This window comes from Arthrobacter sp. efr-133-TYG-104 (genome assembly GCF_030208915.1).
GTDB lineage: Bacteria > Actinomycetota > Actinomycetes > Actinomycetales > Micrococcaceae > Arthrobacter.
Map to the genome: position 1 here is coordinate 1 of NZ_JARVTA010000026.1, position 86,432 is coordinate 86,432.

Here is an 86,432-nt window from a genome sequence, read left to right on the forward strand (position 1 = left end):
GCTCGCTGGGCTCATAACCCAGAGGTCACAGGTTCAAATCCTGTCCCCGCAACTGAAAAGAAGGTCCGGATCACACCAGTGATCCGGACCTTCTTGTTTATCCAATCCCGGCTCCTTCTCTGCATCAATAGTGACCGCCAACCCAAAGCGCAGTGCTAGCATCGAACGCGGATTGGCGCCGCGCAGAATTGATGGGAACCAACATGGTCAGCGAAGACTACGAACTCGGCAACGGCCGGCAAGTCCTCCAGAGAGACGGCCCCGTAGCTGTCTATCAGCAGGTGGCGGATGTCCTCATGGAACAGGTGAACCGCTTGGATCCAGGCGCACGGCTTCCTACTGAAGAATCGCTGATGGATCTGTACGGTGTCAGCCGCACCACCGTCCGCAAGGCAATCGAGGGCCTGGTGGTAAAGGGCCTTGTAGTACGTAGGCAGGGCAAGGGCACCTTTGTCATGGCCCAGCGCCCTGTGCGCATGCTCAACCGACTGGCGCCTTTCATGGAAACCTTCACCGCGGCCGGAATGAAGACCGTGAAGGGTCTCATTGAGTACAAGTGGATGGAGAAGGACCGGACGGTTCCTGCCAAGCTGGTGTCCGATGACAATCTGGTCTTGGTGATCCGCCGATCCTATTCGAGCGCGGGGTGGCCGTATGCCATTGCCGAGATCTTCATACCCTCGCACATCGGCCGGCACATCAGCCTGGCCGATGCAGAGCGGAACTCCATCTACCAAGTCATTCAAGATCGGACCCGCAAGCCCCTGCAGCGGGCCGAAATCACGGTGACAATGCAAGCACCTCCGGACCACTTGGCAGACGCCCTTAACGTTCGTGCATTCCCGGTGGTGCCTCGTCTGGAGCGAACCACTCTGGGTGCCCATGGCGAAGTCTTGGAGTGCACGGTGACGTACTTCCATCCAAAAGGGTTCGAGATCAGGGCCGAAGTGGCCACCGATATAAGCGCCGGTCCGTCCGCTACGAGCGCTCCCGCTTAGACCACGAGCGCTCCCGCTTAGACAGGAGATGGTCGGACCCGAACAGGATCCGACCATCTCCTTCCTGCAGTGCGGGAATGCCTACGCCATTCCCCAAGCTGCCCTAGAGCTTATCGAAGTCGGCTTCGTCGATGGTCGCCTCGGGGGCGGCGGGGGCGCCGGCAGAAATCGCGGGCTTGGAGCCACCAGACTTCAGTGCGGCCAGGCGGGCCTCGATCTCGGTCTGCTCTCCAAGATCCTCCAGCTGGTTGAATTGCGCGTCGAGGCTGGAGCTGGCCAGCTCCTGCTGGCCGAGTACCTTTGCCTCTTCGCGACGGATCTTTTCCTCGAAACGACCCACTTCGCTGGTGGGGTCCATGATATCGATGCTCTTGAGGGCATCGTGGACCTGATTCTGTGCCGCGACAGTCTTGGAACGGGCCACCAGCTCGTTGCGCTTGGCAGTGAGCTGGTTCAACTTGTTCTTCATCTGGTCAAGGCCGGTTTTGAGCTTGTCCACAACCTCGGACTGGGACGCGATGCTGGGCTCTGCGGTGCGTGCTTCAGACTCAGCAGCCATCTGGCGTTGAATGGCCACCTTGGCGAGGTTATCGAACTTCTCGGCGTCTACTGGATTTCCAGCGGAGCGGTACTCGTCCGCTTTCCTGGACGCCGCCAATGCCTTGTTGCCCCAGTCTTGGGCGTTCTTGATGTCCTCGTTGTAGTCCGCTTGGAGCATACGGAGGTTACCGATAGTCTGCGCGACCGCCGACTCGGCTTCGGCAATGTTGTTCGTATAGTCGCGAACCATCTGATCCAGCATCTTCTGGGGGTCCTCAGCCTGGTCGAGCAACGCGTTGATGTTCGCCTTTGCGAGCTGAGAGATCCGGCCGAAAATGGACTGCTTAACCATGGTGTTGCCTTTCGTCCTGCTCAGTTTTTTTACTGAAGTCAGTGATCAGTTGTTGTACCGCGTCAGGTGGGCGAAGGACCCACGTGGTCTGTTGGTTAGAAGCTGCCGGAGTCACCGCCGCCGAAGTCTCCGCCGCCGCCGCCGAAGTCGCCACCCCCACCGAAATCTCCGCCGCCGCCGAAGTCTCCGCCACCACCACCGAAGAAGCCTCCGCCGTCGTTGTGACCGCCGCCCCAGCCGCCACTTCCACCGTTGAGGATGGAGTTGATGAGGATGCCGCCCAGGATCGCTCCGCCGAGACCACCACCACCGCCCCCGCCGCCAAACATCCCTCCGCGGCCATAACCTTGGCCGGCGTAGCCGAAGTGGTCTACGTCTGCCTGGGCCAGTTGTGCCGCTTGCGCCGCTAATGAGTGCGCTTGTTGGGCATAGGTCAATGCGGTAACGGGGTCGTTGCGCGAGATGGACAGCGCGTAGTCGACGTTGCGTTGTGCCTCAGCAAGACGCGTGCGAGCTTCGGTGCCGACGCCTCCACGCCGGGCCGCGATGTAATCGGACGTTGCGCTGATCTGCGATTGCGCAGCCATGATGGTTTGTTGCATGGCGGCCTGGGCGCGCCGTGCCTGCTCTTGCTGGTCCCGGATGCCGGACAGCGCCTGGTCCAAAGCCTGATGTGCCGAGGACACGCGCGCGAGGGTCGCAATGGGATCGATCTTGCCACCTTGAATCTCGGCCTGGACCTGGGCCAACGCAGCCTCGACGCCAGCAACAGGGCCAGCCAGTTCAGGGTGTTGCCCCGACTGGATCATTGCCCGGGCTTGGGCCAAGTCCTGGCTTGCCTCTGCCACGGCACCTTCGAGGGAGTTCCTTGCCTCATCGAGGCTCGCCGCAGTCTTGGAGATCGCATCGATCAGGACTGTGGTTTGATGCAGGCCCTGCTCTGCTGCGCGGACGGCGACGGCGGCCAGGCTGTTCTCACCCGCCGCCAGCTTCTCTTGGGCGGTCGCGGCAGCGTGCTGCACAAAGGCCAGCCGCTCTTTGGCCTGCAGGATGTTGTCGGAAACCTGGGTCAAAGCCGACTCTGCGTATTTGGTACGCAGGTTCTCAAGGGATTGCTCCGAACCGGCGATCCTGGCCTCGGCGTCCCTGGCGCCGCTCGTCACGGCGGCGAGGGCTTGAGGAGCGTTCTTCTCCAACTCCCGGAGGGAGTCAAAGTCTGCCTTCTGGTCACGCAGCGAGCTGAGCGCGGCTTCCGAACGACGGATGATTTCACCGAGCCAGCTACGTTGCTGCTCTTCTGTGTCCGGGATGTGGTCATCAAGCTGTTGCTGCAACTTGAAAGACTCCGTCATGTGGTCTTTTGCCTCTTGGAGGGCTTTGGTGAAATTGACGACGGACGCATCACCGTATTGGGCCTGGGCGAAGCCCAGTTCCTGCTCGCTGGACTTGATGGCATCATCGGCTTCGATCAGGAGGGAGCCGCTCTTTTGGCGCAGCTCAGGAATGCTGAGACCGGCAAGCGGATCGAGTTGTTGCCCTTGGGGGCCGTAGCCGGCACCCGTTGCTGCGCCGTTCTTCTTGCGTCGGTTGCGCAAGTACAGATACGTTCCCGCACCGCCCGCGGCAACGACGCCGACCAGCACTCCGACGCTTCCGTTTCCGCTGGGCACGCTTCCGCTTCCACCGCCGGCCGCATCACCAATGGCTGCCGCTGTATCAATGGCCGCTTGGGCATAGTCCCTCTTGCCACCGCCAAGGTTTGCAGCAATAGCGTTCTGGGTGATGTTGGACCGCTTGGGATAAATGGCACTGGCGGAGTTCGGTGCAAAGTAATATTGGCCGGAGGTGGAAATGGCCAGAATGACGTCGGCCGGTCCCATGCCCTTCTTTGTGGCAACAGCCTGGCCCCACGCTTGCGGGGATGACGGGTTGTCGAAGGAGTTAACAGTTACAACATACAAGTTGTACTTGTGGTCCTTTAGGGTCTTTTGGATAGCATCCTGGACCTCGGCCTTGCGGCTGCCCAGAACGTTGGCATTGTCAACGATGTTCTGGCCGGTTGGAATTGTCACCGGATCCTCTGCCCAGGCCGCAGCTGTTGGCAGTGCCAACATTCCAGCCAGGCCAATGACGGCGAGTACGCGTGTAATTATTGACCGCATGTGCAACCCTTCAGCACGTCTGCGACTGGGACAAGGCGTACCAATCGTCACAGAATGCTCAGCGCCCCCACGCATGGTGTGCAAAGCCGCAGGTCGCTGTGGCAATTCCTCTTGATTCTATGGTGCACCTCCGGGAGCGTCCACAGCGGTGAATATGCCACCAGCGAAACACTGGAGAGAAGTTGATGATTGGCTCGTTACTGCGGTTTGTTGCCGTGGATCTCGTAGCGCTGAGACCTCGTACATGACTTCCAGCAAGCTCCCAGCGAACGTCCGCTTATGATCCAGTAATTGGGTACATAGTTATGGAAGACGAGGATGAAAGGAAGTCCCATGACGGAGAACCCAGCGCAGGGCAATGCACCAGAGAACCGCGAGGCGTCTGAGCCGCGGGACGTAGAAGGAACCGCGAATAGCGGTGCCGCTACGTCCCAGTCCGCCTGGAACTCCGGGCAGCAACAGGGTGAGCACGACGGAACCCATGCCACCACCCCATTGCCGGCATTCCAGCCCCCGACCACCCAGATGCATCAAGCCGGCGGCGCAACACCGTATCCGGGTCCGGAGCAGCAAAGCGGCCAGCCCCAGAACCCAGGGCAGCCCCAGAACCCGAGCCAGCACCAAGCTCCCGGCCAGTTCCAAGGCCCCACCCAGCCCCAGGGCCCCTACGGCGCCCATCAGGGTCCCGACCAGCGCCCGGCCTACCAGCAGCAGCAACCGTTCTACGGTGCTGCCAATCCGACCACCGGCCACACCGCCCCTCAGTTCCAGAACACCGGGCAGTACGGTGCGCCGCATGGCGGCATGCAGCAAGGCCACGGGCATTCCTCCCAGACGGCTCCCAAGCGCAAGCCGGCCTTCGGCGTCGGGACCTTGGTGGCGAGCATGCTCGCCGCAGGGCTCATTGGCGGCGGCGTGGTGGCAGGGGGCAATGCCCTGTGGGAGCACCCGGCGCCCGCTGCGGCCACCGGTGCACAGTCCAGCACGGTGATCGTCAATAACAAGGACGACGTGAATGCCATCACGGCGGCTGCAGCCAAGGCGTCGCCGAGCGTGGTAACCATCAAGGCCACCAGTGGTAGCCAAGGAGGTACGGGTTCCGGCATCGTTCTTGACGACAAAGGACACATCCTGACCAACACCCACGTAGTGACGTTGGATGGTGCTGCCTCCAACGCAGCCATTGAAGTTCGGACGAGCGACGGGAAGGTACTCAAGGGCACTGTCGTGGGCACTGATCCGTTGTCGGACCTGGCTGTCATCAAAGTCGACGGCTCCGGTTTGGTACCCGCGGCACTGGGTGACTCATCGAAGGTGAACGTGGGGGACACCGCCGTCGCAATCGGTGCACCGTTGGGCCTCACCGGAACGGTAACTGACGGCATTGTTTCCACCTTGAACCGGACCATCAGCGTGGCCTCTTCGGCGGCGCCGCAGAACGGAACCGATAACTCCCAGGGCGGCGGCCAAGGTTTCCAGTTCGCGCCCCCGAATGGTAGCCAAAGCCAGACGACTGCGGGCGCAGCTTCGATCTCCATCAACGTGATCCAGACAGATGCGGCCATCAACCCGGGCAACTCCGGTGGTGCGTTGGTGAACAGCAAGGGCGAGATCATCGGCGTCAACGTGGCCATCGCTTCGGCTGGAAGCGATACGACAGGATCTTCTTCGAGCGGCAACATTGGTGTGGGATTCAGCATTCCGATCAACAATGCTAAGCGGGTGGCCCAGGAGATCATCGACACCGGCAAGGCCAGCCACGCCCAGTTCGGTGTGTCGGTGCGGGCGAAGACCTCCACCGGGAGTGATTCGGGCTTCTCCGTCGGGGCCGAAGTGGCGGCAGTCACCTCGGGTTCTGCTGCGGCGAAGGCCGGGATTAAAGTGGGCGACGTCGTGACCAAGTTCGGCGATTACGCCATCAGCGACCCCGATCAACTGACGGCGGCAGTTCGCGAACAGCCCGCCGGTGCCAAGGTCAAGGTGACCGTTCAGCGCGGCGGGCAGTCCCAGGACCTGGACGTTACTTTGGATGCCGCACAGCAGTAAGGGCTCCTGAACAGGGGCACATGTAACGCATGACGGCGGGCCGCACCTCTTCGGGGGCGCGGCCCGCGGTGGTATGACGGTGCCCTGTACCGGGCCATGCCGGGTGCGCCGTCATGGCCCCGGTCAATCACTTGGCTAAACGGTCCTTAATGCGGACAGTGGATTTCCCGTGGCAATATGCTTAGCTAGGACGAGCCCACGCGCTGGGCAGTACATGGCCACGCTGCTGCGGTTGGCCGTCCACAAGCATGGAAGGCTGCTTCGAAGACAGTGGAAGAGACATTGAAGATTGTCGTTCTGGTCAAGCACGTCCCTGACGCGCAGTTTGACCGGCACATTAATGGGCCCGGAAACACGACTGACCGCGCCGAGAGCATTTTGTCCGAACTCGATGAATACGCTCTCGAGGCTGCCCTGCAGTTAGCGGAAGAGCGTGGCGGGCCGAAAGCAGGCAATGAGGTCATTGCCCTGACCATGGGTCCTGCGAGCGCCATTAACGCGGTCAAGAAGTCGCTCCAGATAGGGGCTTCCTCCGGGGTGCACCTCAGTGATGATGCGTTGGCCGGATCGGATGCAGCCGCTACGTCCTTGGCGTTGGCGGCAGCGGTACGCCACTTGTCTGCTGATGGGCGCCCGGTGGACCTGGTGTTGACCGGGATGGCTTCCACGGATGGTGAAACTTCGCTGGTGCCGGCTCAGCTGGCCGAGCGGCTGTCTTATCCGCAACTGACTTTCGCCTCCAGTTTGGAAGTCTCCGGCAGCACCGTTGTGGGCCGCCGTGACGCCGGATCCTTCTCCGAGACCGTCGAGGCCCAGCTGCCGGCAGTTGTTTCGGTGACCGATCAGATCAACGAGCCGCGGTACCCGAACTTCAAGGGCATCCTTGCTGCCAAGAAGAAGAAGATCGCGACGCTGAGCCTGGCCGACGTCGGAGTGGACCCTTCGCAGGTGGGCCATTCGGGCTCCTGGACTGTCGTCGCGTCCGCCGACCCCCGTCCGCCGCGCACGGCAGGGACCATCATCACCGACGAAGGCGACGCCGGCATCAAGCTGGTCGACTTCCTGGCCGCACAGAAGCTGCTCTAAGGGGACTCTCATCATGGCAAATGCACTTGTATTCATTGACACCCCGGGAGCCGTTCTTAAGAAGAGCAGCCTTGAGCTCCTGACGATCGCCCGCTCGCTGGGGGAGACCGCCGTCGCCGTTGCCGGCGAGCTGTCCGACGACGTCGCCAAGCAGTTGGGTGCCTACGGCGCCTCAACCGTTTACCTTCCCTCGGGCGGTGACCTCGGAGAGTACTTGGTTGGTCCGAAGGCCGCCTATTTAGCGGCAGCTGCGACAGCCTCCGGTGCAACCACGGTTCTTCTGGACAATTCGCCGGAGGGTAAGGAGATCGCCGGGCGCCTCAGTATCAAGCTGAACGCAGGCGTGATCACGGACGTGGTGGGTGTCGAGGCCGACGGAACGGCGCACAAGTCCGTCCTTGCCGGCTCGTACACCACCACCGCCAAGGCAACCACCCCGGTGGCTATCCTTTCCATCAAGGCCAATAACGTGGAACCCGAGACTGCTGCTGTCGCCGCTTCCCCCGGGACCGCGACCATCGAGGTTCCGGCCGACTCCCTGACCAGTGCCGCACGCATCACGGCCAGAACCGAGAAGCCTGTCAGCGGGCGCCCGGACCTGAGCGAAGCAAGGATCGTCGTGGCCGGCGGCCGCGGCGTGGACGGCGACTTTGGCCCGGTTGAGGAATTGGCGGATGCCCTGGGCGCGGCAGTGGGTGCTTCCCGCGCAGCAACCGACGCCGGCTGGATCGGGCATGATGCCCAGGTGGGCCAGACTGGCGTGACCGTGTCGCCGCAGCTCTACATCTCCGCAGGCATCTCCGGTGCCATCCAGCAGAAGGCCGGCATGCAGACCGCGAAAGTCATCGTCGCCATCAATAAGGACCCGGAGTCGCCCGTCTTCGAGATCGCCGATTACGGCATCATCGGCGACCTCTTTGACGTCCTGCCCCAAGCAACAGCCGAGATCAAGAAGCGGAAAGGCTGATTCATTTGCCTCTTGACGTTCAGTCAGCAACGAGCCCGTTCGATGCCTCCAAGGAGCGCGTCGAGCGGGTCCTTTGCTTTACGGCCCACCCTGACGACATTGACTTTGGAGCCGCCGGAACCATCGCTGCTTGGACAGCGGCGGGCGTGGAGGTGAGCTACTGCATCATGACCGACGGCGATGCCGGTGGTTTCGATCCCGTGGACCGTGAGCGCATTATCGAGCTCCGCGAAGAGGAACAGAAAAGGGCAGCAGCGCTGGTAGGCGTCCACGACATCCACTATCTTCACGAGCGTGACGGATACCTCGAGCCCTCCCACGGTGTCATCAAGCAAGTGGTGGCCCTTATCCGCAAGATCCGTCCTGACATTGTCCTCACCATGCATCCCGAGCGGAATTGGGACCGAATCCAAAAGAGCCACCCCGACCATCTGGCCGCTGGTGAGGCGGTGACCCGAGCCGTGTATCCCGCCGTCGAAAATCCCTTTGCCTATCCTGAGTTGGCTGACGCTGGACTGGAGGCCTACAAGCTCCCCTGGCTATGGTTCATCTCCAGCCCGGAGGCCCTGGAGAACCATGCCGTGGATGTCACCGGGCACGTCGACGCCAAGGTGGAGGCCATTCGTGTCCACGCCAGCCAGCACCCCGACGTCGAGCGCATGGAACGCGTGGTGCGGGACATGCTGGGGGCAAACGGCCAGCGCGCAGGATTGCCGGCAGGGTCCAGTGCTGAGTACTTCCACGTGGTTGCTGTTAACGGCAGCGCCACGATTGCCGGCTTCTGAAATTGCCGAAATGTAACCTGTGTCATATGCTGAATCTCGGTTAAATCATATTTATTCAGGAGAGGCAGTGTTTGATGGCGAAGACTGCGCAACAACCCGTTCTGGTGATCATGGGAGTTTCCGGTTCGGGCAAGTCGACCGTGGCCGGTGTACTGGCCGGCAAGCTGGGGTGGGACCTTGCAGAAGGAGACGACCTTCACCCCGAAGCCAACGTGGCAAAGATGCAATCCGGGCAGGCACTCAGCGATGAGGACCGTTGGCCATGGCTTGAGATCATTTCCCGCTGGATCAAGGAACACACTGAGGCCGGAAAGCCCGCGATCATCACGTGCTCGGCACTAAAAAAGAAATATCGCGACGTGCTTCGAGGCGAGAACGTTGTGTTCGTTTTCCTGGAGGGCAGCCGGGACAAGATTTCCGATCGCTTGGCGTCCAGGCACGGCCATTTCATGCCGCCCTCCCTCCTTGAGTCGCAGTTTGATGCGCTCGAGGAACCCACGGAAGAAGAAATTTACATGTCATTGTGTGTTTCAGCGTCACCTTCGGAAGAAGCGGACCAGGTCATTAAGCACCTCGGGCTCAGTCCCGTCGGTCACAGCTCAGAGGAATCGGCATCATGAGTTTTATGCAAGCAGCAACCAAGGCTGAAGCCTGGACGGGCCACGATACGCAACTCCTTGTTGTGGCGGCGATCGGTATCGCGCTCATTGTGGTGCTCATTGCCAAACTGAAGTTCCATCCCTTCCTGGCGCTGGTCCTCGGGTCGGCCTTCGTCGGGCTGGCCTCCAATGTGGAACTTGCCAAGGTCGTCAGTAACTTCGAGGACGGAGTAGGCGGTGTCCTCAAAGAAGTCGGCCTCCTCATCGCCCTAGGGGCGATGCTCGGAAAGCTGCTGGCAGATTCCGGGGGCGCCAACCGTGTTGTGGACAGTTTGCTGGCCAAAGCCACTGGCAACAAAGTGGTGTGGATGATCACGCTCGTGGCGGTCATCATCGGCTTGCCCATGTTCTTTGAAATCGGGTTGGTCCTTCTGCTTCCGGTGATCGTCCTTGTGACGCAGAGGTCCCAGATGAAGCTGATGCGTATTGCCATCCCGGCTTTGGCCGGGCTGTCCGTGCTGCACGGCCTTGTTCCGCCCCACCCCGGTCCATTGATCGCCATCAGCGCCGTCAAGGCCGACTTGGGAACAACCTTGGGGCTGGGCATCCTGGTGGCCGTTCCAACCGTCATCATTTGTGGACCGCTGTTCTCCCGCCTTGCCGCACGTTGGGTCCCCGTTGACGCTCCTGCAGTAGCCGGCGGCATCGATACCAAGCACACGGCGGACCTTAGCGACGTCAAGCGCCAGCCCTCGTTCCCGGTCACGCTCCTGACGATCATTTTCCCTGTTGTGCTGATGCTCTTGAAGGCACTCGGCGACATCATTTGGCCCGACGCCGGCTCGGCCCCCGCCATTCGGACCTTCTTCGACTTCATCGGCCAGCCCCTGGTTGCCATGACGCTGGCAGTGCTCTTGGCCATGGTGACGTTTGGATACGCGGTCGGTTTCAAGGGCAGCTCGATTACCACGAGGCTCGGTCAGAGCCTTGGCCCCATTGCGGGGATCCTGTTGATCGTTGGTGCAGGTGGCGGCTTCAAACAAACACTGATTGGCGCAGGCGTCGGCGACGCAGTCAAGAAGTGGGCTGAAGGTGCCAACATGTCCGTGCTGGTGCTCGGCTTCATCGTGGCCGTTGCTCTTCGCCTGGCCACAGGCTCGGCCACGGTCGCCACCGTGACAGCGGCTGGTATCGTTGCGCCGCTCGCGAGCAGCCTCAGCCCAACACACGCTGCCCTGCTGGCCTTGGCCGTCGGTGCTGGCTCGTTGTTCCTCTCGCATGTCAATGACGCCGGATTCTGGCTGGTCAAGGAACTCTTTGGGTTGACCGTGGGGCAGACGTTCAAAACCTGGTCAGTCATGGAAACACTGATCTCCCTGGTCGGGTTCGCGTTCGTGATGCTGCTCTCGCTCGTCATTTAGCTGCAACACACTTAGGCAAGCCCGAAAGGGAAGCCAAACAAAAGTACGACGGCGGCCGCGCACCGAAAGGTGGCGGCCGCCGTCGGCCGTTAAGCCTGCCGCTAGTGGCGGGGTGGCAATCGGGTGAAACCGGCTAAGCGGCCAGCGTGACCACCAGGACCGGCGGCTGGGTTGGTTGTTTCGAGCCCCCGGCGGGCTCCACCGTGATGGCCATCGAAGAAGCGGAGGATAGTCCCTTGACTACGGCCGGTTTGGTGAGGGCCTCGGCGTCCATGGTGCCTTGCGAAACCGGTGCAGAACCGTCCTTGGGTAGCGTCCAGAGCTGGTAGACCTTGCCGACCGGTGCAGGGGCCACCCCCTTCATTTGGACTACAAAGGAATCCTTGGCTGAGGATTCAGAGACCGTGGCCGTGCCCCCGCCGGGTACCGGCGCGGACTTCGCTTGGACATCCTGTGCCTGCAAGACTTGGTTGACGGGGTCGTTCTGGGTGGAGACATAGGTACCCACGCCGATTCCACCGAGTGCAATAACCGCCGCTGCAGCTGCGCCAACAATCCAGCGACGAGCAGTGGCCGGGCTCCGTTTTTCGGCACGCTTGGCACGGGCAGCCGCGAGGTCGGCAACCACCGGTTCCCGCCCCTGGATGGAGGGGGCAGGAGGTTCGACGGCGGCATCGGCAGCAATGCGCTCCACGATGTTATTGAAGAGGCTGGCCGGCGGTTCTTCTTCCGGAGCGAAGCTGACGGCCAGGGCTTCACGCGCCTGACGGACCCGCTCATGGAACTCGGGGGCATCCGGCGCGTCCTTGATGTAGGCGTCGATCATGTCCCGCTCTTGGTTAGTCACAGCGTGGAGGGCATATATTTCTGCCAATTCGAGGACCCTGCCCTCGGAGAGGTCGGTAGCGATGTCATTGGCAAACATTCGTCGCATAAAGCTTCCGCCCGCGTTGTCGGTCATTTCAGCTCACCCCCAAGCAGGTCTTCAGCCGCAGGAGTCCATCGCGGATGCGGGACTTGATGGTGGGAACGGCGGCGCCCAGGCGCTCAGCGACTTCCCGATAGGTCAGGCCGCCGTAGTACGCGAGGCGGACCGATTCCCGCTGCGTGTCGGTCAGGGTGCCAAGGCATCTGCTGACGGCCTCGGCTTCCAATGCCGTATCGGCCTCTTCGACCACTAAGTCACGGTCCCTGTCCTGGCTTGCCGCTCCGTATTTCGCTTCCCGGTCCGTCGCGGCCTGGACTGCCCGCACGCGGTCTATGGCGCGCCGATGGGCGATTGTCATGAGCCAGGCCAATGGACTGCCGGCGGCGCGATCGAAGCGCGCAGCACCTTGCCAGACTTGGAGGTAGACCTCTTGGGTGGCGTCCTCGCTGAGGTCGGGATCCACAAGAACCCGCTTCGCCATGCCAAATACTCGCCTGGAGGTGAGGCGGTAGAACTCGGCGAAAGCCCGTTGATCGCCTGCAGCCACCAGCCCGAGCAACTCCGTCAACTGGTTGTTGAGGTCCGCGGCTGGGTTGGGGGCCTCAAAGACTGCGGGGCCGGGGTTGTTGGGGGTGTCCATCACTGTCCAGCATATGTCGTCGACATGGAAAGCGGCAGCATGCCTGCTTTGTGTTGCGGGCGGCTGGGGCATTGTGGTCGCTGCGGCACGCAGGCTGGCTGTTGCGGCCCTGACCTTCAATGCGCTCACATCGGCTCCCTCATTGACCAACGATGGACGGTGTATCCATGCATAAGGTATTCGGTGCGGCGGCGCTGTTGGATGGGCCTAGATCTGCGCTCCGGAAAACCCGTTTTGCCGCCACGCCTCGAAAACTGCGATGGAGGCCGCATTAGCCAGGTTCAAGGATCGCAGGGTGGGCCGCATGGGCAACCGCACCCGGGCCGTAACGTGGGGGTCTTGTTTCAACCACGAGGGGAGCCCGACGGACTCCGGTCCAAACATCAGAACGTCGCCAGGCCGATAGCTGATGTCTGTGTAAGAAGTGTCTCCATCGGAGGTAAATGCGAAGACCCGCTCGGGCTCCAGAGCTGTCCACGCGGCGTCGATGTCAGGATGCACCGTGACGACGGCGAGATCGTGGTAATCAAGCCCGGCCCGCCGGAGCTTGGCATCGGAAAAGTCGAACCCGAGCGGTTCCACCAGATGGAGCTCCGCTCCGGTGATGGCGGCCAATCGAATGGCGTTCCCCGTGTTGCCGGGAATTTCTGGAGTGTGGAAGAGGATGCGGAACACCGTCCTATCCTAGCGAGGTACGGGGGTGCGCGCCGACTCAGCGTGCGGCTGCTCCTACTCGTGCGTGACTAGTGCATTCCGCGCAGCAACCTGGCAAGGACCGGGACCACCACGGTGTTGGGTGCAGGACCCGAACTGAGAAACTGCTTCAGCCCTCTCGCCAATCCGGCTCCATTGACCACTTCCACCGCCGCGGGACTGGACGAACCTTTGCCGTGCCAATCGACAACGGGTTGGTGGAGATTGCCGTCCGGGCTGTGCAACACTACCCAGCCTGTCACGTTCAGTTCCGGAAAGATGTTCTGCATATGCCGAACGGTGCTGGCCAATTGCGGGGGTGCGACGGACCTGCTGCCATTCCGTAGCGAGATACCGTCCCAGGCGTAGGCGCCCTTGGGTAGCAACATGGAGTCGACCAAGGCCAGCCGGTAACCCGAGAGGACTGCATGGTCGATGTGGCTGTTGTCCGCTGGTGCTCGCAGGCCATTGATGAGCCGGGCGGCCGGGATGGCGGAGAGAACCTGCCGACTGATCAGCTGTACCGTCCGCATCTCGCGCTGGATCCGCGCCTCCGCGCCGAACAGGCCGCGCTTGCGCGGCAGCCCGTGAACCTGTGTCGCCGCCTCTGACTCCGGTATGAGCGGTACTTCCCCCGGGTCCTCGAACGATGGAACGTAGACCGGGGGATCACCAGCCGTGCTGGCCGTCTTGCCGGGAGTTTGATCGCGCCGGACGTGGGCCGTGGTACTCGGCCCCGGAGCCCGAGCGCCTCGGTAATCCCCGGGGCTTGACTGATGATGTTGAAAGTCTCCGGCGCCATACCTGCGGTCATAGTCAGCGCGCCGCTCCGGATCGATCAGTGTTTCGTACGCAAGGGTTACCCGTCTGAACATCTCGGCTTCACCGCCGTGATCGGGGTGTGAAACCCGGGCAGCCTTGCGATAGGCCGCTTTGATTTCCTTCTCCGTCGCCGTCACCGGGACCCGGAGGACCTGGTAATGCGAACTGCTGACGTCGGCCAAGCACAGGCCCTTCTTCTCGTTGATGATCGTTCCCCCGGCAGGGGTTGTACTGGCAAGTTTATCCAGCCACCTACTGAACGAAGCATGCATAAGTTGTGGTTCCCGATCGCCGCAAGTAAAGCAGTAGATGTTGTTTTTAGAGATATCCTTGACCCATGATCTCCACCCGATCCGCCTGGCGCGAACGGATCTCGGCCATCGCATCACTCGATGATGAGATGCGGAGGCGCCTCTTCGCTTACCTCCGCCAAGCTCAGGACGCGGTGGGCCGCGATGAGGCCGCCCGCGCTATGGGCATTCCCCGCAGCACAGCGTCTTTTCACCTGGATCGCTTGGTGCGGGCAGGGCTGGCCGTTGTCGAGTTCAGGAAGCAGGCTGACAAGGGTGGCCCGGGCTCGGGGCGGCCTGCCAAGTTCTACCGCCCGGCGTTGAACGAGGTAGTGGCGTCAGTGCCCGAGCGCCAGTATGACGTGGCGGGAGACCTGTTGGCCGCCGTCGTGGCACGTTCGTTGCCCGGAAGGGTTCCCGTGGGTGAGGCGTTGCTGGAAGTTGCGGAGGCGAGGGGCCGGGAGTTCGGCCGTCCAGGGGATGTGGCGGGCGCCTTAGCGGACGTGGGTTATGAACCTGCCCCGCAGGAAGACGGCGGATATCGCCTCCTCAATTGCCCCTTCCATCAGCTCTCCCAGGACCACCCGGATGTGGTTTGTGCCATGAACGCCGCCTTCCTGAAGGGGACGGCGACAGCATCAGGGTTGGCTGCGGACAGTGTCCGCCCCGATCCCGGCCCAGGCCATTGCTGTGCACGGATCGATGCGCCCGGTCATCGTCCCGAGGAAGCACACGATTCCGCGGTTCCGGATCACCGGGATCGGTAGAATTACAGGGTGCCTGTATACCTTGACCACGCTGCCACCACCCCGATGTCGCCTGAAGCTCTCGCCGTCATGACACGCGAATTGGCGCGGACCGGTAATCCGTCGTCATTGCACGGGGCCGGCCGTCGCGCCCGTCGGGCGGTGGAAGACGCCCGGGAAACCTTGGCCGCGGCAGCAGGCGCCCACCCCTCGGAAGTTATTTTCACCTCGGGCGGGACAGAGGCCGACAATTTGGCGGTCAAGGGCCTGTTCTGGGCCCGCCACGACGAAGACCCCCGCCGGACCCGCATCCTTTGCTCCGCCGTCGAACATCACGCCGTCATGGACACCGTTGAATGGTTGGAGCGGCATGAAGGCGCCGAAGCCGTATGGCTTCCAGTGGACCACACCGGCACTGTGGCGCTGGAGACCGTACAACGTGAAATCGACAAAGACCCGGACTCGATCGCGCTGATAACCGTCATGTGGGCCAATAACGAAGTCGGCACCATCCAGCCCATCCCGGACATCGTCGAAATGGCCAAACCGCACGGGATTCCGGTGCATTCGGACGCGGTACAGGCGTTTGGATCCGTTGCCGTCGACTTCCGGGCTTCAGGACTGGCCGCCATGTCCGTCTCCGGGCACAAGCTGGGTGGGCCGGTGGGTGTCGGCGCGCTCTTCTTGGGGAGGGCCGTGAAGTTGACGCCCGTACAACACGGCGGCGGCCAGGAGCGCGACGTCCGGTCCGGAACGCTGGACACAGCGGCCATCGCTGCTTTCGCGGCTGCTGCGGCGGCGGCAACAGCGCATCAGGGGGAGGAACGCGAACGCATCAGGGCGCTCCGGGACCGACTGATCCGAGGCGTCGAAGAAGCCGTACCGGATGCTGTTCTCAGGGGCGCCCCAGGAAATGGTCGCCTGCCAGGAAATGCGCACTTCACGTTCCCGGGGTGTGAAGGTGATTCCCTGCTGTTCCTGCTGGACTTGGCAGGTGTGGAGTCCTCAACGGGCTCAGCGTGCACCGCCGGTGTGCCGCGGCCCTCACATGTACTTCTCGCCATGGGCTTGGATGAAGATACTGCCCGGGGAGCCCAGCGTTTCACCTTGGGTCACAGTTCCACCGAGGCAGACGTGGACACGCTCCTCACGGCACTTCCCGGCGCGTGCGCCAAGGCCCGGCAGGCGGGCATGGCCGGTCACGAATCAACCATTCAAACGGCCGCAACCCTCGCACGGCAGGGCGTTGCGCCCTCGTAGGACGCGGGACGAGCCGTTTCGGCGAGACTGGCCCCTACCGCGGCAGTAAGTCCTCCAAGGCTGTCCCCGCATCGGTAAGGCGGGCAGGGTCCACCTGCACGCGTCCCGCGATCAACGCCTTGATGGGCTTTTGCACTCGGCTTTGGTTGACGCTCATCCCTGCGACCACCTGCCCCTCCCTGACCCAGAAAGCGATAAAGCTTCCATCCTCCAGCGATCCCCTGATGAGGGGAACCAGGCCGGAGGACAGCGCCGCGTATCCCGAGTATTCCATGCTGGTACTGAACTGGTCGGTGTAGAAGTAGGGCACGACATCCAGGACGGCATCTTGTCCGAGCATCGACCGAGCCGCCACTTTGCCACCATTGAGGGCATTGGCCCAGTGCTCGCTGCGTTGGTGCTCACCCGTGAAGGGATGGAGTGCGTTGGCGACGTCTCCTGCTGCGAAGACGTCAGGGGCGCTGGTTCTTAGGCTCGCGTCCACCAAGATTCCATTGCGGAGCGTCAAACCGCCGGTCTCGGCGAGCGCTGTGTCGGGGACGACTCCGACTGCGATCACAACGATGTCCGCTGGCAGTGCTTCACCGGTGTTCGTGCGCACCGCTGTTACCCGGCCGTCCGTGCCTTCAATCGCGGATGCGCTCGCCGGGAGGCGGAAGCTGACCCCTTGGGCCGTGTGGAGTTGCTGGAAATACTTGCCCAACTCCGGGCCGATCGCTGCGCTCAGGGGAATGTCTTCGAGGCCTAGGAGCGTCACGTTGTTTTCGTAGGTACGTGCCGCCGCGGCCAGCTCCATGCCGATCCAGCCGGACCCGATCATGACCACGTTCCGGCCTCCGCCCTTGATGAGCGATTGCAGTTTCAGGCTGTCGTCAAAGGTGCGGAAGGTCATGGCACCGTCGAGTTCGGACCCGGGTAGCGGGAGGTGGCGGGGCTGGGAGCCGGTGGCCAGGAGTAGTTTCGAATACGGGAGGATGCGTCCGTCCGTCGTCGTCACTCGGTGCGCCGCGGGATCGATGCCCGCGGCTCGGCTGCCGAGGAGAAGTTCGACGTCGTGCTCCGGGTACCAGCCTTCTGGAACCACGGGCACGGCGTCCTCGTTCGCCTTCCCCAGCAGGAACTCCTTAGATAGGGGAGGTCGAAGGTAGGGGATACGCTGTTCAGCCCCCAAGAGGAGGATTCCGCCGTCGTAGCCGTCCGCGCGCAGGGTCTTGGCCGCGGTGGCGCCGGCAAGCCCTCCGCCAACGATGACCATTGGTTCCTGTGTCATGTCAGCTCGATTCTAAAACCAGTAGTTTTGACTTTAGAAGCCGCGCCCGCCTGCGTCAAGGGATTTAGCGCGGGTGTGGTAGAGCGAGCTAGAATGGATGGTCGCTTGGGTCTCGATTTAGACCGATGCAACCGGATATCTACCCCATCTTGAAATAACACGAAAGTCAGCATGCGAGTACTTGCAGCAATGAGCGGCGGAGTGGACTCCGCCGTAGCCGCCGCCCGGGCCGTTGAGGCAGGGCACGACGTCGTCGGGGTCCACCTTGCGTTGTCGCGGATGCCCGGAACCCTGCGCACAGGGAGCCGGGGTTGCTGCACCATCGAAGACTCCCGCGATGCGTGGCGTGCCTGTGACGTGCTCGGCATACCGTACTACGTCTGGGATTTCTCTGAGCGCTTCAAAGAAGACGTCGTCCAGGACTTCATCGACGAATACGCTGCTGGCCGGACGCCCAACCCCTGCATGCGTTGCAACGAACGGATTAAGTTTGCCGCGTTGTTGGAGAAGGCCATCGCGCTGGGCTTCGATGCCGTGTGCACAGGGCACTACGCCAAGGTGATCGAAGACTCCGATGGAAACCGTGAATTGCACCGCGCGGCCGACTGGGCCAAGGACCAGAGCTACGTTCTCGGTGTACTGACCCACGAGCAGCTCAAGCACTCCATGTTCCCGTTGGCCGAGACGCCCTCCAAGGCGGAAGTTCGGGCGGAAGCTGAGCGGCGGGGACTTTCTGTGGCCAATAAGCCTGACAGCCACGACATCTGCTTCATCTCCGATGGTGACACCCGTGGCTGGCTGGCCGAGAAGATCGACATGACCACCGGAGACATCGTCGACGAAACCGGCGCCAAGGTGGGCGAACACCCCGGGGCCAACGCTTTCACGGTGGGCCAGCGGCGCGGCCTGAAGTTGGGGACGCCGGCAGCGGACGGTAAGCCGCGATTCGTCCTGGAGATCCGCCCCAAGGAAAACAAGGTGGTGGTGGGGCCCGAAGCGCTCCTGGCCATCGATGAACTCCGCGGGATCAAGGTCTCCTGGGCAGGGCTCCCTATCCCCGAGGTTGAAACAGGCGCCGATTTCGAGTGCTATGCCCAGGTCCGGGCACATGGGGACCCGGTCCCCGCTGTTGCTCGAGTGGAACGTGTCCCCGCTGCATCAGGTGTGGACAGGCCGGAGCTTGTGGTCACCCTGACCAATCCCTTGCGCGGGGTGGCTCCCGGCCAGACTGTTGTCCTGTACCAGGGCACCCGCGTTCTTGGACAGGCAACCATCGATGCTGCACGCTCCCTCCAGAGGCAGGTCCTCTAGCGTCACCAGCCTCCCACAGCCGCGCAAAGCTACCCGTAGGTAAATTTTGTGTCTCGAATCACCAAAATTGGTCTTGGGCGCCCGTGAAGTCTGATTGAATCGTGGAATCAAGAGTGCGCCCCGTCACAAACATCTCTGTGCGGTGCGCCGATTCCATTGAACAGAAAGTTCACCAAATGGCACTGAAAAAGAAGGCTCTGCACAGCGTTATCGCGCTCGCGGGCATCTCCGCGCTTGGCCTAACGGCGTGCACCGGACCGGCCGGCGGCGGTTCTTCCTCCGGCCCCGCCGCTTCGGGCCCCGTTGCCTACGGGACCACGGACAAGGTCACGTCCCTGGATCCGGCCGGATCGTACGACAACGGTTCATTCATGGTCATGAACCAGGTCTACTCATTCCTCTTGAACTCCAAGCCCGGGGGAGCCGATCCCGTACCGGACCTTGCCGAGTCGGCGTCGTTCACTTCCCCCACCGAGTACACGGTGAAGCTGAAGTCCGGCCTCAAGTGGGCAAACGGACATACCTTGGACTCCAAGGACGTCAAATTCTCTTTTGATCGCCAGAAGACCATCAATGATCCAGCCGGTCCCTCGTCGCTGCTGACAAATCTCGACAGTGTCTCTACGCCCGATGCCACGACGGTGGTCTTCAAGCTGAAGAAGGCCAATGACCAAACCTTTGCCCAGATCCTTAGCAGCCCGGCAGCCCCCATCGTTGATGATGAGGTTTTCCCGGCAAATAAAGTCCTCTCGGACGATGAGATCATCAAGGCGAATGCTTTCTACGGGCAGTACACCATCGATAGCTACAAGAAGAACGAGCTCATCAGCTTCAAGGCATTCCCGGACTACAAGGGCGTACTGGGCAAGCCTGCAAATGATGCCGCCACGATCAAGTACTACGCCAGCCCCACCAACCTCAAACTGGACATTCAGCAAGGCAACATCGATGTCGCCTTCCGCAGCCTCAGTGCAACAGACGTGGATGACCTGAGGAAAGACAACAAGGTTAAGGTCGTCACGGGTCCGGGCGGTGAAATCCGCTACATGACCTTCAACTTTGACACCATGCCGTTCGGAGCCAAGGCTGCAGGAGCCGATCCTGCCAAGGCACTCGCTGTCAGGCAGGCCGTGGCCAACCTGGTGGACCGGCAAGCAATCGCTGACCAGGTGTACAAGGGAACCTACCTCCCGCTGTACTCCAACGTTCCTAATGGGTTCCTTGGCGCCAACCAGTCGTTCAAGGACGCTTATGGTGACGCCGGGAAGCCCAGCGTAGACAAGGCCAAGAAGGTCCTCACCGACGCCGGTATCACAGAGCCGGTATCGCTGAACCTGCAGTACAACCCGGACCACTACGGTGGGTCCTCGGGCGACGAATACGCGATGATCAAAGAACAACTGGAAAAGTCCGGACTGTTCAAGGTCAACCTGCAGTCCACCGAATGGGTCACCTACAGCAAGGCGAGCCGGGCGGACGAGTACCCGGTCTTCCAGTTCGGGTGGTTCCCCGACTTCAGCGACGCAGACAACTACCTGACGCCGTTCTTCCCGGAGGGCGGCTTCCTCAAGAACCATTACAACAACCCAGCGGTGAACGATCTCATCGCCAAGCAGCTGACAGAACCTGACAAGACCAAGCGCGAGTCGGACATCAAGGACGTCCAAAACGCGTTGGCGAAGGACATCTCCACCCTGCCGTTGCTCCAAGGCGCACAGGTGGCGGTCACAGGAAGCGGCGTCAGCGGCGTCGACAAGACGCTGGATGCTTCGTTCAAGTTCCGGCTCGGAACCGTTTCCAAGTAACCACCCCTCCCGGAAGGGAAAGAAGGCGGGACACTGATCCGGTGTCCCGCCTCCTTTGCTGACCACGTTAGTGGCACGCAAGACACAGTCCCGCGCAATCCACGGGGCAGGAAATGCAGGTAACCAATGACAACTCTCATCGAAGTACCCGAGGCCGAACCCGGGCTCGTTGCTCCCAAGAGCAAGTCCAAGTCAGGCGGGGGCCTTGGCAAATACATCGTGATCAGGTTCTTCCTGATCATTCCCACCGTTTTTATCCTCGTCACGCTGGTCTTCTTCCTGATGCGGGTCATCGGAGACCCCATCACAGCGGCCCAAGGCGGCCGGCTTCCGCCGGACGTGCTCGCCCAAAGAATTCACGACGCCGGTTACGACCGGCCAGTCCTGGTCCAGTACTTCGAGTACCTTGGCCAGCTCATCACGGGCAACTTTGGCACCACGATCACCGACCGTCGGCCTGTCGTCGAAGTATTGACCACCTTCGGTGCTGCAACGTTGGAGCTATCGATCAACGCACTGATCGTGGCGCTCGCCGTGGGTATCCCTTGCGGGCTGATTGCGGCCCAGCACCGGGACAAGGTCTCCGATGCACTACTGCGATTTTTCGCGATTCTTTGCTACGCGACACCGGTGTTCTTCTCAGGCCTCCTCCTTAAACTGACCTTTTCCGTGTGGCTTGGATGGTTCCCTGTTGCCGGCCGCTCATCGACGCGGACAGAACTGACCATGGGAAGCCTCTCGGCGCCGTCGGGAATCTATTGGCTTGATGCGCTGCGCAGCGGAAACATGACCGCGTTGGGGGATGTAGCCTCGCACGCAGTCCTGCCCGCAGTTGCCCTGGGACTGCTGACTGCGGGGGTCTTCCTCCGGCTGGTCCGAACCAACGTCATCGGCACACTGGGCAAGGACTATGTCGAGGCCGGTCGTTCCAGGGGCGTGAGCGAATTCCGACTGGTGACCAAGCATGCCTACAAGCCGGCGCTTATCCCCATCATCACCGTCATGGGGCTACAGATCGCCCTGATGCTCGGTGGCGCCATCCTGACGGAGACCACGTTCGAATGGAAGGGACTGGGCTACCAGTTGGTTCAATACCTCAACGCCCGCGACTTCGTGGCTGTGCAAGGCATCGTGGTCCTTCTCGCCATCATTGTGGCCGTCACCAACTTCATCGTGGACATCATCGCCGCGCTGATCGACCCGCGAGTGAGGTACTAAATGAGCTCCGCAGCAGTGATCCGCACCAAACAGCCCCTATCCTCCCGACTGCCCGTGGTGTCCCATCTCAAGAAGAGCGTCGGGCTCCAGCGCGGAATGCTGGTGGTGGGCGTCGTGCTGAGCGGGTTGTTCCTCCTCACCAGCATTTTCGCGCCACTCCTGGCGCCTTACGGATACTCCCAACTCAGTGACGCATCCGGTTCATTCCCCACCCAGCAAGCGCCTGGTGCGCAGCATCTGTTGGGCACCACCGTGGGCGGCTACGACGTCCTGTCCCGTGTCTTGTGGGGTTCCCAAACGGCGGTTACGGTCATCGTCGTTTCAGTGACGATGTCCCTCTTCCTCGGCGTGGCGCTCGGACTCCTCAGCGGCTATTTCGGCGGCTGGCTTGACCGGATTCTCGTGGTGGTCGCAGATGCCATCTACGCTTTCCCCACGTTGTTGTTGGCGATCGTGATCTCCATCGTGATCAGCAAGGGACAATCCAGTTTTTGGGGTGGCATCTTCTCGTGCGCCTTCTCGATCACCGTGGTGTTCGTTCCCCAATACTTCCGTGTCATCCGTGCAGAGACCATCAGGCTCAAGGCGGAGCCGTTCGTCGAATCGGCCAAGGTACTGGGCGCATCCAGCATGCGCATCATCGGTCGCCACATTTTCAAGAACGCCACCCGCACTCTGCCACTCATGTTCACCCTCAACGCCTCCGAGGCGATTTTGACCCTCGCGGGGCTGGGCTTCCTCGGCTTCGGCATCGAACCGACCTCGGCTGCGGAGTGGGGCTTCGACCTCAACAAGGCCCTGGCTGACACATCGTCGGGGATCTGGTGGACGGGCCTGTTTCCCGGCATCGCCATTGTCCTGACGGTCCTCGGCCTGACCTTGGTAGGCGAGAGCATCAACGATCTCAATGACCCGCGGATCCGTGGACGCAAGCGTGCCGGTGGCACCACAAAGTCACCGCGAAGAGCGTCCGGGACACCCACCACTACCGCTGAGGCAGGCAAGTGATGACAACCACCCCAACGAACACTCCGGACCGGGCCCGCACCGTTCCGTCGGTGCTGGCCATCGACCGGCTGCAAGTCACTTTCGCCACCGACGGCGGTGACGTCCACGCAGTCAAGGACGTCAGCCTGGACGTCAAGGCCGGCGAGGTAGTCGCCATTGTGGGGGAGTCCGGCTCGGGCAAGACAGTAACGGCCAAGACCATACTGGGTTTGCTCCCTGAAACAGCGGTCAGCTCGGGCGCCGTCGTCATCAACGGCAACAACGTGATCAGCGTCAGCAAATCGACACTGCGAAAGATCCGTGGGCGTGATGTGGCCATGGTCTTCCAGGAACCTTCCACCGCGCTGAACCCCGTCTTCACGGTCGGGTGGCAGATCGCCGAGGGGATCCGGGCGCACGCGAAGGACGGACATCGCGTCACAGCGAAGGCTGCGAAAGAGAGGGCCGTTGAGGCGCTCCGCAAGGTCGGGATCCCAGACCCCGAAACACGGGTCAACTACTACCCTCACCAGTTCTCCGGTGGCCAGAAGCAGCGGGTGGTCATTGCCGCTGCCCTCGCCCTGAATCCGGGGCTGATCGTTGCCGACGAACCGACCACAGCCCTGGATGTCACGGTCCAGGCAGAGATCCTCCAGCTGTTGCGGGACCTCCGGGATAATTACGGCACCTCGATCGTGCTTATCACCCACAACATGGGCGTAGTGGCCGATCTCGCCGACCGCGTTGTGGTGATGTACCAGGGGGACGTGGTGGAGGAGGCATCCTCGAGGATCCTGTTCGCCGAACCAAAGCAGGAGTACACACGGAACCTCCTGGCCGCCGTACCGCATCTGGGCAGGAACTCAGCCTCCGAGGGGGCTCGAAGCCGCTTGCACCAGGACGGCAAGATCCTGGTCGAAGCTAAGAACCTCACCATTGAGTACCCGGGGCGATTCGGCAGGAACGGGTTCAAAGCCGTCGACAATGTCAGTTTCACCATTTCGGAAAACGAGGTCTTTGGGCTCGTCGGTGAATCCGGATCGGGGAAGTCAACCATCGGACGCGCGATTGCCGGGCTTAACCGGACAACCGGCGGCAGCTTGAAGGTCCTTGGCTACGAGATGCTGGACTTTAAGGAGCGCACCTTCCGCCCCCTGCGGAAGGAGATCGGCTTTGTCTTCCAAGACCCGGCAGCCTCGTTCAATCCCCACCTCACCATCGGTGAGTGCGTGGCAGAACCACTGATCATCCACGGCAAGCCCACCGCGGCTGAGGCGAGGAAAAAAGTGGGGGAGTTGCTGGAGTCAGTCCAGTTGCCGGCGTCGTATTCGGAGCGCTATCCGCACGAACTATCCGGAGGGCAGCGCCAACGGGCGTCGCTGGCAAGGTCACTGGCACTGAACCCGCGCTTGTTGATCGCTGATGAACCGACGTCCGCGCTCGACGTCTCGGTGCAAGCCAAAGTCCTGGACCTGTTCAAGGACATCCAGGAACAATTTGGTTTTGCCGCCCTCTTCATCAGCCACGATCTCGCCGTTGTTGACATGCTGGCCCACTGGGTGGGCGTGTTGTACAAGGGTGAACTCGTGGAGCAGGGAATCGGCAACCATGTCATGGGTTCACCCCAGCATGACTACACCAAACGGCTGATCGCCTCCCTCCCGGTGCCGGATCCGGACGAACAGGCACGACGCCGGGAAGCGCACCGAGCGCTCCTGGGACGCTAAGCACGAATACGTTTGTTCCTTCAAGACCCACGAAGGCCTGTTCCCCTAGGGAGCGGGCCTTCGTGGCGCGGGGAGTGATGCCTGGAGATCCTTACTCGGACACAATGCCGATGTTGAACATCTTCCCTTCCGGTTGCTTCATGAAAATCCGCAGCCACAGAGGAAGCCACATCTCCATTGCACGGGCTGCGTCCAGCCCGCCCAGGTCACGGATGTTCCCGGTGGGCCAGCCGAATTCCTGCAGCAGGCCAACCACCGTGGACTTGGCGTCGGCGTCGTCACCGGCCACAAAAATGTCATGGGCCCCGGGAAGGCGGCCAGGGTCCACCATCACCGGGGCGCTCACTGTGTTCAGGGATTTCACCACCCGGGCTCCAGGATATTTACGTTGGATGGTTTCCGCGATGCTGTCGGTGTTGCTGACCGTCAGGGACGGCGGGAATCCTCGGGAAAAATCCAGTGGGTTGGAGACATCCAGCAGGACCTTTCCCTGCAGGTTCGCCGGACCGGCCTCCGCCAAGGCGGCCAAACTCACTGTGCCCGGTGTGGCGTTCACCAACAGTTCCGAGTTGCTCGCGGCCTCGCTGAAGGATCCTGCACGGGCAAGGGCGCCGGATCGCGCGGCCCACTCGACGCCCGTGGGATTGCCGGACTCCCGGGAACCCATAAAGACCTCATGTCCAAGGGAGACCAACGCGCTACCCAACGTACGTCCCACCATTCCCGTGCCCAGAACAGCGATTTTCATGGTTTCTCCTTTGTCCGATCTGCCGTGGTCCTGCCATTGTGCTCCGATTCCCGGCTCGCGGCATGGGGCCAACGTATGGCCGCCAAGTCATACCCGCAGAGAGTCCGCCCAGCGCCCTAGACTGGGTTGCATGACCGAGCAAAACAAAGCCCTCCCTGATGACGACGATTCCTTTAACCCCGCCGCTAGTTCCTTGGCCGGGCATGTGGACCGCGCCGTCATGGACGAGCTGTTGTCCATCCGGTCCAGCATCGACAACATCGATGCCACCCTCGTTTTCCTTCTTGCCGAGCGCTTCAAGGCCACCCAGAAAGTCGGCGTGCTCAAAGCAACACACAAGCTGCCGGCCGGCGACCCTGGACGCGAAGCAGCCCAGATTTCCAGGCTGCGACGCCTCGCCGAGGACGCTCATCTTGACCCCGCGTTCGCAGAGAAGTTCCTCAATTTCATCATCAGTGAAGTGATCCGACATCACGAAGCAATCGCAGAGGATCACCAAGTATCCAGCCAACAGGCGTAAGCGATGCAGCCAGTGAGTGAAATGCAGGCCAGCGCCACTGCCCTCGGTTCATGGCCGGGTATTGATCCGGTTGAGGCCGCAGAAGTCATCCGCGGCGAGTTGGGGGACCCCCATGCCCCGTTCCTAGCCGAACTTCCCGGGCGGGGAGTAGGCTCTGACCCTATTGGCAGGACGGGGTCAATGTTGGTTGACATGGCCATCGATGTCCAGCCGCACGGTTGGCGGCTGGTGGACAACCCCGGACGGGACGCACAGAGGGCGCGATCGGCGCTGGCAACAGACCTGAATATCCTCGCCGATACTGCCGGCGCGGAGGATTCTCGAGCCAGCGAACTGAAGATACAGCTGGTAGGACCCCTGACACTCGCAGCAAACCTCTACCTGCATAACGGGGAGCGCGCGTTGCTGGACTACGGGGCAAGGAGGGACATAGCGGAGTCCCTGGCCGTTGGAGTGCCGGACCACATACGCCGCGTTTCCGACGCCGTACCGGGAGCGGATGTGGTGGTTCAGATTGATGAACCCGATGTTGCCGCAGTCATGGCCGGAACCATCCCCACCGCCAGTGGTTACAGGACGTTGCGATCTGTCCCGGGCGATGAGGTCTCGGGTGCGTGGCGCTTGGTCATCGACGCGCTTAAGGCGGCCGGCGTCGTCGAGGTTGTCATTTCGGTGCCCGAGATCGAGGCGCCTATCGAGCGCATCATCGGCGCAGGGGCCGACGGCGTCGCTGTACCACTGCGGGCCCTGACCAGCCGGCAGTGGGAACAGCTGGCTGCGGCAGTGGAAAACAGTAAGCGGCTCTGGGCTGGGGCATTGCCCACCTCCGACGCCCAAGCGGAGCTGCCCAGGACCGCCGAGATCGTTGCCAGCATTGAGAGGCCGTGGCGTCAACTGGGCCTCCCCCTGTCAGGCTTGGCCGCACTCCGGGTCACGCCGTCATCCGGGCTGGCACACCTGACACCGGCCCGCGCCAAGGCTGTGCTTGCGAAGCTGACACAGGTGGCAGATGGGTTGGACCAGCTCGCGCGAGGTTAAACCCGTCTTTCCCATCGATCAGGTTCCGCATACCGGGGCAACGTGGTTCCGGGAGCGGCGCCCGGTAAGTACGGCACCAGCCGGTAGCTAAAGCGCCCCGCATAGACCAGGACAAGGCCCACCTGCGGTTGAATGACTTTCACTTGGATGCGGTGCATGCCTTCAGCCCCGTCCCACCACTGCTCAGCGTATGCGCGCGCATCCACCGGTGCGGGCAGGGGGATCCGGAGCGGGCCCAGGAACAGCCGGCTCGCTTGCGAGACGCCGCGCAGCTTTCCATCGGCGGTGGCACTGACATTGAGGTCGGTGACCATCCGCCGGTACCTGCCCACATGGTCAACCAAACGGGCCCTGGCGTGTGGATCGCCTCCGGAGGGCGACGGAACGATCGCGCTGGTGGTGTCATGGAACAAGCGGGTGCCTGAGGGGAAGTAGATTTCACGCCGAGCCGTGAGCGCCTGACGGCCGAACGGGTCCACGTGGGCATGGTTCTCGATTCGGAAGGGGATTTCCTCGCCGTATTCGGGAAAGAACGCCTCTTCATTTCCCGTGAGGGCAAGTAAGGGCCTGAGCCATTTCTGCCGGCAGCCAACAACGTCAAAGATGCCTTCTCCGACGCCGTAGCGGCCCGAGCCCGCAGCCAACGAGAAGTAGTCCTGCAGCTCGGGGGCCAGTTTCGCGAAGTCGCTACCAAGGGCAAGTTGGTAGATCGGAGTGTTCATGGCGTGTCCTCCCTTTGAACTGCGACAACTGAACTGCACTCAGAGAAGCCTCAGCCTACCGTCACGGGGACTTCCTACATAGCAATGCGAGCTGGTCTTACCCACTCCACCGCGGGCGAGAATACCCGACGGCGGTAACCTCGCCTGTGGTGCAGTACGGTGGAAGTGTCCTTGGGGCGCCATGCCGTGCCCCGCGCCCAAGAGGACATAGACTTGGTGATAAGGGAATATATAACTATGAAGGCACGCATCCTGGTAGTAGATGACGACGAAGCACTCGCGGAGATGATCGGCATCGTCTTGCGCAATGATGGCTTCGAGCCCGTATTCTGCGCAGACGGCGGCCAAGCTCTTGAGGTGTTCCGTTCCTCCAAGCCGGACCTGGTGCTCCTGGACCTGATGCTGCCCGGTTCCGACGGCATTGAAGTATGCCGGCAAATCCGTGGTGAATCGGACGTCCCCATCGTGATGCTGACCGCAAAGTCGGACACCTCCGACGTCGTGCGTGGCTTGGAATCGGGAGCCGACGATTACGTGCCCAAGCCGTTCAAGCCCGCCGAATTGGTGGCACGCGTCCGCGCGCGCCTGCGACCGGGGGAGCAAAAGGCTCCGGAAACCTTACGGATCGCTGATGTGACCATCGACGTCGCAGGCCATCTGGTCACGAGGGCAGGGGAACGAATCTCGCTGACCCCGCTTGAGTTCGACCTCCTCGTGGCATTGGCCCGGAAGCCGTGGCAGGTCTTCACCCGCGAATTACTTCTTGAACAGGTTTGGGGTTACCGGCATGCCGCGGACACCCGCCTGGTCAACGTCCATGTCCAGCGCCTGCGGTCAAAGATTGAACGCGATCCGGAAGCGCCCGAGGTTGTTTTGACGGTGCGTGGTGTCGGATATAAAGCAGGTTCCTGACCTACCGGCTGGCAAGTCCAGCCCGGCGGACCCGGAGCTCAGCTCCAGCACCCCCGATCCCGAGGGCGATCACCAAGGCGCGCCTGGGGAACCGGAGATGGTGCCCGCCCCGGAGGCCCCCGCCGCTCCACCCCGAAACCTCCGGTGGCTCCTGACCCGCGCCCGGATCTGGACCCGGCGCAGCCTGATCCTGGTCCTCCGGGTGTCCCGCTTGGTGGCCTTAGGCGTCCGGCAGCTCAGGCCGGCCCTGCGCTTCTTGTGGCGCTCGTTGGTCCGGCGCTGGCGGCGTTCCTTGGAGTTCCGCACGGTCCTCACCACCCTGTTACTGGCTGTCACCTCCTTTGCCATTGTCGGCGCATACCTTTCCAACCAGATAGCGAACAACCTGTTCCAAGAACGGCTGTCTCAGGCTGAATCCGAGACCCGCTACAACGTCAAACAAGTCCAAGACACGTTCGACGGCGCCCAGGTCACCGATCAGTCGAGCGTCATCACCCTTGTCTATGACACTTTGAATGCTGTGGAGGGGCGTGGGTCCGTTGTTCAGCGGCGCTACGTGTTCGAGGCCATGCCGGAGCAAACCAAGCCCCGCAACCGTTGGGTTGAATCGCGGGCCTCGGACCAGCTGACGGTGCGCGTGATCCCTCCGGAGCTTCGAAAGGCTGTACAGGAGGGTGGCAAGCAGCAATTTTGGGCATCAACGCAGTTTCCAGTCGGTAATGAGGACCATCCAGGCATCGCCGTCGGGAACAAGGTCACGTTCAACGGCACCGTCTACGAGCTGTACCTGATCTACGACCTCGACACGGCCCAAAAAACCCTGGACGAAATCCAAAGCGTGTTGTGGGCAGGCGGGGCCGCGCTCGTGTTGATGATCGCCGCCATTGCCTGGTACGTGACGCGGAACGTGGTCAGCCCGGTTAGCCACGCCGCAGTGGTCTCCGAAAAGCTCGCCGCGGGCCAGCTGCAAGAGCGCATGGTGGTTAAGGGTGAGGATGAAGTGGCGCGGTTGGGCGCCTCATTCAATCACATGGCCGCCAGCCTCCAAGAGCAGATCACGCAGCTGGCCACCTTGTCCCAGATGCAGCAACGATTCGTCTCCGACGTATCCCACGAATTGCGCACCCCGCTGACTACGGTGCGAATGGCCGCTGAGGTCCTCTTCGATGCGCGCGAGGACTTCGATCCCATCAATAAGAGGTCCGCGGAACTGCTCTACCACCAGGTAGAACGCTTCCAGTCCCTGCTTTCGGACCTACTGGAAATTTCACGCTTCGACGCCGGTGCCGCTGTCCTCGACGCAGAACCGCAGGATATTTTCCAAGTGATCTCGCACGTCATGGAGGGTGCTGCTCCGGTGGCCGCAGAATATGGCTCGGAGGTCCGGTTGAGTTCTCGGCAGAAGCACATCATCGTGGAAATGGATTCCCGCCGCATAGACCGTATCCTGCGAAACCTGCTGCTCAATGCCCTGGAGCATGGTGAGGGAAAGCCGGTCCAGATATCTGTAGCGGCAAACGCAGATGCTGTGGCCGTTTCCGTCAGGGACCATGGCATCGGTATGACTGCGGCTGAAGCTGCGCGGGTCTTTGATCGCTTCTGGCGCGCCGATCCGGCCCGAGCCCGAACCACGGGCGGCAGCGGCTTAGGGCTTTCCATCGCGGCTGAGGACACCAAACTTCACAACGGTTGGTTACAGGCATGGGGCCGGAAAGGCGCGGGCTCCAACTTCAGGTTGACGTTGCCGCTAAAACGGGGCGGCGTCATCGCAAAGTCGCCCTTGCTGCTCGAGCCTGCGGACATCGAACTCCCTGGAACGACGCCGGAACGCCAGATGCTCGTGTGGGGCAGTGGGTCGGGCAGCCTTGGACAAGTGGCCGGCACTGCAGGCCGGATGGCAACGGACCTTCACCCAAAGGACGTCAACACAGAGATAGGGGAGGAGAAGTGAGAACCGTTCGCCCAAGGGTTTTCATGGCCATCCTGGCGGTCCTGATGCTTTTCCTTGCTTCCTGCGCCCAGATCCCGCGGTCCGGGCCTGTGGGCAAGAGCAAAGACGAAAGTGCCGGAAATGCCAACGCGCCGGTGTTCTTCCCTGCCGCGCCACGTCCAGGGTCCACCCCCGAGGCCATTATCGAAGATTTCTACATGGCTGGCAGCGGCTATGAAGACGACTATCCCGTGGCACGGCAGTATCTGACCCAGGCCCAATCGGTAACGTGGAAGCCAGACGCACGGGCCATCGTTTTCCGGCAAGCGAAGGTGGTCAAAACCGCCGTCGAGAACGACTTCGTGTATGAGCTTGATCTGGCCTACTCGGTGGACGCCGACGGAATTGCCACGCAATTCCCTCCAGGGACCAAGGAGTCAATCCCCGTCTCCGTTGAACAGGTGGACGGACAGTGGCGTATCTCCAAAGTGCCGGACGGGACTGCGATTCCGGAGGAAACCTTCAAAGTTATCTACGGCGCATTCCCGATCTACTTCTACGACCCCACCTTTACCTACGCGGTGCCGGACTTCAGATGGTTCATCAAGAAAAAAACCGTCAAATCGATGACGAGTGCCCTGCTGGCAGGCCCGGCACCTTACCTGCGCGGCGCCGTCGTAAGCGCCTTCCCCGCCGGAATTAAGCTGGCGCGGGAGTCGGTCCCGGTCGTGTCCGGGGCGGCGCAAGTGGACTTGTCCGCAAAAGAACTCATCGATGCTTCGGCTGAAGACCGGCAGCGCATGCAGAACCAGCTCGCTTTGACGTTCAGGAGCCAACCTGACGTGATCAACGTTGAGCTGCGCGCGGATCAAGACCTCGTTCGCGTTGACGACAACGGTTCCGTGCTGCCGCCCGTGCTGGACAAGAACGTCCCTGCACATGAGATCGCCGTCAGCAATGGAGATTTGGCGCGTTACGAGAACAACAGGGTCTCGCCCCTTCCCGACATGCAGTCCGTGGCTGCATTGGGGCCTCGGTTGCCGGCGGAGTCACCCGTCTCGCAAACGGTAGCGTTCCTCAATGGCGACAGGACTACCCTGTATTCCATGGAGCCGGGGCAGCCGGCGCGTCTGCTTACCACCCGGAGTACCCTCACCCGCCCGTCCTTCAGTCCCCGCGATTGGGTTTGGACGGCTGGCCCGGGTGCCAGCGGTGCCACGGAAGTGGTGGCGTTTCAGCCCACCAAGGTCGCCCCAGGGGCGGCAGTTCCGAGCGTCACGCTGACGCCACCTTGGCTTTCCGGTAGGACCGTGACGGAGTTCAGGATTTCCAGGGAGGGCACAAGGGCCCTCGTTATCTCCAAAGTAAATGGCAAATCGGCCGTTCAGATCACGGGCATTGTCCGCAATCCCGATGGCGCCCCCAAGGACCTCACCACACCGATCACCCTGCTAAGCAGCACATCGCCTGACCAAGGAACCTGGGTGGACGGTTCCACCGTGGCAGTCATGGCCCCTTCTGCTACCACCGCTGTTGTTCCGGAGCTGTTATCGCTGGCATCCGGTGATCCACAGGAGTTGCCACCGTGGGATGGCTTGACCAGCCTCAGTGCCGGTAACGGGCCGGACCAGATATTCGGACAGTCACAGGCTGGGATCTTCCAGAGGGTCGGCAACGGTTGGGAACTTCAGCTGAAAGGGCCAACAGAGCCAGCCTTCCCGGGTTGATCCGTCTACCCCCGGCGTTGTTGTCCACATACGGCGATCAGCGGATTTCCGATCTGGCACTCGAGGCGCAGGCTGTTGCCATGAACCCGGCAATCTCAACTACGCCTCCCGGAGTCTCCGCTGCCCCAACTGGTCCACGTGCAAGACCGGCGGCACGCCGCTTGGACCCCGACCTTTATGGTGACGATCCCGGCAGAGCACGACGCCGAGGCAGTCCCCGCCGGCGCTGGGCGCGCCTTGTAAACGCAGTCCTCGGCGCAGTCCTGGATCTCCTCCACGTATTGGTTCCTGTCGACTGCGTCTGCTGCGGCGCGGAGGATGCCGTGCTTTGCAGCGCGTGCGCAAGGCATGTGCGGAACCTATGCCGACGACCATTCAGGGCGGAGCAGGAATCGCCGGTCTTAGTCAACGTCGATGGCACGTCCAGGCTCGGGGTGGTTGCGGCAGGGCCGTACCGCGACGAGCTCGCGCAAGGCTTGCTGTCTTTCAAGCGGCTCGGACAGTGGCGATTGGCCGGCGTACTGGCCGGTTGCCTTAGCAAGGCAGTGCGTTCGGCAGTGGCCGGGCAGCCCGGTTATTACCTTGTACCCGTTCCCACCAGCGGCAAGGCGTATCGCAAACGGGGATTCAGCCCGGTTCACCTCATTCTCCTCGGCATTCGCATGCGGCACTTACTACCCGATTACCCCACGTTGCCCGCACTGAAAAAGGTGACAAACAGGCATGCCGCCAGCGCCCCCGCATGGTGGAGACGGAGCATCGCAGATATGGCCCTTGCCGGAGCAACCGGCCAATCCGAGCGCAAGCGCGCAACCGGACAGAAGGGGTTGGGTCGGGGCGAACGTGCCCGGCGTGTCAGGGGAACGATTAAAGTTCGCTGGTTGTGGACCGGGCGGCTGGCGGGCAAGAGATGCCTCCTGATCGACGACGTTCTCACCACTGGAGCTACTCTGGCCGAGGCGGCGCGTGCGGTCACGGCGGCTGGTGGTGTTGTCTGCGGTGCAGTTGTCCTCGCAGCCACGAGGCCACCAGCTTACGACTCCACGCTTGCTCCGGCCACTCATCCGGTTCCGAGGGACTCAATCAAAAAATAAGGGTCTAAAGGATGAATAACTGGTGGCAATGAACTAACGTCGGGTGTGGGTACCGTGAACAGATGTACCTGTCGATAGCGGCTCGGAAAGGGGCTCGACTGTCCGCCAGACCAGCCCCCAACAGAGTCGTTGTCGTGTCACCTGAGTTATTTGGAGGGCACTATGGATTTCATGATCAGCGGACGAAATCTGACAGTTTCTGACCGCTTTCGGGAATATGCCGGCGAGAAGATCTCGAAGATTGAATCGCTCGGGGACAAGGTCCAGCGAGTTGACGCGAAGGTTTCCAAGGAAACCAATCCCCGGCAGGCGCCGGGCCAGCTCACCGTGGAAGTGACCGTCCTGGGCCGGGGCCCCGTTATCCGTGCTGAGGCTACCGCCGACGACAAGTTCGCTGCTTTCGATCTCGCGTACAACAAGCTTCTGGAAAGACTTCGTCGCGCCAAGGATCGGAAGAAAGTACATCATGGACGCCACACACCCAAGGCAGTGCGTGAGGCCACCGCGACGCTCGAGCCCGCCAGCACCACCGAGCCGATTTACGTCGAGGCCAGCAACCACCAGGAGGGGTCCTCTGCCGAACCCGATGAGCGTTCCCCCTATGAGATCGAGAACGACATTCCAGCGGGCGACTCGCCGGTCCTGATCCGTCGCAAGGTGTTTCCCGCGGCGTCCCTGACGCTTGACGACGCCGTAGACAACATGGAACTCGTCGGCCACAATTTCTATCTGTTCATGGATAAGGAAACAAACGCACCCTCTGTGGTCTACAGGCGCAGTGGTTGGACCTACGGTGTGATTACGCTTGACTCCACCTGCGAGCCCGGTGAGGAAGCGGTCGAGGAGAAGATTCACGCTTACCGATCCGACGACCAAGCCGCAACCGCAAAATAAGGCAACCACCCACACGAAAGGGCTTCAATGGGCACACCGGTGAGCCTGTCCCAGGCTCGGCGGATAGCCTTGGCCGCCCAGGGTCTAGCAAGAGTTCGGCCTACTGGCCCTGCAACCGCACGGGCAGTGGGCCGAACCTTTGCCCAACTCCACCTCGTCCAGATCGATTCCGTGAACGTACTGGCAAGGAGCCATTACCTGCCCTTTTTCTCCCGGCTGGGGGAGTACGATTCCGGGATTCTCCAGACCATGGCCAGCCGGAGGCCCCGGAGGATGATGGAGTACTGGGCGCACGAGGCGAGCTTCATCCGGCCGGAACACTTTCCCGACCTGCTCGTTTGGCAGAAGCGATCGTGGGTTGGGGCCCATCACTTGGAACCCGCAATCCGACGGGACCTTGAGGAGCGTATCTTGGCGGTACTCGCCGTCGAAAGCCCTATGACTGCCTCCGAGCTCACTCAAAAACTGGGGCACGTGCCGGAAGCGGAACGCGTCAATTGGGGTTGGAACTGGAACATCGTCAAGCGCGTCTTGGAGCACCTCTTCGAAGAGGGGCGCGTCTCTGCGGCCTCGCGGACACCGCAATTCGAACGAAGATATACGCTGACGTCAAGGGTTGTTCCGGAGGCTCTTTCGGATTCCGCCGGCGGGAACACCGTCTTGGACCGGGACGCTTCACTCGATCGGCTGATGGAGGCAGCGGCGAGAGCCCACGGCATCGGAACTGTTCGATGCTTCTCCGACTACTTCCGGACTCCGCTCAAGGCCGGATTTGAATCCGTGCAGCGTTTAGTGCGGGCGGGTCGACTGACACCAACGCCGGTCAATGGCTGGAACCGCGAAACATACATGCATGTGGAAGCTGCAAGGCCGCGGAAGGCGACAGGAAGGGCATTATTGAGCCCCTTCGATTCCCTGGTTTTTGAACGGCGGCGGCTTGAGGAGTTGTTCGGCTTCCATTATCGGCTCGAAATCTATACTCCGTCAGCCAAACGCCGGTTCGGTTACTACGTATTGCCCTTCCTTCTCGGGGAAAACATCGTCGCCCGGGTGGACCTGAAAGCCGAGAGGTCCGAAGGTCGACTCTTGGTTCGCTCCGCGTTCGCTGAGCAGGGCGCGCCGGGGGACACCGCCGTCGAACTTGCAGCCGAACTGACGTTGATGGCGCGGTGGTTGGGGTTATCCGACGTCGTGGTTTGGCCGGTGGGCGACCTCGCGCCGTCGCTGTCAGAAGCGGTAGCCCGCCAAGACGCATACGTTGTGTAAGGTTTCCTGCTCCAGCGTTAGGGGCAGGTGCCGTTCCTCAGTCCGCTCAGAGGGAAACCCGGCAACGTGGTGGTGGTCTCTCCCGTAGACTGAAACAGCCAGAATTCGGCAGCATGAGACTGGGAGCAATTTCACGTGGCATCAATAATCGAAAAACTTCTTCGCACGGGTGACAAAAAAACACTCAAGCAACTGCGGAACTATGCCGATTCCATCAATGCCCTGGAAGAGTCTTTTAAGTCGTTCACGGACGCCGAACTGCGCGAGGAAACGGACCGCCTCCGCGCCCGTCACCAAGACGGCGAAACCTTGGAAGCGCTTCTACCCGAAGCTTTCGCAACGGTGCGCGAGGCCTCTGCCCGCACGTTGGGTCTGCGGCATTTTGACGTCCAGCTCATGGGTGGCGCAGCGCTTCACCTGGGCAACATCGCCGAGATGAAAACCGGTGAAGGCAAGACCCTCGTAGCAACTGCCCCGGCTTACCTTAATGCGCTCACCGGCAAGGGCGTCCACGTTGTCACGGTGAACGACTACCTGGCCGAGTACCAGTCCGAGCTCATGGGCCGTGTTTACCGCTTCTTGGGCCTGACCAGCGGTTGCATCTTGTCCAACCAAGACCCGGCGCTGCGCCGTGAGCAGTACGCAGCAGACATCACTTACGGTACGAACAACGAATTCGGGTTCGACTATCTCCGCGACAACATGGCATGGGATGCCAGTGAGCTTGTACAGCGGGGCCACAACTTTGCCATCGTTGATGAGGTGGACTCCATCCTCATCGATGAAGCCCGCACCCCTTTGATCATTTCCGGGCCCGCGCAAGGTGACACCAACCGTTGGTTCAGCGAATTTGCCAAAGTGGTTCTTCGTCTTAAGCCCGAGGTTGACTACGAGGTTGACGAGAAGAAGCGCACGGTCGGTGTATTGGAGGCGGGCATCGAGAAGGTCGAGGACTACCTCGGCATCCAAAACCTCTATGAATCCGCAAATACTCCTCTCATTGGTTTCCTGAACAACGCCATCAAGGCCAAGGAACTGTTCAAGCGCGACAAGGACTACGTCATCCTTGATGGTGAGGTGCTGATTGTCGACGAACACACAGGCCGAATTCTCGCCGGCCGGCGCTACAACGAAGGCATGCACCAGGCCATCGAGGCTAAAGAAAACGTTGAGATCAAGGCCGAAAACCAGACGCTTGCCACGGTGACCCTGCAGAACTACTTCCGCATGTACTCCAAGCTTGCTGGAATGACCGGTACAGCGGAGACAGAAGCCGCTGAGTTCATGAGCACTTACAAGCTCGGTGTTGTTGCCATCCCCACCAACCGCGATATGCAGCGGATCGACCAATCGGACCTCGTTTTCAAGAACGAAGTGGTTAAATTCGACGCCGTGGTGAAGGACATCGCCGAGCGACACGAAAAAGGCCAGCCCGTTCTTGTGGGCACTACCAGCGTGGAGAAGAGCGAGTATCTTTCCAAGCTGCTGTCCAAGGAAGGCATCCGCCACGAGGTTTTGAACGCCAAGAACCACGCGCGTGAAGCGTCCATCGTCGCCCAGGCCGGGCGTAAAGGTGCAGTCACAGTGGCAACCAACATGGCTGGCCGCGGCACGGACATCATGTTGGGCGGCAACGCTGAGTTCACGGCCATCGCCGAGTTGGCCAAGCGTGGTTTGGATCCGGAGGAAAACTCCGAGGAGTACGAGGCTGCATGGCCTGAGGCCCTGTCCGCCGCCAAACAGGCTGTCAAGGACGAGCACGAGGAAGTGCTGGACCTTGGCGGACTCTATGTCCTCGGTACGGAGCGCCACGAGTCGCGGCGGATCGATAACCAGTTGCGGGGACGTTCCGGGCGTCAGGGTGACCCGGGAGAATCCCGGTTCTACCTCTCTCTGACCGATGACCTCATGCGGTTGTTCAACTCCGGTGCTGCCGAACGCCTCATGAACAGCTCCGTGCCGGACGACGTCGCTTTGGAGTCCAAGCTGGTTTCCCGGGCGATTGCCTCGGCCCAGGGCCAGGTCGAGAGCCGCAACGCTGAGCAGCGCAAGAACGTTCTGAAGTACGATGACGTTCTTAACCGCCAGCGCGAGGCGATCTACGGAGACAGGCGTCGGATTCTTGAAGGGGATGACCTGCACGAAAAGGTTCAGTTCTTCCTTGAAGACACCATCAATGCACTCATTGATGCCGCGACGGCCGAAGGTAATGGCGACGACTGGGACTTCAACCAGCTGTGGTCCACTTTGAAGACGCTGTACCCTGCGACCGTCACTGCGCAGGACATCATCGAGGAGGCCGGGGGCAAGGCGAATGTCACCGCCGAGTTCCTGAAGGATGAGATCCTGTCCGACGCGAGGCTTGTTTACCAGGCCAGGGAAGAAGCCATCGGTTCCGAAAGCATGCGCGAGCTGGAGCGACGCGTCGTCTTGTCCGTGATTGGGCGCAAGTGGCAGGAACACCTCTATGAGATGGACTACCTGAAAGAGGGAATTGGCCTCCGGGCCATGGCCCAGCGTGACCCGTTGGTTGAATACCAGCGAGAAGGTTTTGTGATGTTCCAGAGCATGATGGAAGCGATCCGCGAGGAGAGCATCGGGTTCCTCTACAACCTCGAAGTTGAGGTCACTCCCGCCGAAGATGTGGTGGTAGCTGACAGCTCGGCGGCCGGCGGACACACCGAACATCACGATCCGCAGATCAAGGCCGCAGGCTTGCAGGCGCCCGAAAAGCCCGCCCAGTTGCAGTACACCGCACCAGCGGAGGACGGCGGAACGCAGACACGCATTGAGAGCCGTTCGTCCGGCCGCTCAGGGAACCCTGCGAAGGCAGCGAGCCAGGAGCAGCGGAAACCTGCAAAAAGGAAGCGGCGCTAAGTAGGTCAAGTACTTCCCTATAGGCGCATGACCCTATAGGCGAACGACGGAACAACCCCGGACAAATTGTCCGGGGTTGTTCCGTTTGGCGGCTAGCGGGTCAGCCTATCTCTAGGGCGGTGACCCGCCACGTACCGTCCATGCGTTCCAGTCGCATGGCGACGGCGCGGGTCCGTTGCTCTTCTGCGACCACGATGCTGGCTTCACAGATAAGTTCAGATATGTTGCATGCCCGGACGGAACGGACGGTGGGACTTGCATGCAGAGGATTGCGCCCGCGACTGATTTTCATGTGCTCACGTGTAAGCGCGGCACGATGTTGGAGCGACAAGTACGTATTCGGATCAAGTGATCGCGACAGTTGTTGCACGGGCCGAGTTCCGGCCAGAACCTCCATGGCTGCCTGCGCAATGGTCCGGGCCACCAAGCGGACGTCGATGTTTTGCCCCGGGGAGCCGGAAACGGCGGATGTACGTTTTATTCGCGAACGGTTGGCAGTTGCTGTGGTCACGGTCATACCTCTGGAATCACAACTTGAGCCGGACGCGGGGGTTCGCCTAGCTCGGTGGCTTCTGCTGGGAATGACTCTGGGATTGTTTTCGGGGATTGGACCTGGCCCCTGAGCGGGCTTGGTCCGGTGAGTCGGAAGATAGCGACGCCGTTGGCGCCTTGCTAAACGGTCAACCGTATGCGGGCGGCCGAAGTACTTGGCCTGGCAGCAGCACCGCCGGGTTGTCGCCGATAGTGGTGCGGTTGGCCGCGTACCATCTGGGCCAGGCCCGGGCGACGTCTACATCCGAGGCCATGGGTCCAAGCCTCGCAGCGACGATCGACCAAAGGGAGTCGCCGGCCTTGACGATCACCTCAAGGTCGTCCGTCGGGGCCCCGGACCGAGAGGCCTGTTTGCCTAAAAGACCAGGGTCAACCAAGGGTGCCTGAGGTTTCCAGCGTGGGTCATGAGCGTCGCTGGCAGAATCCACGGTTGCTGTGTCTGCCAGCTGTTCGTCCGGGCCCGTGGCCCACGGCAGGGCAGGGGACGGGACCGAGTTCGAATGGCTCGGCTGCCATCCGGGATTTGGTGGAGTGGAGGATGCGTGAGCGGCCCCAGCTCCGAGGAGGTCAAGGCTCATGAGGGCGACCGTGAGTCTCAGCATGAAGTTCGGGCTGAATTTGGCCACCACGGAGGCGCCGTTGAGTCGTCCTGCCCGTTGTAAAGCTGAGGACACGAGTGCCAGCGTCAATGAAATGATCCACCAAGCCATGATCGCGGTGCCGGCCCCGTACGCTGCAAAACCAAGCGCCTTGGAGAAATCCAGTTGCTGCTTATGGCTGACGGTGCTGAGCAATTGACCGAGGAGGACTTGTCCGACAAGGATCAAGAGCATTGCCAGGGCCAGGATGGACAGCGTAAGTGCTACATCAGTTTTCCTCTTACGCGCCATCGCGAAGCCCCCAAGCTTACATTTGATGAATTTTGATGCATTTTACTGCAATTGAGATCATTCTGACCACATCCGAGGTCGTTTGTCCAATCCTTACGCGTGCTGGGTGTAAAGGCTGGCGCACCTCCATCCTTGCACCTAGTCTGGCTTCATGAGATGGGACTCTCTCTTTGCGGATCTGGAATCACAGATGTGGGCTGACCGTGCGCTGGCCGTCGAGGCAGAGATTACTGACCGAGCGAGGGTGGAGGCCGCCGGGATTGAACTGGCTGACCGCCTGCGCGGCGCGGTCCTCTCGGAGATAACGGTTGCTTTGAACGACGGCGGCCTTATCGCAGGGCGGCTAGGGCACGTTGGATGCGATTGGCTCGTGCTGACCGAGGGAACCCGCCAGTGGCTCGTCCCGACGACGGCGGTCAGTTCCTACCGCGGGCTGGGGCGTCTTGCGCGTAAGCCACAAGCGCGCTTCGTTCAGCCGCTGGGGATAAGAAGCGCACTCAGAGTCTTGGCACAGAACCGAACGGACCTCACTATTCACCTTGCTGTGGCCGGAAGCGCGAGCCAACAAATCCACGGTGTCATCGACAGGGTTGGCCAAGACCATTTCGATGTTGCTGCCTATCCCGGCGGAGACGCACGGCGCTCCGGTAGCGTCATCTCTCTTGCCACAGTCCCTTTTAGAGCGCTCTCCGCCATCTCTTCCCGAGGTAATCAGCAGTTTTAGGCCGACCGATCGCGGCTTAGCCCTTGGCGGTCTTGGTCTTGGCCTCCTGAATTGCGCGGTTGGCTTCTGCATACCGGTCTTCGATGTACTGCTCGAGCATCTTTTCCTCGATGCGCCATTGGCCACGCCCTCCTACCTGAATGGCTTTCAGTTCGCCGCTTCGAACGAGGGCGTATGCCTGGGGTGAGTTGATTTGGAGTTGTTCGGCGACATCCGCCAGAGTCAAAAATCGGGGCATAGCTCTATTTTGCCACTGAAACAGGCCGTTTGATGCACTTATCCACAGTTTTACCGCTCTTGTAGTGGTTCGGTTTGAAGTGACCGGGACCCTCAATGAGACTGATGGGGCAGGTCCACTGGACAAGTCGTCATTCTTTGGGGGAAGAAATAAATGGTTTCAAACTCACCCGTCGTAGCCACCAGGCTTAAGAGGCCATCCTGGAAGGACCCACGCCTTCTGATGGGCATCCTTCTTGTCCTGTTGGCCTTGGCCGGTGTGATTGCGCTAGTGGGGGCCGCTGACCACACCGCGCAGGTGTACATCGCGCGGGAAGACATTTCCGTCGGCCAAGTCATCACCGAGGCCGACCTGAGCGTAGCCAAGGTTAGCCTCAACGATGTCGCATCCAGCTACGTCAGCGTTGAGGATGGGTTGGCTTCCGGGAAGGTCGCCCTGCAAAGGATCGCTAAGAATCAGCTTCTCCCTAGGGCAAGCCTTGGACAACCCGACGCATTGGACCGTAAGCCGGTCGCTATCACCATAGAAGAAGCGCTTCCTTCACAGGCAGTGCCCGGGGCCCGTGTGGACGTTTGGGTCGCCATGCCGGGTGTGAAGAGCGCCTTCGACGAGCCTGAATTGTTGCTTCCGGGGGCGGAGATAGCTCAGGTGACCTCCGCTTCTGCCTCCCTCGGTGGGTCGAAGTCGACGGTGGTCCTTGTCCTGGTGACTGACGAACAGATGCCAAAGCTCCTCGGGGCGCAGGCGAACAAGGCCAAGGTGTCGGTGGTCTGGAATCCATCAGGTTCCGTCCGATGAGTATTCCGGTCATAACGGTGGGTCCGCCCCACATCGACGTTGTCGGGGCACTTGAACGGTTACATGGCCCGGTGACCGTGGTTCGTCGCTGCTCAGAGCTTGCCGAGCTCATGGCTGCATGCCAAAGCGGGCTCGCGTTGGCGGCGGTCGTAGCCGAGGGGTCGGAGGAGCTGACCGTCACTCTTGTGGACAGGCTAGGGGCTGTAGGTGTCTGCGTGGTCGCCCTCACCGACGATCCCCAGGAGGCCGGCCGCCTCCGGTCGATTGGCGCCGTGCCGGCGACCCCGGGTATCGAGCCCGAGGCGTTGGCGGAAAAGATCGCCGACGCCGTAGATCGGGTCGACGGGTCGGGGCGAGGGGCGGCGCATAGGGACGTCGGATTCGCGGACCCTGCTGCGGCCTTGCCGTTGCGGGCTGCCATCGAACCTACAGGTGCTGCCGAGGACCTGCCGGACGAATCAGGCCGAATCATTGCCGTGTGGGGACCGGCGGGCGCACCGGGAAGGACGACAGTCGCGGTCAATATTGCGGCGGAATTGGCGGCCGAGGGTAAGTCGGTAGCCCTCATTGATGCTGACAGTTACAGTGCCAGTGTGTCATCAGTATTGGGGCTATTGGATGAATCTGCGGGCATCGCTCAAGCCTGCAGGCTGGCAGACCAGGGCCTCCTTGACGTGGATGCCCTGATGGCCACCGCATCGGAGGTGCATATGCGCGTCGGCAATCTCAGGGTACTAACAGGGACCACGCGCGCTGACCGGTGGACTGAACTGCGGGCGGGGGCCCTCTCGGTCGTCCTACAGCGAGCTCGTCAGTTGGCGGAGATCGTCGTAGTGGATACGGGGTTTTGCTTGGAATCCGACGAAGAACTGAGCTTCGACACCATGGCGCCGCGGCGGAACGCCGCAACTCTTCGAAGCCTGGAGCTTGCCGACGTCGTTTTCGCCGTGGGTGCAGCCGATTCCATTGGTATTCCCAGACTCGTCAGAGGGCTCGCCGAGCTCCGGGCAGCCGTTCCACAGGCCACTCCTAGGGTCGTCCTGAACAAAACCAGTCCGCACTCCGTTGGGCGTGCGCCCAGGGAACAGCTGCGGGATGCTTGGGCGCGGTACGGCCCCGATGTGCGTATAGATGCGTTCCTTCCCTTTGACGTCGCAGTTTGCCAAGAAGCTCTGCTCCGAGGATCCGTACTTCTGGAGACGGCGCCGGACTCAGCCCTGCGTCAGAGCATCGCTCAACTCGTATGTGCGTCCGCCCAGCGAAAAGCCAAATCCTTTGGCCGGTACACCAGAGCTCGGAGGTCTCTAAAGCGCTAGGCTCGGATTGTGGGCTGCAGAGTCGCAGCAATCAACTTGTGATGGAGGCGTTTGTCGATGTCGTCAGGATCCAGCGTGGAGGATCGGTCCGATGCAGCAGTTGTCCGTGAAGGGTTCTTCGGTGACTATTATGAGCATCTCGCAGAGGAGGACTCCCGCGGATACTCGCCCGAGCAGCTGATATCACGGGCGACACATCACCGGCAGGTTGCGCAGTCCCGCCGTCCCGGTCACGCGCTTGTGCAGATCAACAGCGAAGCGGACCGTAGCGTGGTGTACATCGTCACCGACGACATGCCGTTCTTGGTGGATTCCGTCAACGCCGAGCTGGTCCGTCAAGGCTGTGCCATCCGATTGGTGATGCACCCCTTGTTCGTAGTCACCCGCGACCAAGCTTCCGGGGAGCTGGGCAGCATCTCCAGGGTCCCGTCAAACGTGGGAATTTCCAGTGGTGATACCGCGGCACTTCCCAGCATCGCGCATCTTCTCGGCGACTCGACGAACGCTCCGCACATGGAGTCATGGATTTCGGTCGAGATTGATCGGGTGAGCGATGAGGCCCGTGCGGAATTGATCGACGGTCTCCAGCGCGTCCTGGGCGATGTCCGTACCGCCGTCGAGGATTGGCCCAAGATGCGCAGCAAGGCACTTGAGCTCGCTGAAGCACTGGACAACGTATCCCACCCGGAACAGATTGCCGAGCTCCGCCAGGCGCAGGATCTTCTGCGTTGGCTGGACAAAGGCAACTTCACCTTTCTGGGATACCGTGAATACGACCTCGTTGATGTCGACGGCGAGGACGTCTTGGAGCTCCGTGAGGACAGCGGCCTTGGGTTGCTTCGAACCGGCGACGACACCCGCCAGATCCAGCACCTCACGGACGCGGGTCGCAAACGTGCTCGTGAAAAGCGCGCTTTGGTCATCACAAAAGCAAACTCTCGATCCACCGTTCACCGACCGGCCTATCTGGACTACATAGGCGTAAAGAGCTTCGACGCCTTGGGCAACGTGAACGGGGAACGCCGTTTCATTGGCTTGTTCGCCACGAGTGCCTATACCGGTTCCGTGCGAAGCATACCGATCGTCCGGGACAAAGTTGATGCTGTCCTCCGCAACGCCGGATTCCCCATCGATTCGCATTCAGGGAAGGACCTGCTCGGCATTCTGGAAACGTATCCGCGCGACGAGCTGTTCCAAATCGAGATTCCGGATCTGGCAGCAACCGCGACTGGAATTCAGCGCTTGCAGGAGCGTCGCCGCACCAAGCTTTTCCTTCGGCCCGATATTTACGGACGCTTTATGTCCGCCGTCGTCTACCTGCCGCGTGACCGCTACACCACAAGCGTCCGCCTCCGGATTGAACAGGAGCTCCGTGAAACGTTCCAGGCGGAGAGCATCGACTATGAAGCTCGTATAACCGAGTCAGCATTGGCCCGCGTGTTCTTCCGGATCAGGTTGCCCCGTGCAGCGGAACTGGCAGAAGTGAACGTGCAGGAGCTTGAACATCGGTTGATGCGGGCTTCAAGGTCCTGGAGCGAAGGCATCGCGGAGGTTTTGCGGGAAAACCTTCCGAGTGAAACGGCGGAGGCTTTATCGGGTCTTTGGGCCGAAGCGTTCCCCGCCGGGTATCGGGTTGACTACGAAGTTGAAGATGCCCTGCAGGATATAGAACGCTTTGAAAAGTATGGTGCGCAGGCAGTCCAGGAAGGTGTGGACCCGAGGGAACTGAAACCCGGTGTCCACGTCTACCTGCCCTCGGGTGCCGGTGAGGCGCTGGAAGAAGACGCCCGCGTCAAGCTCTACCTGATGGAACCTAAAAGCCTCAGCCAAATCCTGCCCTACTTCCACAATCTTGGGTTGGAAGTGTTGGATGAGCGACCCTTCGAAATTGAAACTGCAGACCATCGGGACTTCTTCCTGTACGACCTGGGCCTGAAGTACCCGGCCGACGTCGACCCGCTCACCACAGGTGACCTCCTGGCCGATTCCTTTGGTGCTGCCGTTACGGGGATGGTGGAGTCGGATAAGTTTGATCAGCTGGTGCTTCGGGAAGCCATGCACTGGCGTCAGGTAGTGGTGCTGAGGGCGTACGCCAAATACATGCGCCAGATGGGCAACACAAACTCATTTGGGTTCATCGCCGATACGCTTCTGGCCAACCCGGACGTTGCGCGTGGGCTGAACGCCCTGTTCGCTGCGCGCTTTGATCCCTCAATCGCGGAGGACCAGCGCCAAGAGCAACAGGCCTCGGCACGGGCGGGGCTCTCGGAGTCAATCGAGCAAGTGGCCACCCTCGACGCCGACCGCGTCCTACGGACCTTCGTCAACCTCATTGAATCGACGCTTCGCACCAACTACTACCAGGGCAAGGACTACGTCAGCTTCAAACTTGACCCGACCTCCATTGACGGGTTGCCCTTCCCGAGGCCGATGTACGAGATCTGGGTGTACTCCCCACGGGTCGAAGGCGTCCATCTCCGTTTTGGCAAGGTAGCTCGGGGCGGTCTCCGCTGGTCGGACCGGCGTGAAGATTTCCGGACCGAAATCCTCGGCTTGGTCAAAGCGCAGACTGTAAAGAACGCCGTCATTGTTCCCACGGGTGCCAAGGGTGGATTCTTTGCCAAGAAGTTGCCCAACCCGTCGGTCGACAGGGCGGCATGGATGACTGAAGGTATCGAGAGTTACAAGACCTTCATCCGTGGTCTTCTGGACATAACGGATAACTTGGTTGCGTCGCCGGATGGCGAACGGCTCGTACCGCCGTCGAACGTGGTCCGCCACGACGGCGATGATTCCTACCTTGTGGTGGCGGCAGACAAGGGCACCGCTACGTTCTCAGACACAGCTAATGGGCTGGCGGCAGAATATGGGTTCTGGCTCGGCGATGCTTTTGCTTCGGGTGGATCGGTTGGATACGACCACAAGGCCATGGGAATCACGGCTCGTGGTGCCTGGGAATCGGTCAAGCGCCACTTCAGTGAATTGGACCTCGATACCCAGACTGAAGAGTTCACGGTTGTAGGCGTCGGCGACATGTCAGGCGACGTCTTTGGTAATGGCATGCTCCTTTCCAAGCACATCCGCCTTTTGGCAGCGTTCGACCACCGTCACATCTTCCTGGATCCGGCTCCGGATGCGGCTACGTCCTTCGCTGAAAGGCAAAGGCTCTTTGAGTTGCCGCGATCGTCATGGGACGACTACGACCGATCGCTTATCAGCGAAGGGGGCGGGGTCTACCCTCGTCAGGCGAAGGCCATTCCAGTCTCGGACCAAGTGCGGAAAGCGCTCGGATTGCCGGACGGGACCACCCAGCTCAGCCCTCCGGAGCTGCTCCGGGCGATCCTGCTTGCCCCCGCAGATTTGCTCTACAACGGCGGTATTGGCACTTACGTGAAGGCCAGTACCGAAACGCATGCGGTTGTCGGCGACAAAGCCAACGATGCGATCCGTGTCGATGGTCGGGACCTTCGCGTGAAAGTGGTCGGCGAAGGTGGCAACCTTGGACTCACCCAGCGCGGACGCATCGAGGCGGCATTGCAGGGGGTCATCCTCAACACCGACGCCATTGACAACTCGGCCGGTGTGGATTGCTCTGACCACGAGGTCAATATCAAGATCTTCATTGACCGCATGGTGGCTGCCGGCAAACTTGAGCCGTCGGAGCGGGCTTCCTTCCTTGCCGATATGACCGACGAGGTCGGACGCCTTGTCCTGCAGGACAACATTGATCAAAACATCCTGCTTCTCAACGATCGCACGCGTGTTGCCGAATGGAGCCCGAGCTACGAACGGCTCATGGACTGGCTCGAAAAATCGGCTGACCTCAAACGTGAGCTTGAAGCGCTGCCCACTACTGCGACGCTTCGTGCGCGGCTGGAACAGGGGCAGGGCCTAACCTCCCCGGAGCTTTCGGTGCTTGCTGCTTACGCCAAGATCGAACTGGGATCTGCCCTCCGTGACAGCAATCTCGCCGACGACCCGTGGTTCGCGGAAACTATCCGGAACTACTTCCCGAAGCAACTGCGGGAACGGTTCGACGCCGAGCTGGACACCCACCCCTTGAGGCGGGAAATCATCGCCACCGTGGTAGCCAACGACATCATCAACCTCGGCGGAATCACGTTCGCGTTCAGGGCCATCGAAGAAACCTCAGCCAATGAAGTAGCTGTGGCCAAGGCGTTCATAGCACTGCGGGAAATCTACGAGCTCGACTCCATGGTGGCCGAGCTGAATGCACTGCCGGCGTCGTTCCCAACCGAGCACTGGAGCGAAATCCACCTTGATATCAGGCGGCTTCTGGACCGGGCCGTCCGCTGGGTGCTGGGCCAAGGCGTCACCTCCCAGCCGATTGCCGAGGTGGTAAACGCCTTCAAACCCATGATGACGCCCCTCCGGGCAAAGCTTCTCGAGTACCTGCGGGGCGAGGACAAGGTCAGGATCAGCGCGTGGCTGGAGCAGGCACGCAGTTGGGAACTGCCCGAACACCTGGCGCACAGGTGGGCGGAACTCTTCGAGAGCTACGCGCTCCTGGACATTGCGCGGATTGCCCAAGGCGGGACCGGTGCCGTGGAAGACATCGCACACGTGTACTACACGGTCTTCAACCGTTTCCACGCAGACTCTTTGCTGGAGCGGATCAGCTCCTTGCCGCGCGATGATCGGTGGCAGGCACTGGCCCGTGCTGCACTCCGGGACGACCTCTACTCGACGGTCGCAGACATGACGACGTCGGTGCTGGAGTCGACAGAGCCGGGGAGTAACGCAGAGGACCGGCTGACGGCCTGGGAGGCACAGAACGCGGAGCAGCTCGGCCGCGCCAAGACGATGTTCGACGAGGTGAATGCCCTCGAGGCCGATGATATGGCATCACTGTCGGTAGCATTAAGGCTCTTGAGGTCAATCGTTCGACGCTAGGGACCCTTCCCGGCGCCGCAAATGGAGGTGCAGTGGCAATCTTTACAGACCCCATCAGGGAACACGCTGATTTCGGGCCTGGCGATGCCGAATGGCTGCACCTCCTTGTGGGCGATTGGCAGATGGTGTCCGATCTGGCTTTTGCGGACCTGGCACTGTGGTTTCCCCACCCGGAGCTGGGCTATATTGCCCTCGCCCACGTCCGTCCGTCGACCTCTCATACGGTCTTCCATGCGGACTTCGTGGGCGAGGGCATACGCTCCGATCTGCGGCCGCTCGTGGAAAAAGCATGGAACAGCCGCTCCATCGAGCGCTCCAGCGAAACCAACTGGAGCAGCGAGATGGCGCTCCGGGTTGAGGCGGTGCCCATGGTCCGCAACGGACGGACCCTGGCAGTCGTCACATCCCATATGGATCTGTCCAGTTCCCGGATGCCCTCCCGGCTCGAACTGACCTACCGGCAGTGCGCCTATGACCTGTTGCGTATGGGGACCTTGGGGTTGTGGCCGGACTTTGCCTCCCCGACGGGGTCGCGCCGGGGAGCGCCCCGTGTTGGTGATGGCCTGATCAGGCTCGATGCTGAGGGCGTCGTGCAGTATGCGAGCCCGAACGGCGTTTCAGCGTTCCGCCGGCTGGGCGAAGTCGAGTCGCTGGAGGGGCGCTCACTCGCGGAAGTTACCGCGGGCCTACTCAAAGACCGGCGAATGGTGGACGAGACGCTGCCCTTGGTGGTGACTGGTCGAATGCCTTGGCGAAGTGAGATTGAGTCCAGGGGCGTCAGCCTTTCGCTGCGAGCCATTCCATTGCGGGACGAGCAGCATCGTTTCGGTGCCCTCGTCCTGTGCCGGGATGTCTCGGAACTACGGCGCAGGGAAATGGAGCTGGTTACCAAAGACGCCACCATCAGGGAGATCCATCACCGCGTTAAGAACAATCTCCAAACCGTGGCTGCACTCTTGCGGATGCAGTCACGCAGGATGGTCAGCGACGAAGCCAAGCAAGGACTGGAGCAGGCAATGCGCCGGGTGGCTACCATAGCGCTCGTCCATGAAACCTTGTCCCAAGGATTGACCCAAAGCGTCGATTTCGATGAGTTGATCGGGCGGCAGTTCCGCTTGTCGGCCGAAGTCGCGTCGCCCTCTCAGCATGTGCGAACAGAACGGGCAGGCAAATTCGGTGAGTTGCCCAGCGACTTCGCCACACCCCTTGCCCTCGTGATCAACGAACTGGTGACCAACGCCGTCGAGCATGGGCTGGAGGGGCGGACGGGAACAGTCTGGTTGCTGGCCGACCGCAGCGACGGTGACGGCAATGACGAGTTGCTGACAGTGACCATCGCTGACGACGGCGTGGGACTTCCTGACGGGCCGTACAACGAGGGCTTGGGGTTGCAAATCGTCCGCACCCTTGTGACAAGTGAGCTCGGTGGGTCCATTAAGTGGTCGCACCGTGAGGGAGGCGGAACGGCCGTGGAGATCGTCCTCAACCTGGCGCGGCCGTAGCGCCGCGAGCGAGGTATCAAGCCCCGGCGAAGGCTCGACCGCATGGGCAAATATAAGGGCCGCGAACCGAATCGGTCCGCGGCCCTTATATTTGATATTTTGCTGAGCGTTTATGCCGAGGTGTGAGCTGGCCTCAGGAGGCGCGACGTGCTCGGGCGGCGCGACGCTTCAGGGCGCGGCGTTCGTCTTCGCTCATACCACCCCAGACGCCGGCGTCTTGTCCGGATTCCAGCGCCCATTGCAAGCACGTGTCAACTACGGGGCAGCGACGGCATACGCTTTTCGCTTCCTCGATCTGAAGAAGTGCTGGTCCGGTATTGCCGACTGGGAAGAAGAGCTCCGGGTCCTTGTCGAGGCAGGCTGCGCGATTACGCCAATCCATGCTGATCAGTCACTCCATTCGTGAGAACTAGGAAAGCCTTTTGTGAAAAACTTCACGAGAGGCTACAAAGGAAAGGGGCCCGCATGGGCCCCCTTGGTCGTCTGAGTCAAGCGTTTCATGTTAACGCCTTGTAAACAAGGGGTGTTGGTGGTTGAAATGCCCGAAATCCGTGAGCGATGCATCACATCAGTTGCCCAGGCCCTCACTGCTAGACGACTATGTCCGGTAGTGTGCCAGTGTGTCAAGACCTCCCGCAAACCCCGACCAACCGTCGTCGGATCCCGATAAAAGCGATTCGACCGGCCCCCGCGTACCCCGCTTGCCCGCCGCCGCTCGTCCTGCGGACCGAAGCCGTCGACCCCGTAGCGTGGTTTTTGCCGCCGTCGTGGTCGCCCTTGAAGCTACAGCGCTTCTTGCAGCTGCTGTTTGGTACGCGTTCGAATTGTTCAGTGGAGCGCCTGTACTTACATTTTGGGGAGCGGTTTTTACTTTAGCGTTGCTGCTGGCGTTCTCCGCCTGGTTGTTTGCCGTGGGCCACTTCCTATTCCGAGGCTACCGTTGGACGCGCGCTGCCGCACTTGTGGCACAGCTATTCGTGCTCATCATCGGAGTGCCGACAATGACCGGCGGCCTGGTGCTGCAAGGCGCGGCTATGGCCATTCCGGCGTTGGCAGTTGTAGTGATGATTTTCCGGAGGGACGTCATTGCTTATGCCTCGCAGACTGCCGGAGCGTCAGCCGCACTCTAACCGGTGACAACGGATTAACGGGAAAGTCGGGAACCGTCCGGGGAACTGGCCGCGAGTGCAGCTTGAAATGGCGTGGCCCCAGCCGCCTCGATCAAGAACCCGCGGCCACGGGGCGCTGGGGCGTCAACGATCAGCCTGACCCCTAACGGGTCTCCATCAAAGGGTGACCTCGGTGTCAGGACAATACCGGTGCCGCCTGCTTGCACCTCCCTCGCCAAGGGAAGCTGTTGCAAAACTGTGGGTCCTGAGCTTGCCGTCATGACGATACCGCGGACATTCCCCGCCATGGCAGTGATGGCATGTCGTCCACTAAGGTCCAAGAGGTCGGCATCGTCTACAAGCAACACGCTTTGTGGGTCTAAGAGCCCAGCCTCAGAATCCTCCGCTGCCTGTATCCAAAATGCACTCAAGGGTGTTCCGTGACTCGGGAACACCCATGTTTGGCCGGGATTGAGAACACGGAGCGTCTCCAGGATCGAAGTCTTTCCTGAATCCCGGGGCCCAAGTATGACACTCACTCCGGACTCGGGGAGGGGGAGCGCAACGGGGAAGCACTCATCTCCACCGACTCCAATCCACAGGGGCGGATTTGCTCCCTCCGGCTGGCTAGTTTCTTTGAAGCGCTCCCTAAAGTCCTCCACGGTGAGGAACTCGGGGATCGGTCTGACACGAAAAGGCGGATTCGTCGAGGTGGTTGAACCATAGGGCCACGGTCCTTCCTTCGGACACGCACGGAACTGAGCGACCGCCCCTTGCTCGGGTACAAGGCCGCCAAAGACGACGGCGCGTCCCGGTATGGACTCAACGCTTGGCAGCCGCGGCCAGTGGTACCTCGACTCCTCGCTCGAACCCAACGGAAAGTACGCACGGTTGCTGATCAGGCCCATGAATCTCGCGCTGACCAGTTCACGTTCACCTGAAATCAGAACCGTAATACCCAAGGAGATGCCGTCCCGGATGATGTCGTGCACAGTGCTCTCCGCCGACGCAAAGGGTCCGCCACGTAGTGCCGATACCCATGAGCACCATCCGGCAATGATCAGTACGAGCGGGGCCGTGTTTTGCGACGCGTGTGCCACCGTGCGTCGGCGTTCCATCTCCGCCGAGAGGAGCGTCAGAATCCGCGCAGCCATCGGCATTTGGTGCAGGCCTGCGACGGATCTGTTCGCCGGGAGGTCAGTACTGGCAGCCATACCCGTCGCGTCCAAGATGTAGAGGTGTGGTTTTGGTGCCTGGGTAGCAACCATTGCCGCGGCTGCCATGAAGCAGGCCTGCATCCCGCTGGAAGCGCCTCCGATCATTGCGAGGTGACCGTGTTCACCTGGGGACCATAGCAGAGGCTCGACTCGCTGCCGCTTAGGCAGATCGAGCAGCCCCAGCGGTCCGACGATCCAGCTGCCATTTGGTTCTACTACATCACCGAGCCGGCGCGGTTGGCCGTCCAAAACGTCGTCCCATTCCACGGTGTCGTCCCATTCCACCGTCTCGTGCCATTCCAGGGATACGGGCAGCGGGGGCGGAACGGGTCGTCTCGCGTCAGCACGACCGAGTCGGCCCCAAGCCTCCTTGATAGCCGAAACGACCGCATAAGTGCCTGAATCCGGCGGCATCTCTTCTTCGGCAGACCTGCTCGACTGCTGCCGAGGTTGTTCCAGCGACTCGACGGCACTCCTGACTGCAGGTTCGCCCGGTGTCAGCGGATTCAGCGGTGTTTCGTCTCCGATTCGAGCGGCCAAGGACGCTGTTTGAAATTCCACAGGGCGGCTCGACCCTCTGGCCAGATAGGCCCGGCCGGGGGTTTCTACACTAATGAATGCGGCCGACTTGGCATTGATAATGTCTACTGATTCCATTTCTGTTTGTACGCGAAGAGCGATGCTCGATGTCACGTTTGCTCGGATGTCGGCAGTCAAGGCACCTTGCGGCCTTTGTGTTGCCATCACTAAATGGATGCCGAGCGACCGGCCAACGGTTGCGACTCGCATGAGCTCGCGGAGAGCACCGGGGGCCTCGTCCACAAGCATGCGAAATTCGTCAATGACAACAACGAGGTGGGGGATTGATTCGAAGGAAGGGCCGCTTGCCTGCTGATAGACAGACAGATCGGATGCGCCGACCGCTTGGAACCTCTCCTCCCGATACCGGATCTCGGCCCGGAGCGAAACCAGCGCCCGATCCAGTTGATGTTCAGACAGATCGGTGAGCAAGCCAAGGCAATGGGGCAGCCCGCTCAGCGGACGCAAACCTGACCCGCCCTTAAAATCAAAAAACAGGAACGTAACCTGTTCTGGTGGATGGTTCAGAGCCAGCGATACCACCAAGGATCGAAGCAGCTCGGATTTTCCCGACCCCGTGGTCCCTGCTACCAAGAGATGAGGACCATCCAAGCCGAAATCGAAATCCATGTGCCCCTCGATGCCCCATCCCAGAACTGCTTGAAGACTCTTCTGGCGGGTGCTGGCATCCCATCGTCGAAGAATGCTCCTCTGCCCATAGGAACGAAGCTCTACCAACGAACAGCGTCGAGGGATGCCGTCTTCGGCGGGGGACTGTACTTGGCTAGTTAAGCCCGTTATCCGGCAGAATCTGTCGAACACTTCGACGGGGAGCAGATCCGGAATGAAAGCTTGGTGCTGGCCACCGGCATCCAACGTGGCCGAGGTACCGGACGTTGAGATTTCTATGACGGCCATTCCTCCGGCGGATTGGACGTCGGGACTGCTTGGGCTTCCGCCACGAATGACCCTCCACTTTGCTAAGTGTGCGCTGTCCAGAAGCGTTGCAAGCCCCTGCCTGTCCTCCAGGGAGGCGTCATCGAAAAGGATAAGATGCCCGCTTCCCCCCATGCGCAGTCGGTGGAGGGTGGCCAGCGCCGCCGACGGGGAGGCGGCAAGGCATGTACCGGGCAGGAATCGGGCGGGCAGCGGTAGCCGGGCCACGGGCCCAAGGAGAATGACCGGCGACAAGGCAGATGCCTGAAAATTAACAAGCTGCATCACGATGAACCGAATCATGGCGTCAACATGTTCCGAACGCCCTCGGAGGATGACTAACGGATGCCGCGGGTCAAGGGTAAATGCTGCCGATCCGACACTTGGAGCTTGGAAGTGCCGAACACCCGGGACCAAGCAAAGATTGGCCTGCGCATGCCGCACCCCCAGCCGCACCCACACCGCGGATTCCTGAGCCACGCTTCCACGCGGAGCGAGACTCTGGTTGGCCGTTGTTCCCGTTGCACGCTGCGCGGGCACCGAATTTCCGGCCTTCCAACTGCCCCGTGCGGAGTGCAGTGCGACCAATATATTCGCGGCAGATGGCGCCGTCCGCCGTCGTCGTTCGATGTCATCCTTTGCTGCCTGAGCCACCGCTGCCTTGAACTCCCGTCGGCTCTTTAGACCGGAGAACATTGGGATCAAAAGACTGGCAGCGGATATGGCAGAGAGACCTAGGTACAGCAACATCCCCGAGACGACTGCCAGCCCAACGCCCATGACCAGCGGCATTCCCGCAGCCAAGGTCACGGCGAGCACGTTGCGTGATGCCGGGGCATGGGCAACCTCGATTGGCGTTTCCACCGACTGGCCGGCCTCCTTGGGAAGCCCTGGGGTTGGCCCGTTGTCCGTGATGACACTAAAAAGGGTGCTACCGCACTGGAATGTAGTCTCAGGGGTAAGCCGTGTTTGCCCGACAGGCTGTCCATTTACCAGCAACGGCGTCGACTTGTCGCGTCGAGTGATGGTTACCGAGGTGCTGGAGACGTCAATGACGGCATGCTCACGGGACATTCTTGGATCAGGTACGGTGATGTTGCCAATGCCCCTGCCCACCCGATACCTGCCCCGGTAAAGAGGAAAGACCATGCCGGCAGCGGGACCTGAGTGAACCAATAAAAGCAGGGGAGAAGACTTCGGGCTGTTCTCGTGCCCTGGCACGAATCCGTCCACCAGTACGGCACCTGCCACCAAGGGGGGACGCCCGACCGTGAGCAGGGAGATGTCTTCACCTGCAACGTAGATCCGCCCGCTACCTCGGGCCTCTTTCAGCAGCGACTGGACGTGAGTTCCGGGCGTTCCGTCGGGGACGGATATAGACAATTCCTCAGGCTCATGAGCAGCTGAAGCTCCCGGTCCAACTACCAGCGTGCATTCCAAAGTCATCAGCCATTCCCTCCGTGCCCGTCGGCGTCCTGTCCTGACGCTATTGGTGCGATGATCGGATTTCTTTACCGTGCACGCCCTATGTGGACAACTTTCGTGATCACGCTTCCGTCGCCCCGGGGTGACTTGTCTCAGCTAAGATGAATCTCGTTGTCGCGTGTGCTCAATGAGGAAGGACCTTCACCGGTGATAGTGGTTGCAGAGAGTGCCGATGTTTCAGACCAGGCTGTAATTGGCGATGGGTCGAAGATTTGGCACCTCGCCCAGGTGCGCGAGCAGGCCGAATTGGGCGTCAACTGCATCGTGGGACGAGGCGCTTACGTTGGTACCGGCGTCAAGATGGGGGATAACTGCAAAGTTCAGAACTATGCCCTTGTCTATGAGCCAGCGGAACTGGAGGCTGGAGTCTTCATTGGCCCGGCTGTTGTGCTGACGAACGATACTTATCCCAGGGCCGTCGCTCCGGACGGTACCTTGAAAAGCGCGCACGATTGGGAACCCGTGGGGGTCACCATTCGGGAGGGTGCCTCGATAGGTGCCCGGGCCGTTTGCGTTGCACCCGTGACGGTTGGACGGTGGGCCACAGTGGCCGCCGGAGCCGTCGTCGTCAAGGACGTTCCCGATTTTGCCCTGATGGTCGGCGTCCCGGCCAAACGTGTCGGTTGGGTCGGCAGGGCCGGTTTTCCTCTGAAGCGAGACGGTGACAACTGGGTCTGCCCCGAAACAGGCGCTACATATGTTGAACAGAACGAGACTCTCCGAGAGGTACAGGCATGAGCCCAGAATTCATACCCCCCGCTAAGCCCATTATCGGCGAGGAGGAACGCCAAGCCGTCGACGCCGTTTTGGCGTCCGGCCAGCTCGCCCAAGGCACGGAAGTAGCATCCTTCGAACAGGAATTCTCGCAGGTTCTCCTTGACGGCCGCGGTGCCGTAGCCGTCAACTCCGGCACTTCGGGACTGCACCTTGGCCTGCTGGCAGCCGGGATCGGCCCCGGAGATGAAGTTATTGTTCCGTCGTTCACGTTTGCCGCCACAGCGAACTCCGTCGCACTGACCGGGGCGACCCCGGTATTCGCCGACGTCGATGCCGACTACTACACTCTCGATCCCGCTTCGGTGGAGTCGAAAATCACTGAGCGTACCGCGGCAATCATGCCCGTTCACCTCTACGGCCATCCGTTCGACGTCGATGCCATTGGGGCTATCGCTGCCAAACACAATGTCAAAGTTTTTGAGGACGCTGCGCAGGCGCACGGTGCTGCCGTCAACGGCCGCAAGGTGGGTACCTTCGGTGACTTTGCCATGTTCAGCCTCTACCCCACGAAGAACATGACTTCCGGCGAGGGCGGCATGGTCAGCACTGGCTTGGCCGACGTCGAGCGTCGCTTGCGCCTGCTCCGTAACCAAGGCATGGAGCGCCAGTATGAAAACGAACTTGTTGGATTCAACTGCCGCATGACCAACATCCATGCAGCTATCGGTCGGGTGCAGTTGACCAAGGTCGAGGCGTGGACGAAGACCCGCCAGGAGAACGCGGCCTTTTTCGACGCCAACCTTGAAGGTGTCATCACTCCGAAGGTCGCCGAGGGCTACGAGCACGTCTACCACCAGTACACCATCCGCATTGGTGAGGATCGCGACGGGTTCGCCAAGGCCCTGCGCGAGGAGTACATGGTCGGCTGCGGCGTTTATTACCCGATCCCCAATCACCGCCTCGCCCCATTCCAAACCTCGGACGATCTGCCCGTCACGGAGGACGCCGCCGCCAGTGTCCTCTCGATTCCGGTCCATCCGTCACTGAGCCAAGATGATCTGGAACGAATCGTTTCAGCGGTCAACGCAGTCGCGAAGGCAGGAAGCTAGTGGCGAATTTACGTGCCGGACTCATCGGTCTGGGCATGATGGGCCGCCACCATGCCCGCGTTATCCGGGAGCTTGATGGGGTCGACCTGGTTGCCGTGGCGGATTCCTTCGGCGATCCACACAACGTCGCTGACGGGCTGGAGGTTTGCAGTTCCGTCGAACAGTTGATCGCGCAGGGCATCGACATGGCCGTCGCAGCCGTGCCGACGATCCTTCACGAAGAGGTCGCTTTGCAGTTGGCCGAAGCGGGCATCCATTGCCTTGTGGAAAAGCCGATCGCCAACGACTCAGAATCCGGTCGTCGTATCGCCGAAGCCTTCGACTCACGAGGCCTGATTGGGGCGGTGGGGCACATTGAGCGGTTCAACCCGTCTCTGCAGAGCCTCCGCGAACGGCTTGGTAATGGCGATCTGGGAGAGGTTTACCAAATCTCCACCCGTCGTCAAGGCCCTTTCCCCGCCCGGATCGCCGACGTCGGGGTCGTTAAGGATTTGGCTACGCACGACATTGATCTCACAGCGTGGTTGGCACAGAGCAACTTCGTCAACGTCGTCGCGCATACCACATCCAGGAGTGGCCGCGAACATGAGGACATGGTCACCGCTATCGGCCATCTTCGCAGTGGCGTGGTGACCAACCACATCGTGAACTGGTTGTCGCCCATGAAAGAGCGGACCACCGTGGTGCTTGGCGAGCGTGGGGCGTATATCGCGGACACCATTTCAGCGGATTTGACGTTCGTCGAGAACGGGACGTTCCAGACTGACTGGGACTCTGTCGCAGCGTTCAGGGGTGTGTCCGAAGGTTCTTCGACGAGGTTCGCGCTGGCCAAACGCGAACCCCTGAAGATGGAACACGAAGCCTTCCGGGACGCAGTCCTCGGAAAGTCCATGAACATCGTCACAATGGCAGAGGGATTGGAGACACTCCGCGTTGCCGAGGCTGTTCTTCAGTCGGCGAGCACTGGGGCTGTCGTCGCGCTTTAGTTGCAAAGCTTTGCCGAAAATCGGGAGCGGGAGGCTTGGCCACGGGCCAGGGCTCCCGTTCCCTTTTCGGTTCCAACCCAAGCCGGGCCCCGGCCCCCCGAATCGGGGAACCGCTGGAACGTCGGGTAGCCTTGAGCAGTAGACGTGGGCATTTTGTGTGCCCGCACGCCAATACACAGGAGAGTTTGTGAACGCTGATCTCGTCGTCGTCGGCTCGGGTTTCTTCGGCCTGACCATCGCAGAACGCGCCGCTACCGAGTTGGGGCTGAAGGTCGCGGTGCTTGACCGCCGCCACCACATTGGAGGAAACGCCTACAGCGAAAACGAAGAGAAGACGGGAATTGAGGTCCACCGCTATGGTGCGCACCTCTTCCACACCTCGAACGAACGGGTTTGGGAGTACGTCAACCGATTTACCCAGTTCACGAGCTACCAGCACAAGGTTTACACCAGCCACAAGGGCGAGGTGTACCCGATGCCCATCAACCTGGGCACCATCAACCAGTTCTTCCGCTCTGCCATGAGCCCGACCGAAGCCAAGGCCCTGATTGCCGAGCAGGCAGGCGAACTGGCGGGGACGGATCCCCAGAACCTGAATGACAAGGGGATCCAACTGATTGGCCGCCCCCTGTACGAGGCGTTCATCAAGCATTACACGGGGAAGCAGTGGCAAACGGATCCCAAGGATCTGCCGGCCGAGATCATCTCTCGCCTTCCGGTCCGCTACAACTACGACAACCGGTATTTCAACGACACGCACGAGGGACTGCCTGTTGACGGCTATACCGCGTGGATCGAACGCATGGCGGACCACCCGAACATCCAGGTGATCCTGAACACTGACTTCTTCGACGACGGCGAATATGGCCGGTCCTCGGTCCTCGGCCAGGTCCCCGTGATCTACACCGGCCCTGTGGACCGCTACTTTGACTATGCTGAGGGCGACCTTTCCTGGCGGACCATCGACCTTGAAGAGGAAGTTGTTCCCATTGAGGACTTCCAAGGGTGTGCGGTGATGAACTACCCCGATGCGGACGCGGCCTACACACGGATCCACGAGTTCCGGCACTTCCATCCGGAACGCGACTACACCAAAGACGCTACGGTCATCATGCGGGAGTTTTCCCGCTTCGCCGAGAAGGGCGACGAGCCGTACTACCCGGTGAATACCAGTGACGACCGGCAAAAGCTGCTCGCCTACCGGGATTTGGCTCGTGGGGAGAAGTCGGTGCTCTTTGGTGGTCGACTCGGAACTTACAAATACCTGGACATGCACATGGCCATCGGGTCTGCCCTGTCCATGTTCGACAACAAGATCAAGCCGCACTTCACGGGCGGCGCCAAGCTTGAGAGCGGTGGAGTGGACGCGTGACCACGACAAAAAATGAAGACCAGGAGACGGCCGTGACGGCTGAAACAGCCCAGGATGTCTCAGTACTGACCGAAGAGAGCCTGCGGATCGTTCAGCGGGTCGTCTTTCCGGCTAACCGCGACTTGGACACCTTGCCGCTGTATGTCGACCCTGATACCAGCAAGGTACGCAAAGAAGGTGACAGCGGCGCCGTCGTTCAGGCTGTCGGCATTGAGCGCAAATTGCACCCCGAAGACATCCTGGGCCGCGGTTCGGTACAGGTCAGGCGGGGTGAGCGGCTCTCCTTCGGTTCCTATTTCAACGCTTTCCCGGCCAGCTACTGGCGCAAATGGACCATCGCAACCAAGACAGTGCTTCACCTGGAAACAGAGGGTGAAGGAACGGTTATCGTTTACCGTTCGAATGCCCGCGGTGCTGCCCAGCGTGTCGACTCCGTGTTGGTTGATGGCTCAGCCGTCAACGACTTCGAGCTGACGCTCGCTCCGTTCGGCGACGGCGGCTGGTACTGGTTTGACCTGATCGCCGGGGGCGGCGGGATGACGCTGAAGAGCGCACACTGGGCTGTTCCCGACGAAGGACGCGCACAAGGTCGGGTGACGCTCGGAGTCACAACGTTCAACCGCGCTGACTACTGCCTCGAAACAATCAAGGCCATTGATGGCGATGCTGGCCTCCGTGAGATCCTGGCTGAGCTGATCATCGTGGACCAAGGCAATAAGAAGGTCGCCGCCGAGGACGGATTCGACGACGTCGCGGCGTCGATGGGCGATCAGCTTCGAGTGATCAACCAGGGCAACCTTGGTGGATCCGGTGGCTTCGCGCGGAATATGTACGAGATGGTCGTGTCGGACAAAAGCGACTACGTCATGCTGCTGGACGACGACATCGAGCTTGAGACCGAAGGCGTCCTGCGCGCAGTAGCTTTCGCAGACCTCTGCCGCAAACCCACAATCGTGGGCGGACATATGTTTGACATGTACAACAAGTCTGTACTTCACGCATATTCTGAGCTTGTTAATTTCTATCGCTTCCTGTGGGGACCGGTCGAAGGCCTCGGCAACCACGACTTCTCCGCCGCGGGCCTCCGTTCGACTCCCCAGCTGCACCGCCGCTGGGACGCCGATTACAACGGCTGGTGGATGTGCCTCATCCCCAAGGCAGTCGTCGAGACCATCGGACTCTCGCTCCCTGTCTTCATTAAGTGGGACGATGCCGAGTATTCGTTGCGTGCACGCGCCGCTGGCTTCCCCACGGTCACTCTTCCGGGTGCTGCAGTTTGGCACGTCTCATGGGCCGACAAGGACGATTCGGTGGACTGGCAGGCGTATTACCATGAGCGCAACCGCTTGATCGCCACCCTTCTGCATTCGCCGTTCCCCAAGGGCGGCCGGATTCTGCGGGAAAGCGTTAATACCGACGTGAAGCACTTGGTATCGATGCAGTATTACCCTGAGCAGGCTCGGATCATGGCCCTTCGCGACGTCCTCGCCGGACCAGGGAAGCTGCACGAGCAACTGCCGACGACGATGCCCAAGCTCCGTGCCATGCGAGAAGAATTTCCTGACTCGCAGGTCAAGACGGACCCCGCGGCGTTTCCCGAGGTGTTCCGCAAGCGCCCGCCGAAGAAGCCACAGTCTTACAAGCAACCCGGCGCACTCGGACTGCTCCCTTGGGCAGTGAAGACCGTACTGAAGCAGTCGCTCGCCCCTGTGCGGGATTCCGCAAAGGTGTACCCGGAAGCCCAGGTTGCCCACCAAGACGGTAAATGGTGGAGCCTGGCGCACTTGGACAGCGCAATTGTTTCCAATGCAGACGGCACGGGGGCCTCTTGGCATTTGCGCGACCCCAAAGTGGCGCGTCAACTGTTGGTGGAGTCCGCAAAGCTTCACGCTCAGCTCTTCTCCAATTGGGAGACGCTCCGGGCACAGTACCGCGAGGCTCTTCCGGAGATCACGTCCATGGAGTCATGGCGCAAGACCTTTGACGCCTCGGAGCCCGCTAAGTAACGATGTCGAATTCCACAGATACTTATGCTGTTCCCGGGGTCGGCGCCGGGCTGCTTGACGTTTATCGCCGCCGGTATTTGCTGAAGCTGATCGTTCGTAAAGAGCTCCGGGTGCGCTACCGCGGTTCAGTGCTGGGCTTGGCGTGGTCTTATGTGAAGCCGCTCGTTCAGTATGTGGTCCTGTTCTTCGCGTTGGGAATAGTCCTGCGGGTAGGGGATCAGATTCCCAACTATGCGTTGTACATGTTCTCCGGTGTTATCGTCATCAACTTCTTCACAGAGGCATTCTCGAACGCCACACGGTCGATCGTCTGGAACGCGGCGCTGGTCAAGAAGATCTATCTACCCCGGGAGCTTTTCCCGGTTGCCTCGGTGTGGGTGGCAGCGGTTCACTTCCTCCCGCAAATGGTGGTCCTGATGGCAGCCGCCTTACTCACCGGCTGGCACCCGGACGCAATGCAACTCTTCGGAGCGGTCTTGGGCTTCATCATCGTGGCGGTGACAGCGACGGGACTCGGTCTGTTGGCCGGGGCCATCAACGTGTTCTTCCGTGATGCGGAGAACATCGTGGACATGCTAATGATGATCGTCACATGGACCTCCCCGGTCCTGTACGACTGGACGATGATTCGCCGTCTTGCAGCCCCTTGGGTGCTGACGGTCTACCAACTCAACCCCATCACGGTGGCGGTGGAACTTTTCCACTGGGCATTCTGGTACCCCACCGTCACCAGGCCGGTGGAATTGCCCCCGCATCTTCTCCTGACAGGTTTCGCAGGACTGGGAATGGCGGCAGTATTCCTTATCATTGGTCAGCTCGTGTTCCGACGGCTTGAGGGCCACTTTGCGCAGGAGGTCTAGATGAGCGCCGCAGTGATAGTCAAAGGCTTGAAGAAGACCTTCAACCTCCGCCACTCCCATTCTCTGAAAGAGACGCTCGTTTGGCTTGCGAAAGGCCGAAAAGGAGATCTCACCAAGAGGTTTGACGCCCTCCATGACGTGAGCTTCGAGATTCAGCCGGGCGAAACCGTGGCCTTGTTGGGCTTCAACGGCTCGGGTAAGTCCACGCTGCTGAAGCTCATCTCCGGAGTCATCCTCCCGGATAAGGGAACAGTGCGAACCAAAGGTCGCGTAGCAGGCTTGATCGAAGTCGGAGCCGGCTTCCACCCCGACCTGTCGGGTAGGGAGAACGTCTATCTCAACGCCGCGATCCTTGGAATGTCCGAACAGGAAATAAACGAGAAATTTGACGACATCGTTGCTTTCTCCGAGATCGAGCAGTTCATCGATACTGAGGTCAAGTTCTATTCCTCTGGCATGTTCCTTCGTTTGGCCTTCGCAGTCGCGGTCCACACGCAACCCGATATCTTTCTCGTCGATGAGATCCTTGCTGTTGGCGACGAACCCTTCCAGAAGAAGTGTTTGGCCAAGATCAAGCAGCTCTCTGATGAGGGACGGACGTTGGTGGTGGTCAGCCACGACCTGGATATGATCTCGCGAATCTGCGACAGGGGAGTGGTTCTATCCTCCGGCACAGTCCAGTTCGAAGGTCCTGCAGACCAGGCTGTTGCCTGGCTTCGGGAACGCAACTAACCGGTATTCAAATGCAAGAGTCGTCTGTCAACGGATGGCTGGTGTAAGCATCTAAGAAAGGCGATCGTGGGAATGGGTATCGGCCCCCTGCTGTTGTGTGTACTGCTGATCGTCCTGTTGTGGTGGGGCCCCGGTTGGCTCCTCGGGGAGGCGCTGGGTGTCCGGCGTATCCTCTTGCCCGTGGTGGCACCCTTGCTCGGCATGGGAGTCTTGTCAGTCATTGGAGTGCTGGGGCACTCGGTAGGAATGAGCTGGCAGTTGCTCCCCGTGGTGGCGGTCCTGCTGGTTTTATGCGCTGTTCTCTTCGCCGGCCGCATGCTGTTGCGTCGATACTTCCCAGATAAGTTTGGACGGCCCGGAACGGCTCGAGTGAGCATTTTCGGGAAGCAGCGTATGGCTGGATCTTGGTGGATACTGCTCGCGGGTTTGGTCGCCGGAGGCGTGGTGGCAGCCGTTTCCTGGACGGTCGGGACAGAGGGGCTTCTGGGGATTAACCAGGACTGGGATATTCCTTGGCACGCAAACATGATCCGGTTGATATCGGTAAACCATGAGTGGGACCCCAGTGTGGCCGGCAATTTCGCCTATTACGACACCTCCATCGCTGATGCTCCCATTCGGAGTTACCCCATAGCTTTCCATGCTGTTCTGAGCTTGTTTTGGCCCCTGAGCAACGTGAGTATCCCGGTCTTCCTCAACGTGTTCGTCATGGTGATGATGGCCGTGCAGTTGCCACTGAGCACGATGGCCCTGACGATGGTGGTAACCCGCAGGCCCATTGCCGTCGCCGCGGCGGCAGCCGTATCCGGTTGGTTCACCGTGTACCCCTACGACTTGCTGTGGCGCGGCCCCCTTATTCCGTTTTTCGCGGGCATGGTATTGGTTGGACCGTTCGTGCTCCTCGCGGTGAAGGGCGCCTTGGAACGCCAGAAGTTTTGGGTGCCTGGCATCGCATTCGGAGCTGTCGGCCTGATAGCCGTGCATCCCTCGCTCGCGTTCGTTGTCCTTCCCGTGCTGTTCTTCTGGTTGCTGGCCGCCCTGGTGCGCCGACGGGGCAGGATTCTCGGCATTGTCGTCTACCTGGCGGTCTCCGGTGTGCTCGCGGCCATCATCGGGTGGCCGATCATCGCGGAGATGCTGGGGGAATCCGCCCGTGTCTCCAAGCAGGTATGGGCGGCCGACACTGATCGCAACGGCGCCATTCAGAACATCATTTTCCTGAACCACGGTTCCATGGCCATGCCGATTCTCACGGCATTTGTAGCTATCGGTTGCCTCGCAGCGGTACTCCGGATCCGCATGTGGTGGTACTTCGGTCCCGTTCTCGCATTCGCGTTCCTGTCCGTATACACGATGGGTAGCAACAACCCCCGTTTCTTGGCCTTGACGGCTCCTTTCTACGATGACCAATGGCGCGTTTTCGGGATCCTGGTCATGCTGTTGGTACCGCTGGCCGGTCTGGGCATTGCCCAAGTGGCGGAAGCAGTTGAGTGGATTGTGCGTAGGATTCGAAGCCGTCCTCGCTCGGCTCCCGAAGCTGGTGAAAGTTCACGACGGCGGCCGAGTCACGCTGTCGTAGCTGGCGCAGCCGCAGCAGTGCTCTTGGTGGCCGGCATTGCCGCCGTCCCGTACTTCAAACAGAACGCGGAACGCATCAACATCAACACCAAGGTCAGCGGCGCCACGTTGAGTTCTTCGGAAGTGGACCTGCTGACCCGGATCGGCCAGTATGTGCCGCAAGACGCCACCGTCCTGAATGATGCCTGTGATGGGTCAGTCTGGATGTACGCGCTGGGTAACCGTATGCCAATGATCCGGCATTTCGAGATCCTGCCCACCAACCGTCAACTCTTGGTCCTCCAAAAGCTTCCGGAACTGGCCACGGATCCCCAAGCCCGCGCGGCGGCGTCCGAACTTGGAATCGAATGGGTCTATATTGCCGATGGCCGGATTCGGGCATGGGACGAGCCCAAAGCAGGGTTGACCCACCCGCAATCCATCCCCTATCTCAATCTCGTGGTGCGCGAGGGCAACGCGGCGTTATACAAGATCGACTGGTCCAAGCTGCCAGGCGGCAAGACGGCATTCGACGCCGATGCAAAGGATCGCGTGCAGATGGATGGAGTTGCCGGGGTCCTGGAGAACAAGAACCCCGATGGCATTGCTCCACTCGGAAGGATTTGCTAGGCATGAAGACTTTCATCACCAACTTTCTTTCCTCGAGTCTCTTCAGGTTCCTGGTAATCGGCGGCTTGAGTTTCCTCTTGGATCTTGGGCTCTTGACGCTCTGCTTCCAAGTGTTTGGTTGGCCCCTTTGGCTGGCCACCGGAGCTGGCTTCTGGGGGAGCTTCTTCTTCAATTACTTCCTCCAGCGATACTTTGCCTTTGGTGGGGGTGGAACTGCGCTTGGTGGAGTCCTCCGGTACTCGGGTCTCCTGGCTTTCAACACAGTAGCCGTCATGGGCATCGTTCAACTGTTCCAGTTCATGGGTCTCGGATTCGTTGCCGGTAAAGTGGTGGCGACGATTGTGACCATGGGATGGAACTACTTCATCTATAAGCACTGGATATTTCCGCAAAAGAAGCAGCCGAAGAGCGCCCACGAAAAGTCAGACGGCGCGTCGGGCACGGGCTCGCCGGCATCCAAACTCACCCCTAACAGCAGCGAAGGATAATCGATGTATCGAGGCGTTCGAATTGCCGCGGTAGTACCGGCCTACAAAGAAGAAAATCACATCGCCCAAGTCATCCAAACGATGCCTGATTTCGTTGATGACATTGTCATTGTTGATGACTGCAGCCCGGATGATACGTCGGGGGCCGCGATGCGCGCAGACGACGGAAGGGTGACCCTGATTCGGCATGAAGTCAATCAGGGTGTAGGTGGCGCGGTTCTGACCGCACACAAGGCGGCAATGGAGCTGGGCGCGGACATCAACGTGGTGATGGCCGGCGATGCCCAGATGGACCCTGAGTACCTTCCCCAGCTTCTGGATCCGGTGGTGGAAGGGTACGGCTTCGCTAAAGCAAACCGCTTCTTCTCCGGTGAATCCTTTGCAGGCATGCCAGGCTACCGTATTTTCGGAAACATCGTGTTGTCATTCATGACCAAGCTGGCATCCGGTTACTGGCACATCTTTGATCCCCAGAATGGCTACACCGCAATTCGTACCGAAGTTCTGCGCCGTTTGCCGATGAACAAGGTGGCAGCGCGTTACTCTTTCGAGAACGACTTGCTGATCCACCTGAACATCCTCGATGTCCCGATTGTCGATGTCCCGATTCCTGCTGTTTACGGCAATGAGGTCTCGAGCATCAAGCTCCGTAAGGTTATTCCCGAGCTGCTCGCGATGCTTTTCGGTGGTTTCTGGCGCCGGGTGTGGTGGAAGTACATGGTCTGGTCTTTCTCGGCCGTGGCCCTTTTGCTGATTGCCGGGCTCGTTCTCATCGTCATGGGCCTCGTTGTTGGCGCATGGGTTCTCGCAGCGAGCGTTGGATCTCCAACAGCAGGGTCGGTGATGTTGGCTGTGGTGCCCTTTGTGCTGGGCGTCCAAATGCTTTTGGTATCCCTGCAGCTGGATATCCAAGCGAGTCCCAATACGCCAAGCATGCATCCCATGCGTGAACGAGCCTAGCGGGTTCTAACAAGCGGGCCGCAGTTAAGAGGCTGCGGCAGGAACTTGCTTACGGGGAAGGGTCCAAGCGCCATGGCGCTCGGACCCTTCCTTTTGCTTCTTACCTAGGGGAGCGAGGTGAACCCTCCCCAGCCCCATCCCACTTGGCTTCGCGGCAACCAGCCTGATGTTCCGTTGCCTGGGTAGAGGAACAGGTTTCCACTGGCGTCACGGGCCAAGACATCGTTCTTGCCGTCGCCGTTGAAGTCGCCGGGCCCGACGATTGCGGTCATTGCGCTCCAGCCGCTTCCAACCTGGACTCTTGCGAGCCATCCACCCTTTCCGTTACCTGGATAGAGCCACAGGATTCCCGCTGTATCCCGGGCGAGGACGTCCGTCTTGCCGTCGCCGTTGAAGTCCCCTGTGCTGAGGATCGCCGTCATCGAGTTCCAACCGGTTCCTGCTTGGGTCACGGAAGAGAAGCCGCCCGCACCGTTCCCGGCGTACAGCCAGAGGACTCCGGAGGAATCCCTTGCCAGAAGGTCGCTCTTGCCGTCGCCGTTGAAGTCACCCGGTGCCACAACCATGGTCATTGCGGACCAGCCGGTTCCTGCCTGCACCCGTGGCTGCAGCCCTCCTGCTCCGTTTCCGGGGTACAACCACAGGATGCCGCTGGCGTCACGTGCCAGGATGTCGCTGCGCCCGTCACCGCTGAAGTCCTTGGTGGGAACAATGAGGTTCAGCGTATTCCAGCCGGTGCCCATCGATCGTTGCGTCAGCCATCCGCCCGTCCCGTTCCCGGGGTAGAGCCAGAGGGTCCCGCTGTTGTCGCGGGCGACGACGTCGTTCTTTGCGTCCCCGGTGAAGTCCTTCCACGTGGCGACCTGGGGCGCCTGCACCGTGTACGCCTGTGTGAGGACGGCCGAGCTGTTGTTCGACGCGTCCACGGCAAAGTACTTCAAGGTCATCGCAGCTGTCAGGACGATGGGCGTCGAGTACTTGTTCGCCGCGGTGGCGGTGGGGTTAGTGCCGTTGGTAGTGAAGTAGATACTGGATCCTGCCTCGTTCGAGGTAAGCGTGATCTGTTGGTTGGCAGGGTACGCACCCGCTGGCGGCGTCACGGTGACTACCGGTGGGGTGGTATCGAGGACGGTATACGTGTTGGTGGTGATGGCCGAGGCGTTTCCGTAGTTGTCGATTGCCAGTGCCTTGACGGTGGTGTTGCCGGTTAAGGCGAACGGAGCCGTGTAGGCCTTGGTACTTCCGCCGGCGGCGGTGCCTGGGGTTGTGCCGTCGGTTGTGTAGAGGATACGCCCCGCCTCCGTGGAGGACATGGTGACCAACTGCCCGGATGCGTATGCGCCGGGAGCTGGAGTAACCGCCAGGGTGGGCGCCGTGTTGTCGAGGACGTAGGTTTGGCTGGCTACCGCTGACGTATTCCCGGCCGTGTCTTGGCCAAGATACTGCACGGTCATGGATGCCATCGGAATCGGCCCTGAGTAGACCGGGCTCAACGTCGTCGGAATCGTGCCGTCTGTTGTGAAGTGGATCGTCGCCGGTTCATTGGCGTTGAGGACGATCGACTGGTTGCCGCCGTATGTTCCGCCAGCTGGTACAGCGGTGATGACTGGTGGCACGGTGTCTTGTACCACCACGGTCACATTTCGGGTGGCAGGGGAGGTGTTTCCTGCCGTGTCCGTAGCTTCGACCGTGAACGTGGCCGGCCCGTTGGGCACGTTGTCGTACGACTTAGGCGAGGTACAGGCCGTGAAAGCGTTGGAGCCAAGCTTGCATCGATAACCCGCTACGTCCGTGGACGTCGAGGAGAAAGCGAACGACGGCGTTGCGCCGACGGTCGCGCCCTCGGCGGGCGAATCTATTGATACCGCAGGTGGAGTAAGGTCGGCGGTTACTGTCACGGACGCCACGGTGCTGACGTTACCTGCCATGTCGGTGGCCCGGACCCCGATGACGTGCTGGCCCGCAGTAGTCAGGTTCAACGTTTGGCCGTCGCTGCAAGCCGTGAAGCTCGTGGTCGAGTCCACCGAGCAGGACAGGACAGAGCCAGCATCAGTGGTGACTCTCAGTACTGGAGAGCCGTTCACCGTTGCTCCGGCGGCAGGCGAGGTGATGACCGGTGCACTGGGTGCGGTGAGGTCCACCGTGAATGCCCGGGAGACCGGAGTCCCTGACGGCGCAGCGCGGACAGAGAAGGTGTACGCCCCGTTTGCCAGTGCCGTAGCAGGAGTGAAGGTGCCATTCGTGCAGTTCTGCCAGACAGGGGCTGCGGTGCTGAGCTGCAAGCTGCAATCCAGGGCGCCCCCTGGCGGTGTGGACGCCACGGTGAAGGTCGGCGTCGAGTCGTTGGTGAAGGCCGGGTTGGGGGCAGCGCCACCGCTAGCGTTTGTAGGTCCGCTGACGATGGAGGGAACCACCCCGCCCAACGAAAAGAGCCTGCCTTGTTGCGTCGGTTTGGCTGGATCGAGCTGGCCCGGGTCGTCTGTCACCAGTAAGTTGCCGTCCCGCATTGACAGGCCACCGATCATGCTGAAGCCCAGGGCCCATTGGTTGTTGACCTGGTCATTGCTCAGGTCGATGCGGGAGATGGTGTCCTTGCCGGCATCGGCTGTACTGGTGCCGTTGCTGGTTCCGGTGTAGAGGACAAGGGGCGATTGCCAGTCGTAGTAGATGGCGGTCGGCTTGCCCACGTTGTAGAGCGGCTTCGGAACAACGTTTGCAAGAACGCCGTCGTCCGGCGCCGTGAAGACCGTGAGGCCTGAGGTTTCAGCGATGTACACCACCACGTTCCCCGCGCTGTTGCGGTGTGTGGCTGCCAAGCCGAGAGAGCTTGACTGGACTGAGGCGATCGACTCGATGCTCGGGTTATCCGATGTGGGATCCACAACCTTCACAATCGAGCGGGCATTAGCGAAGGACAGGTAAATGTTGCCGTCCGGACCGTCGCTGGCCGCGTTTGGTCGGAGGTCGCCATCGAAGATGGTCAGGGCGCCGTTGTAGTCGAAAACGCCGCTGGCAGGATTCCACCCAGCACGCACGACGTCGGAACTTCCGACGGCGGCATCCGGAATGAACGCGATCTCATCGCCACTGTTGGGGCTCCCGGGCGAAGGATCAATCATGGCGGGCGCCCCTGCTCGGGCGGGTCCATCTTTGTGCCCTGCCAAGGTTCCGCCCAGGCAGGTGGCGGCTTCCAAACCGCCGGCAGTGCTTCCGGAGGCCTCGGTCACACGGCAGAATCCTGCACGGGTATCGGAAACCCAAATCCGGCCTTTCGGATCCACGATCGTCCCGGCAGCTTTCGTCAGCCCCACCGCCACGGTTTGACGGGCTTGGTCAGCAAGGGCGGCCGGTGCCGTGAGCACGCCCGTGAGGGCCGCCGTCGCAAGACTGGCGGTGGCGACGAACACCGTGACTTTGTTCTGCCTGCGTCGGCTTGGTGTCCCCGCAACGGCAGAGGACTCAGAGTTGTGTTGAGAGGTTCTTGAGCGACCGGCGACGGCAAAAAACGCCAAACCATGCTGAAGAACACTGCGATTGCGCGTGTCCACCGAGGAATCCCCACTTCATTCGGATGCTCCCCAGCTCCGCATGCATTGGTTATTCGCCCCAAGCCGTCTCCGGCTGCGTCTACCTACATCTTCCACCAAATCTGGAATTTGTCACTAGCAATCTTTTATCGCTCCCTGAAGATTCAGGTTTTCCACACTCGACGAGGGAGCCTTGACCGGACAACCCGCCGCTTGCACGATTGGAGTGGAGGTTCCAAATGCGCAGATATTTTCCACTGTTCGTGGCGATCGCATTTTCTTTGGTTGCCTGCACCCCGTCCACGGCCCAGCCGCCCGACGGGACGAGCAAGCCGCCGTCAAGCGTCCTTGCCTCACCGTCTCATGTTGCAGGAACTCCGTCGGGTGCCCCCAGCGCAACAACTGAACCCAGCCTGCCGCCGTCGTCCGCTGTTGAGAGCAGCGATCCCGCTCAGAGTGGAGAGCAGACTGGAGACGGTGACGAACCTGGCCGCTACGCGTATGACTGCACCAGCTTGGACAATTCGCCTGAAGTGCAGTTGTCGAGCCTCGCAGAGGTCTGGGCAGCGCCGAACTACACCAGAATGGCGTCGTGCGATGTCGCCTATCAAGGCACCAAACCGTTTCAGCCGACGCCACGGGAGTCGGATTCGATCTCATTGGCTGCACCCCAAGGTGCGGGCGAAGACAATGGCCTCGCTGTGATGCTCGGCGTTCTCCGGCTCTGTACCAGGATCAGCGACGAGACAGGTCCGGGCGGATTCAAGGATGCGAGTCAGGGCATGTTGCAAGGTGCGGCGTCCTTCTGCCCGGACGCTCCGCAAGGGAAGATTATCGCTGGGTGGGCGAATCGGAGCAGAGTGGGGGACGGGAGCTACATCGTCGGTGACACCATCCAAGCGGGGTCCTACCAGTTAGTCCGGCCGGCTCCTTCAGCCAGTCAGTGTTCGTGGTCAATCTCTGATGCAGGAGGGGTTCTTCTCTTCAAAGGAGGGCTGCCCGCGGCAGGCGATACGGTGGATTTGACCACCGGCCACAAGTTCACTAGTGACAAATGCGGAATTTGGGGGAAGATGTAACCAGACGCAGCCGGAAACGGCTTGGGGCGAATAACCAAAGCATGCGGAGCTGGGGAGCATCCGAATGAAGTGGGGATTCCTCGGTGGACTTGCGCAGGCGCAGTGTTCTTCAGCTCGGCGTGGCATCAATTGCCTTGGCCGTTTGCTCAGGAGCCAAAATTAGTACTTCCCAACCATCCGCCGTGAATATGGCGCCCGCCGTGTCAGGTGATGGGGAAATCCCGAAGGAGCGCCCGGAGCCTTCGACCAGATACCAGTTCACCTGCACGGGCAGGGACGGCAGCCTCATTGGCAAGTTTTCGAGCTTGGAGGAACTCTGGGCTGCGCCACGGTACCTGCAGGCGACAGATTGCCAGGTTGCCTACGTTGGCAGTGGTTCACTCGTGCTCACTCCGGAGGAGGCAGCTGCGGTCAATGCAGCCATAGCCGCCGGGGCCGGCCGAGGACAGGACGCCGCCCTGTGCCTGCAGATCGTCAAGGCATGCACAAGGACCGACCCAAGGAACATCCCCGCTGCCCTTGCTTCGTACGGAATTCCCGTGGTCAAGGGTGCCCTCACCTTGGCTCCGCTGGCACCGCAGGCGGCTGTCTTTACGAGGTGGCTCAAGACCGCGGTTTAGGGACGCTCGAGTGGGAAATCAATAACAGGCGTGCCACCAAAAAGTTGGTAATAACGTGAAAAGGGTGCGGACCACATTGGTCCGCACCCTTTCTGCTGCCACCGGATCAGGCGAGCATGGCGTTCATTGCATTGATAAGGGTTGTTTCTACTCCATTCGCACCGGCTTTGAAGTGACCTAAATGGCCATAAACAGTCATGGCGCCACCGGCAATTCCAGGGTAATCGGGCTCCCAACCCCCCTCGTAGCTTCCAAGAGGCATGTTCGGAGGAAAGAACTCATTGCTGGGTATGTAACAGCAGGACTCGTTCGCGTAGCCGCCGATAATGATTCCGTTGCTCCCACCATTCTGGTTTCGGAAGTAGGCACCATAGCCACTGACCAGTTCCCCGCCGACCAGGGCAATTTTCAGTTGCGGGCTCCCATTGAATTTCCAGACTTGGAACGGGGACGGCACGGAGGTGCTGTAGCTGTTGCTGTCGATTCGAGCGATCATGACCTGGGCGTGGCGCTGATACCACTGCGGCTGACCGTCCGGATTAGGCAGTCGCGCTACGTAGTCCGCGCGCACTGCGGCGAGGTTGGCCGGCGTGGCCGTAATGTCCAAAGGCAGCTGGACTTCCTTGTACTGTGTGCTGATAGGGCCCGTGAGTGCTCGTCCTGCGGTCTGCATGTTTGTACTGACGGTTGCACCTAACGCATCGGCGTGTTGGTCACGGAGCGCCCAGCTGCGGACGCCGCCGGGATCTTGGTCTCCGGCCGGTCCTTGAAGGAACATGGCAAAGCAATTTGGGTTGTTGTTCTCGATATAGTTGCAGGCTCCAGCCGCGAAGTCGCCGTCGAACAAAGTGCGCAGCCCGGCGCTGATCGGGTGGCAGCCGTAGCTGAAGATCACAGCTACAGGCTTTCCGTTGGTGCCTCTGGCAACGAGAATCGGAACCGCGGTCTCCGTGTACGGAAGGCCGGCTCTGTTGGCGGCGATGTTCTGGCTGGACACCTTGTAGTCGAAAGTCACCGCCACTTCGTTGGCATTGAGCGCATCCTGCGCAAGATTGACGATGGTGTCTTCGAGGTCTGCACTGTAGGAGCGGATAAGACCGAGATCCGAAATACCGTAAGCCATGTATGGCTGCAGGGTGTCAATCAGCGCGGGCCCGTTGTGCGTGTGGGTTGCTTGGAGGATGATATCGCTGCTCGCCCAATCCGCCAGGTCAACAATGCGGCTCCGGATCCGCTGGTGCATGGCCCTCGGTATTGCCAAGACATCAACGCTGATGATGATTTGCGGGCTGGTGTCTTCCCATATGAGGATTGCGCGGGCGTAAAGCGGCTCATACGGTGAACTGCTGGTTGCCACGCGGCCGCCGTCGGTGGTTCCATATCCGGCCATATAGGGATTGGTGCTTAGCGACGGCGTTATGTCAGCGCTTGCGGTTCCAACTCTAAACGCCATAAAAGATCACTCCTTGATTGCGTGCAGTGGATGACCTTCGCTTACCCCTAAACAAAGTCCGATTCCCGGATGCACTGAACAGCCAATACGTGAGACCAACTTCATTAGACCATGTGGGGCGGCCATTTAGGGCCGGTAACCCGCGAAAAAAATAGTCACGGTGTTCGGAAATCTGCTGCGAAAAGACCGAAGGCCTGCCCTCCCGGGAAGTCCAGGGGAACAAGCCTTCGATCGATGAAAGCGGCGCCGAGCGCCACAGTAGTTACTTCGCCGCTGGTGCCAGTATTTTCAAGCCGTTCCATCCGGTGCCGATCGGCATCGGTGTACCCCACGCCTTGTTCTGCCCAACCGGGTAGTAGCGCAGCTCACCGGTGGTGGTCCGGGCTACCAAGCCAGTCGAACCAGGGTTCGAGAAGTCACGGATGGCTCCGAAGCTTGAAATGATGTTCCACCCCGTTCCAACCACCTCGGGCGTTTCCGGGATGAAATTACCCGCACCGTTCGAGCGGTAGAGCTTCAGGTCACCTGTTCTGGTCTTGGCGAGAAGGTCAGGCTTCGAATCCTTGTCGAAGTCCATCTGGACTATGTCCAAACCTGTCCAGCCGACACCGATGGCGATACCAGCGCTGACTGTTCCACCGCTGAGGTTATTGAAGTAGAACAAACGGCCGGTGGAGTCGTACCCGACTATCCCGGGGTGGCCGTCCGTTGTCTTCCAGGTCCCGACCGTCAGTGTCCATCCGGCCCAGTTTGTACCCAAGCTGATCGGAGCTCCGAAGCCTCGGCCGTTCCTGCCCGGGTAGACGCTCAAGCGGCCGTCAGACCATTGGGCCACCACATCGAGGGTGCCGTCGCCGTTCCAGTCGGTCACGAATCCTGCTTTGAGGCCAGCCCAACCGGTGCCGACCAACTCTTGGGGTAGGAGGCTGGTGGAACCGGAACCGGGGTAACGGTAAAGGTTCGCATCGGGCCTGATGGCCAGGACGTCCGGCGCGTCGACGCCGAGTGTTGACTCGACGTCGACCGGCGCCCCACTGATCAGGGTGACATCGTTCCATCCCAATCCGATCAGACTCTGGCTACCCCATGATCTGGAAACGGCTGGGTAGTAGTCCAGGTCGCCATTGGCCGCCCGCGCCACAAGCCCTTGGGATGCGGCGCCGCTGTAGTTGGTTGAGGAACTGACGGCGGTCATGCCGTCCCACCCGGATCCGATGACGCGAGCAGGCTCGTTGACGAAGTTGCCCAAACCGTCCGACCGGTAGAGCCGGAGCGTGCCGTCCGTCGTTCGAGTGACGAGGTCCTGACTGCCGTCTCCATCAAAGTCAATCTGGTTGATCTGGTGGCCGGTGAAACCTGAACCGATCTTGACTCCTGCCCCCAGCACACCGCCCCCTGCGTTTGGGTATCGGTAGATATCGCCGAAGGCGTCCTGGCCCAGGACTCCTGGATATCCGTCGCCGGAGTTCCACCACCCCACGGTCAGCGACATCTCCTGCCAGCCCTTCCCGACCTGAATGGGAGCATAGAAACCGCCACCGGGTGCGCCTGGGAAGACCTTGAGGGATCCGTCCGGCCATTGCGACAGGATGTCTTGGACGCCGTCCTGGTTCCAGTCCACGACGTAGATGGATTTGGCACCTGCCCAACCGGAACCGATTGTTACCGGCCCGGTGATATTGCCTTGGCCGTCGGCCGGAAAGTTGTCCAATCGTCCGGAGGCGTTAGTAACGAGGATGTCGGCCTCGGACTTGATGGACGGATTGGAGGGATAGCCGACTCCGCGGGCATACGTCCTCAGTTGGTCGTAGCTGCCGTTGAAGATATTGGAATCCCCCTCAAAGGGTCCCGTGCTGCTGTACTGCCACATCGTGTAGCCGTTCCAGCTGGCAGGCAAGGATCCGGGGGAGTTCGTCGGGTTGTTCCAATAGGAAGCGATCCAGAGGGGATAGCTCCCAAAGGTGGAGTTGCCGACGCAGGTGTTCCACCAGTCTGTGGTGCTGTAAATGACCGGGAAGCGCCCAGTGAGTGCTTTGACGGTATTTCCGAAATCTGCTGCCCACTGGCCAAGTTGCGCCTGGGACATGTCGTAGCACGTGTTGCCGAAGTAAAAGCCGTTGATGGTCCGTCCGGCGTACGGGTTGTACTCAATGTCCAGAACGGGAGGCAATGTGTAGCCGTCGGCTGTCCATCCTCCGCCATTTGCCACGAAGTAACGAGCCTGGTCTGCACCGGATGACCAGTTCGGGATGGCGAAATGGTAGGCGCCCCGGATCATGCCGGCATCGCGGGAACCGTTGTACTGCTGGGTGTAGTTCTCGTTGACGTAGTAGTTGCCTTCTGAGGCTTTTACGTAAGCCCAACGCACCCCTTGGCTCCACTGGCCCTGCCAGTCCACGTTGCCTTGGTGCGCGCTGACATCCTGACCCTCCACCCCCACGCTTGGCCGCCAATGCGAGGTGTCCGCCGTCATCGGAACGGTGGCGTTAACCGCTCCGCCAACCGCCCGGCCACTCGCGGGCGCCGCAGTGCCGTCCTTCTTAGTGGCGAGGACCCGCGAGGAGCGCTGTCCCATTTCGGCGCCGCCAGCGGGAATCGATGACCGCATTGCGGCTTTCTTCGTCTCCGCATCGGGGGCATTTCCCGGCATGGGTGCGCTGCCGGAACCTTGAATCAAGGCATCGGGCGCGGGGCCGGCTGCCGCTGCTGCGGGGGTCGGCGCGACGGCGGGGGCCAGCTCGTGCTGCTGGTTGGGCAACTCGTTGGTTTGCGGTTTGGTCTTGGCCGCAGGCCTGGGTCCCTGCCCGGGCGTCGGGAGCGGCGCTGACGGCGCCACTGCAAGGCTATGTTGTGGGGCCGAAGGTACTGCCATGGCAGGCATACCAATAAAGCTCCCCGAAATAAGGGAGATGGAAACCGCGATTCCTGCCCGAGCCAAGGACCTCAGGCGGGTACGTTCAGTTGGACTCTTACTTGTCATCTTCACATCCGGCCCTGTGCCGCGGGTCAGCGGCACATGGTGTGGCTTGCGGACAAGCTCCGGGGCGGGCGCCTGCGCATGGGACCAAAGGCCAGCTCCTAACGGCCTTTACCCTAACATTCTGTGACTGGAGTGACTAGTGGGAAGCAAGATGCAGAAGCAACACGTGGTACGCACTGCTCCAAGGCGGTTATCCACATAGGTCTTCGAAGGACTTTGTTCCCTACTCAGGCTCGCCTAGCGTAAATCCAGCGGGAGGTTCCTCCCGCTATGAGCTGGAAACCACTCTTTGGGGGAACCGTGGACGCTGTAAAGATCGTGGAAGGAGAAGTCCGCGAGCTGATCAGGCGGCGCGGATTGGATCCGTTGGAGCAATCCGTGGACGTGCGGAGCCTCGTTGATGCTGCTATCAGCGATTACGATGAACGGGCCCTTCTGGCACCGCTTCCTCCGCTGGGCCATCTCGACACTGCCCGCCGACACATCTTTGACGCCATTGCCGGATTCGGACCCCTGCAACCACTTCTGGATGATCCTTCCATAGAAGAAGTGTGGATTAATGCGCCCCAGGAAGTTTACGTGGCTCGCAACGGGGAATCGGAGCTCACAGGGATAGCACTGAGCGACCAACAGGTTCGGGACTTGGTTGAAAAGATGTTGAAAAGTTCCGGCCGCAGGCTGGACCTATCCTCGCCATTCGTCGATGCTGCATTGCCCGACGGCTCCAGGTTGCACGTGGTCATCCCTGATATCACCCGGAAGCACTGGGCCGTTAATATCCGAAAGTTTGTCGCGCGCGCTAGCCGGTTGGAGCATCTGGTGGACCTCGGCAGCCTTACGCCCCAGGCAGCCAGGTTCTTGGGAGCCGCCGTCGCCAGCGGACTCAACATCCTGGTTTCCGGTGCGACTCAAGCCGGAAAGACCACCTTGCTGAACTGTCTCGCCGCGAGCATTGGTTCGCGTGAACGTGTCATCACCGTAGAGGAAATCTTTGAACTGCAGCTTCCACTACGTGATGTCGTGGGACTCCAGTGCCGTCAGCCAAATCTTGAAGGGGGCGGGGAAATCCCCTTGCGCCGTTTGGTGAAGGAAGCACTTCGAATGCGACCGGATCGCCTTGTGGTGGGGGAAGTCCGTGAGGCCGAAAGCTTGGACATGCTGATTGCTTTGAACTCAGGCCTTCCTGGTATGTGCACCGTACACGCCAACTCCGCGCACGATGCCGTAACGAAGATATGCACCCTTCCTCTCTTGGCCGGGGCGAATATATCAAGCGCCTTTGTGGTGCCCACTGTGGCGTCGTGTATTGACCTCGTGGTCCACTGCGGCCGCCACCCCAACGGCAAGCGGCAAGTCACGGAAGTGCTGTCCTTGGGAAGAAGGGTTGAGAACGGGATCATCGAATCGTCCGGCGTTTTCGGCCTGATGGATGGCCGGTTGCAACCACGGGCAAACTCCATGCCTGCGGCCGAAAAGTTTGCGCGGGCAGGATTTGATGTTTCGGCGCTCCTGGAGCTTAAGTGATGGCGCCGTTTCTCGGTCTGCTGCTCGGCGTTGGCGGATTCCTCGTATGGTGGTCTGCCTGGGACGAGCCGCCTAGACAACCGAAAGAACCTAAAGCCGGCCGCCTGGAACTTTTGCTGCAGGCTGCAGGAATCGAGAGGGTGTCCGCCGCGGGACTCGTGCTCTCCTGTGCATGCTTCGGAGTAGTTACAGCCCTTGTCTTTCTCCTCGTGACACATTCGGTGCCAGTTGCCGCATGCTTCGGGCTTTTCGGCTCTTGGCTGCCCTTCGGAGCTGTTCGCTGGCGGGCGAGGAAACGGCGGGCTACATTGCGTCAGCTATGGCCCGACGTGGTGGACCACTTGCGCTCTGCGATACGGGCTGGACTGGCCTTGCCGGAGGCGTTGATTCAACTAGGGCACAACGGACCTGTGGAACTGCGCGAATTATTTCTGGAGTTTGGTGCCGACTATAGGTCCGGCGGTCACTTCGAAGCCGCCTTGAACAAGCTCAAAGCCCGGTTGGCGGATCCGGTCGCGGATCGCATCATCGAGGCACTCCGCATGACGCGTGAAGTTGGTGGTTCGGACCTCGGCAAGATGTTGGGTACCCTCGCTGAATTCCTAAGGGAGAGCGCGAGAACGCGCAGCGAACTTGAGGCGCGGCAATCGTGGACGGTCAATGCGGCCCGTCTTGCCGTAGCGGCGCCGTGGATTGTCGTGGTGGTCATGGCCGGTCGTCCCGAAGCGATGCTTGCGTACAATTCGGGGCTCGGAGCCGTAGTGCTTCTAGGCGGCCTAGTAGTGTCCGTTCTCTGTTACACCGTGATGCTACGGATCGGTGCTTTGCCCGAGGATGAGCGGGTGCTCCGGTGAATACTTTGATGGTTGCAGCCGTTCTTTGCGGCCTGATGCTTGGAGCTGGTCTTTGGATAGTGCTGGTCCGCTTGCCTTTAATGCGAGGAACCACCTTCGCCGATCGGATCGCTCCCCAGCTCAGATCCCATAACTTGGAATCACGCCTCTTGCGTTCCCCGGTCCATAACTTGACACCGTTTGGGCCCCTTGAACAGATCCTGCGTCCGATCATCGGTGACGCTGTATCCCATTTGTCGCGATACAACCTGGGCGCAGCCTTGCTGGCAAAGCGTCTCTCGCGCGCTGGCTCATCAACGTCAACCACGGACTTTCGGGCTGAACAACTGTTGTGGGGGGCCGGGGGTTTTCTGCTGTCCCTCATTGCAGTGTCGCTGGGCGCCGCGTCGGGCCGGTTCAACATTCCCTTTGCACTCGTGTCGGTGGTGGGCGCTACATTGTGTGGCTTTCTGCTTCGGGATTTCCTCTTGAGCCAACAGATAAAGCGCCGTGAATCCCGGATGCTCTCGGAGTTTCCCAGCCTTGCCGAACTGATGGCGCTCGCGGTGGCTGCTGGCGAAAGCGCGATGGGAGCTATGGACAGGGTGTGTCGAACCTCACGGGGAGAGCTGGCGGCAGAGTTTGCCACAGTTCTCGCGGACACGAGGTCGGGCAGACCGATGACGGAGGCTCTCGGTGCGTTTTCCGGAAGGACCGAGTTGCCGCCGCTCGTCCGGTTTGTTGACGGTCTCGTGGTCGCCGTGGAACGGGGGACTCCACTCGCGGATGTCCTTCGGGCCCAGGCATCTGATGTCCGGGACGCTGCCAAGCGCGAGCTTATGGAGTCTGCGGGACGGAAGGAAATCGCGATGATGGTGCCGTTGGTTTTCGGGGTTCTCCCGTTGACTGTCGTCTTCGCGGCCTTTCCCGCTATTGCAGCGCTGGAAATGTCCTTCTAGACCGTCCCACGCCGGACCACGGCTTCAGCCATAAAAGTTCGTGAAATACGAAGTGAATGTAATTCAAGTAAGCGAAACATTGGGGGAAAAATGAAAACAATCGTTCGCCTCGGGAGTGGCCTGCCCGCTCTGCTGCAGCAGTCGTGCCTTGGCCTTAGCCTCTTAGTGGTAATCCGGTTAGTGATACTCCGCGCGTTCCCTACCGAAGAAAGGAGGGAGCGCGGCGACGTACCCGGCTGGGTCATGATCACCTTGATGTCCGCGATATTGGTTGCAGGTCTCCTGGCGATTGAATCGCCCGCCTTGGCGGACTTGTTCAACCAAGCAATGGCGAAGGTGGGCAAGTAGGCCATGGGGGCGGCCCGGATCTTCACATGTAGCGCCACTGTGACTCTGCCGTGAAAGGCATCGACGAGCAAGGATCAGCAGTCGTTGACTTCGTTTTGGTGGGCGCGTTATTGACAATGTTTTTTGTGTCCATTGTTCAGCTAACACTGATTCTTCACGTCCGGAATACCCTCATCGATGCTGCTGCGTCCGGCGCCAGGTATGGCGCTTTGGCCGATCGAACATCCGCTGATGCCAGTGCCAGGGCGCGGACTCTCATTGCCGCTGCATTGAACCCGGACTTTGCACAGGACATCGAATCCAGCGAGGTGAGGGTGGGTGGTGTACGCACCATCGAGGTGACAGTGCGGGCACCCCTCCCTGTCATTGGCTTGCTTGGCCCAAGCGGGACGCTGGAGGTGAAGGGGCATGCCGCGCTTTTGGGTTAGGCAGCTGAGCCGTAGGTTGCAGAGGCTCGGACGCCACCTGAGCAGACGACTCGGCGAGGCGGCGTGCCTACCGAGCGGCACGTCATCGAAGGCGGCTTCACCAATGGACGCCGGTAACCCAGAGGGCGGGAGCGCCGTCGTCGAATTCACGTTTTTGGCATTATTGCTCATGGTTCCGGTGGTCTATTTCGTGGTTTCCGTCGCCCAAATCCAAGGGGGCGCCTTCGCCGTCGTGGGTGCCGCCGATCAAGCGGCCAAAGTCCTTGTGCTTCAGGATGATTCGGGCAAGGGGCGGACTGCGGCCGAGCAGGCCGTGCTCGTCGCGCTGAAAGATTATGGTTTCGAGGCCGACCAGGCACGCGTGGACATCACCTGCGACGGGAACGATTGCGCCGTGCCGGGAAGCAAAGTAACTGTCAGCGTGCGCCTCGCCGTCCCGCTGCCGATGGTGCCGTTCGGGGAAGTGCTTCAACTGAACGCAGCCCGGGTGAGTGCGTCCGCTACTCAAGTGGTGGGACGGTTCCGATGACTGGATTCTTGACGCGAGTCTCCTCTCGACGGAGTGATGAACCGGGTGTGGTGCGAGCCGGCGAACGAGGCCAACTGACGGTGCTGATTGTTGGTTTTGTCCTGCTGTCGCTGCTACTGGCGACCGTGGTGATGGCAGCCTCAGCGGTCTACCTTGAACAGAAGAGACTCCTGTCCTTGGCCGATGGCGCGGCCCTCGCCGCTGCTGACTCTTTCATCGTGGGGGACATAGGTGGTGAAAGTGCTCCCGCAACGACCCTGGTGGACGAGCGCGTGGTCAGCTCTGCGAATTCGTACCTTGCATCCGTCGATGCCTTCGCTGCTCATGATCAGCTGAAAATCGGCCCGGGAACCGGCAGTGACCCGGGCGGGACGGCCGTTGTGGAGCTCACGGCTGTTGCCCACCCGCCGGTAGTGAGCTTCCTCGTGCCCGATGGCGTTGTCGTAGAGGTAAAGTCGACAGCGCGATCCCGGCTGACTCAGTAGCGTCCGGCCAATAGCGTACGCTGGAACAACCATGGCTGAAATTGATTTTCCCGCAGAAATCCGCGCGCTTCGCGGCACTTACATGTCCATCGAGAACGTCACGGATGTTGATGCTTTGAAGGCGGAGATTGCCGAACTAAGCGAGCAGGCAGGCGCTCCGGATCTCTGGGATGACCCCGCTTCCGCTCAAATAGTGACTTCACGTTTGTCCCATCGGCAATCCGAAGTAGAGCGGCTTTCCAGGCTTGCTGCGCGGATCGATGACCTTGAGGTACTCGTGGAGTTGGGCGAGGATGAAGGCGACGAGGCGTCAATGGCCGAAGCCGCGAAAGAACTCACGTCGATCCGAAAAGCGCTGGCCGAGCTTGAAGTTGTGACGCTGCTCTCGGGTGAATACGACGAACGAGAAGCGGTAGTCACCATTCGTGCTGGAGCCGGCGGAGTCGACGCTGCCGATTTCGCCGAGATGTTGATGCGCATGTACCTGCGGTGGGCTGAGCGCCATGGTTACCCGACCACCGTTATGGATACCTCCTACGCCGAAGAAGCGGGCCTGAAGTCGGCTACTTTCGAAGTCAAAGCGCCCTACGCTTTTGGAACGCTAAGCGTTGAAGCAGGGACGCACAGACTGGTTCGGATCAGTCCTTTTGACAACCAAGGACGGCGACAGACCTCGTTCGCCGCTGTGGAGGTCATCCCCCTGATCGAACAAACGGACTCGATTGAGATCCCCGATAACGAAATTCGGGTGGACGTCTTCCGTTCCTCGGGACCAGGTGGCCAGTCGGTGAACACCACTGACTCCGCCGTACGTTTGACGCACATTCCCACCGGCATTGTGGTGTCGATGCAGAACGAAAAATCCCAACTGCAAAACAGGGCGGCGGCCATGCGTGTGCTTCAGTCCCGATTGCTGCTCGTCAAGAAAGAGCAACAGGACGCAGAAAAGAAAGCCTTGGCCGGCGACGTCAAGGCATCTTGGGGCGACCAAATGCGTTCCTACGTGCTCAACCCGTACCAAATGGTCAAGGACCTCCGGACGGAGCACGAAGTGGGGAACACATCAGCCGTGCTTGACGGTGACATCGACGATTTCATCGATGCGGGCATCCGCTGGCGAACCGGTAACCGCAACGCTGCGGCCAACCAAGACTGACTCGCCGGCGGCATTGCGCACGGACCCGATTACGCGACACGCTGCCGAAAGCACCCAAAACCCGGATCACCCGTGCGTATAGTCGAGAAGCCGGTGCCCTCACTTCCCCCAACGAAAGCCCGCGCTCCGGCTGTTGGACTGGGCACTCATGTCATGTCCGGCGGGGTTCCTAAGGGCCATGATCAGATTTGAGAATGTCACCAAGGTCTACGAGCAGAATGCCCGTCCGGCACTCGACTCCGTCAGCCTTGAGATCAACCGCGGCGAATTCACCTTCCTGGTGGGTGCATCGGGCTCAGGCAAGTCAACCTTCCTCCGCCTGATCCTGAAAGAGGATAAAGCCTCGTCCGGCTCCGTGTACGTCGCGGGCCAGAACGTCGCCAACATCTCGAGCTGGCGTGTCCCGAAACTTCGCCGCGGAATCGGCGTCGTCTTCCAGGACTTCAGGTTGCTGCCCCAGAAGAATGTGTTCGCAAATGTCGCCTTCGCGATGCAGGTCATCGGCAAAAGCCGGTCGATCATCCGCGAGACAGTCCCTGAAGTGTTGAAGACCGTGGGCCTGGAAGGCAAGGAACGCCGGATGCCGCACGAACTCTCCGGTGGTGAGCAGCAGCGCGTGGCGATCGCGCGCGCCGTCGTCAATCGGCCAGGCATTCTTCTTGCTGATGAACCAACCGGAAACCTCGATCCCATTACATCGATGGGCATCATGGGGGTCTTGGACAAGATCAACCAGAACGGGACCACTGTGGTCATGGCAACACACGATGACGACATCGTCAACGAAATGCGACGCCGTGTGGTGGAGCTCAAAAATGGCAAGGTCATCCGCGATGAAGCGAAGGCTCTCTACACGTCCATGATCCCGGTAGTGGGGGAGTCGCGGCGGTTGAAGGATGCCAGTGGCGAGGAGCTTGACCGCGCGCAAGGGGTCCAGCTGTGAGGTTCTTATTTATCCTCGGCGAAATCGGCAGCGGCCTTCGCCGCAATCTGTCGATGGTGATTTCGGTGGTCCTGGTGACCTTCATTTCCTTGACGTTCGTAGGCGCCGCCGGAATGCTGCAAATGCAGATCAACCAGATGAAGGGCTACTGGTACGACAAAGTCCAGGTGGCGGTCTTCTTGTGCAATGACGGTTCGACGGCGGCTGGTTGCGCCTCCGGCCCGGTGACAAAGGAACAGCAGGCCAACATTCGGGCCTTGCTGGACTCGCCTGCGGTCAAGCAGTACATCAACGACTACCAGTTCGAATCCCAGGCTGAGGCGTACACGCACTTCAAGGAGCAGTTCTCCAACTCTCCCATTGTTGATTCCGTGTCCCAGGACCAGCTGCCGGCGTCGTTCCGCATCAACATGAAGGACCCCCAGAAGTACCAGATCATAAGTGAAACATTCTCAAGCCAGCCCGGGGTCGAGACGGTCAGCGACCAGCGGCAAGTGCTGGAGCGGATCTTCTCATGGATGAACGGCGCCTCGGTGGCTGCTGTAGGTGTTGCTGCGGTGATGATTTTCTGTGCGGTGCTGCTGATTACGACCACCATTAGGCTTTCGGCCTTCAGTCGACGGCGCGAAACCGGCATTATGCGCCTGGTTGGAGCCTCCAAGATGGTCATCCAACTGCCGTTTATCCTCGAAGGCGTCATTGCCGCCGTCGTCGGTGCCTTGCTTGCCTCGGTCACGCTATGGCTGATGGCCCATTTCTGGCTCAACGGTGACCTGTCCAAGCAGTTCCTTAATACTCCGTTCATTTCTTCGACCCAGGTCTTGGTGATCGCGCCTGTGCTGATTGCACTGGGTGGCGGCTTGGCTGGGATATCATCCTTACTCACCCTCAGGCGTTACTTGAAGGTTTAGCTGCGAACGTTTGGATAGTGCACATAACGATGCTGATAGGCGAAAAGGACTCCTGATGACCACAATGGAACCGGCACTGGCGCGTCGACGCGCTGCCCTGGGGCCAGCCCGGATGGTCGGCGGTGTCTTGGCTCTCGGTCTCGCCATCAGTCTCCTTACGGGCGCACCGGACGCGCGGGCGGATAATCTTGACGACCAACAGGCGGCACTTCAAGCTGAGTCCGACCGGGTGCAGGCGTCCCTCGAGTTTGTCGACTCCGGTATTGCGAAAGCCGCCGGTGATTTGGTGATTTACCAGGGACGCCTTCCCGGCGCGCAACAGGCCCTCCTCGAAGCGCAGGGCAAGGTTGCCAGCGCCGTAAAGGATGTCGATGCTTTAGCCGCCAGGGTTGAGTTGGCCCAGCAGAACAAGGCAACGATCACCAGCCAGTTGGAGAGCGACAAGCAAAAGATCACGGACACCAAAAAGCTGATTGGCCAGATCGCTTCGCAGGCCTATAAATCAGGCGGCGTTCCGACAAATGTGGCTTTGTTGTTCGGGTCCAATGAAACCGGAAGCCTGACCGAGTCAATGGATTTGGCAGACCAAGCAATGCGCAGCCAAAACGCTGCAATGACCAAATTGACGCAGCAAAACGCGACCAACGTCAATTCGCAGGCCCGGCTCGCTGCCGTGGAGCAGGAAATTCAGGACCTTAAGGCCAAGGCGGACGCTGCCCTTGAGCGGGAAAAGGCCGCTCGGGACGATGCCGCCAGCAAGAAGGCCGACGTCGATAAGCTCATCGATGACACGACCCGCCTGAACGGGCAGCTCCAGGCTGCCAAACCTGGGATCGAAGCCAACCTCGCGAAGGTGAAGGCTGCACAGGATTCCGTTGCTGCCGAGATCCAAGACCGGGACCGAAAGCTGCGGGAAGCGTGGGAAGCCGAGCAGCGCCGCCTCGCAGAACAAGCTGCTGCCGCAGCCCAGGCCGCAGCGGCTGCACAGGGGAGGCCGGCGCCTCCGCAAGCCCCATACGTCGCACCTCCGGCGGGGTCGCCGTCGGCGTTTGGGCTGATTCATCCGTTCGCCGGCCAGGTTCCCATCACGTCGGGGTTCGGATGGCGGGCAACGCCTCCGGGCACCATCGATTTCTATGGCACGGGTGGCTACCTGCACACGGGTATTGACTTCGGCGTGGCATGTGGAACGCCGGTCTACGCGGCAGCGGCCGGCACGGTTTTCAACTCGGGTTGGAATTCGGCCGACGGCGGCGGGTGGCGGGTTAAGTTGTCCCATGGCGTCATCCAGGGCAATTCGCTGACCACCATCTACTACCACAACAGCAGCATCGTTGTGGCCAACGGACAGCAGGTAGCCCAAGGCCAACTCATCGCCTACTCCGGAAGCACAGGCAACTCGACCGGCTGCCATGCTCACTTCGAGACGTGGCTCAACGGTGTGGCTGTTGACCCGATGACCCTCCTCTAGCGCGGGAACCGGCTCCGGGATTGACGTAGACTAGTTCGAATCCGTATCCAACATTCGCATCTAATGAGGAGTTCTACCGTGCCTAAGGAAAGTGGCCGTAAGGTAGTGGCCACCAATCGCAAGGCCCGGCATAACTATCTCGTATTGGATACCTATGAGGCGGGCATCGCTTTGATGGGTACCGAGGTCAAGTCGCTGCGCGAGGGTCACGCCTCGATGGTTGATGGGTTCTGCACCTTCTACAACGACGAGTTGTGGATGGAGGGGATCCATATACCGGAGTATCACCAAGGCAGTTGGACCAACCACGCCGCCCGCCGTCGTCGTAAGCTCTTGCTGCACCGAGACGAACTCGACAAGATCTCGCAAAAAATCCGCGAATCGGGCTTCACCGTGGTACCGCTCCAGTTGTATTTCCTTGACGGCAGGGCCAAGGTGGAAATCGCGATTGCCCGCGGTAAGAAGGATTACGACAAGCGCCAGACGCTCCGGGAACAACAGGACAAACGCGAATCCTTGCGCGAGTTGCGCGAGCGGAACCGACGCTAAGGGCGACCAGTCGCTGCACCGGCTGGCGGCCGGCAGGCACGCGGCCGACGTCGTGGATCGCCCAGGTGGGTCGGGGAATGCATGCCCGTCTCCATGCGTTATGATTAATAGTCCGGTGGCCATCGACCGCATGATTGGGTAGGTAGCCGTCGGGTTTGATAACAAAATACGGGGATGATCGGTTTCGACGATGTTAGTCGCGACAGGTGAAGCGGGCCGAGGATGCAGAATTATCTCGTAAACGCTGTCTGCAAACCAATAAGTGCCGAATCTAAGCGCACTGACTTCGCTCTCGCTGCCTAAGCAGTAAGACAGTCCGTCAGCCCGGGGTTGCTATCGCCCCGGATCCTGGCGTCATTTAGATAGCCACTGCTGTTTGCCTTCGTCACCGAGGCAAACGGGACTCTTAGATGACTGGGCCCGGATCAGCTACCTGTTTGCAGGATAGCTGGGGCCGAGAAAGTCCGACGCAAACTGCGCCCGGAGAAGCCCTGACAACACGACATCGGACGGGGGTTCAATTCCCCCCATCTCCACTTTTGTGATGAGTCGAGACATCCTTCACGGATGAGTCGAGTC

Annotated in this window: 70 protein-coding genes and 1 other RNA gene; 54 read left to right on the forward strand and 17 right to left on the reverse strand. The window is 60.7% G+C overall.

What is annotated here, in order from left to right:
- Nucleotides 1-203 precede the first annotated feature (203 nt).
- Nucleotides 204-998 carry a GntR family transcriptional regulator gene (locus QRN04_RS16495; protein ID WP_284977114.1) on the forward strand — a complete coding sequence of 265 codons (795 nt, stop codon included), beginning with the start codon at nucleotides 204-206 and terminating at the stop codon, nucleotides 996-998.
- A 103-nt stretch (nucleotides 999-1,101) separates the two neighbouring features.
- Here the strand turns inward: QRN04_RS16495 and QRN04_RS16500 are convergent, their stop codons facing one another.
- Nucleotides 1,102-1,890, reverse strand: coding sequence for a PspA/IM30 family protein (locus tag QRN04_RS16500; protein ID WP_284977115.1), 789 nt, complete (start codon nucleotides 1,888-1,890; stop codon nucleotides 1,102-1,104).
- Between the two features lie 95 nt (nucleotides 1,891-1,985).
- Nucleotides 1,986-4,052, reverse strand: a complete 2,067-nt coding sequence (locus QRN04_RS16505) for a TPM domain-containing protein (RefSeq protein WP_284977116.1) — start codon at nucleotides 4,050-4,052, stop codon at nucleotides 1,986-1,988.
- 333 nt (nucleotides 4,053-4,385) lie between these two features.
- On the opposite strand from QRN04_RS16505, the gene QRN04_RS16510 reads away from it, so the two are divergent.
- The 6 genes from QRN04_RS16510 to QRN04_RS16535 all read left to right on the forward strand — a co-directional run bounded on the left by QRN04_RS16510 (nucleotide 4,386) and on the right by QRN04_RS16535 (nucleotide 10,956).
- Nucleotides 4,386-6,098, forward strand: a complete 1,713-nt coding sequence (locus QRN04_RS16510) for a trypsin-like peptidase domain-containing protein (RefSeq protein ID WP_284977117.1) — start codon at nucleotides 4,386-4,388, stop codon at nucleotides 6,096-6,098.
- A gap of 282 nt (nucleotides 6,099-6,380) precedes the next feature.
- Complete coding sequence (locus QRN04_RS16515) at nucleotides 6,381-7,184, forward strand: electron transfer flavoprotein subunit beta/FixA family protein (protein ID WP_284977118.1); 804 nt, start codon at nucleotides 6,381-6,383, stop codon at nucleotides 7,182-7,184.
- 13 nt (nucleotides 7,185-7,197) lie between these two features.
- Nucleotides 7,198-8,151, forward strand: coding sequence for an electron transfer flavoprotein subunit alpha/FixB family protein (locus QRN04_RS16520; protein WP_284977119.1), 954 nt, complete (start codon nucleotides 7,198-7,200; stop codon nucleotides 8,149-8,151).
- A gap of 5 nt (nucleotides 8,152-8,156) precedes the next feature.
- Entirely contained in the window at nucleotides 8,157-8,936 is a 780-nt protein-coding gene (locus QRN04_RS16525; protein ID WP_284977120.1) for a PIG-L deacetylase family protein, read from the forward strand.
- Nucleotides 8,937-9,010: 74 nt separating this feature from the next.
- A complete protein-coding gene (locus tag QRN04_RS16530; protein ID WP_284977121.1) occupies nucleotides 9,011-9,556 on the forward strand; it encodes a gluconokinase in 546 nt (181 codons plus the stop codon).
- Complete coding sequence (locus QRN04_RS16535) at nucleotides 9,553-10,956, forward strand: GntT/GntP/DsdX family permease (RefSeq protein ID WP_284977122.1); 1,404 nt, start codon at nucleotides 9,553-9,555, stop codon at nucleotides 10,954-10,956. Before QRN04_RS16530 ends, QRN04_RS16535 begins: the two co-directional genes overlap by 4 nt.
- Nucleotides 10,957-11,089: 133 nt before the next feature.
- Here QRN04_RS16535 and QRN04_RS16540 read toward each other — a convergent pair whose 3' ends face one another.
- The 4 genes from QRN04_RS16540 to QRN04_RS16555 all read right to left on the reverse strand — a co-directional run bounded on the left by QRN04_RS16540 (nucleotide 11,090) and on the right by QRN04_RS16555 (nucleotide 14,221).
- Nucleotides 11,090-11,917, reverse strand: a complete 828-nt coding sequence (locus QRN04_RS16540; RefSeq protein ID WP_284977123.1) for an anti-sigma factor — start codon at nucleotides 11,915-11,917, stop codon at nucleotides 11,090-11,092.
- A gap of 1 nt (nucleotide 11,918) precedes the next feature.
- Nucleotides 11,919-12,524: an ECF RNA polymerase sigma factor SigK gene (gene sigK, locus QRN04_RS16545; protein WP_284977174.1), complete on the reverse strand. Its 606-nt coding sequence runs from the start codon at nucleotides 12,522-12,524 to the stop codon at nucleotides 11,919-11,921.
- A gap of 207 nt (nucleotides 12,525-12,731) precedes the next feature.
- The gene (locus tag QRN04_RS16550; RefSeq protein WP_284977124.1) at nucleotides 12,732-13,199 is read right to left on the reverse strand and encodes a tRNA (cytidine(34)-2'-O)-methyltransferase; all 468 of its coding nucleotides are present in this window, start codon (nucleotides 13,197-13,199) and stop codon (nucleotides 12,732-12,734) included.
- Between the two features lie 68 nt (nucleotides 13,200-13,267).
- Nucleotides 13,268-14,221, reverse strand: coding sequence for a J domain-containing protein (locus QRN04_RS16555; RefSeq protein WP_284977175.1), 954 nt, complete (start codon nucleotides 14,219-14,221; stop codon nucleotides 13,268-13,270).
- A gap of 155 nt (nucleotides 14,222-14,376) precedes the next feature.
- Between QRN04_RS16555 and QRN04_RS16560 the strand changes: the two genes are divergently transcribed.
- Both QRN04_RS16560 and QRN04_RS16565 read left to right on the forward strand, forming a co-directional pair.
- Nucleotides 14,377-15,096 (forward strand): helix-turn-helix transcriptional regulator, encoded by a 720-nt coding sequence (locus QRN04_RS16560; protein WP_284977125.1) that lies wholly within the window; start codon nucleotides 14,377-14,379, stop codon nucleotides 15,094-15,096.
- A gap of 9 nt (nucleotides 15,097-15,105) precedes the next feature.
- Nucleotides 15,106-16,335 carry a cysteine desulfurase family protein gene (locus tag QRN04_RS16565; RefSeq protein ID WP_284977126.1) on the forward strand — a complete coding sequence of 410 codons (1,230 nt, stop codon included), beginning with the start codon at nucleotides 15,106-15,108 and terminating at the stop codon, nucleotides 16,333-16,335.
- A 34-nt stretch (nucleotides 16,336-16,369) separates the two neighbouring features.
- Here QRN04_RS16565 and QRN04_RS16570 read toward each other — a convergent pair whose 3' ends face one another.
- Nucleotides 16,370-17,605: an NAD(P)/FAD-dependent oxidoreductase gene (locus QRN04_RS16570; protein WP_284977127.1), complete on the reverse strand. Its 1,236-nt coding sequence runs from the start codon at nucleotides 17,603-17,605 to the stop codon at nucleotides 16,370-16,372.
- Between the two features lie 171 nt (nucleotides 17,606-17,776).
- On the opposite strand from QRN04_RS16570, the gene mnmA reads away from it, so the two are divergent.
- From mnmA to QRN04_RS16595, 5 genes are all read left to right on the forward strand, one after another.
- The gene (mnmA, locus tag QRN04_RS16575) at nucleotides 17,777-18,916 is read left to right on the forward strand and encodes a tRNA 2-thiouridine(34) synthase MnmA (protein ID WP_284977128.1); all 1,140 of its coding nucleotides are present in this window, start codon (nucleotides 17,777-17,779) and stop codon (nucleotides 18,914-18,916) included.
- 176 nt (nucleotides 18,917-19,092) lie between these two features.
- The gene (locus QRN04_RS16580; RefSeq protein WP_284977129.1) at nucleotides 19,093-20,721 is read left to right on the forward strand and encodes an ABC transporter substrate-binding protein; all 1,629 of its coding nucleotides are present in this window, start codon (nucleotides 19,093-19,095) and stop codon (nucleotides 20,719-20,721) included.
- A gap of 126 nt (nucleotides 20,722-20,847) precedes the next feature.
- Entirely contained in the window at nucleotides 20,848-21,939 is a 1,092-nt protein-coding gene (locus QRN04_RS16585; RefSeq protein ID WP_284977130.1) for an ABC transporter permease, read from the forward strand.
- The gene (locus tag QRN04_RS16590; protein ID WP_284977131.1) at nucleotides 21,940-22,947 is read left to right on the forward strand and encodes an ABC transporter permease; all 1,008 of its coding nucleotides are present in this window, start codon (nucleotides 21,940-21,942) and stop codon (nucleotides 22,945-22,947) included. It begins immediately after the preceding gene.
- The gene (locus tag QRN04_RS16595) at nucleotides 22,947-24,653 is read left to right on the forward strand and encodes a dipeptide ABC transporter ATP-binding protein (protein WP_284977132.1); all 1,707 of its coding nucleotides are present in this window, start codon (nucleotides 22,947-22,949) and stop codon (nucleotides 24,651-24,653) included. The genes QRN04_RS16590 and QRN04_RS16595 overlap by 1 nt, the downstream gene beginning before the upstream one ends.
- A gap of 91 nt (nucleotides 24,654-24,744) precedes the next feature.
- Here the strand turns inward: QRN04_RS16595 and QRN04_RS16600 are convergent, their stop codons facing one another.
- Complete coding sequence (locus QRN04_RS16600; RefSeq protein ID WP_284977133.1) at nucleotides 24,745-25,401, reverse strand: NADPH-dependent F420 reductase; 657 nt, start codon at nucleotides 25,399-25,401, stop codon at nucleotides 24,745-24,747.
- Nucleotides 25,402-25,531: 130 nt separating this feature from the next.
- Between QRN04_RS16600 and QRN04_RS16605 the strand changes: the two genes are divergently transcribed.
- A complete protein-coding gene (locus QRN04_RS16605; RefSeq protein WP_284977134.1) occupies nucleotides 25,532-25,921 on the forward strand; it encodes a chorismate mutase in 390 nt (129 codons plus the stop codon).
- A 21-nt stretch (nucleotides 25,922-25,942) separates the two neighbouring features.
- Nucleotides 25,943-26,959: a uroporphyrinogen decarboxylase/cobalamine-independent methonine synthase family protein gene (locus QRN04_RS16610; RefSeq protein WP_502868819.1), complete on the forward strand. Its 1,017-nt coding sequence runs from the start codon at nucleotides 25,943-25,945 to the stop codon at nucleotides 26,957-26,959.
- On the opposite strand, the gene QRN04_RS16615 is transcribed toward QRN04_RS16610, so the two are convergent.
- A complete protein-coding gene (locus QRN04_RS16615) occupies nucleotides 26,956-27,681 on the reverse strand; it encodes a DUF4166 domain-containing protein (protein ID WP_284977136.1) in 726 nt (241 codons plus the stop codon). The genes QRN04_RS16610 and QRN04_RS16615 overlap by 4 nt on opposite strands.
- Nucleotides 27,682-27,918: 237 nt before the next feature.
- On the opposite strand from QRN04_RS16615, the gene mtrA reads away from it, so the two are divergent.
- The 7 genes from mtrA to secA all read left to right on the forward strand — a co-directional run bounded on the left by mtrA (nucleotide 27,919) and on the right by secA (nucleotide 38,381).
- Nucleotides 27,919-28,593 carry an MtrAB system response regulator MtrA gene (gene mtrA / locus QRN04_RS16620; RefSeq protein ID WP_284977137.1) on the forward strand — a complete coding sequence of 225 codons (675 nt, stop codon included), beginning with the start codon at nucleotides 27,919-27,921 and terminating at the stop codon, nucleotides 28,591-28,593.
- Nucleotides 28,565-30,544 carry an MtrAB system histidine kinase MtrB gene (gene mtrB, locus QRN04_RS16625; RefSeq protein WP_284977138.1) on the forward strand — a complete coding sequence of 660 codons (1,980 nt, stop codon included), beginning with the start codon at nucleotides 28,565-28,567 and terminating at the stop codon, nucleotides 30,542-30,544. Before mtrA ends, mtrB begins: the two co-directional genes overlap by 29 nt.
- 23 nt (nucleotides 30,545-30,567) lie before the next feature.
- Nucleotides 30,568-32,250 carry an LpqB family beta-propeller domain-containing protein gene (locus QRN04_RS16630; RefSeq protein ID WP_284977139.1) on the forward strand — a complete coding sequence of 561 codons (1,683 nt, stop codon included), beginning with the start codon at nucleotides 30,568-30,570 and terminating at the stop codon, nucleotides 32,248-32,250.
- Entirely contained in the window at nucleotides 32,247-33,344 is a 1,098-nt protein-coding gene (locus QRN04_RS16635; protein ID WP_284977140.1) for a ComF family protein, read from the forward strand. The genes QRN04_RS16630 and QRN04_RS16635 overlap by 4 nt, the downstream gene beginning before the upstream one ends.
- A gap of 162 nt (nucleotides 33,345-33,506) precedes the next feature.
- Nucleotides 33,507-34,238, forward strand: a complete 732-nt coding sequence (gene hpf / locus QRN04_RS16640) for a ribosome hibernation-promoting factor, HPF/YfiA family (RefSeq protein WP_284977141.1) — start codon at nucleotides 33,507-33,509, stop codon at nucleotides 34,236-34,238.
- A 27-nt stretch (nucleotides 34,239-34,265) separates the two neighbouring features.
- A complete protein-coding gene (locus QRN04_RS16645) occupies nucleotides 34,266-35,504 on the forward strand; it encodes a winged helix-turn-helix domain-containing protein (protein ID WP_284977142.1) in 1,239 nt (412 codons plus the stop codon).
- A 135-nt stretch (nucleotides 35,505-35,639) separates the two neighbouring features.
- Entirely contained in the window at nucleotides 35,640-38,381 is a 2,742-nt protein-coding gene (gene secA, locus QRN04_RS16650) for a preprotein translocase subunit SecA (protein ID WP_284977143.1), read from the forward strand.
- A gap of 100 nt (nucleotides 38,382-38,481) precedes the next feature.
- On the opposite strand, the gene QRN04_RS16655 is transcribed toward secA, so the two are convergent.
- Nucleotides 38,482-38,898 carry an Rv3235 family protein gene (locus QRN04_RS16655; RefSeq protein WP_284977144.1) on the reverse strand — a complete coding sequence of 139 codons (417 nt, stop codon included), beginning with the start codon at nucleotides 38,896-38,898 and terminating at the stop codon, nucleotides 38,482-38,484.
- A gap of 163 nt (nucleotides 38,899-39,061) precedes the next feature.
- Complete coding sequence (locus tag QRN04_RS16660; RefSeq protein ID WP_284977145.1) at nucleotides 39,062-39,823, reverse strand: LysM peptidoglycan-binding domain-containing protein; 762 nt, start codon at nucleotides 39,821-39,823, stop codon at nucleotides 39,062-39,064.
- Between the two features lie 151 nt (nucleotides 39,824-39,974).
- Between QRN04_RS16660 and QRN04_RS16665 the strand changes: the two genes are divergently transcribed.
- Nucleotides 39,975-40,547 (forward strand): hypothetical protein, encoded by a 573-nt coding sequence (locus QRN04_RS16665; protein ID WP_284977146.1) that lies wholly within the window; start codon nucleotides 39,975-39,977, stop codon nucleotides 40,545-40,547.
- Between the two features lie 16 nt (nucleotides 40,548-40,563).
- On the opposite strand, the gene QRN04_RS16670 is transcribed toward QRN04_RS16665, so the two are convergent.
- Nucleotides 40,564-40,785, reverse strand: a complete 222-nt coding sequence (locus QRN04_RS16670) for a helix-turn-helix domain-containing protein (protein WP_284977147.1) — start codon at nucleotides 40,783-40,785, stop codon at nucleotides 40,564-40,566.
- Between the two features lie 153 nt (nucleotides 40,786-40,938).
- Here QRN04_RS16670 and QRN04_RS16675 point away from each other — a divergent pair, with 153 nt between their 5' ends.
- The 4 genes from QRN04_RS16675 to QRN04_RS16690 are packed head-to-tail and all read left to right on the forward strand — an operon-like array spanning nucleotide 40,939 to nucleotide 49,315.
- Nucleotides 40,939-41,583 carry an SAF domain-containing protein gene (locus QRN04_RS16675; protein ID WP_284977148.1) on the forward strand — a complete coding sequence of 215 codons (645 nt, stop codon included), beginning with the start codon at nucleotides 40,939-40,941 and terminating at the stop codon, nucleotides 41,581-41,583.
- The gene (locus QRN04_RS16680) at nucleotides 41,580-42,899 is read left to right on the forward strand and encodes a CpaE/TadZ family protein (protein ID WP_284977149.1); all 1,320 of its coding nucleotides are present in this window, start codon (nucleotides 41,580-41,582) and stop codon (nucleotides 42,897-42,899) included. The genes QRN04_RS16675 and QRN04_RS16680 overlap by 4 nt, the downstream gene beginning before the upstream one ends.
- A 57-nt stretch (nucleotides 42,900-42,956) precedes the next feature.
- A complete protein-coding gene (locus QRN04_RS16685; protein WP_284977150.1) occupies nucleotides 42,957-47,813 on the forward strand; it encodes an NAD-glutamate dehydrogenase in 4,857 nt (1,618 codons plus the stop codon).
- A 32-nt stretch (nucleotides 47,814-47,845) separates the two neighbouring features.
- Nucleotides 47,846-49,315 carry a sensor histidine kinase gene (locus QRN04_RS16690; protein ID WP_284977151.1) on the forward strand — a complete coding sequence of 490 codons (1,470 nt, stop codon included), beginning with the start codon at nucleotides 47,846-47,848 and terminating at the stop codon, nucleotides 49,313-49,315.
- A 133-nt stretch (nucleotides 49,316-49,448) separates the two neighbouring features.
- On the opposite strand, the gene QRN04_RS16695 is transcribed toward QRN04_RS16690, so the two are convergent.
- Nucleotides 49,449-49,697, reverse strand: a complete 249-nt coding sequence (locus tag QRN04_RS16695; RefSeq protein WP_003804966.1) for a WhiB family transcriptional regulator — start codon at nucleotides 49,695-49,697, stop codon at nucleotides 49,449-49,451.
- Nucleotides 49,698-49,935: 238 nt separating this feature from the next.
- On the opposite strand from QRN04_RS16695, the gene QRN04_RS16700 reads away from it, so the two are divergent.
- Nucleotides 49,936-50,445 carry a hypothetical protein gene (locus tag QRN04_RS16700; protein ID WP_350224947.1) on the forward strand — a complete coding sequence of 170 codons (510 nt, stop codon included), beginning with the start codon at nucleotides 49,936-49,938 and terminating at the stop codon, nucleotides 50,443-50,445.
- 14 nt (nucleotides 50,446-50,459) lie between these two features.
- Here QRN04_RS16700 and QRN04_RS16705 read toward each other — a convergent pair whose 3' ends face one another.
- Entirely contained in the window at nucleotides 50,460-54,602 is a 4,143-nt protein-coding gene (locus tag QRN04_RS16705) for an FtsK/SpoIIIE domain-containing protein (protein ID WP_284977152.1), read from the reverse strand.
- Nucleotides 54,603-54,761: 159 nt separating this feature from the next.
- Between QRN04_RS16705 and QRN04_RS16710 the strand changes: the two genes are divergently transcribed.
- From QRN04_RS16710 to QRN04_RS16755, 10 genes are all read left to right on the forward strand, one after another.
- Nucleotides 54,762-55,379, forward strand: a complete 618-nt coding sequence (locus QRN04_RS16710; RefSeq protein WP_502868816.1) for an acyltransferase — start codon at nucleotides 54,762-54,764, stop codon at nucleotides 55,377-55,379.
- The gene (locus QRN04_RS16715; protein ID WP_284977154.1) at nucleotides 55,376-56,467 is read left to right on the forward strand and encodes a DegT/DnrJ/EryC1/StrS family aminotransferase; all 1,092 of its coding nucleotides are present in this window, start codon (nucleotides 55,376-55,378) and stop codon (nucleotides 56,465-56,467) included. The genes QRN04_RS16710 and QRN04_RS16715 overlap by 4 nt, the downstream gene beginning before the upstream one ends.
- Nucleotides 56,467-57,453: a Gfo/Idh/MocA family protein gene (locus tag QRN04_RS16720; RefSeq protein WP_284977155.1), complete on the forward strand. Its 987-nt coding sequence runs from the start codon at nucleotides 56,467-56,469 to the stop codon at nucleotides 57,451-57,453. The genes QRN04_RS16715 and QRN04_RS16720 overlap by 1 nt, the downstream gene beginning before the upstream one ends.
- 187 nt (nucleotides 57,454-57,640) lie before the next feature.
- Nucleotides 57,641-58,825: a UDP-galactopyranose mutase gene (gene glf, locus QRN04_RS16725; protein ID WP_284977156.1), complete on the forward strand. Its 1,185-nt coding sequence runs from the start codon at nucleotides 57,641-57,643 to the stop codon at nucleotides 58,823-58,825.
- Nucleotides 58,822-60,831 (forward strand): glycosyltransferase, encoded by a 2,010-nt coding sequence (locus tag QRN04_RS16730; protein ID WP_284977157.1) that lies wholly within the window; start codon nucleotides 58,822-58,824, stop codon nucleotides 60,829-60,831. The genes glf and QRN04_RS16730 overlap by 4 nt, the downstream gene beginning before the upstream one ends.
- A 2-nt stretch (nucleotides 60,832-60,833) precedes the next feature.
- Nucleotides 60,834-61,691: an ABC transporter permease gene (locus QRN04_RS16735; protein ID WP_284977158.1), complete on the forward strand. Its 858-nt coding sequence runs from the start codon at nucleotides 60,834-60,836 to the stop codon at nucleotides 61,689-61,691.
- Complete coding sequence (locus tag QRN04_RS16740; protein WP_284977159.1) at nucleotides 61,692-62,423, forward strand: ABC transporter ATP-binding protein; 732 nt, start codon at nucleotides 61,692-61,694, stop codon at nucleotides 62,421-62,423. It begins immediately after the preceding gene.
- Between the two features lie 72 nt (nucleotides 62,424-62,495).
- Nucleotides 62,496-64,610, forward strand: coding sequence for a DUF6541 family protein (locus QRN04_RS16745; protein WP_284977160.1), 2,115 nt, complete (start codon nucleotides 62,496-62,498; stop codon nucleotides 64,608-64,610).
- A gap of 2 nt (nucleotides 64,611-64,612) precedes the next feature.
- The gene (locus tag QRN04_RS16750) at nucleotides 64,613-65,098 is read left to right on the forward strand and encodes a GtrA family protein (protein ID WP_284977161.1); all 486 of its coding nucleotides are present in this window, start codon (nucleotides 64,613-64,615) and stop codon (nucleotides 65,096-65,098) included.
- A 3-nt stretch (nucleotides 65,099-65,101) separates the two neighbouring features.
- Entirely contained in the window at nucleotides 65,102-66,058 is a 957-nt protein-coding gene (locus QRN04_RS16755; RefSeq protein WP_284977162.1) for a glycosyltransferase family 2 protein, read from the forward strand.
- Nucleotides 66,059-66,162: 104 nt separating this feature from the next.
- On the opposite strand, the gene QRN04_RS16760 is transcribed toward QRN04_RS16755, so the two are convergent.
- The gene (locus QRN04_RS16760) at nucleotides 66,163-69,465 is read right to left on the reverse strand and encodes a chitobiase/beta-hexosaminidase C-terminal domain-containing protein (protein ID WP_284977163.1); all 3,303 of its coding nucleotides are present in this window, start codon (nucleotides 69,463-69,465) and stop codon (nucleotides 66,163-66,165) included.
- Nucleotides 69,466-69,824: 359 nt separating this feature from the next.
- On the opposite strand from QRN04_RS16760, the gene QRN04_RS16765 reads away from it, so the two are divergent.
- Both QRN04_RS16765 and QRN04_RS16770 read left to right on the forward strand, forming a co-directional pair.
- Entirely contained in the window at nucleotides 69,825-70,664 is an 840-nt protein-coding gene (locus QRN04_RS16765; RefSeq protein WP_284977164.1) for an Rv1352/Rv1906c domain-containing protein, read from the forward strand.
- A gap of 188 nt (nucleotides 70,665-70,852) precedes the next feature.
- Nucleotides 70,853-71,284: a hypothetical protein gene (locus QRN04_RS16770; protein WP_284977177.1), complete on the forward strand. Its 432-nt coding sequence runs from the start codon at nucleotides 70,853-70,855 to the stop codon at nucleotides 71,282-71,284.
- A 106-nt stretch (nucleotides 71,285-71,390) separates the two neighbouring features.
- On the opposite strand, the gene QRN04_RS16775 is transcribed toward QRN04_RS16770, so the two are convergent.
- Both QRN04_RS16775 and QRN04_RS16780 read right to left on the reverse strand, forming a co-directional pair.
- Nucleotides 71,391-72,737, reverse strand: coding sequence for a neutral/alkaline non-lysosomal ceramidase N-terminal domain-containing protein (locus QRN04_RS16775; RefSeq protein ID WP_284977165.1), 1,347 nt, complete (start codon nucleotides 72,735-72,737; stop codon nucleotides 71,391-71,393).
- Nucleotides 72,738-72,999: 262 nt separating this feature from the next.
- A complete protein-coding gene (locus QRN04_RS16780; protein ID WP_284977166.1) occupies nucleotides 73,000-75,717 on the reverse strand; it encodes a GH25 family lysozyme in 2,718 nt (905 codons plus the stop codon).
- Between the two features lie 300 nt (nucleotides 75,718-76,017).
- Between QRN04_RS16780 and QRN04_RS16785 the strand changes: the two genes are divergently transcribed.
- The 13 genes from QRN04_RS16785 to ssrA all read left to right on the forward strand — a co-directional run bounded on the left by QRN04_RS16785 (nucleotide 76,018) and on the right by ssrA (nucleotide 86,392).
- A complete protein-coding gene (locus QRN04_RS16785) occupies nucleotides 76,018-77,241 on the forward strand; it encodes a TadA family conjugal transfer-associated ATPase (RefSeq protein ID WP_284977178.1) in 1,224 nt (407 codons plus the stop codon).
- A complete protein-coding gene (locus tag QRN04_RS16790) occupies nucleotides 77,241-78,095 on the forward strand; it encodes a type II secretion system F family protein (protein ID WP_284977179.1) in 855 nt (284 codons plus the stop codon). The genes QRN04_RS16785 and QRN04_RS16790 overlap by 1 nt, the downstream gene beginning before the upstream one ends.
- Nucleotides 78,092-79,033 carry a type II secretion system F family protein gene (locus QRN04_RS16795; protein ID WP_502868817.1) on the forward strand — a complete coding sequence of 314 codons (942 nt, stop codon included), beginning with the start codon at nucleotides 78,092-78,094 and terminating at the stop codon, nucleotides 79,031-79,033. The genes QRN04_RS16790 and QRN04_RS16795 overlap by 4 nt, the downstream gene beginning before the upstream one ends.
- A 165-nt stretch (nucleotides 79,034-79,198) precedes the next feature.
- On the forward strand, nucleotides 79,199-79,381 hold the full coding sequence (locus QRN04_RS16800) for a hypothetical protein (RefSeq protein WP_350224949.1): 183 nt from the start codon (nucleotides 79,199-79,201) through the stop codon (nucleotides 79,379-79,381).
- Between the two features lie 50 nt (nucleotides 79,382-79,431).
- On the forward strand, nucleotides 79,432-79,809 hold the full coding sequence (locus QRN04_RS16805) for a TadE/TadG family type IV pilus assembly protein (RefSeq protein WP_502868818.1): 378 nt from the start codon (nucleotides 79,432-79,434) through the stop codon (nucleotides 79,807-79,809).
- A 103-nt stretch (nucleotides 79,810-79,912) separates the two neighbouring features.
- Nucleotides 79,913-80,338 carry a hypothetical protein gene (locus tag QRN04_RS16810; protein WP_284977168.1) on the forward strand — a complete coding sequence of 142 codons (426 nt, stop codon included), beginning with the start codon at nucleotides 79,913-79,915 and terminating at the stop codon, nucleotides 80,336-80,338.
- Complete coding sequence (locus tag QRN04_RS16815; protein ID WP_350224948.1) at nucleotides 80,335-80,823, forward strand: pilus assembly protein TadG-related protein; 489 nt, start codon at nucleotides 80,335-80,337, stop codon at nucleotides 80,821-80,823. Before QRN04_RS16810 ends, QRN04_RS16815 begins: the two co-directional genes overlap by 4 nt.
- Nucleotides 80,824-80,854: 31 nt before the next feature.
- On the forward strand, nucleotides 80,855-81,979 hold the full coding sequence (prfB, locus tag QRN04_RS16820) for a peptide chain release factor 2 (RefSeq protein ID WP_284977169.1): 1,125 nt from the start codon (nucleotides 80,855-80,857) through the stop codon (nucleotides 81,977-81,979).
- Between the two features lie 178 nt (nucleotides 81,980-82,157).
- The gene (gene ftsE, locus QRN04_RS16825) at nucleotides 82,158-82,922 is read left to right on the forward strand and encodes a cell division ATP-binding protein FtsE (protein ID WP_284977170.1); all 765 of its coding nucleotides are present in this window, start codon (nucleotides 82,158-82,160) and stop codon (nucleotides 82,920-82,922) included.
- A complete protein-coding gene (gene ftsX, locus QRN04_RS16830; RefSeq protein ID WP_284977171.1) occupies nucleotides 82,919-83,833 on the forward strand; it encodes a permease-like cell division protein FtsX in 915 nt (304 codons plus the stop codon). The genes ftsE and ftsX overlap by 4 nt, the downstream gene beginning before the upstream one ends.
- A gap of 64 nt (nucleotides 83,834-83,897) precedes the next feature.
- The gene (locus tag QRN04_RS16835; protein WP_502868820.1) at nucleotides 83,898-85,304 is read left to right on the forward strand and encodes a peptidoglycan DD-metalloendopeptidase family protein; all 1,407 of its coding nucleotides are present in this window, start codon (nucleotides 83,898-83,900) and stop codon (nucleotides 85,302-85,304) included.
- Between the two features lie 78 nt (nucleotides 85,305-85,382).
- Complete coding sequence (smpB, locus tag QRN04_RS16840; protein WP_284977173.1) at nucleotides 85,383-85,853, forward strand: SsrA-binding protein SmpB; 471 nt, start codon at nucleotides 85,383-85,385, stop codon at nucleotides 85,851-85,853.
- A 170-nt stretch (nucleotides 85,854-86,023) separates the two neighbouring features.
- Nucleotides 86,024-86,392: a transfer-messenger RNA gene (gene ssrA / locus QRN04_RS16845) on the forward strand.
- Nucleotides 86,393-86,432 lie beyond the last annotated feature (40 nt).

Coding starts and splice junctions, on each gene's coding strand:
- QRN04_RS16715 (WP_284977154.1), top strand. CDS start 55,376: ATGAGCCCAGAATTCATACCCCCCGCTAAGCCCATTATCGGCGAGGAG.
- QRN04_RS16505 (WP_284977116.1), bottom strand. CDS start 4,052: ATGCGGTCAATAATTACACGCGTACTCGCCGTCATTGGCCTGGCTGGA.
- QRN04_RS16590 (WP_284977131.1), top strand. CDS start 21,940: ATGAGCTCCGCAGCAGTGATCCGCACCAAACAGCCCCTATCCTCCCGA.
- QRN04_RS16655 (WP_284977144.1), bottom strand. CDS start 38,898: ATGACCGTGACCACAGCAACTGCCAACCGTTCGCGAATAAAACGTACA.
- QRN04_RS16765 (WP_284977164.1), top strand. CDS start 69,825: ATGCGCAGATATTTTCCACTGTTCGTGGCGATCGCATTTTCTTTGGTT.
- QRN04_RS16570 (WP_284977127.1), bottom strand. CDS start 17,605: ATGACACAGGAACCAATGGTCATCGTTGGCGGAGGGCTTGCCGGCGCC.
- QRN04_RS16775 (WP_284977165.1), bottom strand. CDS start 72,737: ATGGCGTTTAGAGTTGGAACCGCAAGCGCTGACATAACGCCGTCGCTA.
- QRN04_RS16580 (WP_284977129.1), top strand. CDS start 19,093: ATGGCACTGAAAAAGAAGGCTCTGCACAGCGTTATCGCGCTCGCGGGC.
- QRN04_RS16610 (WP_502868819.1), top strand. CDS start 25,943: ATGCAGGCCAGCGCCACTGCCCTCGGTTCATGGCCGGGTATTGATCCG.
- QRN04_RS16670 (WP_284977147.1), bottom strand. CDS start 40,785: ATGCCCCGATTTTTGACTCTGGCGGATGTCGCCGAACAACTCCAAATC.
- QRN04_RS16745 (WP_284977160.1), top strand. CDS start 62,496: ATGGGTATCGGCCCCCTGCTGTTGTGTGTACTGCTGATCGTCCTGTTG.
- QRN04_RS16595 (WP_284977132.1), top strand. CDS start 22,947: ATGACAACCACCCCAACGAACACTCCGGACCGGGCCCGCACCGTTCCG.
- QRN04_RS16810 (WP_284977168.1), top strand. CDS start 79,913: ATGGACGCCGGTAACCCAGAGGGCGGGAGCGCCGTCGTCGAATTCACG.
- mnmA (WP_284977128.1), top strand. CDS start 17,777: ATGCGAGTACTTGCAGCAATGAGCGGCGGAGTGGACTCCGCCGTAGCC.
- QRN04_RS16615 (WP_284977136.1), bottom strand. CDS start 27,681: ATGAACACTCCGATCTACCAACTTGCCCTTGGTAGCGACTTCGCGAAA.
- QRN04_RS16695 (WP_003804966.1), bottom strand. CDS start 49,697: ATGGATTGGCGTAATCGCGCAGCCTGCCTCGACAAGGACCCGGAGCTC.
- QRN04_RS16530 (WP_284977121.1), top strand. CDS start 9,011: ATGGCGAAGACTGCGCAACAACCCGTTCTGGTGATCATGGGAGTTTCC.
- QRN04_RS16630 (WP_284977139.1), top strand. CDS start 30,568: ATGGCCATCCTGGCGGTCCTGATGCTTTTCCTTGCTTCCTGCGCCCAG.
- QRN04_RS16755 (WP_284977162.1), top strand. CDS start 65,102: ATGTATCGAGGCGTTCGAATTGCCGCGGTAGTACCGGCCTACAAAGAA.
- QRN04_RS16770 (WP_284977177.1), top strand. CDS start 70,853: ATGGCGCCCGCCGTGTCAGGTGATGGGGAAATCCCGAAGGAGCGCCCG.
- QRN04_RS16790 (WP_284977179.1), top strand. CDS start 77,241: ATGGCGCCGTTTCTCGGTCTGCTGCTCGGCGTTGGCGGATTCCTCGTA.
- QRN04_RS16495 (WP_284977114.1), top strand. CDS start 204: ATGGTCAGCGAAGACTACGAACTCGGCAACGGCCGGCAAGTCCTCCAG.
- QRN04_RS16585 (WP_284977130.1), top strand. CDS start 20,848: ATGACAACTCTCATCGAAGTACCCGAGGCCGAACCCGGGCTCGTTGCT.
- QRN04_RS16500 (WP_284977115.1), bottom strand. CDS start 1,890: ATGGTTAAGCAGTCCATTTTCGGCCGGATCTCTCAGCTCGCAAAGGCG.
- ftsE (WP_284977170.1), top strand. CDS start 82,158: ATGATCAGATTTGAGAATGTCACCAAGGTCTACGAGCAGAATGCCCGT.
- sigK (WP_284977174.1), bottom strand. CDS start 12,524: ATGGACACCCCCAACAACCCCGGCCCCGCAGTCTTTGAGGCCCCCAAC.
- QRN04_RS16750 (WP_284977161.1), top strand. CDS start 64,613: ATGAAGACTTTCATCACCAACTTTCTTTCCTCGAGTCTCTTCAGGTTC.
- QRN04_RS16540 (WP_284977123.1), bottom strand. CDS start 11,917: ATGACCGACAACGCGGGCGGAAGCTTTATGCGACGAATGTTTGCCAAT.
- prfB (WP_284977169.1), top strand. CDS start 80,855: ATGGCTGAAATTGATTTTCCCGCAGAAATCCGCGCGCTTCGCGGCACT.
- QRN04_RS16835 (WP_502868820.1), top strand. CDS start 83,898: ATGGAACCGGCACTGGCGCGTCGACGCGCTGCCCTGGGGCCAGCCCGG.
- QRN04_RS16600 (WP_284977133.1), bottom strand. CDS start 25,401: ATGAAAATCGCTGTTCTGGGCACGGGAATGGTGGGACGTACGTTGGGT.
- QRN04_RS16660 (WP_284977145.1), bottom strand. CDS start 39,823: ATGGCGCGTAAGAGGAAAACTGATGTAGCACTTACGCTGTCCATCCTG.
- QRN04_RS16680 (WP_284977149.1), top strand. CDS start 41,580: ATGAGTATTCCGGTCATAACGGTGGGTCCGCCCCACATCGACGTTGTC.
- QRN04_RS16740 (WP_284977159.1), top strand. CDS start 61,692: ATGAGCGCCGCAGTGATAGTCAAAGGCTTGAAGAAGACCTTCAACCTC.
- QRN04_RS16675 (WP_284977148.1), top strand. CDS start 40,939: ATGGTTTCAAACTCACCCGTCGTAGCCACCAGGCTTAAGAGGCCATCC.
- QRN04_RS16510 (WP_284977117.1), top strand. CDS start 4,386: ATGACGGAGAACCCAGCGCAGGGCAATGCACCAGAGAACCGCGAGGCG.
- QRN04_RS16665 (WP_284977146.1), top strand. CDS start 39,975: ATGAGATGGGACTCTCTCTTTGCGGATCTGGAATCACAGATGTGGGCT.
- QRN04_RS16735 (WP_284977158.1), top strand. CDS start 60,834: ATGTCGAATTCCACAGATACTTATGCTGTTCCCGGGGTCGGCGCCGGG.
- QRN04_RS16645 (WP_284977142.1), top strand. CDS start 34,266: ATGGGCACACCGGTGAGCCTGTCCCAGGCTCGGCGGATAGCCTTGGCC.
- QRN04_RS16705 (WP_284977152.1), bottom strand. CDS start 54,602: ATGACTTTGGAATGCACGCTGGTAGTTGGACCGGGAGCTTCAGCTGCT.
- mtrA (WP_284977137.1), top strand. CDS start 27,919: ATGAAGGCACGCATCCTGGTAGTAGATGACGACGAAGCACTCGCGGAG.
- QRN04_RS16535 (WP_284977122.1), top strand. CDS start 9,553: ATGAGTTTTATGCAAGCAGCAACCAAGGCTGAAGCCTGGACGGGCCAC.
- hpf (WP_284977141.1), top strand. CDS start 33,507: ATGGATTTCATGATCAGCGGACGAAATCTGACAGTTTCTGACCGCTTT.
- QRN04_RS16815 (WP_350224948.1), top strand. CDS start 80,335: ATGACTGGATTCTTGACGCGAGTCTCCTCTCGACGGAGTGATGAACCG.
- QRN04_RS16560 (WP_284977125.1), top strand. CDS start 14,377: ATGATCTCCACCCGATCCGCCTGGCGCGAACGGATCTCGGCCATCGCA.
- QRN04_RS16605 (WP_284977134.1), top strand. CDS start 25,532: ATGACCGAGCAAAACAAAGCCCTCCCTGATGACGACGATTCCTTTAAC.
- QRN04_RS16780 (WP_284977166.1), bottom strand. CDS start 75,717: ATGACAAGTAAGAGTCCAACTGAACGTACCCGCCTGAGGTCCTTGGCT.
- QRN04_RS16685 (WP_284977150.1), top strand. CDS start 42,957: ATGTCGTCAGGATCCAGCGTGGAGGATCGGTCCGATGCAGCAGTTGTC.
- QRN04_RS16520 (WP_284977119.1), top strand. CDS start 7,198: ATGGCAAATGCACTTGTATTCATTGACACCCCGGGAGCCGTTCTTAAG.